Raw genomic sequence first — 115,343 nt, forward strand, 5'->3', positions numbered from 1 at the left:
TGCTCAGCTTGTTCTGAATACGTTTAACCAAATTGATCGTATCCAGATCGAAATATTTACTGTCGGCGTAGATCCGCCGGAAGCTCGCAATATCAGGATCATGGATGAGCAGATTCGGCCACGAGGATAACAACTCGATGTGTGTGTTCACTTGATTTTGAAAAAATTCCAGTTGGTTACTGTTGGAGCGATTGAGTTCATCCCGCAGAACTGCTGTCGTTTTATGGTTGGAATACCAGTACAGCAGCACGACTGGAACCAGCATAATTAGAATTAAAATGACCATTTTGGAAAATAGATTCGTCCGGTATGACATCTGCTTACCTCACCTTGCCTTCATTTGTCAGTGAATCTAATTTTAACGATGAAAGCGTTAAACATAAACTATTTTTTCTGGGCGAATCCGCTCCACAGCTCATCTGTTATTCCTGACTTAATCTCTTTAAAGAGAGTCTCTATATATCGTAAGCGTTACCATATACATACATAAAGGTGACAAAACCAACTTTTCTGCACTAATTGCAACTTCCACGCAAAAAAGAGCTGGCAATCGCCAGCTCCTTTCTAAACACTATATATTGATTAATTTCTTCTAATTCGCAATGCTCTTCTTATGTATTCATTCTATCTTGCTAACGCAAAATCATTATGGAATATCGTAGTCAAACACAGTGTTCTCTCCATCTACGGCGACATCCATTACAATATCGGTTAGCTTTCCTTTGACTTGCAGCGGGGAGGCAGCCAAACCGGAAAACGCCAGTTGACCTTTAAATGTTCCATGCGGCTCAATCTCTATATGCACAGGCTTCAGCTGGACAGATTGCAGGGATTCATAGAGCGGATCATCCTGGTGTTTGTAACTGCGGGCCAAGTCAGGCAAAAGCACAGCTGCTACAGGCTCTCTGGTGTAATTTTTGAGTGTCAGGTCACAGTTTACTCGTGTAATGCCATTTTCCAGTACATCATAGGTACAGGAACTATCGTTTTGGACATAGGAAACACCATTGATACCGGACGCCCCCCATTTGGCTACATACATCAATTTATCCGTCATGTAGGAATAACTGAGAACAATAGCGAGAACGATCAGCCAGAGCCGTTTGGCCAGAACCGGATATAATGGCATGATTTCTTTGCGTGTAAGATAGTAGCTGCACGCTAATATACCCATTCCAAAAAATAACGTGATATGCACACCACTTACATAGGATGTGGTATAAGGCGACATGCCTATAGCAGACAACATCGTGTCCCCCACAGAGAAACCGAGGTGATGCTTAAACGTAAAAATGATGCCAAACAGCAATAACATCGCAGAGAACACAAGTCTGGTTCTCGACACACGAACACCCCCTAATCAACCACCTGATTATATCATATATTTCCTTATTATGGTTTACGATCCAAATAAAAAAAGACGCTCCGGTTTTTAACCGAAAACGTCTTTGGTTTTGCAACTCAATTCTACTTTTTCGACAGGAATGCGTCGAGCTGTTCTTGTTTAGCTGCAATGATTTTATCAATACCTGCGGCTTTCAGCTTCTCCAGATATTTCGGGATCATCTCGTTCGGATCTACTGCACCCGAGGTCATACCCGGTTTGAACTGTTTGTTCACGTTGTTGACCGCAGCAATTTCGTTTTTGACGGATTGGCTATTGAACGTAAAGCCCAGTGCAGGTGACTTAACGCCTTTGGCATTAAACTCCTTGAACTTTTCCCATTTCTGCGGATCTTCATTATCCCAGAGATAGTTCAGGAACTGGTTACCTAGCTGCCATTGTGCACCAGGATTATATGTGCGACTGTTCGCATCTACACCTTCCGGCAAGGTAATAATGTTGTCCTGGCCGTCTTTCTTCACATAATGTGTGCCTTCAATTCCGAAGTTGAGCAGGTTGTTGATTTCTTTGTCGGAATGCAGCAGGTTAATGACTTGCATCGCCTTCTCCGGCTGCTCAGAGGAACGGGAGATCGCCAGCATCGCACCGGAAGCATCCCCGGTTGTAATCGTAGGCTGTGTCATCTCGATCTGGGTCAGTGGATATCCGACATACCCTTCTTCTTCCTTATCCTTGCCCGGCTTCATGCCATCGGTCCACAGGAAGGCCTTGCCTGCCTTCGCCTGATCTTTCGGGAATACATTGGAAGTTGCTGCATCACTGTTAATGTATCCAGCCTGATACCACTTGCGTGCAAGCTCAGCCGCTTCCTTGAATTCAGGGGTCTCCACTTCATTCAGTACCGTCGTTGTACCCGCTGTTTTGGAGATGACGCCTGGAACGGATGCATCACCAAGATAATCCCAGTCCAGATTTTCTAACAGCCCGTTACCATTGGTATTGGACATATAGAATGGAGTGATGCCTGGTTCGTTTTCCTTGATTGTTTTGAGCAGCGGCTCCAGGTCAGCCCATGTTTTTACTGCGGTCAGATCGAGCTTGTATTTGTCAGCCAGATCTTTGCGTACGAGTACACCACGCGTCGCAGCTAACTCCTTGTTGGTAGGAACGCCATAGTTTACGCCATCCACCTGAGAACCTTCCAGAAAGGCTGGATCGAGATTTTTCTTGATATCCTGCCCATACTTGTCAAGCAGATCATTGAGCGGCAAGAAAGCTCCTTTTGCCACATTGACCGTATAATTTTGCCAAGCCGCTGTGAAAATAATGTCTGATTTTTCGCCGGAAGAGATCATAAGATTCAGCTTGTTATCCCACTGACCCCAGTCGATCGCATTAATCTTGAGTGTTGCCCCAATCTTGGGCTCCATCTTTTTGTTGATCTCGGCTTCCACCAGAGCTACATCTTTCTGTGGTGTCCCTGGATAATACAACGTCACTTCATAGGGCTTGCCCCCAGTCTCCGCTCCACCGCCACCCTGTGCTTCCGGTGTTGTTCCGCCTTTGTCTGATGAGCAACCTGCCAGCACCAGGCTCAGCGCCATAACTGCTGCCGCGAAACGCGGCCATACCTTAAACGTTCTAACCAAGTGAACCCCTCCCGTCATATGTTGGACCCTGCAACCGATTGCCCCAATTCGCAATGTTCCCCAATCTGCAAAAGTCCGTTCGCTTACCGGCCCTCCGGCGTGTCTGTACTCGCTGCTTTTTGTATATGCCCTCTCAGGTCCATCTTCAATTATCCGTTGCCCTCTCCGCTAACCGGCCGGAGTTACCCCTTCACTGCGCCTACGGTCAGGCCTTTGATGAAATACCGCTGGAAGAATGGATATGCCAGTACGATTGGACCAATACCGACTACAGCCATCGCCATCTGCAGTGTTTTATTCGGCAGATTCAGCAATCCGCCCTGTGACGAAATCTGTGAAGAGACATTGGAGTTGGATGTTAAATATTGAATATCGAGCAGCGTCCGGTACATAAGGTACTGAAGACTGATCGTCCGGTTATCAGATATAAAAATCATGCTGAGATACCAATCGTTCCAGTAATTCAATGTGCTGAACAGTGCAACAGTCGCCATCACCGGAAGGGAGAGCGGAAGCACGATACGTGTAAACGTTCTCAATTCACCCGCTCCATCAATCCGTGCCGATTCAAGAATCGATACCGGAATGGAATTGGCGAAGAACGTACGCATGACCAGCACGAAGAACGGTGACAACAGCAACGGCATGATCAGTGCCAGAATCGAGTTTTTCAAATCCAGTACGTTCACATAGACGAGATACCATGGGACCAGACCGCCATTGAACAGCATGGTGAAAAAGATGAAAAAGGCGAACCACCCGCGATACGGCAAATCTCTTCGGGAAAGCGGATATGCGTACAATGCAGTCAGTGCAACACTCGTTATTGTACCTATCACGGTTACGATAATTGAAATGCCATAGGAATGGATGATCTGATCCATGTCCTTGAACAGAAACTCATAGGCAGTCAGGCTAAACTTCTCCGGAATCAGCTTATACCCGTTCGCAATGACCGTCGTCTCGTCCGAGAATGAGATCGCGAAGACAAGCAGGATCGGCACGATGCAGGCAATGGCATAGAATATAAACATAGCGTGTATGATAGACGCGGAACGCCGCGACACGGCTAATGGATCACGTGATTTCACAGCTGGCTTGCCTCCTCTCAAAATAATGCATTATCTTTGTCCATTCTCCTAACGATGGTATTGGATACGAGAACAAGTACAAATCCGACAACAGCCTGATACAGCCCGGCTGCCGAGGACATCCCGATATCGCCTCCAATAAGGAAGGTTCGGTACACATAAGTATCCAGAACGTTCGTAACCGGGAACAATGCGCCCGATTCCAGCGGAACCTGGTAGAACAGACTGAAATCCGCGTAGAAAATACGACCGATCTGCAGCAATGTCATAATCACGATCAGCGGTACGAGAAACGGAACGGTAATGAAGCGAATCTGATGCCACTTGCTCGCGCCATCCAGCACGGCTGCTTCATAATATTCCTCATCGATGCCTACCACTGCTGCCAGATAAATGACGGCATAATAACCGATATTCTTCCATGTGTTCACCAGTGGCAAAATGTACGGCCAATACTTGGGCTCCGAATACCAGTCAATGGGTTGTCCGCCAAAGAGCTGAAGAATCGTTGAGTTCATGAAACCCGAATCCTTGCCGAGAAACGCGAGCACCAGATAGCTGACTACAATCATCGACAGAAAATACGGAAGCAGCATGAGTGACTGATACAATTTGGACATCGCCTTGTTTTTCACTTCATTCAACAAAATCGCAAGCCCTACACCTACAAATAAATTCAGAGCAATAAATACGGTGTTATAGGCGAGCGTATTACGTGTGATCTCCCAAGCATCGCTGGTGGAGAATAAATACTTGAAATTATCCCAGCCGCTCCACGGACTGCCCCAAATACCGTCGGCATAGTTTACATTTTTGAATGCAATCAGAACGCCGAACATCGGCATATAGTTGTTCACCAGCAGAAACAGAATGCCTGGCACAAACATGAGATACAAAACCTTGAATTTACCTAGATTGTACAGGACAGACTTTCGTTTTCGAACCGATATGTCCCTTCCATCCGATAGACGTGCTGCCTTACCCGCCTGGGGTTGTGTCTTCATAACTTGTTCTCCCTCACTCCTCTTGAATTTCATCCTCAGGATGAAACACCGCTGTGTCTCCTGTGGTTCAAGTATACGGCGGGGCGTTCAGGACCAATATCTGCTGTGGTGACCTGTTCACTGATCAAATTATGACTTTAGGGCACAAAAAAACAAAAGACGCAGCATGCTGCGTCAAATCTGTACCGTTCGAGACTGTTTGCGAAACTCCTGTGGGGTAATGCCCGTGCACTTTTTGAACATTTTCGTAAAATGAGAGTAATTGTAGTAACCGACCTTGCCTGCGATATCCGTCACTTTCACAGTAGACTGGGACAATAATGTCTTCGCTTTGGCTACTCTGCGCTGGAGAATAAATTCGGAAAGCGACATGCCTTTTTCTTTACGAAAAAGGCGGGATAGATAGGCCGGATTAAATCCGGCAAAGGATGCAAGTTCTTCTCGCATCAGCTCTTCACCAATATGATTTTCAATGTAAATGCATAACTGGTCCACAATCGTCATTGGACTGTGATCGTCCGGATACAATACCGGGATGGCACGACTAATTAGATCTGATGTCCACTGTTTCAGTTGGGGCAGCGAACGTGTCACAACGTTTTCTTCCGGCTCCCGTTCTCCGGGATACAGGCTGCGTACAGATACATTTTTCTGATGCAGCAACGGGTAGATTACATGCAGCATCGCATGATAATACAAGCGCAGAATTTCCGGTGACAAACGCTCCTGTGAAGCCAGTAATTCAAAGATTTCGTCCACACGCTCGCGCAGGTCGTCAAACTTTCCCGTTTCGAACAGGATGGACAGCTCGGAGAACCACGGTATTGGCAGAAAACGATCCTCCGTATCTCGGCCCACCTCGTCATAGATAAAGACCCCTTCAAGCTCGTTGATATTGCGACGCTCCATGTCCATCAGCTCATTCAGCATCCCCTGTAAATCTGTAACTGCTACCGGGACTCCGACGTAACAGGACAATCGGCAATAAAAGTAGGTACCGCACTCCTGAATATAACTCTGACATCCTTGTGCCATTTCACTCGCCGTAGGTATGATACCGTCCTGTTCGTATGCAAGCACAATATTTAGTCCACTGTGATCCTGAAACACTTCCCCAGGTTTGTCACCAAGCAGCATTTCCTTGGCAGCATTGCGGAGCGCATATTCCAGCACCTCCTCGTCACGCAGATCGAAGTCTCGCACCCATTCTTCGACGGAAATGACAATCGGCAACACGCACACGTGCGGATCAATCTCGGCTCCATAGACCTCGGCCAGCTCCTGCAGCTTTTGCTGGGTTAAGGTTACGCGCTGTGAGATGGCGTCTTTCCAGAAACGCTCGATCAACAGTGGTTTATGCGTTTGCCAGCGTTTGTACACCGTCTCATATACTTCATTGGTGCGGGAACGCTTCTCGTCATCCTTGATTTTGTCCATTGCCTGGCTCACAACCTTGAGCAGCTGGTCTGCGGGAGCAGGCTTCAGCACATAATCGAAGCTGTTCAGCTTGATTGCCGTCTGGGCATAATCGAACAGGGCATGACCTGTAAGAAAAATCGTCTGCATGCCGGGATCATGCTTTAACACCCAGCTCTGCAGATCCAGTCCCGTTTCACCCGGCATCTCAATATCACAGATCATAATATCAATGGGATGGGCTCTCATCAGCATTCTCGCTTCTTCCGCATCACCAGCACTGAATACCTGGTCAATTCCGGCCAGGCTCCAGTCCACCCCTTCCACCATCGCTTGCAGGGCGTATACTTCATCATCCACGATCAACAGGTTCCGCATAGGCTCTCCCTTCTTCTTCTTCCGTCTGGGCCGGCATATGAATATGAACTGCTGCCCCTCCTTCAGTCTGATTACTGAACTGCAATCCGGCATGTTCGCCGTACTTTACAAGCAGCCGATGAATAACGTTCCAGATGCCAATGTGCTGTCCACCCGGATCTTCGGCGTATTGCCCCTGTTGCAGGCGCTCCAGTATGTCTTGCTCAAATCCAACACCGTTATCTGTAATTGAAAGTTGAAGAACCGAAGACGGTTCAGGATCAGATAACGTTTTCGACTTCCATGCTCTTATGCAAATAACAAAAGGCTCTTTGCGCCGCTGGAAGCCATGAATAATGGCGTTCTCCACAAAAGGCTGAATCGTTAAAGGCGGCAGCACATAATGCCCCAGATCCGGTCCGACATCCAGAACGAAATCCAGCTTGTTTGGAAACCGCAGCTTCTGGATCTCCAAATAATGACTGATATGTTCCAATTCTTCATCCAATCGAATAACACGTTTGCCTGCACGCAGGCTGAACCTGAAATAATCTGCCAGATGCCCCGCCATCTGCTGCACCAGCTCATGCTTTTGCAACGAAGCCAGGCTATGAATGATATTCAATGAATTCAGGTAAAAGTGAGGATTAATCTGCATCTGCAATTGTTTAAACTCTGCTTCTCTTGTGCGCAATTGTTCCTCATACACATCTATCTTCAGATGCTGGATCTCACTTGTCATCTGATTGAAGCTGTGTGTGACAAACTCCAGTTCAGATGAAGCCGGCGTCTCAAGCCTCACATCAAGTTCTCCTCGGCTGACCCTCCTCATCCCACGTATGAGCACATTCATCGGACGGAACAGGAGCTGCCTGAGAAAAATCATAGCTGTTATTAGGATGACTGCTGCACCAATCGGAAGCAGGCGAATGATCTGCTGAAAAAATGGCAGGTTTCGCATCATATCCTCCTCGGGAAGCAGGACAATATAATTCATCTCAGACATGGCTGAGGCAATGCCAAGCATCAGATACTGACGTGCACTGCCTGTGGACGTTACTTCAGAGATCACCTGGTAGGGATTATTTAATCCCGTGATATGGGCTGCGGCCAATTTGATTTGTGCGGAGTTCAGGGCTGAATCGGACAGTGCCCCGCCATCTGCTCCCAAGATGACTGCACCTCCCCGGTCACCGGACTCCGTAAATTGCTCGGGGTGATTCAGTGCATTCATGTCCACCAGCGCTCCCGCATAGAACTGGGCGTTGATCCGCACCGTTTTGACCAAGGCATTCCAAGTGCCTCCCCGAACGATGCTCCACTCTGGCTTCTGGATTTCCCCCTCCAGCTGCTGCATCTGGACCGGCATGCTCTCCTGCACAATCGACATTTTGACATCATAATTGCCTGAGGTAGCGAGTAACAGATCATCATTCACGGCATCGTACAGAAAAAATGAATCGATCAGATTATAAAATCCGATATCGGTCATGAATTTGTTCATAATACGCTGTTTCGCAATAATATAATCGCCGCTGCCGTATTTGAGAAAAAACAGGGAAATAATGTCCGGGTCTCGCTCGCCCAGACTGTATAAATACCGATTGGTCTCCTGCAGCACACGCTCGTTCTGCTCCACACTCTTTGCAAGATGATTCATATTGGTGAGAGACACTTGATCACGTACAACTTTCATGGCATATACGTTGTTGTAATATAGCAGCATGAATAGTGGCAGCATGATCAATGTCAGACCCACAATAAACTTAAAGCGCAGTGAACGGATGAAATTCATGAATTCCCGCCCTTTTGTTTAATCTAGATTTCAGTTCTTTTGCACATTGTTGTAACCGCTATCAAGATCAAGCGATTTCTCCTGTTTTTTTGATGCTCTACCACTGTATTTCTTCCATCTTCTTCCTTATAATGGCATGTTTATTGTAGTCATACTTGCTTGCATCTGTCTATGTGGTTCCGTGACCTGTCAGTGTCAATTCTGGTGACTTGCTCTTGGCTTACAGTACGTGTTCGAGGGTCCATGCTCTAATTAGTTCTCCATCTGTAAAAAAAATCCTGCTCCACACTCCACGAACGCCCGGTGATGACATGCATACGATATATCACTCCTTGGATTGACATCAAGGATGTAAGGAGGCATGTCCGATGAATATACAACTCGTCCCATTGCATTATGTATATCTGGCTTTTATCGTCTTGATTATCGCCGTCATGGTTCGGCGTAGAGACACAACCATCATTTGTGTCGCAGGTATCATGACCATTGGACTCCTGGCGACTGAAACATTAAGCGGATCAGTTTCCGGAATCTTCAGCAGTTTTATCTACGCAGCCAAGGAGCTGCTCAGCACCATTTTTATCATCTCGATCATTGTCGCCATGAGCCGGGTATTAATCCGGACGGGGATCAATGAAGTCATGGTGACACCACTCACCCGGTTCATCCGTTCTCCACAGGTCGCCTATTGGGGAATTGGATTCATTATGATGATCGTATCATTGTTTTTCTGGCCCTCTCCTGCCGTTGCCCTGGTTGGAGCTGTACTTCTTCCGGTAGCAGTACGAGTCGGACTTCCTCCCATCGGCGCTGCCATTGCCATGAATCTGTTCGGTCACGGCATTGCCTTATCAGGGGATTACATTATCCAAGGGGCACCCAAACTGACAGCTGATGCAGCTGGCCTTCCCGTTACCGCTGTTATGACTGCAAGTATCCCACTTGTCATAGTGATGGGGACGGTGTCTACCGTAACGGCATTCTGGATGCTGCGCAAGGAGATGAAGTCAGGTTCCCCCGTTAAACTCAGTGATCCGATCTCTGGTGAAGCAGTAACCGTTCATCCACCTTCGTCAGACTCTGCGCCGATCTCCGAGGAGCCAGCCGTTCAACGTCAAGCAATGCCCCCACGTTTGCAAAAGGTATTCGCTCTGATCATCCCATTGTTATTCTTAGTCGATGTCATTCTGATGTTTTTACTTAAATTACAAGGCGGTGATGCCACAGCACTAATTGGTGGAACGGCCGTGCTCATTCTGATTGCCGTATCACTTGCCGCGCATCGTCATACAGGTCCGGAAGAAACAACAAACTATTTAATTGAAGGATTTCAGTTCGGATTCAAGGTGTTTGGTCCTGTTATCCCGATTGCCGCTTTCTTTTATCTTGGGGATGCCGCGATCACAGAACTGTTCAACAACCCGCTGCCTGCTGGATCACACGGGATTGTGAATGATTTAGGGGTTGCTCTTGCAGGGCTAGTGCCATTGAATAATACGGTAGGTGCTATAACGATGACTGTGACCGGAGCGGTCACGGGAATGGATGGTTCGGGGTTCTCTGGAATATCCCTGGTCGGCTCCATTGCGTCCATGTTTGCAGGCTCGGCAGATTCCGCACCTGTATTGACGGCACTGGGTCAGGTCGCCGCCATATGGGTAGGCGGTGGGACCTTAATTCCATGGGCCTTAATTCCAGCTGCTGCCATCTGTGGAGTCAGTCCATTTGAACTGGCACGACGCAATCTGAAACCGGTACTGCTGGGATTAACAGTTACTACTATCGTTGCTATCTTTCTAATCTGATTACTTAACCGTGCTATTCGAACTGAAAAGACGTGCGCAAGCGGGCCCATTGCCAAAGCTCATCCTTACTCATTGCGGCCAGATGAAGCATTTCCTCATACGGGTCTCCCTGAAGTCCTAATACAGTAGCGAATGCAGGCTCCGTCTTCAAGCCTTCCAGCTTCAGTTTGCGAATTTCCCGATGTCCTGCTGCACCCCAGAGTTGCAACAATCCCCACTCTACCAGCATGTGAATATAAGCATTCTGCCTGCGTACAGATAGGGACTGAGCGAAAATCTCTACAGGCCAGTTTCCAATTTCCACACTACAGGTCACATAAGGACGCTGGCCAGCACGGCCATCCCCCCTGTCGCATCGAAAACCCTGCATTCCGCCCAGTTGTTGGTGCACCAATGTTTGGAACGCCTCGAGATCCGCTGCCTCACATAATAGATCAAGATCACTTCCAGGAATATCAATATCAATCGGCACTGTTCCAGCCGGATAAGGCTGATAAGCTGCCAATATGCTTAACAATCCACTGGATTGCAACACCTTATATGCATCCTGCTGACGCTCGTTCCCCGAGGCCAAATGTGCCATTACATCCGTAGTTGTAATCATGTCACACCCTCGGGTAGCGGTTCATTCTGACGCTCCTGTAACGACTTGTTTCACTCGACCCACCTGTCCACTGGTCAAACGTACTTTGATCCCATGCGGGTGTGTGGGCGATTTGGTCAACAAATCCTTCACGATACCGCGTGTCAGTTTGCCTGTCGGCTGATCTTGCTTGAGCACGATATCCACTTCAAGACCCGGTTTGATATTTACTCGTTGTTGTCCATTCATGGGTTTCCCTCTCCTCATCAACGTATTCCATGTCATGTAGCCATAATTTACAAAGCTTCATCTATTGTAGACGTTTTGGATTGAAAACGAAAGCCATGACCAATGTTCAAAAACATAACTGAACTGTTATTTCCGCTTTGAAGAGGGATCAGAAGATTTGCTTTTCATCACTTTCAGAGCCGATCGATAGACTTCATCTGCACTCTTTTCAGGTTCTTTTGTCTCCGTCAGCACCGTTTCGTCTTCCACTTCGGCAGGTTTACGGAAATGAAGCAATGCTTGGCGATAAGCTTGATCACCATCTGTAGTCTGCGTCTCTCTTTTCTGAGGTGAAGGGGTCACTTCCGATGTAGAATCCATCTGATGAATTTCTGTTTGCCTACGATCCTCATGTTCCAAAACTTCTTTATGCTCTGCCTGTTCGTAAATTCTGTCTTCCTTCCGGGCTCGATCTTCTTCATGCAGCAGGACAGGCCCTTCATCCATCTCTGTTATTTTGGAAGCTCGTGCTTCTGCAGCCTTGCGAGACGATCTGGAGTTATAAATCATCAGAAACACAACCCCAATAACAACAATTACCACCAAAATGATCAACATATGAGCATCCTCCTTATCATCCGCCTGTAGGCAGCCTTAATCAATATATTGGTGCCCTATTCTGCGAATAATATTTCACCTTGTTTCGTATAGAGCGACAAAGTAGCGGGAATGCTCCAAACAGGATTGTCAGCAGAAGACTTTCAGCACCAATCAAAGAGAAGGTTTACAGAAAACCGAATCGAGGAGGAATGATCAGCATGAATTCACGTGCCATTTTGATCAATATCATTGTTATACTGGTGATTTTGGGGGCCGGGGCTGCCGGGATCTACTATTACAACCAATCCACCAGCTACGTTAAAACCGATAATGCGCTTGTTACCGGGCAGCCTATCTCCGTGGCTTCCGCAGTAGGCGGTGAACTTCGATCCTGGAAAGGCAAGGTAGGTACAACATTTAATGCAGGCGATACTGTTGCCACCGTCACCGCTGCGGGAAAATCAACATCCGTGACGATGCCTGTTGATGGGACCATTGTACAACAGACCGCCGTCGAAAATTCACTAGTATCTGCAGGTACGCCCCTCGCACGGGCCTATGATTTCAATAACCTGTACGTGACGGCCAATGTAGACGAGACCGCGATTGATAAAATTAAAGCAGGTCAGATCGTCGATGTATATGTCGATGCATTTCCAGACACCACATTGACTGGCAAAGTAGACCAGATCGGACTTGCCACTGCGTCCTCCTTTTCACTACTGCCGTCGTCCAATACCAATGCGAATTACACCAAAGTAACACAAGTCATCCCGATCATCATTACAATCGAAGGATATAAAGGACTGGGTGTGGTTCCCGGCATGAGCGCTACCGTGCGCGTTCATATCTAAGGCTGCTGATGGATAATCAAAAAAACCAACTGCCACTTGGAAAAACCATCGCTGTCTTGCTACTTGGCGCATTTATCGCCATTCTGAACCAAACTTTGCTCAATGTAGCCATCCCCCATCTGATGAATGACTTTAACGTCTCAGCAACGACCGTGCAGTGGCTGTCCACAGCTTATTTGCTGGTGAACGGGGTACTCATTCCGATTACCGCCTACTTGATCGAGTCGTTCGGAACCCGCAAATTGTTCGTGACTGCGATGCTGTTGTTTACGTTAGGTTCATTGATCTGTGCCATCAGTCCTGGATTTACGGTCATGCTCATCGGTCGTATCGTACAAGCCAGTGGGGCCGGTATTATTATGCCTTTGGTTATGAACGTATTTCTGACTGTGTTTCCTCCAGAGAAACGGGGAACCGCCATGGGTACGATGGGTATTGCCATGATGTTTGCTCCGGCCATTGGCCCGACATTATCTGGATGGATCGTGGAACATTATACATGGCGCATTCTGTTCTATATGGTCATTCCGCTTGCCTTGCTTGATATTTTGTTTGCCTTCATTTGGCTGAGAAATGTGTCCAAGCTTACTTCGCCGAAATTTGATGGTTTTGGCGCATTATTCTCCACCATCGGTTTCGGCTTTCTGTTATATGGATTTAGCTCTGCCGGAGATAAAGGCTGGACCAGCGCGACAGTGCTGTTGACACTCATTATCGGAGTGCTCTTCATCGTCTTCTTTGTTCTCCGAGAAACGGCTATGAAGAACCCCCTGCTGGAATTTCGTGTATTCAAATACGACATCTTCACCATCTCGACGCTAGTCAGTGCAACGATTAATATGGCACTCTTTGGCGGGATGCTGCTGTTACCGATCTATCTGCAAAATATAAGGGGATTCTCTCCTCTGCAATCCGGGTTGTTGCTGCTGCCTGGTGCATTGCTAATGGGCGTCATGTCTCCCATCTCAGGAGCGCTGTTTGACCGGATTGGCTCTCGCCCCCTAGCCATTGTCGGTTTGATCATTACCGCCATCACCACCTTTGAGTTTAGTAAGTTGACGGGGGAGACGCCTTATGGTCACATCATGATGCTATACACGTTTCGTAGCTTCGGCATGTCCATGCTGATGATGTCTGTACAGACAGAGGGGTTAAATCAATTGCCGCCTCATCTCACCAGTCATGGTACGGCCATGTCCAATACGGTCAGACAGGTCGCTGGTTCGATCGGGACCGCCCTGCTCATCACCGTGATGGCGACACGTGCAGGTATTCATTTGGCGGATTACAGCAACACCGTGACCACAACCAATGTCGCACTGACAGAACAAGTGGGTATACTCGGCACGCAGATGGCTACTGCGGCTGGAATGCCGCCTGAGCAAGGTTCAAGCCTTGCATTACAGCAGCTCTATGGTATCGCTGTTCAGACGTCAACGATTGAAGGCATTAATGATGCTTTCATTGTAGCGACCTGGATTTCAATCATTGGTCTGTTTCTCTCATTATTCCTGCGGCGGGCTCGCTCCCGTCCTCGTAAAGTCAAGCCTGAACGCTAAAATGGCCTTGGGCAACCTATACCTACCCTTTTTAAATAAAAGGAAACAATAAAAAACCGCACGTCTCTTCAATCCAGAGACGTGCGGTTTTTGGCTTGTACTATGGATGCTGTGGTAAGGATGGATTGTCATCCTTTGCAGCCTCTCTCGCCTTAACGGCAAGCAGTTCCGATACAGTTACAAAACGATAACCTTGTTCCTGCAACTTGGGCAGAATCGTTTTTAACGCAGCAACCGTCTGGGACTTGCCCTCCACCTTGTCATGAAACAGAACAATGTCCCCGTTACGTGCGTTCTTCAGCACTTTGTTCACAATGGCTGATACGCCTGGTGAAGCCCAATCACGTGTGTCCTGATGCCAGGACCATAGCACAATCGTATAGCCTTGCTGCTTGGCGACCTGAATGACCATGTCATTGTAATAGCCTCCCGGGGGTCTAAACAACGTCGGACGCTGCGCCCCTGCTCCAACAATGGATTTCTCCGCTATGTTCATTTCATGGCTGTATTTATCCGCCCTTGTTGACCTGACCGCGTACGTATGTGCATACGTATGATTGGCGATTTCATGTCCTTCCCGCTGCTCCTGTTTAATCAGGTCAGGAAACTTTTCCGCCCATTTGCCAAGCACAAAAAAAGTGCCTTTGGCCTGGTACTGCTCGAGTAAAGCCAGAATTTGCGGAGTCTGGACCGGATCTGGCCCATCATCAAAGGTCAGTGCGATGAGTTTGTCATGTGTGGGAACCTCCCACACAATCTCTCCCCGTTCCTCATAATACTGTCGGTTCTTCTGCACAGGTTTGGCGTAGGCAGAACTGCTGCCAAGCAAAAAAACCAGCGTACACAATCCGATGCATCGGGCTGCCTTCAGGTTCATGTTTATGTCCTCTCTTTATCTTCAAACGTAAACTCCCTGTTAGCATTTCCCGATTCACCAGAACTATTTAACGAAATATTTGATCAATGACTGCAATTTCCTCAGCTGTGAGCTCAACATCCAGTGTTTTCAGATTGTTGATGACCTGCTCTGGTTTCTTGGCACCAGGAATGAGCGCATCAATGGACGGCTGAGTCAGGTACCAGGCCAGAACGAGATGGGCGACTTCAGTGTCCTTGGACTGTGCAATGCTACGTAGTTGTTCCACCTTATCCAGATTCTGAATAAAGGCTTCTCCAGTGAATAACGGGTTCTTCGCCCGTCCATCCTGGAAGGTTGTATCACGATTATATTTGCCACCCAGCAGACCTGCTGCCAGAGGGAAGTATGGTACAAAAGAAATATCATGCTCTGCCGTATAAGGCAGCAATTCCTTCTCCGCTTCTCTTTTGAACAAATTATATTCAGACTGCAGCACATCCACATCTCCATTCCGATTTGCCTCACGCAGCTGATCAATGGAGAAATTGGAAACTCCGATGGCACGGATTTTACCTTCGTCCTTCAAACGTTTCAGCGCACCTACAGCCTCATCCTTCGGTGTAAGTTCATCCGGGAAATGAATATAGAACAAGTCAATATAATCTGTCTGCAAGCGTTTCAATGCCTCATCTACAGAGGTTTTGAGGAAAGCAGGCGAGTTATCAAAGACTACGTTACCATCCACGAATTTATGTGCAGCTTTCGTTGCTATGATAGTATCTTGACGCTGACCCGTTTCTTTCAGCACTTCACCAATTAAGCGTTCTGAATGCTCAGGTCCATAGATGAAAGCAGTATCCAAAAAGTTAATGCCCTGTTTCAAAGCTGTACGAACGACATCCTTACCTGTCTCATCATTCAGCATATTCGGATAGATGTTATGTCCTCCTACTGCATTAGCCCCCAATCCAATCGGGTTAACAATCAGATCGGTTTTGCCCAAGCGAGTACGTTGTTCTGCCATGTCTCATCCATCTCCTTTTCTGAGCGTTGGTAACTCACATATATTATATCAGAGGGTTAAGCATATTTAAAATATCGGGTTTATCGGATTAGGTGTTTTTCAGCGCTGTAGCTTCCACATCATTGATGAAACGGCGGAGTTTTGCAGCCACATCGCGGTTAATTTCGCCATTTTCGTATAGCTGCTGTATGGTATTGCGCTGCTCCTGCATCGCCACCATTTGCAATTCCAGCTTTTCCTGATCAAATGGATCTTCCGTTTTGCCCTGATTCCAGGTGCGTAATTTGGCAATTACCCGCTCATATCTAGAGATGACCGACAGAGCCACAATCCGGTTACTATCGTTCATATGAGCACGAATCGCCTTGATCGCTGCTTCAGAGGTACGCATCTTCACTTGACGGAACAGATCTGCATTTTCAATCATAAATGGCTGATCCGGCTTCCGTGAACGATTCGTAAACACATGTCCAAACAATCGTCCAATTTCACTGAGTGAGAACATCATCTGTGTATTCGTGCGGTTTGCAAGCATCATTTCCTTTCGATCCAACCAACTGTTACATCTAAAGGCGGCTTCCGAAGCAATTACATTTTCATCCATCATATTCTCAATTTCTTTGCGTTCAGCCCGTGTACCGATGAGATTAATGGCTGTTTCCTGTTTTAAAATGTCCTTGCGCTTACCGGCAGTAAGCTCGCCAGCCGCCTGCCTGATATACTTCGACAGATCGGAAACAACCGCAAGCGCAGCAGCTTTATTCTGGTCGTTCATTTCCGACTTCACTGCACGAATGGCAGCATTCAGCATAATATCCTGTGCTTTTCGTTCCGTCGTTTGCGGTGTACCTTCTTCCGCTTTATCTTCGTTCTTCGCAAGAATAGGAAGGAACACACTTGCAGCAATCAGAGTGAACAGTATCACACCTGCGGCCAGGAAAATGATCAGATCCCTTTCAGGAAAAGGAGACCCGTCTTGGAGAACATAAGGAATGGAGAATGCCCCCGCCAGCGTTACAGCCCCTCTCACACCCGAAAGAGTAATGATCGTAACTTCTTTCAGCCGAGGCTTCCCGCTCGACAACGCCTCACCGGAATTTTCATTTCCTTTCCAGAACAGATAGATCCAGACAAAACGAAGTACCAACAATAGCACTGAAATGAGGCCCACATATCCGAGTACTTGAAGGTTATCAAACGAGACATTCTCGAAGATGGTACTCAGCACATCCGGGATCTGTACCCCCAGAATGACAAAGACCAATCCGTTCAAAATAAATAAAATGACAGACCAGGTACTGGCAGATACCACCTGCATCTTCAGTTGTACAGACTCGGTCCGATCACGCTCAATTGCATGAATGATCCCGCCAGCGACGACCGCAAGAATGCCCGAAACACCGACCTCTTCACTGACCAGATAAATGACGAAGGGCGTTAGAATTTGCAATAACATATGAATCGTTACATCTTCCATCCCCAGACGCCGAATCCAGACACCCAATCGGATCAACAGGAACGATAATAAGGCACCAATCAGCAACCCGCCAATCGCGATAAGTATAAAACTAAATGACGCCTGAGCCAGGGAAAATACCCCTGTAACCGTGGCGGCAATCGCAAATTTGAATGCAACCAGACCGGATGCATCATTCATCAATGCTTCTCCCTCAAGAAGCCTATGTATGCTCTTGGGTAAATGCACACGACCTGCCATAGCGCCTACAGCCACAGCGTCTGTCGGGGACAGAATTGCCGCAAGTGCAAAAGCCGCAGGAAGCGGAATGGTTGGAATAAGCCAGTGAATGGCATATCCTGCCACGACAACCGTTACAAATACAAGGCCCAGGGCCAGCAGAAGGATGGGCGCTCTTAGATTCCACAGCTCGTGCCTCGGTGTTCGCTTCCCGTCGTTGTACAGCAACGGAGCGATAAAGAGTACGAAAAACAATTCCGGATTCAGTGGCAGATGCACACCCGCAGGTAATAGTGCAATGGCTACACCGAGAACAATCTGAATCAACGGAATGGGGATAAAGGGTACAAATCGGTTCAAAATATTCGATAAACCGATCAGTACCAGCAAAACAAGCACGGCGATAAATAGTTCCATGATGACAATCCCTTTCCGAATAATGAAGTGGTGAAAACCATTTTGTGTACCTTATTTTAACATAAACCAAAGTTTATTATAAAAATGTTGTCATATTAATACCCGTCCAAAGCGAATGGACAACAGTCCGATTGCAGATTTCTGATTGGTTCTGTTTATAAGATGTTACAATATGCTCAGGACAATACCCGTTTGGAAAGGAACTTGGTGTCTATGGCATTTGGAATTAAACGACAGGAGCTGGCCGAGTGGAAAGAACGTGTATCTCGTGGCGACCTTGCCTATCTCACTCATTTCTGGATCGACAACCGTTTTCCGGGCATTACCAGTGTGACCAAAGTGGGCTGTTCGGATCTGAAACGGCTTGAGGACTGGTGTAGAGAGCATGGACTCGACCCACGTTACATCCATCGGCGTCAGCCTTTCCCCCATTTTGACCTGCTCGGTAAAAAACAGAAGGAAATTCTGATCCAGGAAGGTCTGACTGATCACATTCAACGTTTCCATCTTTAATTGAAAAAATTAAAACGCCAGCCTTCAAGATTCAAGTCCCAAAGCGGGCTCAAATTCTTGAAGGCTGGCGTTTTACACACCATATATTTAGCGATGCGTTTGTTCCAACGTTTTCATTTTTTCCAGCAGTTTCAGCTCAATTTTCTTCAGCATGCCAAACATCTGCAGTTGTTCCTCTTCCGTAAGCGCCTGCAAAAGTTCCCACGTCATCCGACCGCGATTATTAATCAACGTTCTTGCAAGCTGCTTCCCATCTTCAGTTAAAGACAACCATACAATTCTTCGGTCCTCTTCACTGCGCACCCGCTGGATCAGACCTTCGCTCTCCAGTTGATTCAGCACAATTGTGGTTGCTCCAGAAGATAGACTAAGTTGTCTGGCCACATCCACAGCCATACAGCGTTCTTCACGCAAAATCATGCCCAATATATGACTTTTCGTCGGATTCAATTTGCAGTTTGTTTCATTTCTTTGCTGCTGATCCAATACTTTATTTTTATATCTGAAGAAGGCCTCCAACAATTGATCGACATTTGCCAATTGAGAGTTTCGCTCCGTATCCGGGCTCATAAACGTTCCTCCTACCTTTGATCATAACCTACCTTATATTGTAACATATTTGTACTATTTTGTTTGTGAAAAATGCGCTTGTTTCCCAAAACCCTTTACTTGTCTGTAAAGTTCATGCTTATTTTGCCGTTTCATGTGACAAGCTACCTTATAGCATGAACAGATAACCACACAAGGAGGAATCAAGCAATGAACATTTATATTGTTTTCGATAGTGAAGGCGGTCATACACGAGCGCTTGCCGAGTCGATTGCTGCTGGCGCAGCCAGCGTGCATGGTGCAACCGTTCATTTGCATTCCACAGAAGAAGCCGACATTTACAAGCTGGTGGAAATGGACGCCATTATCTGGGGCTGCCCCGGACATTTTGGCTCCATCAGCTCCGGGTTGAAAAATTGGATCGACAAGCTGGGCTACCTCTGGGCAGAGGGCAAGCTTGTAGACAAAGTAGGTGCGGTGTTCTGTACCATCGCAACCGAGCATGGTGGACTGGAGTCAACGTTGATTCATCTGCTGACACCCATGCTCCATCAGGGCATGATCATTACCGGACTACCTGGAAACTTTGCAGATAATGCATTATATGGCTCCTATTATGGTGTTGGGGTGACTTGTCCGGTGGACAGTGATGATCTGCTCAGCGAACAGGGCATAGCACTGGGTAAAGCTCTGGGAGAACGCGTGGCTCGCATAACCAACCGACTGATCACATAGATATCAGAGTATTTCCCTTAAAAGAATTTGCTGTTCTTATCAAGCCTGCGCTCATAAGCTGAAAAGCAGTACCGCAGGCTTGAATCCTCCTTCCTGTAGAGAAATAGAAGGATTCTATTGCATTATTGGATTGAATTTGTTTATAATAACGTATATCTTTAAAGTTACTTTTAGTTACTTAATGATTTTTATAAATCTGTTATTATAAAGTAATAGGTTATTCATCCATTATATTGCAAGGGAATTTTACACATGAATCAAAATACGTATTTAAAAACTGACGTTTGTATTGTGGGAGCTGGCCCTGGAGGGGCGCTACTCTCATTCCTGCTGAAACGGCAGGGAATATCCACCATTCTGATCGAGCGCCAGCCGCACCTTCTTAAGTCGTTTCGTGGCGAAGTGCTTAATGCAGATGGTGAACATGTATTAAATAAACATGGGTTATACCCTTCTGTCACCCAGCGTGGCGTGCTGCCTCTGGAGCAAATTCAATATTGGGAGAACGGTCAGATCATCCACACCATTTTCCCTGGAGAGCAAGAATCCCATGTGGGCATTCATGTGCCTCAGGATCATCTGCTGGAAGTCATCGTGTCACAATCACAGAACCAGGAAAACGAACAAGTCCTTTATAATACGGTTATGACTGGATTATTACGGAATAAGGCTGACCACACGGTTGGCATCAACATTCGGCAAGAAGGACGGCCTGCTTCCATTGAAGCAGCGGTAATTGTTGGTGCAGATGGCAGATATTCAGCTGTACGCAAACACGCTGGTCTAACCCCGGATATCCGCAAACATGGGTACGACCTGTTATGGGCTCGCATCCCTGCTCCAGCAGGCTGGGAACCTGCTGTTCGGATGGCCAGTATGGATGGTCAGCAGTTGGCGCTATTCTCACAATTCGGAGGTTACGTGCAGATTGGATGGAACATTCCGCAAGGGTCCTTCTCCAAGTTGCGTGAACAGCCTTTTGCTCCCTTTGTACAGAAACTCGTGGCGGCCTTCCCCTGTCTCGCTGATTCGGTAGCTCAACATATCCAAACCTGGAGTGATTTTGTTTTGTTATCCGTAGAGAGCAGTTTCGCCGAATTATGGGCGCAGGACAACGTGGTCTTGCTTGGTGATGCCGCTCACACGATGACTCCAACGGGCGCTTTTGGATTGAATGCAGCATTGGAAGATGCAGACGTGCTCGCTGAGCTACTCATTGATATGGCCGCTGATCAATTCACTTCTACAGAGCGGCTGCAAGAGCTGCAGGCCAGACGTGGAGAAAAAGTGAAGCAGCAGTTGGCTAGGCAACTGGAGATGGAGTCTTCGTTCCAGCAGCGGTACGAATCTTTCCAATAATGGGGCGTGTTATTCACATACCACGTTAATCAACAAACAGCCGATGACTCCCTATTGGGGAAGCATCGGCTGTTTTCTTATGTTATGACTATACAGAATGTCACCAACGGTGAACCGGATTCCCAAAAGCTTTTGAAGCACAATTAGGAATCAGGCTTCACTGCCATTCATTGCGCTTACGCGTAGCTCAATCATCGGCAGAGACAACTTATCGGGATGACGCAATCTCACCGTACGGCTCTCACCAGGGAGAAGATCGAAATAGTTATCACTAAAACGAACGCGTCCGAGGGGCAGCTCGAGCTTCACCAACCGTGCAATTGCACCACTGGCTGTAACCGACACGGATTGCTCCTCTTCGTTCACATGCACACTGAGCTGAGATTGAGGCAGGTTAACATCCTTCGGATCACGTAAGAAATATCGATTGAGTGGTGCAGTGAAACCTTCGGCTACCAATTCAACCATCACTTCATCTGCCAATTTGCCTCCCAATACTTCCGCTTCGCTCAGCTCTGCAATGCGATTAGCGGATTGCGAACCTGTCTCCACATGATGCGAGCTGGAATATACTTTTTCCCCATTCAATCCATAGACATTAAGTCGAAGCTGTCCCTTCAGAGTGTCACGTGTATCATTCACAACCCATAACGTAAGCGGCTCACCCGGTTCATGTTCCAGAGACAGCAGTATCGGGTTAAAGAATACTTTTCCGTAATAAAAGGAGGCCTTCGGCAGTAGTTCGTAGTCAATCATGGACCAGCTTGTGCCTGGCCAGCTGTCATTCAGCTGCCACACAAGGGCTCCACTATTGCGATGATTGATCCGCCGGAAATGTTCAATGCCATACCGTAATCCTTCCGCCTGTGTCAGCATCGAGTAGTTCATGTACTCTTCAATATTTTGCGGAATGCCCGTATATCCTTCCATTAGAAGAATGCCTTTCTGATGATTGGTATCCTTATTCCGATAGGCCATTTCGGGGCTGCCCCAGTAAAATCGCCCTGCAGGCATGTTTTTCTCCAGTGTGTAGCGGTTGGCCGAGGCGTGCATGCCGAATTCACTGCTGAACAGGGCATTATCTTTTTTATAGTTTTTGAAAGTCACGCCCTCAATACTGTAATTCAGCAGTGGCGGCTCGCCGTGTTTTCGGGGATAAACGGAACCATGCCATACTTGCCAGTTATGACGATCCCCCAGAGCCGGATCGTTGGCATCATTGCCGTGACTGTCCCCATACGGTGAGGAAGGCCAGTATGGACGAGACGAATCCAGCCGCTCCAGCACTTCCGGTATCAGCTCATGGTAGATCAGCTCTCCATAGAAGGGGCTGGTAATATCTCCACTGGCGGACTTCATGTCATATAGCCAGTCAATTTCGTTATTGCCACACCAGAGTGCAAGCGAGGCACGATTGCGCAGGCGCAAGACATTATTTTCAACCTCATCCCGTACATTGTTCATGAAGTCCCGATTGAAATCAGGGAATAGGGCATTGGCAAAAGCAAAATCCTGCCACACCAGTACGCCTTGCCGATCACACTCATCATAGAAGACGTCCTTTTCATATATACCGCCCGCCCAGACACGCAGCATATTCATATGCCCTTCCACGGTCAACTCGATCAGCTCACGATACCGGGAGGCCGGGATGGCACCAATCAGATGGTCGGCCGGAATCCAGTTGGCTCCCTTCGCGTACACACGCACTCCGTTCAGGATAAACGTAAACGCATCCTCACCCTGCTCATTATGAAGCGCCAGTTCAATGGTTCGTACACCATAAGGCTCGTTGTAACGATCTACTTCCACCCCATCGGCAAATAGCGTAACTTCCATCCTGTACAAGTAAGGTTCACCCAAATCATGCGTCCACCATAATTGTGGTGAATCTAATTTTAGTATTGTATCGGCGAGACCATTTTCCACAACTGCTTCGGCTGACCGTGCCACTTCATGTCCACTCGCGTCCAGTAAACGGATATCACAAGACAGGGCCACCGCTTTTTCACGTTTCTGTCTGCTACGGAAAGACAATACGGACTTCACATCCGCAGTGACATGGACAACTGCTTGCTGCTTGCTGGCTGATTCGGTACGTGCAAATACGTTCTCCAGCTTTGCGATCGTTCGTCTTTCAAGACGTACCCCTCCCCAAATTCCTACGGTGACCATCCGTGGACCCCAGTCCCAACCGAAATTCATCGCAGCTTTGCGCAACCATGGCCGTTCCTTCGTATACGAAGACCAGTCAAACGTTTCCTTGTCTCTGTGATGCAGATAAAGGGGATCGAACTTGACCGCTAGGGCGTTCCAGCCATTACGAACTAGTGTAGTCACATCGAAATTATGGGACATGAGCATATTAGCCGTTTGCCCCACTTCATGTCCGTTCACATATACGGTGGCGAACGTATCCAACCCGTCGAATACTAACTCAAAGTACTCCTCTGCTTCCCCATCCTTCGACAGGTTGAAGCTAGTACGATACCACCATTCCTTCTGCTCGATCCATCGACTCTTGGCATCGTTATGCCCATAGTAGGGCGGATCAATGATGCTGCGTTCCACCAGAGCGGTGTGCACATCCCCTGGCACCTCCGCTCCGATCCAAAATCGATCATCCAGCGCTGCCGCTGCAACATCCATGGGCCGCTTCTCCCCAACCTCGAAATGCTGTATTTTCCATTGTCCTGACAAATCCTGACTTGAATTAATCATCTTCATCCTTGCCTCGCTCCCCAGTTTCCTTGGTAATAAAATATCGAAAACGTTTGCAATATAAAAATGACTTCGTTCGTTCTTTAGCCTGCTAACCTTTAATGTCCGGAAGTCTTGTACGACACAGCCTCCTCGCGATACTCACTCGGAGTCTTGCCTGTATGTTTTTTGAATAGCCTGCTAAAATACTTAACGTCTTCATATCCGCTGATAGCCGCCACTTCACTTACTTTTGCGGGAGAAACCACCAGCATGTCCATCGCGCGTCGAATTCGCATACCTGTTACAAAATCACCAAAAGTGACGCCCGTTTCCTTCTTAAACAGTTCACTGAGATGACCCGGATGCAGATGAACTTGACCTGCGACATGTTGCAAGCTAATATCCTGTACCAATCCGGATTCCATATAAGCAATAGCCTTCTGTACATGCGTAATCCGCCCTTGCCCCATCTGGCTGTGATAGGTATGCATCAGTCCATATAAATGATGAAACAGCAGATCCCGCAGTTCACCAGCATCGGCATCCGGGTTTGACCTCCATGGTTCGAACCGTTCCGGTTCGTCTCTTCCAATAGCTCGTATGGCACGAATCAACCAACGCTGTCCGGCGTTCACCGCAGCATGCAGACAGGCATCAAAAGACTCTGGCGTTACTTCGGGGTCCATCAGGAGTTCATCCACCAGTTCTCGCGTCCATGTGGTCAGCATAATCGAGTCGTTATCCATTAACAATGTCCCCAGGGTAGTTTCTTCCTCATGTTGAAGGACGGTTTTACCTCCTATGCGTTGGAAGACATCTTCATATTGCCAAATCCTGTCCTCAAGTAACCCGTGATAACGGTACGCAATCGACGCCGTTCGGTAGCTCTCATGCAGAAGTTGAACCTCCATGCAAGGTTGACCTGCTGCTGCACGCAATGTACATTTTAACAATTGCTCCATCCGGGTTAACGCAATCCCCAAAGTAAATTGGAAATCCTGCTCATTCGGTGGCAGCTGTACAACACAGATAATCCGGTCTTTTTGAATGTGTGCAATTGCGCCTGACAGAACATCCTCCAGCATATTTTGCACGGCAAAGTTCAGTAAAGTAACCGAAGAATGATTCCACCCCTCAGCTTTTAAAATAAGAATCTGTCTCTGCACTTGCTCCTTGTCTGAGGAATATTCCGATTGCACATTCATTCCCGACTGGAGAAATACAGGACAAGGGCTTGATTCAACGTCTCCATCAATGATCCATCCAGCGAACAGGCGCTGTTTGTTCTCTCGCAGTAGCTGCCCTTCTCTTGATTTCTCAGCCCATCGTTCGGTAATCCGTTGTTTGGCCTGAAGCACCGTCTTGATAATATCTTCCGGTTTACTCGTCTTAAGCAGATAATCCGTGACACCTTGACGAATCGCTTGCTGAGCGTAAGAGAAGTCATCGTATCCCGATAAAATAATGACCTCGAGTTCCGGCAGCATATGCCGCCCTTCCTCAGCCAGTTCAAGCCCCGACCTTCCCGTCATCCGAATATCAGTCATCAGAATATGCGGCCTCTCCTCGGCCATGCGTGTTAACGCCTCTTCTGCCGAGGCTGCTGGCGAAAGCAGCTCAATCCCCAGTTCATGCCAAGCGATTACACTGGCGAGCCCTGTGCGGATAATTACTTCATCATCAACAATCAGTAATCTCATCGTGATTCCTCCAGGATTGGAATGGAAAATGAAATCCGGGTTCCACCTCCAACCCGGCTGTCCACTTCGAGCTGCGCCTCCGCTCCATAATGAAGCAGTAGTCTCTCGTTCACATTGCGGAGTCCGTAACCCCCTTGGGATGTTTGCTTCATTGGCTCTTTCTCCGTCCAGTAGTGGTTTGAATCATGGTGCTCTTCCTCATCCGATGACACAAGGCTGCTTCTGACATGCTCAAGTCTGTCCCGCTCCATGCCAGCCCCGTCATCCAGAACCAGCACATTCATTCGTTCCTGTTCTTGACGAATCATGATCGTAATTGTGCCCTTACCCGCTTTTGGCTGAATTCCGTGAATCATGGCATTTTCGACAAGTGGTTGGAGCAGCAATTTCAGCATCATTCGCTGTTCAAGTGCCGGATCCACAATATAATGCACGGCGAACTTGTCGGGAAATCGGATGGATTGTACACGAACATAATGGCGAATGTGGGCAATCTCCTGCCCAACTGGACAATAATCCCTACCCTGATTCAAGCTGATGCGTAAAAAATCGCTCAATCCCTCAACCATCTCTGCGATCCGTTTTTCCTCAGACATCAAGGCAATCCAGTGAATGGATGAAAGTGTGTTATACAGAAAATGAGGATTGATCTGCGCCTGAAGTGCCCTGAGATCAGCTTCCTTCTTGCGGGTTTCACCACGGATAACCTCTTCCTTCAGTCTCTCAATATGTGCACCGAGCAAATTATAACTCTCTCCCAGCTTGCCGATTTCATCATCACTTTCCGATCGAAATAGGGGCATCGGTCGATCCGGGTCCATTCGGGACAAATGTCTCGTAAGAACTCGCAGCGGCTTTGTGACTCGTCGCACCGTAAACCAGACCAGTCCTGCACTGATCGCAGCAGACAGGCTCACTGCAACAGCAGTTAGGATCAGAATATAACCGTTTTCGGACTTATACTGATCGTAGGGAACCGTTCCGGTCAGCGTCCAATCTGTCAACAGTTCCGGATAATAGAGCAAAGTACGTTTCTCATTGCCGCTGCCATACGTGGCTGTTCCACTGACTTCCTGTTGGATCAGCGTATGTACTTCAGGCTCGATCTTCTCCAGTGACTGTCCAAGACGGGATTTGTCCATGGAAGACAAAATCTCTCCAGTGGGACCGATCAGTTCCAGTCGACCTTCGCCCATACCCAATCCCAGCGCTGCCCATCCTTTCGAGATTGCCTTCTCATCTAGACTGATCGCCAGCCATCCCATGGGCGCATAATCATGAATGCTGCGAATGGGTCGAACCAATGTTATTACATTTTGGATACCCGCATAATTCTGAACCGGATATACGCCAGTCCATGCTTTAACCGCATCACCACGCGGAGCAGGAGGATAAGTTACATTGGATGATTCATACCATGTAGCCGTGGACAGAGCCGCATCGAAACGTTCCGGATAGATGGCAATGTTGGCAATATATTTTTTGGAAGCGGCCAGATTAGTCATCCTGCCCAGAATATCCACACGCTCCTGCACATCGTCCTCATCGTTACTTAAATACTGCTGAATGTCCCTTTCTCCAATCAAAAAAATCGATAATGTCTCGGCATCCTGCAGCATATAGCGCAAATTCGCTTCCACCTGCTTCAGTGTGTCCATGCCGGAAAGCTTTGTTTTTTGCTCTGTGATGCGGGAAGAGATCAGAAAGGCGAACAGCCCCAGTGCCAGCAGCGGCACAATCATGGAAGCCGTAACCACGACGGACAGCTTCCGCTGCAGTGAAGATGTTAGCCAGCGTCCCACACCTTTTCCTCCTCTGGATGCGCTCTCATTTAACCTTTGACTGCTCCGGCCGTCATGCCTTTCATGACTTGTTCCTGAAATACCAGGTATAGAATGATGGTCGGGATTACGGACAAGGTCATGGCAGCAAGAGTCAGGCCGTAATCGGTCTGATATCCGTCGGCAAAGTTGGCGATCGCGAGCGGTAACGTTTTCAAACCTGTTTTGTTAATAAACACGAGTGCGAATGAAAAGTCATTCCATGCGTGTAGAAAACTCAGAATAGTGACCGTTGACAAGGCAGGCACAGACATGGGAAGCATGATCCGGGTGAACAGCCCCCATAGACCTGTTCCATCAATAAAAGCGGCCTCTTCAATGTCACGTGGAATGCTAGTCAAATAAGCTGTTAGCACAAATATGGCGGTCGGCAAAGCAAATGCGGTATACGGCAATATCAGTGCCCAATACGTATTCAGCAGGGACATCTGTTTCATCAAAATAAATAACGGAACCAATGTGCTATGAATGGGAATCAGCATACCTACAACGAAGAAGGTCATGATCAGCCCTTTCCAACGAAACAGGAAACGAGCGAGTATAAATGAGGCCAGCGCTGCTATAAAAAGCGTTATGATAAGCGAACCTACGGACACAATCAGGGAATTGCCAAAAGCGGTTCCCAGCTTTGAGCTCTCCCAAGCATTACTGAAATTCTCCACGTTCCATTTCTCCGGAAGCCCGAAGGGCCTGCTATAGAAATCTTCATTCGTTTTGAATGCACTGATCACAAGCCAATAGAACGGATACAATGTTAAAATACCATAGACCGTCAACAGCGTCCAAACAATTCCACTACGGAATTGGCGAACCGGATGGCCTGAAGTATTCCCTGGTGTTGGCATCGATAAAGGTGTAACACTCATTACATTCCCTCCTCTCTCCTAATTCTCTTTTCTCTTACGGCTTGTCGCCCACTGGCTTGTTCCGATCAGCAGCAGGGAGATTAGCACAATGGTGGTCGAGATGGAACTCCCGAAGCCATAGCGATACGTGGTGAAGGTTGAATTATACATATACGTTGCCAGCAGCTCTGTCGCATGCGCCGGGCCGCCTTTGGTCATGATGTACACCAGATCGAATGATTTTAGGCTGCCCGAGATACATAGAATGATCGCTACCTGAACCGTTCCCCAGATCATGGGCAAAGAAATGGAAACCAGCTTGCGGATTCCGGAAGCACCGTCAATCTTGGCAGCGTCATGAATTTCGCCGGGAATATTCTGCAGCGCCGAGATGAAGATAATCAAGTACAAACCGACAAAACTCCAGAGCAGCGGTGGCACCAAGGAGAAAATGGCGATTTTCTCATCTGAAAGCCACTGCAGCTTCCAGCTTTCCAGCCCTAATGCATCCAGTAGAAAGTTCAGTATCCCGATCTGCGGGTGATAGATATATTGCCAGATCATACCGATAACTACTGTGGATAATACCATCGGCAGAAATACGGCTGAACGCAGAAAACGCTGTAACGGATTGCTTTTGTGCAAAATGACCGCCAGCATCAACGCTAACGGAATTTGCCCAAACACTGAAGCTAGAACAAAAATGACGTTGTTTTTCAGTGCCCGCCAAAATACGGAATCATGCCATATTTCCACATAGTTATCCAGTCCGATATATTTTGACTCTCCGATTCCCGACCAGTTGAAGAATCCATAGTACGCTGACCATACAACCGGCACAAATACAAACAAAGCGTAAATTAGAACTGCCGGAGCGAGCCCCAGCATAATAAAACGTCGACTGCGCAATGCGTTCATCTTGCTCACTTCCTTTCATCAAACCTTTGGTAATTATGATATCAATGCAAAACCCCTCCCCTACCGGGAAGGGGTCTGAATCTTACCGCAAAGCATCTTTCAGCTCATCCAGATCTGGATCGGAATGACCTATGACCTTAATTTCCCACTGCACTGGCTTGCGATGCCTGGATTTTATTCGCGATATCTGCGGCTTTACCACCCATCAATAGCTCCTGCAATCCATTGTTGATAACCTCGACGGTTGCAGATCCTAGTTTGGAATCATACACCGGAGTAATCTTTACTTCCTGCATTAAGTCATAGAGCTCCACAAACAATGGATGGGCTTTTGATTTGTCCAGATCAATCTTGTAGCTGACGAGTGTGCTGCTATCCAGAGTTGCTTTCTGACCGTCAGGGCCTGCCAAAGCGTAGAATAGCTCCATGGCCGCATCCTTCTGGGCACCGCTTAACTTTTTGCTTACACCCAAGCCTGTCCCCACAACTCCCGATGTCGTCCTGGCCTCACCCTGGCCTCCATCTACTGCTGGTAAAATCGTTATGTGTGTATTGTTCAAAATGTCTTCCGGTGCGTTGTTGACGAGGTTGGCCAATGCCCATCCGCCGTTCATCACCATCGCTGCTTTTCCCTGGAAGTACAGCTGCATCATCTGTGTTTCGTCAATACTGTTGAAACCATCCTGAAATGCTTTGCTGTTACCGAGTTCCTGCATTTTGTCCAGCGCCTGGATGAATTGTGGGTCTGTAAAGCTGGCCCCATCCTGCGCTGTTGCTTTTAAGAACCAGTCTGTGCCGGTTACCCGGTCAGCCAGTGTACTGAAGATCGTGGATTGAGCCACCCAATTGGCCTTGTTCCCCAGTGCGATCGGTATTACTTTGTTCTCATTAAATGTAGCGATGGCCTGCTCCAGCTCAGCCCACGTTTCAGGTACTTTCACGTTGTACTGCTTAAATAGTGCTTCATTGTAATAAATAAAGGAAGTGGGTGCGAGATTCATCGGTACCGAGTAGATATCCCCGTCCACCGTATATCCATCCAGAGCGTTCGGAATAAAGTTGTCTTTCCATTCCGGCTTCGCGTCCAGCTCGGCATTGATCGGCTGCAACAGATCCCCTTTCACAAACTCCTTGGTCATCGCATCCGGCCACATGACGAACAGATCCGGCATTTCATTGGCCGCTGCCACCGTCCGGAGCCTTGTTTTGAGGCCATCTGTCGGCAGACCTTCATCCACGACTTCAATATCCGGATGCGACCCACGGAAGTCTTCAATGATTTTGCGCATCGCCACCGCTTTGGCGTCCTGTCCAGTCCAGTTGTGCCATATAGTGACGGTTACTTTATCCTTGCTGTCGCTGCCTTCTGAGCTGTCCCCGCCGCCGCAACCAGCCAGAACGATGGAAAATAGCGTCATTGCCAATATTCCCGAAAGCCATTTTTTCAACATCTCTATAGTCCCCCTTGGCGATTTGAATACACTTATTGTAAATGGTAACGCTATCATTCTGTAAGGTGACGATGCACGGATGCAGGGGGGAAAAATATCGGATTCCCCGTTGATCCTGCAATCTTTGCTACATACAGAAAGAGCCCTCATCATGAGAGCTCTTTCTGTATGTGGATTCGGGAACCATTCTTGAATTTATAAATAAATGAATAGATAAGTTCTGATTTATTTCATACTGTCTTTCACAAGTGCTGCAAAAGCTTCCGAACCTTCCTTCGTCAGATGTACACCATCTTTTTCGAAATATTCGTCATGTCCTTCACTTGCAGTGTGCCAGTCAATGAGAGATACATTGCTATAATCTGACGCCGCTTCGTTCAGTGCTTTATTCACGGTTCGTTCCCATGGGCGAGGGACTCGCACAGTAACCAGATAAACATGTTCTTCATCTTTCAAATAATCCAACACGGAATTCAGACTTTTGGAATTGAAGGAACCGTTTGTTCCAAGCTCCAGTACGACCTGACTGCCCATTTGGTTATTTCTCTTCAGGCCATCCAGTACATCGGCAGCCTCCCACATCTGACGGCCGATATGACCGTCCACGTGCACGCCCGAAATGGTTTGTTCAAGATAAGGCTTGGCGTCCAAAATAACTGAATCTCCAATGACCGTATAATGAATCTTGCCATCTTTGGCTGGAGGGGCTGTTTCCTCTTGCTCTTTGGACGAATCTGATGTATTGACAGGATCCTCGGGTTGTTCATTACCGTTGTCTTCTGGATTTCCAGGATTGTCGGTGCTTCCTTTGGGTTTACCAACAGCATGGTTCGAGTCGCCAGGAGTTGATCCTTTCTGCTCACCTGAAGTTGGTTCCTCAGATTTCGGAGCATTACCTGGCTTCGTCGTTTGCTGTTCTCCTTTGCCTGGTGGATCTCCAGCGTTCGCCGCTGGTTTATCGTTTTTCTGTGGCGCAGGTTGGTTGTTGGCCCCGGAGGTGCTCACTGTTGCTGGAAGAACGTCCTGCCCCTTTTCCTCCGTTACGGAATGATCTCCATTCAGCGTGGCCGACATCGATACCGAATGGGAATCAGAATTCGCTGCTGACGTAATCATCATCTGTGACACCGTAAAGCACATCAACAGAATACTCATCAGCAATCCAGCGCGCTTCCACCATACGTTGCGAATACCTGTTGCATTGCGCCCTCTTCCCCATAACCGGGACCAGGAATCACGAAATCCGTTATGACGAATTGGATTTTCAATATATTTAAGTGACAAGGAGGCCAGTGCAACCGTCGCTGCAACCTGCAAAACCATTCGCACAGGATGTGCTCCACCCGTGTCTACCGTTGGACTCGTCAGAATAATGACAGGATAGTGCCACAAATATAAACCATAGGATCGTTCCCCGATCCAGCGCAATGGCTTCGCGCCAATAAGCCTTGCCAGGAAGGATGATGGATGAGCCAGTACAGCTACGAGCAAAGTCGTCGCTATAGCCTGAAGTACCATTCCTCCTCGATACAATGAAGGGTCGTACTCGCTGCTATTCAGCATCATGTAGATTAACCAAGCCAGCGCAGCTAGACCTAACACGTCCAGGACAAGGCGATTGATGCGGGCAAGGGATGACGATAGTTTGCGACTCGGCCATACCACGGCCAGTGCAGCACCAGCCAATAAGGCGAATGCTCTTGTATCTGTTCCATAATAAACACGGCTCGGGTCCAGATCCGGATTATACATGATGGCCATCGCACCAGCAGACAATTCAGCTGCTACGACAATAAAGACGACCAGCCATCCCTTTCTTTTGAACAAGACGATTGCTGCGACCAGTAGAAGGGGCCAAACAATGTAAAACTGTTCTTCCACAGCCAGCGACCAGAAATGTCCAAAGGGTGATGGAGGGCCGAAACTTTCGAAATAGGAAACGTTATGAAAGATATACCACCAATTGCTTATGTATAATACTCCCGAGACAATGTCACCACGCAACGCAGCCAGTCGAGATGGATCTGTGCAAAGCAGCCAAATCATCACCACTGCAGTCATCGTGATCATGCCAGGTAACAAGCGCCTTACTCTTCGCACCCAGAAATCACCAAGCGAAATCCGGCCATGCTCCTGCCATTGTGTCAAAAGAATATCTGTAATCAAATACCCTGATAGAACAAAGAAAATGCCTACACCAAGCAAACCGCCCGGAATAAAACCTAAATTCAGATGATACCCTATTACTGCAAGCACAGCGATGGCTCGCAAACCATCCAGTCCGTTCATATGCCGCTTGCTTTTCAACGATTGTGACATGCGAGCCCCTCCTTGACAATGTGAGTCGACATCATCCATGTCTGGGGCGTTCGTGAACTCCTTGTGGTTCTGGTTGTCATTAACATACGTATTGCACCTTCCATCATTCATTTACAACATAAAGAAGACGTGTTACTTAACCATGATGTTTTATGATTACGATTTCTTTATATCTTTGTCGTTATGTCTCGTTTAGCATTATACGCCCGAAAGATTATTCACAAATTACAGTAATAGTTACAATCCAGTGAAACGATGTAACCTTTCCTGCCAAGCATATATAGCTGTAAAATCATACTCTAATTTTATTGTTAAATACAGCATTTTTCATAGAATGGCTAATATTACCTTACCTTTTATTTCATATATGAGCAGATCCCTCTGAGGGTCTGGAGTGTACACTTATGCCAATAGGAAAAGGCTGCCGACTTGCTCAGCAGCCAATAACCATTATAAACCTATCTCTTGCCGGATTGAAAGTTTTGCTCATAATTGCATCTTGGTGCCTAGGACCCTAGAGGTAAAACGGATGAACCTTCTCCTCCGCACTCCCATCAAGAATCCGATAAGAGGATCGTCCTACGTACATTGGAATCTGCAATTTGTCCAGATTAACCATTCCATTTTCCAAGAAGTATTCCGGGTCTTGATACCGCTGTAATACTTCACCTGCAATCCATTCATGATCCCCATATGTTGTGATATCGATTACCTTGCACTCGTAAGCAAAATAAGATTCAGTCAGAATGGGTACATTCACTTTAATTCCTTCTTCGTATGTAATCCCGAATTTCGAGAATTTGTCTGTGTCTCTTCCACTGAAGGTTCCCGCAGCCTGAATCCACTCCGAATGATGACCCGGAAGGAAGTGTACCCCGAATACTCCACTCTGCTCAATCAATTCATAAGAGTACGTTTCCTTCCTCAGCGATATCCCGTAAATTCCGGGAGACGACCCAATATAGGTATGCCAGCCTGAGGCCATCACATTCTGCATGTCCTTATGACGAGACGTCACTACCGCCACCATGCCTGGATATGAATAAAACATAGGTTCATCTATCGTTTTCCGCATCTGATCACCTCTTCGTTTTTAATTGGCCCCAAAGCAGCACTAGGCCGTTTTTCTCATCCATTATTATACAATATAAGTAAAGGATGAGAAAGAATTACTTCCTTATCACAAATCACTTTTTGAAAAGAAGAGGCTGGGTGAACTATCAAATGGATTGCGTTATAATTAGCATTCATAGTAATCTTGATTAAACACAACTGAGAAATGGGGAATAGCAGTGATTGAAAAAGCAACGTTTGCCGGGGGATGTTTCTGGTGTATGGTAAGTCCCTTTGAAGAGCAGCCCGGCATTCACGGGATTATATCCGGATACATGGGTGGAACCGTAGAAAACCCTACATATGAGCAAGTATTGACCGGGGAAACGGGGCATTTGGAAGTTGTGCAAATCTCGTTTGATCCAGCCATTTTCCCATATGAGAAATTGCTTGAGCTGTACTGGCCGCAGATCGATCCCACAGATGCCACGGGTCAGGGTAATGATCGCAAAAGCCAATATCGGGCTGCCATCCTGTATCACAATGAAGAGCAACGCCAATTGGCCCTGAAATCACGAGAGGAACTGGCCAACACAGGCCGATTCGATAAACCTGTCGTTACCGCTATTGAGGAAGCATCCGTATTTTATCCAGCAGAAGAATATCATCAAAATTTCCATCGCAAAGATCCGAAATATTATAAAGAATCCCGGATTTATTCCGGACGTGATGAAATTATCAAGAAATATTGGAGTTAATCTCTTTAAATAATTAATTAATAAAGCGGCCACATGGGCCGCTTTTTTGTCGCATCCATTTTACAGTACACCGATTAAAGTCTTCAACTCCTCGAAGCTATCAATAACCCGATCCGCCTGAGCTAATTCATCGGCATGAGCAAAGTCAAAATTACATCCTATGGAAATTAAATCATTATCCTTCGCTGCCTTAATGTCAGACAATCGATCCCCGATAACCATCCCATGAGTGATCTTATATTTCTCCACGATGGAGCGTACGAGATCAGATTTATTTTGTGATGAAATCTGCTGTATGCTGAAGGTTTGCGTTACCCACTCATCCAAATGATAATAGGTTACGATGGCATTCAAGTATTCGATTTGTCCATTACTCGCTATGTATATCGGTATACTCTTCTCTTTGCAGTATAGAAAGAACTCTTCTACGTATGGGTACAGGGCACCATGGCCTGCCTCGATATTCGCAATCAACTTCTCATGAAACCATTCATTCGCTTGTTGTCTAATCTGGTCCGAGTATCCGGGCAATAAATTCTCCCAGACGACGGGCAGAGGAACTCCCATAATCTCACGATACTTTTCTATTGGCGTATTCTGCTCCCACAATCCCTTTGATCTCAGATGATTAAAAGTGTCATGCAGAGAAGTTTCCAATATTCGATCTGTCTGAAATAACGTACCATCCATATCAAAAATCAATGAAAGCATAAACAGATTCTCCTCCTTCATATTCAGGATATAGTTTGAGATATAATAGTCACTCTACTTAAGTAAAGTGACTATTCATCAACATACGTGAATACCTATCATTTTACAACCCTTCCAAACTTTCTGATTGAAATCACCCCTTATTCCAAGGTTGGTTATGAACTGCCTCTCATTCGTCCATACTATTACCTACGAATAAACCGTCATCACGAATGGCAGGGGAGGAAGCACCATGAACCGGAAAAACCCGCATCAAATTAATCAACCTGCAGCAGAACTACCCGTTCCGCTTGAATTCGATCGCAGCTGGATCACCCAACTGGAGTCCAGACTCGATAAAGGCGGCCCTTGGGGCGATTACAGACTCTTTCAACTTGGCATTCAAGCCGAAGAGACGAATCTGATTCCCAACTTTGATGAAATCCAATGTCTGAAGCATTTACAGGGACTCACCCCTCTTCCACACCAGATGGATACTGCACGCAGAGTACTGTTTGAAATGTCAGGCCGTGCCATTCTCGCCGATGAGGTTGGACTTGGCAAAACGATTGAAGCTGGCCTGATTTTGAAAGAATATATGGTCCGTGGACTTGTATCCAAAGTGCTCATTCTCGTGCCTGCGTCCCTTGTACTACAATGGGTCCGGGAGCTGAATTCCAAATTTGGCATCCCAGCGATTGCACAGAAAAAAGCCTATTCCTGGCAAAATGAAATCGTGGTTGCCTCTATGGATACAGCAAAGCGTGACCCGCATAAAGATATGCTGCTGAATACAGATTACGACATGATTATTATCGACGAGGCTCATAAGCTCAAAAATAAAAAAACAACGAACTATCAATTCATGCTGAAATTGCGGAAAAAGTACTGCCTGCTGCTTACGGCTACACCGGTACAGAATGACATGAGCGAGCTGTTCAACCTCATTAATCTGCTCAAGCCGGGACAGCTTGGCCGTCAGGGTGATTTTGCAGCCAACTTTGTCGTCGACAAACGCATTCCGAAAAATCAGGAGCAGCTCAAGGATGAGTTGTCCAAAGTCATGATCCGTAACCGTCGCGGTGAAGGACCTGTTCAATTTACCAAACGGAACGTGTCCAATGTGAATTTGCAGCTTTCGCCTGAAGAACAAGCCCTTTACGATGGGGTCACTTCCTTTGTGAAGGATCAGTACCAGGAAGCCGGCGGCAATCTGAGCAGCATGCTTTCCCTGGTGACTTTGCAGCGAGAAGTATGCAGCAGCCGGGATGCCGTATTTGTGACGTTGGTCAATCTGTCGAAGAAGCTTCCACTGGACTCCCCACTGCGGGATAAAATTTGGGAGCTCGTTGCCCATATTAAAGCGATCAAGGAAAATACGAAAGCCGAAAAAACGATGGAACTCGTTCGTGACATGAATGAGAAGGTTATTATTTTCACCGAATACCGTGCCACGCAGGAGTACTTGCTCAATTATTTTCGCAACAACGGCCTAACCGCTGTTCCCTACCGGGGCGGCATGAACCGTGGTAAAAAAGACTGGATGATGGACCTCTTCCGTGGTCGCGTACAAGCGATGATTGCAACCGAGGCGGGCGGTGAGGGTATCAACCTGCAATTTTGCCATCACATGATCAACTTCGACCTGCCCTGGAATCCCATGCGTGTCGAGCAGCGGATCGGTCGCGTACACCGATTAGGACAGCAGCATGATGTGAACATCTACAACCTTTCGACGACAGGCACAATCGAGGAGCATATTCTGAATCTGCTTCATGAGAAGATCAATATGTTCGAGATGGTCATTGGTGGATTGGATGTCATTCTGGAGCGGCTGGAGAAGAAGGAATCGATAGAAAAAAGCTTGTACAAAATCATGCTTGAATCACAAAACGAAGAGGATATCCGCCGTAAAATGGACTCCCTTGGACAATCGTTGAACTCCATTCAACGCGAAGTCGCAGATGAGGCACCAGCCGTATCCGGGCTTGATATTCGTAAAGGAGGCCTCTGATCATGACCATGTCACCCCATGAAGTGCAGGCGTATGTGCTCACTTACCTGGAAACACTTGATTGTCAGATTATGGAGCGTTCTCCTGCCCATGTTACGGTAAAACTTTCACCTGAAGCCGACAAGGCATTAACCAACCGTCCGTATTATTGGGGATTTGTGGAGCGAACCGGTGCACCTGCGGAGACGATGTCCTTTACATTCGTCTTTGATCCGGATGCCCATCAGCAAGCGTTGGAAGCTGAAGAAGCAAAAGCTGCACAGTTAGCTCCTCCAACCTCACCAGGTACCGGTACCCCCGAGGCTCCCAAAGATACCATTCTAGGTCGGTACTTCGGTATTGTCCCTTCTCTGCCTCAGCTGGGACCCGGACGGATTTTGAAAGAAGATGTTGTATATGGCAGTCGCAGGTTGCAGCAGATCTTCAATGCAGCGCGTGAAGGCGGCGCATTCGTGAACCTGTTCGAACAGGCTGCAAAAAGGCAATTGCGAGCTACCGCGCCAGCAGTATATGAGCCATGGCTTGGTGTGTGTTTTAAAGTGGAATTCGCCTGTGATCTGAAAAAAGAGGAACTTCATTTTATCGGCATTTCCCTCAGAACAGGGGAAATTGTCGAGAAGTTCGGCTCGAAACTGAACAGGCGTGACCTTAGCCCAAGGCTGGCTGAAAATATGCACGTACAGACCGCCAAAGTGTCGCTAGCCGATGCCGGGGCAGCTCTGGAATCGCATTTGACAAATCGCTTGCTGGAACTCGACTATAGCTGGGCAGAGAAAGCCAAAGAACGGCTTGATCTGGAGCTTGCTGTTGTGGATACGTACTATGAAGCAGTTCTTAGAGAGGACACCCCTGAGGTCGACGTTGATACAACCTCTGCCTCCAGCACAGACGGTAGTTCAACGGATCAGGAACATGCAGGGACCGGGCCATTTACCCAAATTCAGACTTCTCGCTCCGGCCCTACTCGTATCCAGAAAGCACATCTACAGCCCGTCGAACCAACTGGCGTGATGATTGGAGCAGATGTCGAACTCGCTGCTGATGCTGCTGTTCAGGCAGAACCAGAAACGGACCCGGAACAGGAGAAAGCCCGCCAAGCGGTCATGGACCGGGAAGCTATGAAGCTGCAATATGAAACACGGCGTACCGAAATGATCTGGCAATATGAGCCCAAAGTGAAGGTGACCGCAATTAGCAGCGGCATGTTTCATTTGAGATAGACGACGAAGACACTACTTTTCCCGCAAATGACGGCAAAAGTAGTGTTTATTCATGAGTGGCAGCCCGACAGGTTGCAGCAACCTTTGCATAACCTGTCCTCTAAAATGGAATTAGAAACGATCACGTAGCGAAAATGGAGTCCGTTTTGTCAGGATATGTACCCCAGAAAAGTAGGTGTTAGCATGAAACGACCCTTCCACAAGGGATGGAACGTGATTCGCCGTATAACCGGCATTGTAATGTGTTTTCTATGTATAATCACCCTGCTCCCCATACTCCAAGCTGAAGGTGCTGGAATCCAAAATGCAACTAGGTCCGTACTACCCACTACATTGGCCACAAGTACGGCGGAACTTCATTCCGACACACTGGCTCCTGATGCAGTACAACAATTTGCTCGCGAGCAAGCTATCATTCTAAGTACTGAACATGAAGGGAACCATTGGGATCATGCTCAATTGGACTTTTATCCCCTCGGTCCAGGCACACGCAGCTGGTTGGTATACGCTAATGTTGGAGAGTCACCCGTTGGTTATATGATCATTTCAGCTAACGAGCAAGGACAATTACAGCTCAGCGAGTATGGTCAGGGAGAACAACGACCGTACAACATTTCCTTGTTGGATCAAGCTCTGGATCGACAGCAACTGGACTTGAAGAAAATGATTAATGACGGAGGAGGGCTTCAATTACGTTATGCGCCTCCCCTGCTCGCTTATTGGAAAGTGGAGAGACCTAACGATGATGCAATCTATATTGACGCAACCAACGGCGACACCTTACCAACGGGTATTTTGGATGCACTGGATACGGACTCACGGCAGGCTACGAGTCGAATGAAGTTCATAAGGTCAATATCTGTACAAGCTGTCGTGATGACCCCCGAGGATTCGCCACAAGTCTCCTCGTTGTCGTTGTCCGTTGACTCCATGGATCTGCAACCTCTCTTTGATCCCGCGGACAATCTGTTATGGATCACTTCAAAAGCACTTTCGATCAATGGCGTAAAAACATTGAATCAGCAATGGAAAGAGCATAAAAAGATCGTTTTCTCTGCAGATGAGAAAAATGTCTTGTATGGCGGGGCTTTGCCTGTCAGTGGTTATCAAATCTGGCGTGACGACCGTGGAACCGTTCAAAAACAATATGTAGCTATTGGCGGGAATACTTCGGTAAGACGATTTGTACCTCTTCAGACTTTGCTGCGGGACGGGCATTTCTATGCTGTGAAACCTTGACCGATCTATACAACAAATAAGACGCCTTCCTCTGGTTCTTCATAGGAATGCGTCTTTTTCTTTGGAAGAAGCTACTACCTATGTTGGTTCTTGATTCACCCTTTACCTGAAGAGCTTCGTTTCTGCATTTTCCCCTGCGAATTCATTGCTTTTTCCTTTTTTCCAACCCATAGAGATACAGCAAAAGGAATCATTCCAAACCACTTCATTGTCCACGGCTCTTTGGCTTTGGTGCGTCCTTTACGCTCATCCTTCGGAGTGTCGATATAATGAACGACTCGCTCTGTAATGTATTTCACCAGCTCATCACTTTTGGCCATAACCTCTGCCTCCTTAGCTCCGGCAAAGCCGGGGCTTGTGTTATCTCTATTGTGTGCAGAAGCGATCATCAATAAACATTTTTTTTGCTGCAAGAGTATGAAAAACAGAAGAATGCACAGTCTAATGCCAAAGGTATCCATCCACTCACTTATGGCATAAGATACCTATTTCAAGAAGGAGCGTGTATTCTCATGTATAAGCTGCTGGCCGCATCGATGGCATTGCTAATCAGCATCAGTTCCATCCCTCTGACCTCCCATGCCAGCGCGGCAACATTCGCCCTGACCGACCTGCCTACATTGCATTCACAACAATCACCCATAAGCCCATCCATGTTGCCGGTAACCGATGGGGATGCCTATCACTCCACTCATCATGCGTTTGCAGCACCTGTCATCCTTCTGGACGTTGGTCACGGCGGCATTGACGGTGGAACAACAGACCATGGCGTACTGGAAAAAGACATCAACCTAGCCATTAGCCAAAAGGTGTATCTTCTGCTTCGCAGCAAAGGTTATGCAGTCATCATCAACCGACTCGGCGATTATGCGCTTAGTGACGAGAATCGCTGGTTAAACAGTCGCTCACGCCATCGCAGGGATTTGGCTCAACGCAAAAGCCTTAGCGAAGAGGTCAGCACCGACCTCGTCGTCAGTATCCATGCCAACTGGAGTCCAAGATCAGCTGCTCGTGGCCCAGTTGTTTTACATCAGAACGAAGGAAGAAGCTACATGCTCGCAAGTTCCATTCAGAATCAGCTAAATCAATTGTACAAGACGGAGCGCGATGTGGTATGGGGCAAGCCCTTTTACCTGTTAAATCATGTGAAGCAACCCGCTGTAATTGTTGAAACCGGATTTCTGAGCAATGCACACGATCGCGCAATGATCAGCGACCCGGGCGAACAGAAACGGATTGCACAGTCCATTGCTAATGGCATTATTTATTATCTGTCGGCAGTTTAGGCTCAGCTTGCCAATGCCACACATCTCGGACCAGATCGCTAATACCGACGAACTCAATCTGACCTTTGAGCCGAGATACGGATTCATGGACAACAGCAGAGGTATTTAATCCGGTATGACCAACGTGACCGATCACTACACACACATCTTTGTCGAGAGCACGTTGGGCCGCCAAATCCATTTGCTTGCGTATTTGTTGTTTTGAATTGTGGTCATCTAGAAAAATATCGTTGCCGACGGGTGGCATATTTTTGGTGATGGCCAATTCCCCCACCACAGAGCGAAAATTGGTACGACTATCCACAAAAAATAGCCCGCGCTCTTGACATACATCCAATACAATGGACATGATGCGTTTATCAGACGTAATTTTGGAACCCATATGGTTGTTCATGCCGACGGCATAAGGAACTTCATCTATGGCTTTCTCGACTCGATCACGCACTTCCTCATCCGTCAGATTGGATGTGATCGCACCTGGGCCGAGCCATTCTGGTCTTCCCTTTTTGGGCTCCATTGGCATGTGAACAATCACATCCATTCCTTTTTCATGTGCGGCAATCGCATCTTTCTTCGTCGTTGGCAAGAATGGCATCACGGCCAACGTTAACTTAACCGGGGTCGCCAAAATTTCAGAAGTACCTTTCATGTCATTCCCCGCATCATCAATGATGATCGCCATTCGTTTACGCTGCGATTTGTCTGCCGGAGTTGGTGATATCTGACCTGAAGTTGAATCAGGTACTTGTATTAAGGTTTGCTCCGTTAACATTTGCTCTGGCTGCCCTGAACGAATTTGTGATTCCGCACTGCTGGCAGAAAAGCCAAAACCATAAACCATGAATATCGTACCTGTGAGTACCACTGACATTTTAAATTTCCAGGTGCAGGACCACCCTTTTCGTCCGGCCTTATTCATCCATCGTTCCCTCCTTTGTTCTGTCCCATCATTATTTGAACAATGAAGGGGGAATATGTAGACAAAAAAAGCCTGTTCATTCCAATGGAGCGCTGAAGGCCGCTGTGTTGGAATGACGTAAGCGATATTGGCGAGGAGCCTGACCTGTCAGTTGATGAAAAAGGCGGGAGAAGTAATGAACCGAGCTAAAATGATATTTTTCAGCAATTTGAGTGATATTTAATGTCGTATGAAGCAAATCGTACTTCGCCCGTCCAATACGAAAGTGATTCATATACTGGATGGGTGAGTATCCGGTAGATTTCCTGAACAGCTCGAAAAAATGACCACGGCTCATATTGAAGCTTTTGTAATAGATATCCAGCGGCTTGGGTGTTCCGTAAAGTAAGTCCTGCTCCAAAATATTAAGCATATGGGCTATCCGGCGATCGGGGATTACATGGCCCTTCTCCATGCAGCAGTTCAGAAAGTAGTCGATAAACGTTTGAAAATGACGCTGAATCGTCAAGCTCCGCATAAAAGTCTGCTCATTGGTGTATGAACCACTTTTATAAAAGTCTTGGAACAGATCCTGCCAGATTCGCAACGACTCCACCTTTGAAATCTCCCTAAGTTCATATGGAAAGGCTGGGCCAACAAAAGCTTGTTGCAACACCTGCGGCGGATAACAGATCGGACAGGCCGTATCAAATACGGCTTTTCGCTCCACATAATGCCAATCAAAGTAACAACACAGGTGAATCATAGGGTTATCCGAATCAGCCACCCATTCATGTAATTGCCCTGCTGGAATATAGACCAGCGAACCAGGACCGAGCCTGCTGCTCAGACCATTTGTACTTAATACCCCATACCCTTCGCTGATCAAGTAAATGGAACTGGTATAACAAATTCGCGGAGAACTCGACTGTCCCTTCGCAAAAGGGTATCGGGTCGCCAAATATACATAGGGATGCAAGGAAGCAAAATTCATTGGAAGTTTCCTTTCCGACTCCGTTTTTCTCGATGTTAACCTTTCATCTCCATCATCGAAAGGTACAATTGGGGACTAGAGGTACATATCAGCAGAGCACCAATTGATCTGACGATCGTGCAAATCATGGACGTCTTGCTAAATACAGCAAACTGCTGTTCAGATACAGTAATAACTGTACATCGCATGACTTCATGAGGAGGACGACTTGTGCAGAAGAATAATAAGCAACCGAAAAGAAGATACGAATTAAACAAGAACAAAGGCTATGAACGGGCAAAGCAGCATCCCATTTCCTTCAATGGTCCTGCGCCGGATTTTTTTGAAGGCGCACTACTGGGCAATGGAGGACTGGGTATTGTCGTAACAACCCGTCCTGACGCTGTGATGCTCCATTTTGGACACAACAATGTATGGGATATTCGTCTCGCCGAAGAACACCGTGAAGAGCTCATGACTTTCCAAGAGGTATATGACAGATTTGCTACTCTGCCAGCAGATTTGCCGCAATTAACGGATCATCCGTGGTACAAACAGTATTGTGAGATGGCCGGGCAAAATTACAGTAAGGCATATCCCAAGCCCATGCCCTGCGGGTCACTTCTGCTGCGGTATGATCGGCGAAAGGCCGAAGTCATCGGCCATGCCATGGATATTGCCAATGGCCTTTGCACGATTGATTTCCTGATCGATGGCGAACCTGCTGTATTCGAACTCTTTGTAGAAGGAGAACACGACCGGATCTGGATGAAAGTAAGTGATACTGCGACGGGTGCTCCGATCCCCTTATTCGAGGAGATCAAGCTGATTCCTGATCCCGAAACACCGCCTGAATTTCCTCAAACAGCAATCGTAACCAGTGAAATTACGGGTATAAAGTCATTTACGCAAATTTTGCCTCATGTGGAGCATCCCGCTACGCCCTATATCACACATGAAAAAGATAGAGCTTTCCGGCTCGCTGTTCGCTCGTCTGGATTAACAGCAATGAAGGAACATGCTTTGCATCATCAGACGCCCGCAGTCAACGGCTCTACTCTGGGAGAATCTGTACAAGGCTTTTTGGCCTGCGCAGAGCTGTGGGAAGGCCTTTATAGCGAACTCAATAATGAGGCCCACCCGCCAGAACTATCTTTTTTTAGTCAAGCTAAACAAGAATCCAATGCAATGTGGCGTGATTATTGGAGCCGCTCCTCCGTCTCTCTGGAAGATGAATTTCTGGAGCGTATCTGGTACCACAATCTTTACTTTTTTAATTGTGCCGTGAGAGAGGGCGTTACCTGTCCAGGTCTATTCGCCAACTGGAGCTACCGTACCATCGGTGCAGACTGGCATGGGGATTACCACATGAATTACAACACACAGCAGCCATCTTGGCTCGCATTCTCCAGCAATCATCTCGACAAACATCTGCCCTACGTGGATATGGTTGATCATGTACTTCCCATCAGCCGAGCATGGGCACGTGATTATTACGGACTAAGCGGAGCTTATTTCCCCCACTCAGCCTATCCTGTTGAGATGTCCATGATGCCCTACCCTGTCCCGCACTGGGGATGGGAAATCTGTGAGACGCCTTGGACCGTACAAAGTCTATGGTGGCACTATCTATATTCCATGGACGAGACGTTTCTGCGTGATCGTGCATTTCAACCCATGAAGGAAGCCGTGCTGTTCATGGTCGATTACATGAATCGTCCGGAAGCACAGGGTGAAGCCTGGGTAGATGGTAAATATCACATTTTTCCGACGGTGGTGCCGGAGCTATATGAGATTTCACCCGGCTTTGCCAAAAACAAAGACTGCCTGATCGACCTGACACTGACGCGATTTCTGTTCAATGCGTTCACCCAGGCCTGCGGTGTTCTTGAAAGGATAAAATCGGAGCAGGAACTGCTAGAGAATGTAGAGGAGATTTTAAACCAGTTCCCTTCTTATCCCACAGCCGAATCCCGCAACGGTCCAGTCTTTGTGTCGGTGGAGGGGGAAGATCCTGACGTGGTGTATAACGTCCCGATTCCTATTACGACCGTATTTCCAGGTGAAGATCACGGGCTTCATTCGTCAGAGGAGGAATACCAGACCGCAGTAAACTCCTACCTTAACCACCGCAACGAAGGCGGGAATGAACTGGTATTCTTTCATCTTGCAGGAGCCCGGCTTGGCGTGTTGGATCTGGAACGCTTCAAGCGTCAAATCCAGTATTGTCTGCTATCAAACGGTACTTGTACAGATCGGGTCCTGATGAGCGGTGGTCGCTATGCTGATACGGAGAACTTCGATTTCATGTCACGCATGGGCATCTGGTTCGAAAATTTCTCCCTGCCTGCCGTTATCAATGAATGCCTTCTTCAAAGTTATAATGGCACCCTGCGCTTCTTTCCCAACTGGCCGAATGGACAAAAAGCAGAGTTCCATACTCTCCGTGCTGTGGGAGGCTTCCTTGTCAGCGCGGCTTTTGTGGATGGGGAGACGGATTGGATCGAGATTGAGAGCGAAGCTGGTACTTCCCTAACCTTCTATATCCCATGGGCAGAAGGGGCATTGTGCACAGTTTCTTCTGGTGAACAATATATGTTTTCTGGTCAGGTTGGCAAGATCTCAACCGTAGCAGGAGATATCATCTCCATTGTTAAAGCGACGTTTTAGCGTATCTTGTAGAATGTGACCATAAATAAGAAGCGTCCCTGACCATCCCGGGACGCTTCTTAGTACCAAATTTACTCTTCAATTACTTGGAAGACCACAGTTCCATACGCTGAGCATATTTCTCGTTAATGATATCTTCCACTTTCTCATCGCCAGCCTTCTTCATATCCTCCAGCATCTTGTCAAATACGGAGTTGGCTTCAGCTTCACTTGGAGCAATAATGGCTCTCGTAATGCTCTGATCCATAATATCCTTCACCTTCTGGGCCGTCAGTGCTTGAGGTGTTCCCCCATCCGGATTCAGGTTATCATACTGTGCTGTATCCCATACGGAATCACCAAGACTCTTGAGGGCCAGTTCATCCACTTCACTGCGTTGGAATTTAACGGCCATGTCGTACGGCTGTCCATTTGGATCCAGGCCATTTTTGACAAACCATAACCATTTACGAACGCCACTTTTCTTCACCGTATCATCCCAGTTATCCTTGAAGCTTTTCAGGAATGCAGGGTCCGGTTGTCGCTTGCCATCCACCATAGTGTATTGCTCGCCTTCCTTGCCCCACAGCAGCAAATGCTGTCCTTCATCACTCGCCAGATAATTAAACAGCTTTATGGTTTCTTCCGGGTGTTTGTTGTTTTTGGTAATCGCAATGGCATCCCATCCAAGCGAGCTTCTTGGGCCAAATGTTGTTTGAGCCGGGTCTACACCTGGAGCAACAACCTTGTATGCGAACAACTGATTCTTTTCCCCGCCATCTTTCTTCAAGGCTCCATTGCCGTTACCTGGGTCCCAATAGGCACCTGGTGTAGAGAATACTGCGCCAGTCGTCAGCTTTTGAATCCAAGTCTGTGTTTTGCTGATCGCAAATTCCTTCTCAATCAGACCTTCTCTATATAAGCGATTGATATATAACAGCATCTCGCGATATTTGGGGTCTTTAACATCATATTGCAGACGTCCATTGTTGTCATAGTAGGCTTTTAAGCCCCACATGCCTTTGAATGTTCCCAAATTCGCGCCCATGTTCTCACCGTTCATCGTCATGGGAATGGACTCTTTGCCATCAATCGTGTTGTATTTTTCTTTAAAATTTTTCAGGAGTGCTTCAAACTCATCCGTTGTAAGTGGCTTTGAACCATCTGCTTTGTCTGGAAGAAACTCTTCCAGTAGGTTTTGTCTCATCAGCATACCGAAGACCGGATCACTGTCGAGTCCATACCAGTTTGCCAGATAGTAGTTCTTGCCGTCTGTATAACGTGTTTTGGTCAAGGTTTCGCCATACATCTCTTTCAAGTCAGAACCATACTTTTCAATTAACTCATCCAGTGGAATGAATGCACCGCTTGAAATGTACTTATCAAGTGAAGCGTCTCCCCGACTCATGACCACCACATCCGGATAGTCACCACTAGCGAGCATCAAGCTTAGTTTTTCCGTTGGATTACCTGTTGGTTGTTGGATGGAGATCTCTATGCCCGTCTTTTTGGTAATTTCCTGGGCAATTGCATCGGTAAATGGTTCTCCTTTGGTATTGCCATCAAACCACGTCAGCGTAATCGGCCCTTGTTCCCCATCTTTACCCGCTGTATTATTCTCCCCATCATTGGAGGAGCAGCCCGCAAGCAAACCAACGACTAATGCAGCCGTAATTCCCATGGTCATCCATTTTTTTGTCTTTATCATTGACACCCTAATTCCTCCCAATGAATAAATTCCTGTAGTGCTAGATTGAGCATTTCCAAAACGATCTTTGCCCACCCCCTTTCAGGGAGAAGCCACCGGACAAGCCTTCCCTGCAACCGGATCACGGAATAGATTAACTCTTAACAGCTCCCAAAGTCATGCCTTTAACAAAGTATTTTTGCAGGAACGGGTACACCATAACGATTGGTAAGGTGGCCACCATGGTAGCAGCCATTCGAATGGTATCACTCGAAACAGCATTTCGTTTAGCAGAGTTGGCCAGCATCTGCGATTGTGAAATCATGCCGCCAGTCTGAAATTGATTCAAGATTTTAACGAGCACGGCCTGCAGGGTCTTCAGGTCCGAGCTGTAGGTGAACGCATAGGAATCAAACCAGGCATTCCAATGCCCAATCGCTTGAAAAAGTCCTATTGTGGCAAGTACAGGTGTTGTCAGCGGCATCACAATCCGGAAGAAAATCGTCAGATCGTTAGCCCCATCTACCCTGGCCGATTCTTCAATCTCATGGGGCAGCTGCTCCATAAAGGTACGGACAATAATCATATAGAAGACATTCATCAAACTTGGCAAAATGAACACCGAAAATGTATCGATCATGTTCAGTGCCTTAAGCACCATGTAGAACGGAATGAGTCCACCACTGAAATACATGGTAAAGATAAAGTACAGGTTCCAGCCTTTGCGACCAACCAGATTCCGCCGACTTAGCGGATACGCAAGCATCGTAATGACGAGAACCGATAGCGGTGCGCCAATCAGCGTCCGTTTGACGGTTACCCACAGCCCGTTTAAAATCTCACTATCTTTCAAAATCTGCTGATAGCTGTCCAAGGTCAAGTCCCTGGGCCACAAGTAAACGCCGCCCCGTACCGTATCCTCCGCGCTGTTCAATGAAAGAACGAGTATATTCCAAAACGGAAGAAATGTAACCAGTAATACGAGAATAAGAATGAAATACACAATAATTTTGAAAATACGATCCCCGAATCTGTTCAGAATCATCACAAGCGCTCCCCTCTGTCTTTTGTAGTTAGAACAACGCCTGGTCGTTCACTTTTCTGGAAATCCGGTTCACGATGAGGACAAGAATAAAGGCAACAACGGATTTGAACATCCCCACGGCAGCACCGTAAGAGAACATGCTGTTTTGTAGTCCGTATTTGTAGGCATAAATATCAATAACTTCGGAGTATTCAAGCACGGTATTATTTTGCAGCAGGTATTGCTGTTCAAACCCTGCATTCAAAATGCCTCCAACCGCGAGAATAGCCAATATGACAATTGTAGGGCGCATGGATGGCAGCGTTATATGCCACATTTGCTTAAATCGGCTGGCTCCGTCCACCCTGGCCGCTTCGTAGAGCTCCGGATTAATGGAAGCGATTGCGGCGAGATACATAATGGCGCTGAACCCCATCTCTTTCCACATGTTCGACAATGCGATAATCCACCAGAATAGAGGCCCGTTCTGCAAAAATGCGACTGGTTCTTTGACAATGCCCAGCAGAACCAGAATATTGTTAAGCATTCCATCCGAAGCAAGCAGCGTAATTACAATGTTGGCTGCAATAACCCATGAGATAAAATGCGGCAGATAAGAAACCGTCTGTACAAAACGTTTGAAAAATCCCTGTCTCGCTTCATTAAGTACAAGCGCGAGAATGATTGGCGCAGGAAATCCGAAGAACAGCGTCAGCAAGCTTGTCGCAAGCGTATTACGCATAACCCGATAGAAATCCCCTGTTGTAAAGAAATACTCAAACCACTGGAAACCTACAAATTCGGCATGGAAGAACTGGTATAAAAAAGATCCCCCACCCGGCTGATAATTCGTAAACGCCATATACAGTCCGAACATCGGACCATAGGAAAATAGCAATGTCGCAATGAAGGCAGGAAGCATAAGCACGAATAACCATTTTTGCTCTTTTAGTCTGCTTATCAGATTATTGCTCCTGACTGTTTTGATAGCGCTTACCTTATGCATTAAGTACCCTCCCTTTTTCTATACAGCAGCATGGCCGGCCATATCTTGATTCAACTTCTCTCCTATTTATCATAAATTTGACGCAGATCGCTTGCCATAGTCGAATTCTCCGAAAGATACCGCTTTTTAAAGATGTTTTTGTAAAAAGAGAGGATTGGTTTTCCATATTCACTCTGCTATGATGAATTGTGCAACGAATAATCAGTCAAGAGAGGGCTTCCAAATGCGCCAATTCTATCGAAAATACATATACATGCCTTTTGTTAACCTGAGCTTTCGTTCCAAACTATTTATGGTATTTGTACTCGTCACCATCATTCCAATGATGTTATTGGTTTATTTTTCCTATGAACTTACCAAAACGAAACTTACCGAGCAGATCTACATCAACATGACGAACTCCACAGCTCAGATCACTAAAAATCTGGAGAATAAACTGGATAGCTACGAACATATTTCCGCCTCCATTTATTTGGATAACCGCCTTGCCAATTACCTTACGAACGAGTATCAGGATGATCCGTCTTATTTGGATGTCTATAATTATATTGGCAATCGAATCGACACCGTGATGGCTGCCTACCCCGATTTTGATAGCGCATTCATTTATTCGGACAATCCATCTCTGCCCAAAGACAATTATTATATCCGGCCGATTACACCCGAAGTTCAGAACACGGAACTGTTCCACAAATTGAAACAATCCTATGGGAACATTATTCATCTCTCATCGCCGCAGACAGAGAATAGTCCCGCCATGTTTACGCTTGCCCGGCTGCTGAACAACAACAGTAATCAGTATCCCTACGGAATGCTGGTCTTTCAAATTTCCGAGTCTGTCATCTACTCTCTCATGGAAAAAGAAGCAGGCGGCAAAGATATCTTTATTATAAATGACAAGGGCATTATTCTTTCTTCAGCGGACAAACAGTTAATCAATACAAGCTTGCCCGAATTGCTTCATCAAAATTTTGACGAGACGCCTTCAGGCAGATTTGATACAACTTATCAAGACGTGAAGGCTCTAGCGGTCTATAACACGCTTAAAAATGGCTGGAAAACGGTGTCCATCTTCCCTTACGACAGTATTATCAAAGATGCCAAATCTCTCTCTCAGCTGATTATCAAAATTTCACTGGGCTTCATCGGCGTGGCGCTGTTGCTCATTTATATTACTGCATCGCTGTTCAGCAAACGTATCAGGACGTTAATTCGCATGATTCGGCGCATTGAACGGGGGGATTTCAATCCTACCCATGAGGAACAAATGGGCAATGATGAGATAGGACAGCTTCACTTTGCATTCGAACAGATGACAACCCGGCTGAAAAGTCTGGTTACGGAGGTCTACCAGAAGGAGCTACAGAGTAAGGAAGCCGAGCTTGACCTGCTTCAAGCTCAGATCAATCCTCACTTTCTGTATAACACACTCGGCTCGATCTCCTCTCTGGCCGTAAAGCATCAGGATCCGCAGATCCAGGATATGGTCCTTCATCTAGCCAAGTTTTATCGGATATCCCTGAATAAAGGAAAGAGCATCCTGACCATCAATGAGGAATTGAAATTGACGCAGAGCTATAATGCCATTCAGCTTATTCGATTTAAAGGCAAGCTGAATATCACCTACACGATAGATCAATCGATCTTGCCCTACTCGACCGTAAAGCTTGCGTTACAGCCTTTTGTGGAGAATGCAGTGATTCATGCACTTTGGAACCAGGATCGGCCCCTAAATATCCATATCAAGGGCGTCATCGAGAACAATAGTATCATCTTATCTGTTATAGACGATGGAATGGGCATGCGGCGTGAGACGCTTCAGTCTTTGTTTGAAGAGAAAGAAGGACGCGGCTACGGAATTTCAAATGTGGATCGGAGAATTAAGCTAAAATTCGGTGAATATTACGGTGTTAAAGTGTATAGCAAACTAGGTATGGGAACCACGGTCCAAATTCGTCTGCCACAAAAAGAGATCCAATAAAAAAGGAGTGCGATGCAGCCACTATTGGCTTGCAAAGCACTCCTTTTAAACTATTCTACAGCATCCTTTTATACCTGCTCACGGATACGATACACCAGGCTGTCGAAATCGCCACGTAGAGGCAATTCCACCCCAATGTTCATCAGCGCACGGCCACTGACCGATAATCCCAGCTCTTCAATGAGATAGGTCTTGTTAGCATGAAGACCTGCCAAACGGAGTCTAGGCAACGGTTCACCCAGCTTCTGCGAGTGAAGAAAAGCGAACAGCACATGATCACTTCCTGCAGCATCGCTGTACTGGACAGCCGTAACCCCCTTATGTCGAAGCGAAGTCAGGCGGAATTGTCTGCCGAATTGCACGAGATGGCGAATGCCTTTGTACTGACCGATGAATTCCCCGGACTGCCCAATCCATTCATCACTCCACTCGTTCAGATTGGAGCCAATACCAAGCGTGCCCATCATTGCACTGTGGAAACGATACTTCAGGGAGACGTTTCGACCGTTCATTCCTGTAGGTGACTCAGTTACCCAACAGGTCATCATACGTGGTGCGTACGTATAGGAGAAGCCTTCCTGAATGCTCAGACGGTCGAACGCATCCGTATTGTCACTCGGCCAGGACTGGTCGGCATAACGGAAGATGCCCAAATCAATCCGCGAGCCACCTCCTGCGCAAGTCTCAAACTCCACATCCGGGAACTTGGTTCTCAGCTGTGCCCAGATATCATAGAGACTCTGGACATGCCTTACCCATACTTCTTTCTGGCGGTTAATAGGGTGCCCCTTCATGCCAGGCTCCGTGATGGTCCGGTTCATGTCCCATTTAATGAACTTAATCTCATGGTTGCCAAGCAGTTCGGTCATAAAATCGATAATGTATTGCTTAACCTCCGGCTTGGAAATATTCAGCAGCAGCTGATTGCGAAGCTCCGTACGTCCCCGGATCTCAAAATGATATACCCAGTCTGGATGTGCTCTATAGAGATCACTATCTGGGTTGACCGACTCCGGCTCTACCCATATGCCAAACTCCATCCCAAGTCCGTGAACCCGGTCAATCAGCTCAACAAGTCCGTTCGGGAACTTCTCCATATTCACGTTCCAGTCGCCCAACCCCGCTCGGTCGGAATGCCGCTGTCCAAACCAGCCGTCATCCACGACGAACAGCTCCACGCCCATCTTGGCTGCCCGCTCGGCAAGCGCCATTTGGTCCTGTGCGTTAACATCGAAGTAGGTAGCTTCCCAGGAGTTGTACAGCACTTTCCCGATTTCACTGCGAGGCAGTATGTAATTGTATTGATATTGATGCAAGCGGTGGCTCATTCCGCCAAAGCCTTCTGGGCTGAATCCGCCGACAAAGACAGGCGTCTCAAACGTTTCGCCCGCACCCAGCAACCATTCATTGTCAAAATCATTGATGCCACCTGTTACCCGCACATGCGTGAATGGGGTCTTCTCCGCAACAATCTTCCAGTTGCCGCTCCAGGCCAGAGCACCAAACCATACCCCGCCGCCGCTTTCTGTCGAAAGACCATCATCAATCGCAAACCATGGGTTGGCATGACCGTCCGTGAAACCTCTCCGCGATTCAAGTATCTTTTTTCCCTCTGTCAAAACGGTATTGCGCATTTGGAATTCACCCGACCATTTCCCCGTAACATGCGTCAGGCGGTAATCCTGGAGATATGGCAAAGTCCAGGCTGCAGATTGCATGCTTTCCAGCACGATATCCTCCTGTCCCGTATTTACGATATTGGCGTAACGCTCCACCAGGTCGAATTCCGGAATGACCCGATATACCAGCTGCGTTTCAAGTGCATACACCTGATCCTTCAACGTGATGATCAACGTCTGTCTGCCATCCTGTTCAATGATCTCATGACGGTCATACCTTACCTGAAGATCGCGGACACCATCAGGCATACGCAGTTTCAGAGATGGCTCTGTATAAGATGCACCTCCCCAGAAGCTATATTCCTCCATCTCTCCTTCCACTTCCGCATCAAAAGAGCTATGGGATTGTAGATGGAGCAACGGAGCGCTGTCCTCGATGTCTACGGGGTCACCCCAATACAGATGCTGGAGGTGTTCTCTCTCATTGATTCCGAAAATGTAGGACGAATTTTGCGTCTGTATTGCAAATATACGTAGTTGTTCATTATATTGAATCGTCAAGTTTATCATCCTTTCGAGTTCCTGTTACCCTCGTGCTGTGTGTTGTGAACATACATATTATTGTAGGAAGCAGGAGTTAAATTAGCCATATCGCATTCTTACAATCCATAGGGGAAATCATCTCTCATTTCAAATTATGAAAATAAGGCTGCGATGCAATTCGCAGCCTTAAATCTTACTTCAAAATCAGGTTATAGATGACCTGAGCCGCCTCTGCACGGGAAGCTATCCCTTTAGGCACAAACTGCCCCTGTCTTTGGCCTTGAACTAGTCCTAGTTTGGCTGCATCCTTTACCGAAGCAGTTGCCCATGAAGAAACCTGAGCCATATCTGTAAACAAGATATCTGTAGAACCAACAGGCACTTTCCCATCATTCAGTTTGTATGCTTTCATCAGCATCACCGTGATTTCCTCTCGGGTAATCCGTGCGTCCGGCTGGAAACTGGTTGTGCTTCGGCCGTTGACAATACCAGCTTGGGTCGCGATCGCGATAGGTTCCGCGTACCAGGCATCTGTCGCTACATCTGTAAATTGTAATTCCCCTGCTACGGTCAGTCCCAGAGAATGAACGAGCATGGCGGTGAATTCAGCGCGAGTGACTGCACGTCCTGGCTCAAATTGATCTTCGTTTGTGCCTTCAACATACCCCTTTGCTGCTAACTCCTTGATTACAGAGCTAGCCCAATGATTGGCCGGAACATCGGCAAACGTCCGATTCAGTTCCAGAACGGCATACTTGCTGAAGTGGCTCACTTTAGTCGTTAATACGCCATTCACGTAATCCGATTTGAGAAATTCCAATTTCCCATTTTCGTTAATATAATATATTCCTCCCTGTGAAGGGTCGAAGCCTTCAGCCGCTTCCAGACTCAGCGTAACCGGATGATTGAACGCAGAGAGTGTTTCGGTTGTACCAGATTTAGTTGTTACCGAAAGGCTGAATTCATAGATTTCTCCCTTAAGGGAAACCGTTGCCCGGGAAGATGATTCCACTGCAGCAATGACCTCCTTGGCCTTGCTGCCAAGCGGAACCATTTTCAAGGAAATGGTACTATCTTCCTGTTGCCCCGCTGGTAGCTTGCTCAACAGCTGCTGGAACAAACTCGCAGGTACTTGCAGGGTTAATATGCCTGATTTCACTTCCAGTGCACGGTCGCCGAGCTGGCGTAAAACAGCAGATGACAATTGTAGCTCTTGAGTACCAGCCTTTATGTCCACAACGGCTTTCCCTGCCCCACTGTCCACTTTCAGCATATCGGCTGTGATGACCAGTTTTGCTGTATCGTTCTCCTGAACAGTGCTATTGCCGGAGTTTCCACTAGTATTGTTGTTATTTCCATTGTTGCCAGGATTCCCTGGGTTGCTTGGATTACCTGGGTTGCCTGGATTTTCCGGGTTGACTGGTTTTTCGGTCAATTTAACCAACTTCGATTCAGCCGGTCCAAGCGAGATGGACCATGAACCCATGGCTGACGAAGATTCACCTGTCCACAAATCTTGTAACGTGTAGGATTTGGATTCATTCAATCCGGCACGACCCAAATTAATCGTTTTGTTCGCTGAACTATTGGCGCTGTAATTAAATACGGCAAGGTAATAATTATTGCCGTCTTTCAGAACAAACGTATCCGCAGCATTTGCATTCGTATTCCCTTCAAGCGGCTTGAATGCTTTTCCTTTCAGCGCCACCTGAAGAACATCCGTGTTATTGTACAATGCTGTCATGTATTCCTGTGCCTTGGGATCGTTCACATCATCGGAATCCATCATCACCGTGCCGGCAATCACACCGGAATTTACCCGACTACGGGCTTCCTCCAGGCTTGAAGCACTGCTTAATGCCAAATGATCTGGGTCTGTATAAGAATAGATCGTTCCATTTTGCCAGAAACCATATGTCAATGAATTGAGCATGTACTCCGTCTCATTGATTTTGCCATAGGTGTCACAAGAGATCCGTCTGCTATGCGCATATTGACTTGGAAAGATCGGTGCAATGGACGCACTAATAAACATTTTCCCATCCAATCGCTCTTCAACATAACGCATCCCTTCATTGTATGCCTGGATTCCTGTCGTCACGCTAGTGTCATAGTGTTGGCCTTCCAGTGATCCATGGGTCAGGAAATCCAGTTTGATGAATGTGAATCCAAGTGATTTAAACTTATCCAGAAAATAATTCATACGCATTTGACTCCCCGGATGTGTCACATCCAGTGCATATGCTCCATCCAGCGTAGGCAGAGGTTTCCCCTGAGCATCCTTGAGCACAATATCACCATACGTATATTGCCCGTTGGTACCATCTACTTTTTGGCTCATATCGTTGCCCCAATACACAAATGGCCCCCAATAGATGCCTGCATGCTGACCATTGTCCTTAATTACAGATACGGCTTGGGCAAGCTCAGCATCACTTAGATTGTCCCAGTAGGAATCCATATTAATGAATACATTTCCGTTATTGTTGAATTTCTTAAGGTTATTCTTGAAATAATTGGACACATCCACTACGTTCTGATACGAAAGCCCGCTATCATAAGCTCCCCAGCTATTCCAACCTACTGGAACACCTTGTGGCAGCTCCGGATTCAACGCCAGCGGAGGTGTAATAATTGCATTGGCTTTTCCGTATTCTTCAAGTCCTGTGCGGTAATCACTGAAACCACCTACCATAATCAGTGGTGAGGACAGCTCAGTACCGGTCAGGCTGCCATGTGGTTGGGTATCGCGAGTAACGTCACTCGCTGCACCACCATACACAGCAAATTCATTCAGACGATTAGCTGAGCCTTTCCAGTCAATACCGGTCTTCCAGGTGTCATGGGTTACTGAACCAATCACAAGACCGTTACGTGTTGAGTTATTGAATACCGTCGTCATCTCGTAGCTAGTATCCGCCCGGTTCATCGTTTGAGATTTATAGCGAATCCAGGCGTCATTGTCAAAAGGTACTGTAAGCACACGATTATCCGAGCTTACGCCGATATCCACACCACCCGAATTTTTTACGGTAATTGGTGACATGTAATTACTTTGGATCTCTGTATCACTGAAGGCATCCAGACGGTTGAGGAAATACGATTTATCTTCATAAAACCGATAGACCTGCTTCAGGGTTGGTTTGCCAATTGACGTATGAACAAAGTTCAACTCAATGCCTTTGCCGAATCCATCCTGAATCTCCACTGGTGTTCCACCGCTCGCATGACTCTCATAACCTTTGGTCTCCACAAGGCCGTCACCAAGTTTAATGCTGCTGAAAATCCCCCGCATCTTCTGCCCTTCTGCCCAGCTATAGCCGACGAATCCAGTCTGGGTATTATAAGACACTTCGTATTGTCCGTTCGATACCAGAAGGCCATACGTGTAATCAGTCACCGTGATATCCCCGTATTGTTGCGAGTCACCCGGTGTTCCCAGATCGTCATCTCCTTCACCTGGATTTTCGGGTTCTGTCTCTATCGCAGGCTCTACGATAATCCGGTCCAGATCGGGAGAATAGCCATTGTTATCTGAAAAGGTAATCGTATTCTCGCCCTCAGTTAATGGGAGGGTAAGATCATACGTACCTACCGTATCCCAATCCGGGGTTTTAGGCAGGTCGTGGAACTGCTCTTCCCCATCATTCGCATGGACATAGAAACTCCGCGGATCACCGGAAAAATAATCTACCTTAACGCGGTAATCACCTGTCATTGGGGCTATAATTTTATTGAACGTCAAGGAGCTCCCGCCATTCAGGTAGCCGACCTTTTTGCCTCCGGAAGCATTCGGACTCTCTGTTACACGCGCTTCACCAGTCAGTGTATTGCCCGAATCTTCGGCTTCATAGCTAAGCGTATACGGGATTACTTCAATTCGGTCAAAATCGGGGGAGTAACCATCATGATCCGAGAACGTAATGGTATTAACTCCCTTATCGAGGGAAGCTTCTGCATCATACGTGCCTACCGTATTCCAGCTTGCCGTTTTGGGCAGATCAATCATCTCATCCGTCTCATTGTTCATCTGCATATAGACAGGTCGCTGGTCACCAGAAATATAAGATATTCGGATCAAATATGTACCATCTGCCGGTACAGTAACATTCGTAAATTGCAGTGAACTGTTTTTGTTCAGATCCGTTACTTTTTTCCCGCCTGAACTGATACTGCTGTCCACCACCTTGGCATTGCCTTTCAAAATATTGTCGGCTGCTTCTGCCTCAATGATTGCACCATGCAGATTTTTCTTCCAGTCGTCTCCGCCACCTTCTCCCGGTATGTCACTGTCCAAACCGCGGATCACAATCTTGTCGATGTCGGGAGAATACCAGTTGTTGTCATCAATCAGGATTGTGTTGGTACCCACGTTCAACGGAAGAGTCACATCATACGTTCCCACCGTATCCCAGTCGACTGTCTTGGGCGGTTCTTCAAATTGCTTCTCCCCGCCATTCGCACTAATATTAAACGGCCGCGAATCACCTGAAATGTAGTAAACGGAAATCTTATAATTTCCTGTCTCACTTACAGTAACATTGTTAAATTGCAAGGAACTGCCTTGGTACATGCCTCCGACCTTTTTGCCGCCTGAAGCCGTCGGGCTATCAGAGATTTTCGCGTTGCCATGCAAAATATTCCCCTCGGCCTCGGCTTCATAGGTATTCATATCATCGGCGTGAGCTGTTCGGACGAACTGGCCCCCGCCAACTACCAAGCAAAAAATGATAAAGAACACAAATCCTTTTTTCATAATCCGTCCCAACATAACATGCCTCCATTTTCTTTTGATTGAGTTAGGTCTCCATATGCCTATCCTGCGGTGGTTCACAGCCATTATCTGTAATCGCTTTCATAAAGAGCTGTTAAATCCCCTCTCTCCTCCTTCCTTTCCTATATGCCTAATTGTAAAAAGGAGGCGGGGGATGTTCCATACCACAATGTTACTATTCATACAGGAAAGCCTCTTTCATTCGCCATATCATGGGTTAGTAAGAGGGAGCCAATTCAAATCATGTTCAAGGAAAACGGGAGGATCGTGATCGTTACCAGACAGCCTGTATCTTCATATACTTTTCCTGTATTCGTTGGGTGTTACGCCCTCTGTCTTCAGGAAAAGAGATATAAAATAAGATGAACTTTCATAGCCCACGTTCTGCGCGATATCGTGAATCTTGAGCGAGCCATCTGCCAGCAGTTCCCTGGCTTTATCCAGTCTGATGCGTGTCAGATAATCGTGAATTGTCATCCCTGTTTTGTCCTTAAAAATGGATCTCAAATAGTTTGGTGACAAATAGACCTGATCAGACAGGCTGTTGATGGTAATCGGCTGATTGTAATTCTGATCGATGAGAGTACAGACCTTGTGAATCAATTTTGCATTTTTGTCCATAAACCGCTCACCCAGCATACTCACGGCATCTTCCGCAGTACCGAGAATCAGATCTTCGATCTCATGCAGAGTCAGTGCATTATAGATGGAATGATACAGCTCAGCCCGCTTCGGAACAGGTTTATGAAGCTGCTCCAGCAGCTCATTAACGAGATCTATCGACCAGTCGCAGATCATTTTCTTCTTAACTCGCAGTGTTGCCAATCCCTCAATATACCCGTGCAGCTTCTGTGCCGCCCATTCAAAATCCAGTCGGTTAATGGCCTCAAACCATTCCTTTTGTTCAAAAGGGGGCATATGCTCCGTATAAAACTGGTTCGAAAGCGACTCCGCATGAATAATGGTGCCTGTACCTTCATAGAAACGCTCATTCAAAACGATGCGTGTCTGTTCGTACAGACAGTGAATATGGGATAACTCTGTCTCTTGTCCTCCTACAGCTGCCGTCACCGTAAAATCGAGGGCACTACGAATAGCCTCAGCCAAGTCTTCCCACGCATAATGTCCCGGCTGCTGGGCCGCTTCCATAAATACACCCGTCTCTCCTTCCTTGTAATCCACAAAGATCGCTTTCAGGTTCTTCGCCTTGAAGAAATGGTCGAGAAAAGACACGAGCCGTCCTGTACATTCCTCCAGACTTTGCTGTTCCTCCTCAGCCTCCTTGGGATCGATACTGAACAAGGCCATTGCATATCGGGTGGTCTCCGGTTGTCGGGTTAGACGGCTGTAACTAAAAGCGAGATCAAGAGCACGATCCTCATTTTTTTCGTAAGATAACTCCTTCAGGATGTTGGCTTTAGCCGCCTCCATGGAACGGTTCTTCATTGCAACTTCTTCACAACGCTGTTTAACTTTACTGATAACGCTTTCAATTTCGTTTAAATCCAAAGGTTTTAGCATATATCCCACGGCCCCTACGTTGATAGCCGATTTTACATATTGAAATTCATCGTGCCCGGTCAGAAACATCACCTGGATCGAGTCGTAGCTCTCATGTATCTTTCTCGCCAGATCAATACCGTTCATTATCGGCATCTGAACATCGGTAAGAACGATATCAGGCTGGGTGGCCTCAATCTTCTCCAAGGCCTCCCTGCCGTTACTCGCCGTTCCCATGATATAGATACCCATCTCTTCCCAACGAATGTAATCCCTCATCATCTCAAGTCCCAGTTCTTCATCGTCTACCAAAAAAATACTGTACATCAACGTCCCCTCCCTTTGTCTCTGTCTGTCTCTATTATATGTTTTTCCCCCCGTTGGACCATGGTCCATATAAATGAAAGTTATTTTCAAGTATAGATCGTTATTTTACCAACTCCAGCTCGCTATTGAAATAGTAACTTTCGCCTGCTTCGGCATGAAGGATCGTTCTATGGTTGCCCCAACAAATGGTGAACGTTCCCGGCGAGAAAGTGTGAATGTTCGTAGAGGTCAGCTTTCCATTCTCCCAGACGATGTCAACCTCGGCATTTCCTTTTGCTCTCAGCCCGGTTATCGAGCCGGTGCTCCATGCCTGTGGAAGCGCTGGGAGAAGGTGGATCTCGCCCGCATAACTTTGCAGCAGCATCTCCGCTACGACAGCTGTACCGCCGAAATTTCCATCAACGACAAAGATATTACTCTCTGCTCCAGCAATTCCGGATTTGGAATAGGTGAACAGATTATCGAAGCACAGGCCGCCGATCAAATGTGAGAGGTGTTTATATGCCGTCTCCCCATCGTGCAATCTCGCAAAACCCAGTCCAAACAAAGCAGCTGTAAATTCAACATCCTCCAGCTCTTCCTGGACCATGCGGTTCTCCAGCGTTACTCGTGCTGCAGTACTGAGTTCCGGTGTATGGTCAGGTGTAATCTGATTGTCCGGATACAGCGCATACATATGAGACAAATGCCGATGCTCCGGCTGCACCTCCTCATAATCCTCCAGCCACTCCTGTAACTGACCTTTCTTGCCGATCTGTAGAGGTGGTAGCTTGCTGATTGCTTCTTCCAGCTTGCGTCCAAGTTCCTCGTCTTTGTTCAAAAGTTCAACTGAATTAAGACAAAATTCGAAGAGCCTGCGCACCAGCATCTGGTCCATTGTTGTTCCCATGGACAGCTGCTGTGCCCCCTCTCTCGAATTATCAGAATAGAAATGATTTTCCGGCGAATTGGAAGGACCCGTCACCAGCCAACCGTTCCGAGGATGCTCACACATGTAGTCCAGATAGAAAGCCGCGGATTCCTTAAGTACAGGATAGGCCACATTCTCTAGGAAAACACGATCCTGACTGTACTCATAATGCTCAATCAGGTGTGTAGCCAGCCATAATCCGCCTGTAACGTTCAGCCCCCATGAGGTCTCCCATCCAGGCAACGTAAAGCCCCATACATTGGAGAAGACATGAGCGACCCACCCATCGCATCCATATACATTACGAGCCGTTTCCCTGCCCGCCTGTGCCAGATCCTCAACATACCTAAATAACGGAAGATGGCTCTCTCCTAGATTCGTAATCTCTGTGGGGTAATAATTCATCTGGGTATTCATATCAAGGTGATAATCACAGCTCCAGCCCATTCGGCACGCTTCACCATCATTCCAGATTCCTTGGAGATGGAGTGGCAGCGGAGAGTTCTCGCGAGACCCCGCAATGGTCAGATACCGGCCATATTGAAAAAACAATGCGTACAGCTGCGGATCTTCATCCCCATTACCCTGTTCCAACAAACGAATACGTTGATCTGTAGCCAGACCGGATTTCCCCTTGAGCCCCAACTGAATATCAATCTTGTCATATTGCTTGCCGTAATCGCGGATATGATCCTCCCTAAGCAAGGCATACCCCTTGTTTAAAGCCTTCATCAGCGTATACTCGTTCTCTGTTTTCCAATCCTGATCTGTACGGCGATAATCCGTGCTTACACTAAAATAAATCCATGCCTCATCCGCTCCGGTCACGTTCAATCGACCATCTCTACTTACGATGGTACCCCCGGATACAACCAACTTGACCAAACCCTTGGCCCATACGCCGCAAGTCCCATCACTATGTACATTTTCCGTTGCCTGCCCTTGGAATTCAAGCGTGTTGTCATCTAAGGCTACTACCTTGAATGAGTCCGTGCCTGCCTGCAAGCCAAGTGTAAAGGATACGCAACCCTGAACATTGCTCCAAATTCTTGAGGCCACTATATCATCGGCGTGAGAAGCGAAAACTTCACGAAGAATCGTGATGTCATCATCTTTCCAGAACGCCCCGGCCAGCGCATGAGTCAGATCCAGCTCGCGTTGGAAGCTTCCAGTTTCATCAGAACCCGAATTCTTCTTCCCAAAATCAATAACAACATCACATAATCCAAGATGGGTGCCGAAATTACGTTTCTTTGGCTGTAAATGCTGCTTGGCAAGACGGTCTCCTCCATCATAATCCCCAGAGAAAAAATGATCTCGCATCTCTTGAAGTGCAGCCTTGCCTCCTTCGGAAGGGTGCTCCGGATCAATTTGACCCGACCAGTAGGTGACCTCGCTCATACTCCATACTTCTCGATGCGAAGACGCCATAACAACCGCCCCTATTCTTCCATTGCCCAGCGGCAGGCCTTGAGACCAATCCGCTGCAGGGGTTGAATACCACAAAGTAAAATCGTTCATATCATGTCCTCCAGTCCAATAATGATTATCTATACAGATAGACTCATGACCCAAAACAGACAAACGCGCGATCTGTGAGATACAAAAGCGCGCGTTTGACTTTGTTTTTATATTCTAAAACCGTTCACATCTCTGGGTTGTCATTTCTCCCAGGTCAGTTTCCCTTCACGGTCAATCTGAAGATTTTGGATTCCGCCGGTTCCAGTGAGACCGTAAGCTCTCCAGACGTTTCCCCTTGTGAGCCTTCCCACAGATCTTGCAAACTGTAAACGGCATTGGTGTTTAGTCCGGCCCGCTCCAGCGAGATGGATTTCACCGCGGCCTGTGCAGCATCAAAGTTGAAGACGGCGAGATAGAAACTTTTCTCTTCCGACGATTCAAGGACAAACACGTCAGAAGACAGCTTCCCAAAATCACCTTCAACTGGTCGGAAGGTTTTGCCCATACGAGCAACGTTCAAAATCTCCTTGTTACCAAGCCACTCTCTTGCTCGTTCGGCAGCATCCTCTTTGCGGAAGTCATCCCCGAGTAGAAGCACCGTACCGGCAATGACTGAAGCAGTCAGGCGGCTACGTCCTTCATGCCAGCCGGTAGCTTCCTGGTTGAAGCTCTTGTATAACACCGAATGATCCGGATCATTGTAGCGATAGAGCGTATTGCTCATCCACCAGCCGTGTGTCAGCGAGTTCAGCAGATATTCCGTATCCGCAAGTGTACCGAAGACATCACAGGAAATACGGCGGCTGTGGGCAAAAGCATATGGAAATAATGGAGCGATGGACAAGTTAATGAAAAATGGCCGTCCAATTACTTCTGGCGAGAGCTTATGCTGCAAATAAGACATGCCATAATGATAAGCCGCGATCCCTGTTGTAATATCCGAATTGTGGTGCTGTCCCTCCAACGAGCCATGTGCCAAGAAATCCAGTTTGATATATTCGAAACCTTCCGCGATGAATTTATCCGTGAACCAGTCGATTCTTTGCAGGTTGCCAGGATGTGTCGGGTCTATTGCCAGACCACCGTCTACATCTGGCAGAATTTCGCCCTCACTGTCACGCAGCAGAATATCTGCATAGGTGTATTTGCCGTTTGTTCCTTCGACCGCTTGACTGAACTGATCAGGCCCTCCCCAGAAGGCAAATGGGGTCCAGTACGTTCCCGCTCTATGTCCGTTTTGCCGTACTCGGTCCAGTGCGCTCTTCATCTCTTCCGGCGTAAAATTGTCCCAGAAAGCATCAAAGTTGATATATAACGTATCCTCATTCTCGAATCCAAGCGGCTGCACTTCATTTTTCAGAAAATCGCTGGTCGCTGTATATAGATCATAGTCCAGATCACTCATAGCCGCAGACCAGCTGTTCCATCCGATGGGGACACCGCCCTCCCAAGGTAATTGAGCCTCAATCCAGCTATTAGCCCTACCGTAGGCTTCAAGACCTTCACGGTAGTCTTCATAGAACCCGACGAATACCAATGGAGATTCAACTCTTTTTCCCTTCACATAACCATGAGGCTGGGAATCGCGAGTCAGTTCACCCACCGCACCGCCGTACAGATCAAGTCCCTCAATTTGTCCGCTTTTTTCGCTTTGCATACGAATCCCTGTTTTCCATACCTTATGCGTAAGGGAACCCATCACAATTCCCCGGCGGCTGTCGGGCGCGAACAAGGCTGTCGCCTCATAACTCTCCATATCAAGCGGCGGCTTAACCACCGTATATCTGACCCATTTATCATTGTCAAACGGAACACGCAGAATGCTTGGTTCATTCTGGCCGGATTCTCCGCCGAGTGATATGGTTTTGGATTGGATGACAGCCATGCGATTCGCCTTAAGCTCTTCATCACCGACTATAGCGGTCTGCACCAGTACATACGGTGAGGATTCATACATATAGAAATGCTGCTCCAGTTGCGGCAGCAACGAGGCTTTATGCAGAACGACCAAGCGGATGCCTTTTCCAAATCCTTCTCGAACAATATCTTCCTGTGCCGTCAGCTCATGGTTCTGATAATGATCCGTGCTGTATTCCCGGCCCTGCCAGCGAAAAGCACTACGAATGCCCTTCACATGGGAAGAATGCTTGCCGATGAAGGACACTTCACCATTTTCAAGATTGATCTCCAGGCTCACGTGGCCATTTGTAACGCTTACAAGATTAACATTCTGTTGCTGCACTTGTACGGCTGTATCGCTAGTTAGCATCATATGCCTCCTTATTGTTGCATGCTGTGCCCTGAGCGGAGCTGATTATGTCTCTCCTGCCCAAGTCTGCCCTCATTATAAAGACCGAATAGAGCATTTTCCATGCAACGATCTTCCGATCCATAACGCGATTTAACTCAACTTTACCCTGTAGGTACGTCCTGCAGATGTAGGGAAGCTTATGATATTTGAATCGGTTTCCTCCGTTTCAAGTACGCTGCCGTCAAGCGTTACCACAACTGGGCCTTCACCTCTAAGCACGCAGTCCCGGCCCAGATGAGAAGTGATGTACGCTTCTACGAGTTGTCCGTTGTCCCACCGGATACTGACCTCAAATCCACCTCGGGCACGCAGGCCGGAAACGTTGCCCTGCTGCCAAGCATCCGGCAGTGCAGGTAGCAGTTCCATATAAGGACGGTGAGATTGCAGCAGCATCTCGGCTATCCCGGCAGAGGCCGCGAAGTTGCCGTCGATCTGAAACGGAGGATGTGCGCCCAGAAGATTCGGATATACACCGCCATGGTTGTATTGTTCCGACGCTCCATCTCTGACCAGACGCAGCATGTTGGAGAGCAGATGCAGGGAACGATTTCCTTCCCTGAAACGGCTCCAAAGTGCAACACGCCATCCCAGGCTCCAACCCGTGCTTTCGTCTCCCCGCCGCTCAAGGGAGGTTCTGGCGGCGACAAACAACTCTGGTGTCTCTTCGTCCGAAAGCTGTCGACCCGGATACACGCCTACCAGATGCGAGGTATGCCGGTGGTAAATGTCCTCATCCTCATAGTCCTTCGCCCACTCCTGCAATTGGCCATATTTCCCGACTTGCAGCGGCAGAAGGCGTTCGCGAATGCTCACCAGTTCTTTTCTGAAATCCAGGTCCGTTCCAAGTATTTCCGAGGCTTCAATACAGTTGGTGAACAACTCCCAGATTAATGAGATATCCATGGTTGAACCCGGACTGACCGCTGCTACACCTTCCGCTGTCCGGAATTTATGCTCCGGCGAAGTTGAAGGCGAAGTCACAAGGTGACCGCTACCATCGTCAATGAGCCAGTCCAGTGCGAACAGCGCAGCTTCCTTCATCACTGGATACGCGGAATTCCGCAAATACGTCTCATCTCCGCTGAAGGCATAATGCTCCCATAAATGCTGGGTCAGCCAAATACCTCCCATCGGCCAGAAAGCCCAGCTTGGATCACCGTCACCATAATTGCCCACCGGTGCCGTCTGTCCCCAAATATCCGTGTTATGATGCGTGGTCCAGCCTCGGGTACCATAGTTGACCTGTGCGGTCTCAACGCCCTTCTTCGCCAAATTGCTGATCAAGTCCAGCAATGGCTCATGGCATTCAGCCAAATTGCATATTTCAGCCGGCCAATAGTTCATTTCAGTATTAATATTCAGCGTGTAATTGCTGCTCCATGGAGGACGAGTTACTGCATTCCATATGCCCTGAAGATTCGCAGCCTGCGTTCCCGGACGGGAGCTTGCTATCAGCAAGTAGCGCCCATAATGAAAGAGAAGCTCCACAAGCCCCGGATCCTCCGCCCCATAGGTCGTAATCCGCTGTTCAGTGGACATCTGCTCCGGAGCAGGTGAATTCCCCAGCTGAAGCTTCACCCGATCGAAGAGCAGACGATAATCCGCAATATGGGAGTCAAGCAGGCTGTCATACGGCTTGGCTACCGCCTCATTCAGAAATGAACTTGCAGTGAAGGAAGCATCTTTCCCCTCGACTCCCGGAATGGCATCCATACCATTAAAACTTGTAGCCGCACTGAAATAAAAGGTTGCCGTTGTCGCACCCAATACATGAATTCCACTGCCATCTACCGTTACCTGTCCATCCTCTGTCTTCACCGCTAGCTGGCCTTCAAAGACCATGCCCTTGTTATTTCCGGGATCACCGTATCGGATCGGCTCATCGCTTGCAACATAGCTTGGATCGACATGTTCAGGGGCCGTTCCTTCCATAACAAAGCGGCCTTCCCTCACACTAGTCACATGCCGAAGCGGGCTAACCAGTGACGCATGTACATTCAACGCACCTTCCACACTCGCAGCCAGCCGTAGTACAAGTACCTGATCAGGATGCGACGCAAACATTTCACGGGTATATATAACATGGCCAATCTGATATTCAAGGCTGTGCACTGCATGTTCTACATCCAGCGTCCGCTTGTAAGAATGGTAGATGTTCCCGTGCTCAAAACGCAGGAGTAAATCCCCGAAAGGCAGATAGGACTGGGTATACGGACCCAACATCTCTTTGGTCAGCATGTCCGCTTCTGTATAACGTTCCTCCTGTAACAGCTTGCGAACCTTTGGTAGAGCGTCCTTTGCGCCAGGATTACTGCCGTTCTTCGGATAACCGGACCACAGCGTGTCCTCATTCAAGCTGATTTTCTCCTGCTCCACCCCACCAAAAATCATACCGCCCAGACGGCCATTACCTATGGGAAGCCCTTCGGTCCATACATGCGCAGGTTTGTCATATTGAAGTTTCATGTGCACTCTCCCTCATGATTTCTCAATTGTTAGTCAATTCCTTCAGGAACATTAGTGAACGTATTATCCGCAATGTCAATCTCGCTGCAGGCGATTGCATAGACTGCTTCTTCAACGCAGGATAACTTTCCTGTCTCGCTGGAGGAACATATTTTATTCGACTTGAAAACCAACCCACGAGTGGATTTGGCGCTTAGAATCGGGACATCACTGCAAGTTTCGAAACGGTTATTCAGGATAACGACCTGTCGGTGGACCGGAGCGCTCTCATCAACCACCACATTCTCCGGGGATATGAATATCACGGGATGCTCACTGCCGCCACATTCAATAAAATGGTTATCGGAGATCGTCACATCCTCTACCCTTCCGGACTCATACCAGGACTCCGCATCCACCGCAATCAAAATAGCATTCATGGACATGCGTTCAAACGTATTCCCGGTAATCAGCACTTTCCGACGAGTCGTTACGAGGATGCCTCGTGTTGGTACTCGGGCAAAATGATTATTTGTAATTTCCACTTCAGGTGTCCAGGTTACATTCTCAATGACATCATAGCTGCCAATACCGTCCGGTACCGGATGAGCAAGAGTCAGCAAAAGCTCACGAGCACTTAAACGCTCAACCGCAACCACATTGTTGGAGGCGTAGGTCGTCAACGAACCGGAACGGACAAATTCGATTTCATCACCAGGATAAAAGGCCGGAAGCCCATACGTCTGGGGATGCATGAATCGAACTTTCACGCGATCCACCGCCGGCTGATCTACAATTCGTAAATAGGTACCGTGGACATTGACAGGATCATCATGCGAACCGGAAAAATAGCTATCCCTTACGGCAACCTTGCCTCTGCAGCTGGAGATGTGCAGAAAATCCGCAAAGCCGGCAACCGTACGTTCCGTTTCGGTACGGGGAGCCAGGTTCATCCGTGAGAAGGTCAGATTTGTGCTGAACTGTCCGACGACCCCGAGTCCGTGCAGAAAATGCAGACTCACGTCTCTCCACGTTATATCCGAGCATTCGGTCATAAAAGCTCCAACTTGATCACGAATGCCATCGCGGTTTTGTAGAACATGACCAGGGACTACATCAGGTTGAAAATCAAAATGCAAACGGATGGTCATGGGCTCAAGCTCTTCCACAGATTGGGCCAATTCCAGCCAATTGTCGATTCGCCAGGTTGTATTCCGTAATGGATCATAGGTTTGCATGGGACCTTCCGCAAAATTCCAGCCTTCACCGAGCCAAGTTAGCTTGTTGTCCCGAATCTGATAACGGGAATCGGGGTGAACCCGCGCATCGAAATAATGCTTTCCGCTTGCGATAATCGTCATCTCCGTCACCGTCGGCTGGTGATAGTCTGTACGCAGGTTGCGAATCTCTACATTGGTGCAATTGTCCAGCAAAAACAGGGTCTGTTTGCCGTGGAAAATAAACAGGGAGCCGTTGCCCTCCAGTGTTACATCGTTCATCCCTTTCAGCAAAATGGCAATGGTCTTGGTTACGTCTGGATTCTCTTCTTCACTCGTCGTATTGGAGATATAATAAGGCGCCCGAATAGCCTCCTCCGGGTAGAAATGATATCTGCCTCTCGCACAGTCCAGCACCACCGGACCAGAAATTTCGGCCGCCGCCTGAATTGCACGAGCCATGGCTTGCTGGGTGTCCAACTCAGAGTCAGGCACAGCGCCATAATCCGTCAAACTTATCGTCGTGAAATTCGTGATATCTTCTTGTTCTGTCACAGAAATGATGATCCCACCCTTCTTGGTATGTAACACATCCATTGCTTCTTCTCTATCATCACATATACTCCATCATCATACTTCGCTTCTGCCTAAATACAAGGAAAATCAGGTGCCGGTACATCATAGGCACCTGATTCCGATATCCCTCTTAATTACTTGCTTGTATCATATGCTTTTTGCAAAATTTCTAGATAACGATCGAGCTTCAGGTTCTGTAAACCTTTCACATAAGCTTCCCAGTCCTTATTCAAGTCCTTGTTGCCTGTGATGAATTGCAATTCATTTTGCTCAATGTAGTTTCTGATGTTGGTTTGCAGCAAACTGGCTTCGTCAATTTCGTTTGGATCAATCCAGACGGACCAGATCGGGAACAGCTCTTTCGGCTCATGCCCTTCGTACAACAGCGATGCGTCATATAATCTGCGCTCATAACCATTGGATGCATAAATATCTGTGCCTTGAACGAAGGTATCACGATATTCTTTTGGCATATAGAAGTGAGCCATACCACTCCAGCCCGCATTACGTGGTGCCTCACCCTCAGCCATAGGGATTTGTTTCACTACAGGTTTAACGTCTTTACCCAGTGCCACATCACCTTCCACCGGGTCAGTCCAGTCAATCCCCTTCATACCGCTTGCACCGTTCGTTTGACCTTCTGGTGTGAACATGTAGTCAACCATTTTGATCAGGGCAATTTGCGCTTCTTCACTTGCCTTGTTTGTGATTACAAATTTCGCTCCTGGAGATACACCGCCCGCATCATGCGTCGCATAGGACACACCCTGTGGTCCAGAAATCGGCGCCAGCGGGTTATAGTGCGCCGAGCGAGTATTGCCTTCGTCAATGTTCACGAAAATTGCGGGATGCATAGCTGCACCAGCACCCAAAATTTCAGCGTCAGCATTTTCACCGATTTTCTTGAACGCTTCTGCATTTTGTGTGAATGCGCCAGGGTCAATCAGACCTGCATCAAAGAGGGACTTAATGTAAGTCAATCCTTCTTTCCATTCAGGTGTAATTGCCGCAGATTGAACTTTTCCATTTTCCATTTGCAGGTAGTTTCGGTCATCATCATAGACAAATGCATTCATCAGGAACGGAATAATTCTTACGCCGAACTCCTCTATGGAACCACTCAGAGGTACCTCATCTGCTTTGCCGTTTCCGTTCGGGTCCTGCGTCTTGAAAGCTTGCAGCACGTTTTTGAATTCTTCGGTCGTCTTTGGCATTTCCAGATCCAGCTTTTTCAGCCACTCGGTATTAATCCACATCTTACTCGGGTAGGAGCAGTGGAAACATTCCGTATATGCAACAAGTCCATAGATATTGCCATCAGGTGCTGTATTAAGCGTTTTCAAATTAGGGTTCTTCTCCATAGCTGCTTTGATGTTGGGAGCGTATTGATCAATGAGATCGTTCAAAGGAACGAGCACACCCTGCTTGCCATACTTCAGCAGATCTGCCTGAGAGAATTGGTCTATATAGTGGGTTAGCAGATAGGCATCAGGATAGTCGCCGCTTGCCAGCGAGATTTGCCGCTTTTCCTTGGCTCCATCCGATGGGTTGATCTCCCAATTGAATTTGATATTGAATTTGTCTTCCACAAATGCAGTGAATTTATTGGTCGGAATATCAATGCTAGAGTCCTGAACCGCGAACACGCTGATATTCACCTTGCCGCCCTCTTCCGAGCTCCCCGGTTGTGCTGTAGATGAGCTACCATTGGAACATCCGCTCATGACAACTGTGAATGCCACTACCAGCATCAATAACGTTACCATACTTTTCTTCAAATCTGATCACTCCCTTTTTGTAGTTTACCAGTTGAGACGATGGTACCTTGCGTATGAACTGTCTATATCTTCTTTCTCCATACACCGAATCTAAGGATCAACCTTTAACAGAACCGACCAGCATCCCCTGTACAAAATGACGCTGTACAAATGGATAGATGACAAGTACAGGCAAAGTGGCGACCACAATTAACGAATATTTTAACAGTTCGGTAAGCTGCTGTCTTTCCACCATTTTCGCGACGTCCATGGCACCCGAACCATTATTTTGAATGATGATACTTCGCAAGATGAGTTGCAGCGGGAACAGGTCTGCCGATTTGAGGTAGATCAGGGCATCAAAGTACGCATTCCACTGCCCCACAGCATACATGAGAACCAGCACGGCGATGATCGGCTTCGATAACGGGAGTACAACACTCCAGATAAATCGCATATCACTACAGCCGTCAATTTCACTGGCTTCCAGAAGCTCCCCCGGAATAGAAGATTGAAAGAACGAGCGAGCAATAATGACCTGCCATACCCAGATTGCATTCGGGATCAGTAACGCCCAGCGAGTATCAATCAGATGAAGCTGCTTCACAACCATATAAGTCGGAATCAGCCCACCACTGAAAATCATGGTAAAGGTAATGATCATCATCAGGGTGTTCCTGCCGAAAAAGGTTTTGCGTGACAACGGATAAGCAATCATGATGGTTAACGCTACACTGATCAGGGTACCTGCGACCGTATAGAAAATGGAGTTACCATAGCCGATGAGAATCTCAGGTGTATTAAATAATGCCTTGTAACCGTTGAAGGAAATATCTACGGGCCAGAGCCATACTCGACCGGAAGTTACTGCTGCCGGGCTGCTGATTGAGCTGCTGACGATAAATATCAGTGGGTAAATGACCACCAGCGCCACGATACTGAGCAAAATGTAAATTGTAATCAGAAACGTTTTGTCCACAGCGGACTCTTTAATCTTGGTTTGAACGTTTGCAGCCATAGGTGAACTCCTTTCCTACCAAATGCTATTCTTAGTAACTCTCTTCGCCAAACCATTCACCGTAACCAGTAAGACCAGATTGATCAGTGAGTTGAACAGCCCCACCGCAGTTGCAAAGCTATAGTTGGCATTCAACAGGCCGACTCGGTAGACATAAGTTGCAATGATTTCAGAATTAGCCAGATTGAGCGGATTCTGTAACAGGTAGACTTTCTCAAAGCCAATCGCCATGACATTTCCGACATTCAGGATCAAAATAATGACAATGGTTGGCACCAACCCTGGCAGATCCACGTGACGGATTTTTTGAAAACGCGAGGCCCCATCGACTTTAGCCGCTTCGTACAATGTGGGATCGATTCCGGCAAGTGCTGCCAAATAAATAACCGCACTGTAGCCCGCAGTCTGCCAAATGTCGGACCAGACATAGATCGAACGGAACATGCCCGGCTCACCCAGAAAATTCACGGAATCCAGCCCAAAGAAGTTCATGGCGATGTTCACAAATCCAAGCCGTGGTGCCAGGAACAGCATAATCATGGACACCATCACGACTGTTGAGATGAAATAGGGTGCAAAGGATACGAGTTGGACGAATTTCTTGAACTTTGCTCCGCGTACCTCATTAATCATGAGTGCGAGCACAATCGGAATTGGAAATCCGGCCAACACTAAATAACCGCTAAGTAAAATGGTGTTCTTTACCAGGGTCCAAAATAATGGGTTCTCAAAGAACAGACGAAAGTTTTGAAAACCAACCCAATCACTTCCCCATATCCCCTTGATGACGTTATAGTCCTTAAAGGCAAGAACCGCATTGATCATCGGATAATACTTGAAGATGAGAAAAAATAGCAAGGGCGGAATCACCAGTAGGTGTAACTGCCAGTGCTTCATCATTCTTTTGCGGGCATTGGTCAGAAAACCAGGTGCCTTCGGCTGTGTTGATGTCTTGTGATTTAATACGATTTCCTTCTCCAGAACAATCCCCCCTTACTAGCTGTCTGCGATGCGTAAATTATGATAGCGCTTTCTTGATTCTGATCATAGTCGATTTTGATGTCCTATAAACAGGTACACCTGCGCCGTTACACGTACAGTTATCCTGTTTTTGGGGGCACACATCCGCAGTACGACAGCCATTTTTCCATTACGGAGGCGCATTCGCAAAAAAAGACCGCATTGTCCGGAACACGGACAACACAGTCTATGGGTCTTCCTTTCATTTAATCGTCAACCGATTGTCTATACACACTGGGCGAAACGCCATTCAATCGTTTGAAGGCCCTCCTAAAGGAGTGAGAACTATTGTAACCTACCCGTGACGCAATCTCGTCAACAGTATAATTGCTCTCTTTCAACAAAATCACAGCCTGATCCATTCGGACTTTGATCAGGTGATCGGAGAAATTAACCCCCGTAAACTCTTTGAACAATTGAGAAATGTATTTCTCAGGCCGCTCCACATGCTCTGCCACCCGATACAGAGTCAGCTCTGTATCTGAATACATTTTCGCAGTATATTCCTTAATCTGTTTGATGATTTGAATATGAGCATCCTTCTTCTTGTTTGCAATAACGGAGCAGAGCTCTTCCATGATCTCATAAAACTCAGCTTTGATTGTTTCGAGCGGCTCCGAGGAACCAATATCAATGACCCGCCGTTTCACATTCTCGATGGAGGCATATTCCGTAAACGCCTTTTGATCCAGCAACTTGAGAAAAGTCCCCTTCATTTCTCCAACAAGTTGATGCTTCATTTCCATGGACAACTCCCGCTGCTCCGTGTTCTGCACAATAATTGCATCGACAATCCGTTTGGCCTCTTCAAGTTCCCCTGCACGGATCGTGCCAATCAGTCGCTGCTCCGAATCCAGCGGGTAATAATACGTTGTATTTTCGGTTTGGGCTTCGTTGTTCCACATCATGCCTTTTTTATTCATGTAGACTGCATACTCCAGCGCCTGATTGGCCTGATCAAAGGAAAGGCTGACCTCTGTCAACGATGTGAAGAGATTTCCGAATCCTGACTGGATGGTGATCCTGTATTCATTGAACACATACTGTGCCAGATTCTCCATGATATGCGTGATATCTTCCTTTTCACGATCCAATTCGGAGTCGGTTTCCTTGGAAAAGAACAGGATGACCACTTTATCCGAACCCATATCGGTCATCAGGACATCCACGTCCAGTTCAGCCAAAGCCTGCTTCAACAGTAATCGGGAGGCATTCAGTTCATTCAGGATCTCGACGCTGTCCATACTGGCATAACCCTTAATCTGGACAATTCCAGCATATCCCGTGCCTTGATACAAATTAATATCTGCCTGTTCGGCAGCGGAAAGAATCTCATCCCGCGATTTGAATTCGCCGGAGATCAGCCGCTTCAGGAAGGCATCCCTGACCAGTGGGAGCTGGCGATTTAATTCGGATTCAAGCAGCTTGTTCTTGGTGAGCATAGCAGCGATATTTCCACTCAAAAAGTCAAATTCATTTTTGGGAGCCGATTCATCCTTCCCAAACTGCTCTTTCATTACACTTAACAGTCGATTGATTGGAACGCTGTTGCGATAAGCCAGCACAAGTCCAACAATCAGTCCGATGAGCAGTGTGCCGCCCGTAATCAGCATCGTCATCCCCTTGATCCTGTTTGCATTCTCCATCAGGACATGACGGGGAATACCCGCCTGGTATACCCATCCGTTCTTATCAGATCTTGTAGTGATCACAAGATCATCCCCATAGAACTGGCTGACTCTGCTTGGATCAAAATGAGAGTCAGAGGCCATTTTCACCATCTCGGGCTCGGAGCTCCCTTGCAGTGCAATGGTATTGCCCTCCGCATCACTGATATGAACCCAGCCACCGTATCGGTCATTCAGGCTGGACAACAGACTAAGAATCATTTTCTCGTCAATGATTACAACGGCGACAGCCGGTGAAGAATCATTGAAGCTGTCCAGAGGCAATGACTGCATATATGTGATTACCGAAGTCTGCTTCCCCCTACTGACATAGGAACTAAGCGGTTTAATCTCACTCCGGTGGGTCTTCCCCAACACGTCCTTCATCCATTCTTCTAACGAAAGATCGTTATAACGAAAATCAGTGTAATAGTGATTTGGTCTGTAAGAAGAACCCGGGGTCAAAATTAGATTGTAATTCGCAAGATAAATATAATAATTTTGCAGAAAATCATTGGTCTGTCCAAAGGTCAACACATTCTCCATCGTTCTCCATATCCCATATACGTTGGTTTCGTTGTCCCTTTCATTCATAAGAACGTTCAATTCCTGATTGACCGCAAGCTGTCGGGTGAAGCCCTCCACTTCCGCCATGCGGCCCTCCAATATTTCCTGGCTTTTCTGGAGTTGGGTAACACTATTCTCAATGGAAATGGACTGTGTTACGGAGATGGAAGTTAGATAAGACATATAACCGCCAATGCTGGGTATAACCAAAATGATCACGTAGGAAATTAAAAATTTACGAAAAACATTGGAATATTTAATGGGTAACCCTCCTCCCCCTCCTCGAGGTATTGGTAGCGTTATCAAAGATAATAATATTTTCCGGGTTAGTCAATTGTTTTATCTTATTCTTCAATCGTGTTTCATTCGGGAATGAATAAAAGGCAACGATAAAAAGACGATTATCATTGCTTTTTTTAACATTTCCGAAGTTCTTTGGTTTGAGATGATAATTCCTTATCATTCAGAAAAAAGGGGCCGAGATAGCCCCCCAATCCTAGTTTACATCATTTCTTCTTTGGTTCTTCCACCTCTGATCGGGCTTTTACAACCTGATCGACGGATGCTGCTTCAACATCGCCAAAGGCCCAGTGTGTGGAAGGAACATCCTTCCACTGCGGCTGCGAAACGTTCGTGAGCGGTGCTCTGCCCAAAGCTCTGTTGATTGCTACAACGGCTTCCGCTCTTGTCAATAAAGCATTCGGTCGAAAAGTTCCATCTTTATAGCCTTTCAGAATGCCTGCGCTTTGCGCTTTCAAAATGGCTTCCTTGGCCCAGTGGCTGCTGATATCAGAAAATCCATCGTCTGAATTCTCGGAATCCAGACCGAGAAGGGCTACGAGAGTGGCCATCTCCGCACGAGTCAATGGCTGATTTGGCTTAAACGTCCCATCCTTATAACCATTCATCAACCCCATCTTGCTTACCTTAGCAATGGCGTCGGCTCCCCAATATTCTGACTTAACGTCACTGAATACAACAGCAGATCCTGTGCCTTCTTTCTCAGATACCATTGCGAGTATGGTTGCCATTTCTGCACGGGTGAGTTTGTTATCCGGCTTGAACAACCCGCCCGGATAACCTTGAATATACTTCTTATATGGAATATCCTGACCACCCTCCGTTTCTGTTGTCTTGTCTGTAGTTCCGGATTCAGGAGCCGGCGCAGGCACAGAAGTGTCTGAAGGCTGGACGACTGGAGTCGATGGTCCACTTGGATTGGATGGACCACCTGGATTCGACGGATTCGTTGGTTCACCGTTTCCAGTAGGGACAGTAAATTTCAGTTGATCGGCCAGCATGAGCTCACCGGATTTCTTCACAGCTTTGAGTGTATGCTGGCCTTTTGCCAGTCCTGAAATGCTGTAAATCTCCTGCTGAATCTGCCGGCTTGGACTGTAGGCGTTCACGGTCTGCACCAGCTGTCCGTCTACATAAATGTCCACTTCGCCCTGTTCTGGTCCAGTTGGTGTAATCATACTTATTCCAGTGCCCTTGAAGGTGTATTCGAAAGAATCCCCGTCCACCACCGTGGAATGCACATCATTGAGATAATCACCGCCGAAGGCAAAGCTGAGGTTCAGCGTCCCCACTGACTGCGCAGCAAGATACGATTTTTTCAGTGTAACTCGGTTCCCTGCAACTGTATAATCGGACCCCGGAACCAGATCAAGTGATCCGTTAGTAATACCACTGAAGCTTTCCACCTGTTGCAGCAGCGTCACATCAATGTCCGTCTGAGCGGAAGCTGACTTGTCGAAATCCGCGGTTACCGGATTAATTAGATTCGGAAGCTCAACTTTGAGCATATCGAGCAGCATGTACTCCCCCGATTTCTTCACTGCCTTGAGCGTGTGCTGCCCATCCGGCAGCCCCGATATGCTGTACAGGTTCTGCTGTGCCAGCCGACCGTTACGATGGGCGCTGACTGTTTCCTTGAATTGGTCGTCAACATAGATATCCATGTCTCCCTGTGACTGGTCAACCTCCGTAAATAACTGGATCCCCGTTCCCTTGAAGGTGTATTCAAAAGAATCATCGTTTTTTTCGGTATACTGCACATCGTCCTTATAGTCACCCAAACCTCTGCCAGTGCTTCGTGACCAGGAGCCGTTGTACTTGATTGCCGGATCGTCGTTATTGATCATTATAAATCGAATGCCCGTAGTATCGCTGATCCTTATTGCCAAAGACTGGGGATCACCCGCGCTAAAGATTACGTTTAGACTCGTTGTCCCTATAGGCAGCTGCGTGAGGTACTGCTTCCTGATAGTCAGCTTGTCATTGACCACCGTGTAGTCGTCATCACTGAGCAGCACCCCGTCATTTTCAACGCCGGTCAGCATATTGCCGTTCAAGAACAGCCTCACGGTGACATCCTTCTGTTGTTCCGTCTCCTTGTCAAAGTTTGCAGAGGTCGGACTAATGGTGCTGTTCTGCCCTCCAGGAGGAATTTCCATGGTTACTCTAAGCGCATCCAGCAACATATACTGGCCCGAGCCCTTGACCACCTTCAAGGTATGTGGGCCGTTGTCCAAATCAAGTTTGCTGTACAAAACCTGCTGGACTTCCCTTTCTCCACTGGTATAGGCGTTTACAGTTTCAGGTGCTCCATTATCGAGGGTGACAATCATGTCTCCTTGGTCTTTATCCTTCTCCGTCAGCAGTTCAATGCCTGTGCCCGTGAAACTATACTCAAAATAATCGCCGTCTTTTTCAGTAAAATGCACATCGCCATTGTAATCACCGTAACTTCTGCCGGTATTGGAGTTCCATGAGCCCGTGTATTTAATACTGCTGTCATCATCATTAATGTAGACCTCATTGGTAACAGTGGCATCTTCCACGGAGATTGAATTTGCAGCATTGTCAGCTTCAGCGTCCAAGGCACCCCCTTGACTGCTATTCGCTGGACCAGTGCCAGAGGAATCCGTAATCGCTATGCTCAGATCCTGTCTCCCATCTGTCTGCTCCTTGCCCCCGTTGCGCTGCCAATCCCCGCTATAGAGCATGCCTGTATCATCGTCATTGACGGCTGATGTGCCGTTCAGTGCGGTTACTTTAAGCATCCGGGAAGCATGGGGTTCTAGCACGCCGCCACTGAATTCATGATTAAAATTCCCCAGCTCGGAATGGCTCCAGAGATCACGGACAGAAGCCGGACCGTTGAGGCCAAGATCGCTCCATTTGACTTTAACCTCCGCACTCTGGTCGCCCAAATTGAACAAGGCTACACTGTAAGTACCATCTCCGTTATTGGCATACCAAACCTGCTGCTTGGTCTCCATGGAAACCGGATGGCCTGGACGTCCGGCCTGATTGACGGCAATGACTTCGTCATTCGTAAGCAATTCCAATCCATAGCTGTCCAGCCTTGTTAAATCATCACCTGTATAAAGCGGTGCTGAAGAGATAGACCAGAAGGTCGTGGCCGTTTGCCGCTCAACCTTGGTCAGACCATCCATCGAGCCATTCCCGACATTCAGTGAATCGAAGTCGTTCCAGCCTCCGGGACCTGCATCCCGCCACCAGAGGGCAGCGATGGGGAACAAGCGGGAAATACTCGACCATTCGGTCAATCCCTTACTGCTGTCGTAAGCTTCAACGTCCCAGTCGATCCTCCAGCCGTTTGCATACTTTTTCCAGAAGTCCACGTAATTGTGATCAAGCGCCCAGGAAAGCTCAAACCAGATGTTATTTCTGTCCAGGGCTTTGGACCATGCCTCCACATCACCACGTGCATCCCGGCTCAGATTATTGATTCCCGATCCTGGCGTCACACTGTCGAATTTGACAAAGTTGATACCCCACTCGCCAAGAAGATCCGCGATGGAGTCAATGTACTTCTGTGAGCAAGGGTTCGAAAAATCAATTTTGTACGTGTACGAATCCCAAGCATCCATAACAACGAGCGGTTTTACTGCAATATCTTGCATACGACATGCCCCGCCCGACCCATAAACCTCAAGATTTTTATCATAGGCGGTGATTGATAATCCCGGAATCAGATAGATTCCGATCTTCTGTCCGTTATTATGGACGTAATCAATGACCTCCTGAAATCCATTTGGATAAAGAACAGTACTCGGAATAGGACGGCCGTATTCATCTTCGTCACCGTTCCAGCCAGCATCAATATTAATGTATTCATATCCATGGGCTTGAAGCTTCTCACGCATGGCGTCCGATTGCTTCTTTATACTCTCGGCCGATGTCCAGTTACCCGGCCCGTCATATACCTGCATGCTGTAACTGCTCCAACCCATATACGGCTTTTGGGCCAGACTCTTATCTGCTGCTTGTGCCACATTACCTGTCGTTCCCATAATCCCGAACTGCACCGCCGCAATCATAAATACCATGAAACACATTGCCATCCTTTTTCCGATTCGTTTCAAATTATCCCTACCCCCTCTGAATTTGGTCATTCAAATTCCTGTTGATAGCGCTTCCACACGAGAAGAGAATAGTGGATGAGGCATTCCCAAGATAGGTACAATTCGGTATTTTACGTACAATTAACCTGAAATATAGGGGCAAACCGTCGCAGAACAAACATATTTCCATTAATGGATAAATAAACAAATGGAAACTTCATTTTTGCTCAAGCCGAGGGAATGGGTTGAAAAGAATCAGGAAAAGCAAAGATCAAAATCTGTAAACAAATAAAAAAGGTTCCTAGAGTGGCAGCAATGCCATTCTAGGAACCTTTTTCGTGTTACATATGATGCGGTCGAGAGGACTCGAACCTCCACGGGGGTTAGCCCACACGGACCTGAACCGTGCGCGTCTGCCAATTCCGCCACGACCGCGTATGTCTTATCTCCGAGAAATTATATCGCGGCGACAAGAGATAATATATCATGTGCAGGTAATTAGTGTCAACAAAAAAAATATAATTTCGCCTTCAATGATAAAGCTTTTTATAAATTATATCTTTGAAGGCCAGTTGCCATACCAGGCATACCCGCCTCTTCTTTCCTTATCGATATCGCTGAGTTTGTATTTCACAACCCCATCACGTCCTACGAAGATCGGTTTATCCGTTCCAATTTCGTAAAAACGTGCCCAAATTGGCGATGCACCTGAATCAGCTACGAGTTTGCTATCTCCGTTTTCTCTGACATACTTGTATCCTGTAATTTTCACGTTGTTGAACCAGGCTTCTGCCGCTTGAATGTAAGCCTTAATTTTCGAGTTCGACGGTCTTGTTTTCAAAAACTTTACAATCGTACTGCTCTCTCCAGCACTTAGAGAAGGCACTTCATATATCCTTGCTCCTGCAGGTTTTAGGGAGCTGGAATCATGCTGCTGTCCCCATGCAGTCAGTTTACCATTTGCTACAACCTGTGTATTGAGAATAGCATCTACACCTTTGGCAACTGATTTTTTACTGCGATCCGCAAGAGAGCTGTCGATGAATGAGAAATCACCTTTACGTGCACCTACTTCATCCAGCATGTACATGACATTAATCATGGCATCGTCGTTGAAGGTAATGTGTTTGTGATAGCCTGAGCTCTGGTATACTTGTGGCCATCCTCCATTGGAGTACTGCATACTTAACAAAAAGTTGATTCCTTTGATGGCAGCAGCCGAATATCGCGGATCATTTGTCTTTTTAAATTCCTTGGCTAATCTTCTAATTTCTGAGTATGTAGCTTTATTATCAATCGTAGATTTGGCCCACTCACCACTTGTTTCTTTGTAATCCTTCTTCCATCCCCCGTCAGGACGTTGATTCTTCAAAATATCTGAGATACTTGCTGTCGTTCCAGATGCGTCTGCAGCAGATACCTTAGCAGCAGGCTGAAATACCATTCCGACAACAGAGAAAACCATTGTACATGCCATTACCAAAGATGCAAACCTTGCTTGTGCCTTCAACATCGTTTAGAACACTCCCCAATTCATTTTCTGCAAACTGTTTTCCTTGAGCGTCTCCCCTCCTTATATTTGTTTTTAAACTCAAACTATTTCTTTTCATCCAATAAGTGGATTAGATAAAAAGAATTCTATGCAAAACAATGAATTTTGTCAATAATTGCAACAATATGTAACAAATTCTTTGTCTTAACCTTTAGGTATCGTCTAATCGAAATGTGAGAAAGCCAATAAATTATCCAATTTTTCTCCATTTGAAACAGTAGTTACTTTTTTGTCATCTATTAAAACCCAATATTCGAGTTATTTCTACATAAATAGCGATAATTCCGTTAACATTGAGATGATAAGAAGTGTTCAAAATCGGTTTGACATTTTCGCATTTATGCAATATAGTTTCAAAAGGTTACAAAAACTTAATTATTCATTTGCCGAGTTTCATGTTTGAAAACGGGGGAACCATTTTGGGTGAATTATTCTTATACATAGGAAATATAGGGAACCTTCTACCGAACCCTTAGCTAACTCCGTAGGCATCGAAGGGAGAACAAAAATTTTGAAAAAGCTTATCATCTCCATTTTTGGAGCAGCAGTTCTATTTACATCCGGTGCAGCAAGCACAGAGGCAAGCAGTATCAACACCGTCGTTAACAACATGACAGGCATACCTTACAAATGGGGCGGCACAACAATGGCCGGATTTGATTGCTCTGGATTTATGAGATATATTTTCAACAAATATAGCATTGAATTACCACGCACTTCCCAGCAACAAGCTAAGGCCGGAACTCCGGTATCCAAAGCTAATCTGCGTACTGGTGACATGGTATTCTTTAATACGATGGGCAATGGCATTTCACATACAGGTGTATATATCGGGGGCGGACAGTTCGCTCATGCTTCAAGCAGCAAGGGTGTCAGCATCACACAATTATCCAATCCTTACTTCAATGATCGTTACGTAACAGCACGCCGGGTAACAGGACAATTTATGTATAACAAAATGCTGGGCAAAATATAAGTTTGATTTGATATAGTGCAAAGAGGAGGCTCCGGGTGAATCCGGGACCTCCTCTTTGTTTGGGGCTTTTGTTTACAAATCCGGTGTGCTGTAGACTTCTATACTTAATGTAAAGCCTTCTGTACTCTCATTGCACCCTGAGACAGCGCATGGCCTCCGCCTACCGCTCCAGCCACAGCAACCGTCTCCATAATCTCCTGATCGGTCGCTCCTTTGGCACGTGCCTCTTCCACATGGTAAAACGTACATACCTCATTGTTCGCAAACAGTCCAATACCCAGCGCAATCAGCTGTTTGGTCTTGGCATCAATCGCCCCTGCCTGAAAGCATTCTCCAGTGAACTCATGATAAGACTTCACCACAGCTGGCAGCACATCGCTTAATTCACCAATCTGATCTTTATAGGCATGAACCTTATCATTCATCAGTGTCATGGTTACCGCACATCCTCTCGGCTGATATGTTACAAGCTCTCACTGTACCTATCTTCTCTCCGGAGAGGTGTAATTATGCCAAAACATCCATGGTAAATGAACCTAAATAGGCATGTCCTATTCTTCGAGCAGGCTCTCGCGTGGTTCGCTGAACAATTGATATCGGTAATTCCGATCAAGCTTGACCACACGACGATTCTGACGGCGAATGAGTACCTGCTCCCCGTCCCAAGCCACTACAATACCTGTCACATCATTGGACTGAATCTCGTCCCGTACTACCCTTACTTTTTCACCCGATAAACGCAGTGCATCCAATTGTGCATCACTGATCATATTTCCGACGCCTACTTTCCCAAAAAAATTATTTACAAAAAGAGACCTAAATGAAAAGTCATTTAGGTCTCACGTGACTGTATTGGACTGTCATGTCATTCGAAAGTATGTCCCGACTGAAAGTTACCGCTGCGCGTGCTCTTTGCTGTCGTTCTTCTCAAACCAAAAATCAAGCACTTTGGCGGACATCACACGTTCTTCAAGGTACTCCACTTGATGCGGTGTAAATTGTTCTTTCCAAGAGAAGGACAACTCTTCGCACAAGCCTACAATCGTCAGCAATTCTGACCAGGCAACGTAGCGTTTGTACCAGAAAAATTGAGGATGTTCAATCATATAGGGATAAAGGTCATCGAATTCCGTATGTTTACAATCCAGGGCACGCTCAAAATGTACTTTCGATTCCGCCAGCTTATCAATAAAAAATTGTTCTGTTGCCGGTTGGTTACCCATGGTGTTGCCTCCTCTCCCTAACATAACCCCATTATAAATGAAATCAGCGGTCATGCAAAGGCATTGTTATAAAAATAGGCACTTTTTCCTTTAAAAAGTCACAATTCGTTATCGTCAAATTGCACGGTGCCATCGTTCAGTGAACGAATGCGCACCAACGCTTCAACCGGGATGCCCTGCTCACGAATAGTGCGCGCTCCGGCCTGAAAACATTTTTCGACCACGACACCGAATCCAACCAGTTCCGCACCCGAACGTTCGATAATTTTGATGACACCACGAGCGGCATCACCATTCGCAATGATATCGTCAATAAACAAAATACGGTCATTCTCATGAATATATTCACGCGACACCATAATATCCGTTACGATCCCTTTGGTAAAAGAAGGTACTCTTTCACAGTAGGCGTCGGGGTCAGCCAAAAGTGTTTTTTTGCGACGAGCAAATACCAGCGGAACACCCAGTTCATGTGCGGCAGCAAAGGCGACCGGAATCCCGGAAGACTCCACTGTAATGACCCGAGTTACACCACTTTCACGAAAACGAGCGGCAAATTCACGTCCCATTTCCATCGTCAATGCAGGATCAATCTGGTGATTCAGCAGACCATCCAGCTTCAGCACCTGATCTGACATGACTACACCTTCTTGTAAAATTCGTTGTTTCAATACTTCCATAATTTGACCTCCCAAGCCTATCCTATGACGTAAAAGTATCATAGATCCGGCTATCAGTTCAAGCGAAATTGCCTTTGCTCTTGTCCAGAGCATAGAAATGACCCTATGTCACACTTCAATTGTCATGACTTTGATGGGTCAAGCATACCTTGTACCATGGCACCCGCATGTCCAAACTATTCAGGGGCCTGAGAGGGGAAACGCATGAAACAGGCATTTCGGGTGCTGCAGATCGCATTTACATACATTGGAACGGTAGTAGGAGCCGGCTTTGCAACAGGACAGGAGATATTGCAGTTTTTTACCCAGTATGGCAAATGGGCCACCATTACCATTGGCTTATCGACCATGCTCTTTGTCTGGTTAGGTACAAAAATGATGCTGATTGCCCATGATACCGGCTCGCGCTCATACGAAGATCTCAACAAGCATCTATTCGGTCATAAAGCAGGAAACTGGATTACCTGGGTTACCCTTCTTATTCTCATCGGAGTAAACAGTGTCATGCTGGCCGGAGCAGGGTCGGTCTTTGTAGAGCATCTGGGGCTTCATTACCAGACCGGACTGATTGTTACCCTTATCGGTACATATCTGCTGCTTGGACGGGGCATTCAGGCTATTCTGCAAATGAACAGTATCGTAGTGCCAATGATGCTCCTGCTCTCTCTGCTTATGATCACCAGCACCATACATCATCCCGGCGCAAACCGATTTATTACATTAACCACGGACAGCAATCCAATCCAGATCTGGTTATCTCCTCTGTTGTATACTTCATTCAACCTGGCACTTGCCCAAGCTGTTCTTGTTCCGGTGGGGAATCAGATTCGCAGCCGAAAGGTACTGAAATGGGGCGGCGTTCTGGGCGGGATTGGTGTAGGATTCATGCTTATGGCAGCCCACTTCGCCATGTCAGCCCAGATGCCTGGCATCACGCAATTTGAAATTCCAATGGGCAGCATTGCCTTTCAACTTGGATGGGTAGTCCAGTCTATCTATGTATCCCTGATTTTTATGGAAATCTTCAGTACATTTGTAGCCGATATTTATGGAATGACCCTCCAACTCAGACAGCATGTCCACGTACATCCCAAACTAATCATACTGGCCATCATGCTGCTATGTTATTCGCTTAGCCAGTTTGGGTTCAGCTCCCTGCTCTCTATCCTTTACCCCATTTTCGGCAGTTTGGCACTGGTCTGGGGTGCAAAATTAGTAATGGATCGATGGGGAAGCTTTCGAGGTCGTAACAAACACCTATAACAACGTATTTTTGTTGCGAAGTATCATTTCCCTAAACATAAAAAAAGCCGCTCTTCACACAGCGGCTTCCTTCTTTTCCCTTTCCAGAAGTTAAAACTGGCTCGAGAATTGCAAATACATTTTTTTCAGTTCATTGACCGATCTGCCCAAAGAGTAATGGGTTTTGGCCTTCTCGCATGCCGAACGAGCGAGCTCATAACGGTACGCCGGGTCAACCATCACCTTCTCCAGCGCTTCTGCCAGTGCAAACGGATCTTCTGAAGGCACCAGCAAGCCGTTACTGCCGTTCTCGATCTGTTCGGGTATGCCGCCAACATCTGTACCTACAAGGGCAAGACAGCTAAGCGCTGCTTCCGCGAAAACAGACCCGAACGCCTCCGCCCGCGAAGGAAGTACAAAGATATCAAAAAATGGCATGAATTCCTCAGGGTGCAGCGTGTAACCATAAAAAATAGTCTCATTATAAATGCCCAGCCGCTGGGCCAATTCTTCCAAGTCTGGACGGATCGGTCCGTCCCCAATAATATGAAGCACATAATCATGTCCCCGGGCTTTCAGTTCGGCACAGGCTTTGAACAGAATATCCAGCCCTTTCGCCGGAACCAGACGGCATACGGTGACCAGCTGTGGTATCGCGTTCTCATGGGGAATTGGCTTAAACCTTTTCTCATCAAAACCATTCGGAATCACACCGATAACATCGGGATGCTGTACATAAGGCGCCAGATAACGACGGAAAGAATCCGATACCGTTAACAACCGCTCCGCCTGGTGCTCCAGCTCACCATAGATGGCCAGCAGGAATTGATGCTCCGGTCCGTTCGGCTCAATGCGTCCATTCAGAATCAGCTCTCGCTCATAACTGGAGTGGATCGTTTGAATGAGAGGTACATCCGGGAAAACCTTCTTCATTGCAAGCCCCGCAATAGGATGATGGGCATGAATCAGATCGTAAGGCTTCTGAATACGCAGCTTGGTCCACCACAAATAATCCCGGTAGGTTTGCATATATTTTTGCACGACAGGACTATCCTGATACTGAGTCCAATCGAACGTCTCAAACTGGATATCTTCCCTGCCCTTGTTGCGAATTCGCTTAGGCAACGAGAACAGATCCATCTCCCACCTCGGGGTTGTAAACCTCTCTTGCATATACGGAATCATAGAGGATACACCTCCGGGCTGCTCCGGAGGAAAGAAAAGCGCCTGCAGCAATCTCACCGTTAGTTTCCCCCTTTCTAGCATAAATCTTTTCATTACATCTTCAATCATGATATATCAGAACATATGTTCAGTAAAGGTACAAAATGAGATTTCTTATCACTCGCTCATTTACAGCCGAATAATAGAATTCATTTCAATATCAATTGTACCATGTTGCATCTGACGCTGACGATATTACGAGTACTGTTAGGTACTGAGGGCAATTCCAATGGAATCATCGCTCTCTGTCTGCCTTTATTCTACTATACGTTATCTTATTCATCTTGTTTGAGCGTACGCCCTCACTTCGGAGTCGTATATACAACATATTCAGAAGATGCTCGGCTAAGAAGCGGATGTATGATTTTGGAAGTTAAGCCTCCTTTGCCGACATACAAATGAAAGCCAGTGAGCAATGGTTGCCCCCGGCTTTTTGAATGTACTTCTTTTGTTTGAATACAGTGTTTATACAGACAAGTGTGTGATCGCCTTCTCGTACGTACTGAAGCCGTCTGTCTCTCCCACAAAGGTATAGTCGTTACGCCCATAGAATGCGTTCAATGTTGCGTTCTCAGCTCCGCAATCTAATCGGACAATGTGTTTATCCTCAAACTGGATCCCGCTGCTCGACCATTGCAAAATCGCCCGTCCCAGTCCACTCTGGGCGTACTTTCTGCGGATGGCTAATCGGTGCAGATAAAGTGCGCCATCCCCGGCATGCGCTTTGCTTCCCCATAAGTGCACATCCCATGCACTTGGGTGGCTCATCAAAATAACCATGCCAGCTATGTCAGAACCCTTTTTAAATACAAATACGTCGCCACGCTGAATAGCCTCCGCCGTATTATGAGAATCCTCACCTTTTAACAACGCATTCCATTGAGAAGACCCCTGGCTCCGCAACCACTCGGCTGTTTCCATGAGCAGGGACATCACATCCTCCGTGTCTTCCGGCTGAGCCTGCAATGCCTTAAATTCATCATTGATGTAGTCTGTTGTGATACTGAATGAGTGCTTCATGATTCTCCTCCACTTCCAGGTCTCTCTTAAACTAATGGTACTATACCGGGAAATGGCTTGTTCGTCAAAAAGAAAACAAAAAAGGCAAGAGGCTGTGCCTCTTACCCTTCAATCTTCGCTTCATCGATAATTTGATTACGGTATAACATCGTGAGATGTAATGTATCAAACTCAAGCTCTTTGTCCAGCTCTCGCATCAGAACTTCAACCAGACTCTTTCGCTGAACACTTGTGCCGGGTACCTGATAATCAATATAGCCTGACAAATCCGCTTCTGAGGTATCAATCGTTGCTGTACCTACAGGTAACCCTCCGCGTTCTTGTAGAAACAGTTCATATACCCGAAACTCCCGATCTTTGCGCACCAACATGACATAACAGGCTTCTTCAGCAGCTTCAATCTCTTCGAGATCTTCTTCGGACTCTATCTCATCCTCATCCGCAAAATCCCGGTGCACCCATTCCGCCGATTCCATCTCCTGCCCTTGATGCCACATGCGGATCGTAATCGTATCGATGATTTCTTCATCCAGCTCTCGTACCAGCAGCTCGGCAGCCGCATCCTGATAATTCTCTGCCGGTTCATCATACCAATGGATCTCACCCTGCACATCAGCGCCATATTGTTTCAGAGAGGCTTCAGCCAGTTCCTGTCCATTGGCGTCATTAAATACATAGGTAGATATGCTGCGTCCGGCGCTTACCAGCTCCATTTCAAGCAAATGTTCCGGGTCTTCATATGTAAATGATTCGGCTTGTGAGCCAGGAATGACGTGTACTTCATTTACACCAGCCCGATCATTCTGTCCATCGTGATTATACGTATCTTCAGACCGTGACGACTGATTGAACATATCCGTTTGAGACTCTGGCTTCTGTAACACAGAATACAGTGTACCGCAGCTTACAAGCACTTCATATTCAGCAGCACTTACCGCATCCGCGAGAGAACGAATATATTCGTGCACCTGCTCCACAATATATTGTTCTGTCTCGTCAGGTAGCGAATTCTGCTCAATCTGAAGGCTGCCGGATACCCGATCCCCTTCCCTGAACACAAGCAGCAGCGAACCCATATATTGACCGCCCACCATAATATCCTGTACTTCGCCACCTGATGTTCGAAGATCAGGAATCAGCTCTACTTTCAGTTCCATGCACCTGTCCTCCTCGGTTCCTAACGTTATTCTATTAGGTTACCCTTGAGAGCGACAGTTTATAAGATACAACGCTATTCAGATTTTAAGAGCGAACTATTAGACGGACAACACATATTTTTGGATAGCGTGGGCCACACCCTGATCGTTGTTCGAAAGTGTAACCTCATCCGCAGCTGCCTTGACTTCTTCCGGGGAATTGTCCATCGCAACCCCTTTGCCTGCAAAGGTCAACATGGTGATGTCATTGTAGTAGTTACCTACCGCCATGATCTCGGAAGGCAGGATTCCTTTTGCTTCGGCCAGTCTTTTTAGAGCTGCACCTTTGGAGGCTTCTGGATGCATCAGATCAATGAAAAAATCACCGCTACGCGTCATATAATATGGAAGATTCCAGGTCGACCACTCCTGCTGCACCGCATTCATCTGCTCGATGGGTCCAAACGCAGTGAATTTCGCAAGCGGCTCTGTCATATCCGCCCATTGCGGCAGCTTTAATGGCTCTGCCATGAAGTTTTGATACATTTCGCGTACCTGCAACTCCAAACCTTCGGGCTGATCCACATAGAGTCCAAACGCCGTGTTGATGTCAAAATGTACACCTTGCGCACGGCAGTAAGATATAAAAGGCTCCAGCCCCTGTCCATCCATGGCAAAATGGTGCACCACTTCGCGAGTCTGAACCTGTGCGGTCACCGCCCCATTATGTGTAATGACATATCCGTCAAGTCCCATCTGCTCCATAAACGGGATCGTATTCGCAGGACCTCTGCCTGAACACAGAACAATCTCAGCTCTCTGACGGGAAGCACGAATTAAGGTCTCTTGCGTCAATTCGGTAAGTTCATGATGATCATTAAGCAGCGTTCCATCGACATCTAGTGCGATTAATTTAATTGTCATTGTCTTCATTCCTTATCTGTAAAAGAGTCGCACCCACCCAAACCCTCCCTTCCGAGGGAGGGCCCCAGAGGGCTCTGCCCTCTGGACTCCCGTCTCGTTTACCGGCGGCGGTTTCGATCTTGCTATGTGACGGTCGGTGTGGGAGCGCTTGGTTGCCGGGTCTGCCGCTTGACAGCGGCGGCCCCGCCCAAGCTCAAGCGGGACCATTACGGGCAGGGCTTCGCCTTCTGCCCGGGCTCCCTGCTCCGCTTCGCGAAGGACGGGAGCTGTTGCGCCTTTAGCGCGGTGGGCAGCGCTTCGCCCCTGCCCGGATCCCTGCTCCGCTTCGCGAAGGACGGGAGCTGTTGCGCCTTTGGCGCGGTGGGCAGCGCTTCGCCCCCTGCCCAGACTCCTTGCTTCGCTTCGCGAAGCAGGGAACTATTACTTCCGCAAACGTTCTAACTCGTCAGCGGTTAATTCGCGATAACTGCCAATTTCAAGATTGGCATCCAGCTCCAGGTCACCCATGGCAACACGTTTCAGATAAACCACACGTTTGCCAACAGCCTGGAACATTCTCTTCACCTGGTGGAACTTACCCTCATGAATGATCAATGAAATGGAAGAAAACACGCCCTCTTCTGTTTCCTCATGTTCCAGCACAGTCAGTTCCGCAGGCAACGTCTCGTATCCATCATCCAGCTGAATGCCGGCTTTGAATTTTTCAATATCTTCTTCATCAACATTTCCCAGCACACGGGCTTCATACGTCTTGGGCACATGTTTACGCGGGGATAACAGATCATGGGCAAGCGGCCCATCATTGGTTAGGATGAGCAAGCCTTCGGTATCTTTGTCGAGCCGTCCCACAGGGAACGGATCGAAGACACGCTCCTCTTTACGCAGCAGATCAATCACCGTTTTATCCCGATTATCTTCGGTTGCCGACACCACGCCAGGTGGTTTGTGAAGCATCAGGTAGATCATTTCACGATACACAATCCGCTCTCCGTCAGCTTCAATTACGTTTACGTCTGGATTAACCTGCACACCGCTGTCTTTCACCGGTTTACCGTCCACACGGATTCTGCCCTGTTTTACCATCTTTTTGAGCTCACTTCGAGACCCCACACCCATATGGCTCAATATTTTATCCAGACGCAGCGTTTGTTTGCCTTTTCCACTCATACTGATGTCCACCTCCAGCCTGCCGGATATTCATTTTTCAGTACACCATCCAGCCATTTCCCCCAGCCAGCCGCAAATCCGTCCACACACACCAACACATAACCTTTGGCCGCCGTATCTGCTTGACGTTCAACTCGTGCTTCTTCGATGTTCAACGTCTCTCCTTTGAGATACCTTACTGCTTCACCGTCTGCCGAAGATAAATTAACGGATCTCTGAGCTTCAGCTGCATTCAAAGCACATGCAAGCGGATGAGAGGGCACAAATCGCCCATTCTTTACGGTACCCATAAACCAACCTGGTCGAATAACCTTGAGCCCTTCCAGACGGGCAGCACCCACAGAAGATTGATACACTCGATCGCCGTAATACACCGTTTCTCCAGCAAGCTCGATTTCCAGATTTTCTTGTACAAATTGAGCATACACCGTTCCTGGATCGACATTTGCCTGGTCGGTTCCTCGTCCCTGAGCCCGTTCGTTTTTACGACCACCACGTTCGTTTCTTTTGCCCTGTTTTCCCTGAGCCTTGCCACCACGGGTATGCTTATCATCGCGTTCTCTAGATTCGGTTCTCATTAGACGTTCCCGTTTCCGCTCTTCTTTACTGATTGGTGCAGATACACAGATAAATGGTTCTACCAATTCACTTAGTTCGGTGAAATCTGCGCCCACTGCCTGTCCAATTTGTAAAACGCTGCCCTCTTCTTGATTTCCGTCTTCTTCGATAAGAGATTCCGCACGATGCTGCAATACAGCAACATAATGTCCTTCCCCCTCCAAGAGATGAGGCCACAACCTCGCAGTGCCGCGCGTTTGGTCCAGCACAGATTCCGTCTCTTCTGCTTTTTCGGGCAACATCTGACGCACCCATTCCGGTCGTCCTAGCGCAAATCCTGCACTTTCCGGGATGTCATTCACCACAAAATCAGGATTGATGTTCAGAAATTCCGCAATCATCGCTTCATTTTCCTCTGGTGCAAATGTACATGTGGAATATACGATGGTACCCCCTGGAGCAAGCAGCTTGGCCGCAGTCTCCAGAATATCGCGCTGCATCAGCACACATTTTTCCACCGAATGATTCTCCCAAGATTTCACCATGTCCTCATCTTTGCGGAACATGCCCTCACCAGAGCAAGGCGCGTCTATTAAAACTTTATCAAAATAATGACGAAATGCACTCGCAATCCGTTCCGGTGATTCATTCAATACAACAGCATTGCGTACCCCATACAATTCCACGTTTTTGGCGAGGGCTTTCGTACGTTCCGCATGAATATCATTTGTAACAAGTACACCTTTCCCCTGAAGCTTGGCTGCGATCTGGGTTGTTTTCCCGCCAGGTGCAGCACATAGATCTAGTACACGTTCCCCGGGTTTCACATTCAATAATTCAACTGGGGCCATGGCGCTTGGTTCCTGGATATAATACAAACCTGCATGATAATAAGGATGTAACCCCGGCTTAACCCCGTGAGGCACATAAAAACCCGTTCCGCACCACGGAATGGGTCGCATATCAAATGGAGCAATTTTCTTGAATTGTTCCAGCGATATTTTTAACGTATTCACTCTCAGCCCCGCATGTGGCGACTGCTCATAAGATTTCATAAATTGTTCAAATTCATCGCCTAACAAGCTTTTCATTCGCTCGGCAAATATCGAAGGCAGCTGTACAGCCATAATCCCACTCATCCTGTCTTGTTAAAATTGCATATAGTTCTATGTTATCATATCCGGGCAATGCTTTCCTATTGCTTCATACATATTCCACTACAGCGTGTAATGTAGTATAATGGCAAGTAGATTGATTGATGTGCAAAAATTCGGGTGTTTATGCATATTATCCCATTCTGTATTTTTGCCAAAACTATATTTCGATATGATCGATGGGGGATGTCTTAATGAAATCCAAGAAGAAAAAGAAAAGCGCTGCGATCCTTATTTTCCTGGGTATTTTCGTCGTTTTGATTGCAGCACTCGTCCTGGTGAACCAGCAATCCAAGAAACAAATGGACGCCGTGGGGAATGCTTATGGCATCGCCGCCTCCAAGCTTAATCCCGCAACACGCGAATTGCTGGACGATCCGAACTACCAACAAATCATTTTGCCTGATGATCTGAAAGCCAGAATTGATAACAAAGACAGCTTCTTTGTATATTTCTTCGCCTCCGACTGCTCACACTGCCGTGCGACAACACCTCAGTTGATGCCACTGGTCGATGAGGAAGGGATTCAACTGCCTCAGTTCAATCTGCGTGAATTCGATTCCGGTTGGACCGATTATAACATTGAGTACACACCAACTCTGGTATATTATCAGGATGGTGTTGAGAAAGACCGCATGGTTGGCGGGCTGCAGGAAAATGGCAGTGCCAACGGTTATACACTGGATGACTACAAGCAATTTTTCGAGAAATATAAAGGCAGTGCCACTCCATCGGCAAGCTAATCGTATATTCCCTTCGCGGATTTGATGGACCCGCATGAATTATATTGTCCTTTTCATGGACAAGCTCTGGAATCATTCCAACCTTTAATGATGTCCTTTAATATCGAACACCCCGGCCAATTCCTCTAGAGGAACGGTCGGGGTGTTTTTTAAAGATCATATGTCTGAGAACATGTTAATGATAAAGTGAATGATGTCTTTCTATTACAAGCTTACTCGCTCTGCAAGTTCTGCTCCTGCTGCAATGCTTTCATCTTCTCTTCATAGAATCGTCCACGTGTAGGACTCCGGCGTTGGGGAATATTAGGCTTCAGTTCAAGAGCTCGTTCTCGAACCTCCTGCACCAGTACCTCATCCTGAATCTGAATATGCAAGTCTCTGTAAGGAAACTTCTGCGGCTCAGGACCCGAAAGTCCATGAACCAGCTCCTGTACTTCCTGCACCAACGGTCCAAGGGCAATACCTCGCGAAGTTTCCGGATATGACTTTAACAGATCTACCGAACTCTGTAACATCATGCGTCCTCCGCGAAGGTTATCATTCCTGAAATGATACAGCCCCACTGCAATCTGCAACAATCCTTTGTACAGAGAATCTCGATCCCGTTCAAGCCACAGTTCTTCCAATACCTCATGGCATTCAAAGTAGTCCCGATCGCGATTGAAGTAGATCAGATAGTCAACATACAACGGCTCATAGCTGCTCATCCGGGTTTTCGCCCTTTCTAGCCGCATTCAGAAGTGCTTTCACATCATCCAGAAGGTCTTTTAACCCTTCCATATCATGACGCTCCCAGCAGTCATTGAAGCGCTTTTGTGCCTCTATCGCTTCGTTCACGAGGTGGTAGAAGTACAATTGATGTATGATGTTCAGCGTTCTTGATACAATATTGGAGTCATCTTCAAAGGCCTTTTGCGCCTCCAGAATTTGCAGACGGATCGCCGACATCTCATTATCGAGTACAAAAGCGGCTTCCGCCGTCTTTTTCAATCGTGCGCGCATATCATCCGGCAGACTCTCCCGAAACTTGTAACTCAGGGAGTGCTCGATCGTGGCCCAGAAGTTCATCGCCAGCGTCCGAATCTGAATCTCGGCCAGTACATTCTTCTGCCCAAGAGCCGTCTGAACAGGATACTCAATAATCATATGGAAACTGCGGTAGCCGCTTTCTTTGAAATTGGTGATATAATCTTTCTCGATTAATACCGTCAAATCCTTACGTCCACGTATATACTCGGCTACCCGCCGAATATCATCCACAAACTGGCACATAATGCGGATACCTGCAATATCCTCAATGCCTGTTTCCACCTGATCAAGCGGCACATTCAGGCGTCTGGATTTCTCCAGAATGCTGGATATTTTTTTGACACGACCGGTAACGAATTCGATCGGGGCGTATTCTTCCCTTTTCTTAAGCTCCGCCCGCATCGTTTTAAACTTAACTTTCAATTCCTCTACCGCTTGTTCATAAGGAAGTAAAAATGTACCCCAGTCTCTACCGTCCATGCTTATGCCTCCTGTCTCTATAGCTTCCCCTGTTCTTATCCATTATACATGATGTTAAGCGGGGGGAAGAGTCCCGTACGACATTACCCTCTTCCACGCTTCTAATTTCCAATCTGGGGAACTCCGAAACATTGCTTAACGATGCTCTGCACCGACAGCTTCCGAAATATGACTGTAACCGTCTTTGCGCAGCAATTCACGCAGTCCGGCATGAATGCGCCGGTTCACTTCAGGTCCTTCATAGATCAATGCCGTATATATTTCCACCAGGCTGGCCCCTGCTTTAATCTTTTCGTAAGCATCTTCGCTTGTGAAAATGCCCCCCGATCCGATGATTGGCAGTTTGCCTTCCGTCTGGCGATAGATTTGGCGAATGATTTCCGTGGAACGATCACGCAGCGGCTTGCCACTTAGTCCACCTGTCTCTTTAGCATGCTGATGAGACAGACCCTCGCGGCTGATCGTTGTATTCGTTGCGATGATACCGGCAACTCCACTATCTGCAATGGTACTTACCATATATTGAAGCTCCTGGTCATTCACATCAGGTGCAATTTTGACCAGTACCGATTTAACGGAACCGCCCGCTCTCTTGCGCTGCGTCTCCATCTCATTCATCACAGCGGCAAGCAATTCCTTCAGTTCATTCCCATGTTGCAGATTACGCAAATCCGGTGTATTTGGTGAACTGATATTCACCACAAACAGGTCCGCATAATCGTATAGCGCTCGAATGCATTTTGCATAATCCAAATGCGCTTCTTCATTCGATGTCGCCTTATTTTTACCTATATTTACGGCCACTGGAATACGGCGCTCCGTGAGGCGTGCCAATTCACCCGCCATCGCTTCGGCTCCAAGGTTATTGAATCCCATCCGGTTCACCAATGCCTCATCGGGAGGCAGGCGGAATAACCGTGGCTGGTCGTTACCTGGCTGTGCAAGCGGTGTGACTGTGCCCACTTCCATGAAGCCAAACCCGATGGAAGAAAAGCCCGTTACAGCCTGTCCGTTTTTGTCCAAACCAGCCGCAAGTCCTACAGGTGTAGGAAAATGACATCCAAACATATCCACAGCCAGATCCGATGTTTCACGCACGCCATACATGACACGCAAACCGGAAGGAACCGGGCGAATACTCCCCATTCCACTGAGGCCGCCGATAATTAGATGATGGGCCTGCTCAGGGTCCATTTTGAACAACAAGGGTTTAGCAAGACTTCTGTATAACAAATCACTCACTCCGTTCTGGTCCGGTACGCTGAAAAAACTGCTTTCCGTCTTTTTCATATGTAAAAAACACTCTATACACAAGTCTATCCGTTTCTTCTTCAAAAGGAAAGTAGTTTGAGCATAGACAGAAGGAATCGTATTATGCAAAATGCTCACAAGAAATCCACCCGCCTACTGGAAATGGCGAGTTGAATTCTTTACAATGGGAGCATGGCTATATCTATATAGCCTTATTCCATGAAGGAGGAACAGCCCATGGCTCCCAAACGCAAACCACCTACTTTGCAGCAAAAGAAAGATGAGGTCAACCGGAAAGCCATTATCTGGACCGCAGCCAGCGTCGGTGGACTGATCATTATCATTGGTGCGCTTATTATTATCGCCAACCTGTAAATGCTTCAACCGACTGTTTCTGCATCTACATACCAATCCAGCATGGATTTTACGTTTTCTTCGGTCTGAATCACTTGGTTTATCGTTTAATTCAACCAATGATACGTCTTATTCGGATTATTTTGCTTGGGAACAAGTGTGTACCGGTAACGATCCTTCGCTTCTGGAACCATAGCTGTCTCTGGCAGCAGATCTTTCCCGATGCGTACCGGAGTTCCCTGAGGAGCAAGAGCAAATAGCTCTTCCACATCTTCAGTACTCATTCTCACACATCCAAGGGATTCATCCAGCCCGATACTGTTTGGCTCGTTGGTCCCATGGATGGCATAATTCGTGTCCGATAGCTGCATGCCCCTACTTCCAAATTCGCCGTTGGAGCGACCATTTGGATTTACAACCTTGTCTGAAATGACAAACAAACCCTCTGGAGTGCGATCTCCTCCGAGCCCCACCTCGTAATTACGAATAATGGTGTTGCCACTAATCAGTGCAAGCTTATGTCTGCTCTTGTCCACGATGATCTCAAGCCGATCCTGCAAAAAAGGCTTTCCGCCTAACGTATCCACAAATGCAGCGTTTTTGCCTTGCGGCAAATCTGAACCTTCACGTGTTCCCTCACCTGTGTTTTTCCCTTTTCCCATTTGCCCTTGTTGATGCATGGCTAGTAGTGCCGGAAACATCCGGGTCATGCCAGGTGCAGTTTCGCCCAAAATATTATTTGGAAACGGCTGGGCAAGTTGCGCCACACTTTTCGGCCAGCTACCGTTTTGTTTTTTATATGTAATCATTGCACTCGACAGAGCTGCCGCGGATTCCTGTTTGGCTGTCCAGGCTTGTGCCAGACGCTTGATCTCCGGTGATACTTCCGGCGGTTCACAGTTACACTGTTTGGCATCATAACTCTGTGCCGTTAATTTGCCACTGCTGTTTGTCTGAACGATGTATTTCACCGCCATATTTCGCTTCCATAATGTCCAGTTACCTGCGACCTGCATTCCAAGCACAGCCGATGTCTGTACTTTCGCACCAGAGCCTGACCATGCAGCTGCAAGTGCAGCCTCACCCTGGTCCCCTCCACCGAATGCTCCAGCTATAAACACATTGGATTTTGCAACAAGAGCCAAGTCTTCCATCGGGTTATTCCCTGATTCGCTATCCATGGAATCGTCCGTCGATTCCAACGCTGAAGCCAAAGCCTCGGCTGCATCCCGATTGAAACCAGGAGCGTCTGCAGGTGGTAATCCTGCCAGTGCAAGCAGCATAAGCAGGGTAAGCCACATCTTGCGAACACGATGTTTTTTCTCCTTTTGCTCAGCCATCTCAACCAGCTTCTCCTGATAATCTACCCATATATCTGCCGGTGCCTTGCTTCGTTCGAAAGCCTCGTAGACTTCACCCGCCTGTTGAAAACAATAGTTCGCCTTGGCTTCCTGCCCTTCACCCAAATATTCCTTACCGAGTAAATACCAGGCCATTTTATTATCTGGATGTTTCTTTACATATGTTCGTAGATGAGTATTTTGCATCCGATCCTCCATCATTTCGCCTTTTTCCGTTTCTATATATATCGGCAAATGATGACAAGAAATCCATAGGACTTGAGTACCCGGATCTATGCCTCAACATTCGACAAAAAAAAGCACATTCGACTGTCCCAATGACAGAAGAATGTACTCTTGTATGTTCATATGAAAGGAATTAACCTTCTTTATTGAAAGGTTCATCCGCAACTTTAATGGAGTCCGTAGGGCAGCCGTCGCAAGCATCCTGCATGTCGTCGAACAAGTCATCCGGAATTGCTTTGATCCCTTTGTTGGCATCTCCATCGAAGATCACTTCTGCCAAACCTTCATCATCATAGTCATAAATGTCTGGCGCCGTTGCTCCGCACGCTCCGCACGCAATACATGTATCTTTTTCTACCCAAGTAAATTTACTCATTACCAATCTCTCCTCCTATTATTCAAAAACGTACAGTATTTTTATCTAGAAACATATTAATACAAAGTAAGAGTTATTACAAATAATTTTAACAGCCTCAAGACTCCATTATGCCCTATTTAATCAAGACTTTGCAAATTATCTTTTTGCAGCGATGTTCCCCGGACTTTATGATTGCGCAGTAATACGGAAGGATCATCCCCCAGCATGCCAGCTGTAACGACAGCATTCTCACCAAATTTGTCACGTAACTGATCCATAATGCGAATCAGGTTTTCCTTCTTCGGTTTCTGCTCATATTCAAACAGATCAAGCTGTATCGCAGACTCCTCACGTGGAATCAGTGTTTGGAGGGTCACACCCAACATACGAACAGGCTTCCCGCCGCGCCAATGTTTCGCAAATAAAGCACAGGCCTCCCGGTATATGATGGATGCATCTTCAGTAGGCACTTCCATCATCCGTGATCTCGTAATCGTCTTCATATCCGGTGTACGAATCGTAATCTGAATGCCCTGACTGAGCATTTCGTGCTTGCGCAACCGTCTGGCAACCTGGTCACTTATATTCAACAACACCCGATGTACATCATCCATTTCAGATATATCCGCAGGCAGCGTTGTTGTGTGTCCGATCGATTTGTTCGCTTCACGTTCAGCCTGAACTGCAGAATGATTAATGCCGTTTGCTGAATTTTTTAACCAAGAACCATTAATACCAAACACATCGGTTAACATCCGCTCGTCTGATTTGGCCAGCTGGCCTATTGTTTCAATGCCCAGCTTCTTCAGCTTTTCCGCTGTCTTTTTGCCAATCCCAAACATCTCGTTACAAGGTCTATGCCATAAAATCTGAGGTACATCCCTCATCCGCAAAATCGAAATGCCATTAGGCTTTTTCAAATCAGAGGCCATCTTGGCAAGCAGCTTGTTGGGTGCAATTCCGATCGAACAGGGCATCCCCAGCTCATCCCGGATTCTGGTCTGAATACTTTCCGCAATTTCCAGCGGTGTACCGAACTGTCTGGACCCCGTAATATCGAGGTAACACTCATCGATTGAGGTCGCTTCAAGCAGCGGTGTATAACTGTAAGCTATTTTCATGAATTCTTTCGAATATCTACGATATAAATGAAAATCCGGACGAATCACAATTAAGTCAGGACATTTCTTCAATGCTTGATGAACGACCATACCTGTGGAAATACCCCTGCTTCGTGCCGTGTACGAACAAGTTACAATGACACCTTTGCGCACTTCACTACTGCCAGCAACGGCCGTCGCTTTTCCTCTATATAATTCCGGTTCCTCGGCTTCATGTACAGAGCAATAAAAAGCATTCATATCGACATGCAAAATCACTCGTCCGGCGGTAGGATAATATCGATCTACATTTATGTTGTTATGCGTCTGGTCTGAAGACATGATCCACCACCGCCCTTTCGTATACACAATTCCGTTACATGCAATCTCTACTCTATTATATCAAATTCCCTTATGTAAAAATCATTTATATCCCCTTATTTTCGGCGAGATTTAACGATCGATCGAATGATACCCCACACGGCAACGACGATAATAGCAATTATAATGAATGAAATAATTGTATTCTCCCACACAAAATGCATCCTCTTCCCTCCATTTATAAAGACAGGATTTGAATCCCTATGCAATCCTGGAATACTTGTATTTAGATGAAGCATAACATATTACAAGACTACGTTTACAGCTCACTTAACCCTACAATCCATCATTTGTTACACCAAATGGTGAATTCGATGTAGCATTTGGCGATAATGGTGCTATAATAATTAATTATACAAATTCACGATTTTAGGACAAATCTACACTTTGAATTTAATACAGTGTAGCGGTACAGAATCGAAGGATTCGTCACCAACATGCCCATATGTTTTTTAAACACACCATTAAACTTTCTAAAAAAAGCGCTTCATCTTAAAGGAGGATCTTCATGTCAAAGGCCATCTCCATCTTCGATACGACTTTACGTGACGGCACACAAGGGGAGGGAGTCAGCTTATCGGCAGATGACAAGCTCAAAATTGCCAAGAAGCTCGATGACCTGGGTGCTCATTATATTGAAGGCGGAATTCCAGGCAGCAACACCAAGGACATTGAGTTTTTCAAAAGAGTCAAGGAACTGAACCTGAACGCGAAGGTTGTCGCTTTTGGCAGTACGCGTCGTAAAGGTAGCATCGCCAGTGAAGACGCCAACTTGAAGCGCATGATTGAATCCGGTGCTCAGGCAGCGACTCTGGTAGGAAAATCGTGGGATTTCCACGTACACACTGCTTTGCAGACTACTTTGGAAGAAAATCTGTCGATGATCTACGACTCCATTGCCTATCTGAAACAAAACGATATGGAAGTCATTTTTGATGCAGAGCATTTCTTCGATGGATTTAAGAACAATCCAGAATATGCACAGGCTGTATTGACCAAAGCCCATGAAGCTGGAGCGGACTGGCTTGTAATGTGTGACACCAACGGTGGAACGATGCCGCATGAAGTGTACGAGATCGTGTCCACTCTCGCTGGACGACTTCCGCAAGCCCATCTGGGCATTCATACACATAATGACTGTGAACTTGCTGTAGCCAACACCTTAAGCGCTGTACAAGCTGGTGCCAGACAGGTGCAAGGTACGATGAACGGTTATGGAGAGAGATGTGGTAATGCTAATCTGGCTTCCATTATCCCTAACCTGCAACTGAAGCTTGGATATGAGTGCGTTTCTGAGGATTCAATGAGACAGCTCACGAATGTTGCCCGTTATGTCAGTGAGATTGCCAACGTAAATATGCCAATCAACCAGCCTTATGTCGGAAATGCTGCTTTCGCTCACAAGGGCGGTATTCACGTCTCTGCCATCTTGCGTGATTCCCGAACTTACGAACACATCGTTCCTGAGTTGGTTGGTAATAAACAGCGTGTGCTCGTCTCCGAACTGGCAGGACAAAGTAACATTGTGTCCAAAGCACAGGAACTGGGTCTTGAATTCGATCCAAGCAGTGCCAACTCACGTCAGATCATTGAGAAAATCAAAGATCTGGAACATCAGGGCTATCAGTTCGAAGGCGCCGATGCCTCTCTTGAATTGTTGATTCGTGAAGCCAACGGTGACATGAAAGAATTGTTTACCTTTGAATCGTTCAAGATGCTTGTTGAAAAAGTGGCTGGCAAGTCTGTTGTTTCGGAAGCCTTTGTTAAACTTAACGTAGGCGGAACAAGTGCGTATACCGCAGCTGAAGGCAACGGTCCGGTTAATGCACTGGATAACGCACTTCGGAAAGCGCTTGTGCAGTATTTCCCTTCCCTTGCCAACATGCATCTGTCCGACTATAAAGTACGTGTTCTGGATGAGAAAGATGCTACTGCCGCGAAGGTTCGTGTATTAATTGAATCCAAAAACACAGAAAACACATGGAATACGGTCGGTGTATCCGAGAACGTGATTGAAGCGAGCTGGGAAGCCCTCGTACACAGTTTCCGTTATGCCCTTCTTCAGGAAAAATTGCAGGACAAGCCTGGCGTAGTCAACATCCCTGCTCACGGACTAAGCAACCATTAATGCATATTTCCCGGAAAATAAAAGAAGCGCCTGTCTCCAAAAAACATTGGAAGACAGGCGCTTTTGCTTCTCGCTTGGCTAGCTTCTTGCTTGGCTAATCCTCAATTAACTCCTTGATTTTGCGCTCCAGCTCTTTCTCAGGCAAAATCCCCAAAATAATTTCCTGAACGACACCTCGGGAATCAATCAGTACATTCGTTGGAAAAGCTAAACCGTTATATTTGGCATATGCTGTTCCGTCTTCATCAAGCAGAATAGGGAACGTCAGTTTGTATTCATCTACAAAAGCTTTGGCATCCCTGATTTTATCGTACGTAGTTACATTCACACCGTAGAGATCCAGTTTATCCTTGTATTTCGCTGCTAATGTATTGAGCGCAGGAGCTTCCTGCTTGCACGGTTCACACCAGGATGCCCAGAAACTGACGAAGATGGCTTTTTCCTTGGCTCCACCTACAGCGTAGGTTTTCCCATCCATGGCTTGCAAAGAGAACGCTGGTGCCAGTAAACCCGCTTTCGGCCCCGTCTCCGTCGGCATTGGCTCCTCTTGCTTAAACACGGCTGCGATTCCGTTGTCTGCATTTTGAGCCAAAGCAATGCCCACAAGCAATACAACACCCAGCAGTATGTATATATTTCGTTTCATGACCAGCCACCCTTTTGTATAATCAAACATATTGAGATTCACGCTCTTCTAACATGTGAGATATTTCAAGATCTCTATCATATTGTACCCTTTTCCTTTAAAATTTTACAATCCGAGTCACACAAAATAAAATAAAAAAGGACTCCTGCCGAAGCAGGAGCCAAAGAGAGAGGGGTGAATACAAATGGCAGCACTTCACGGGCAACAAAACACCTTATACATCCCTTCCTCCGTAGAACAGGAGATGTCTAAGTACATGTTCGCTTCACTGCCACAGGAAACCTGCGGGGTTGTGCTGGGTGAAGCCGCAGCGGGCGGCATACGAATCAGTCGGTTTCAGCCCATTCGTAACGTAGCGCCTGACCCGCTGCACCATTTTGCATTGGATGATGCAGAATGGATCCGGTGTGTGTTCAATGAGCCACAACTTATCGGACTCTTTCACTCCCACCCCCGAACCACTCCCGTACCTTCCAATGAGGATCTGCGTAACCTACCGATTTTCGCTGGATTACTCAAGGTCTATTTTATAGGCTCGCCTGATCAGACAACTGGTACACAATCAAATATGCTTCTAAATGGTTATCAAATTCATTCAAATGTTGATTCAAGCATTGGAATGAGCCATGACCAATCATACAACTTACAGCCCGCCCAGCTATGCGTGACTTAACTGGGTGTACAGATCACCCAATGTTTCTACATTTTTGCGAGACATATCCTCCAGATAACAGGACCATAACTGTGCTGTCATTTTGGCGTCCTCCAAAGCGTGGTGGCGTCCATAGATCGGAATGCTTTTGGATTCCAGCAACTCATCCAGACCATAACCCGGTCTGTTCGGTTCTAGCCAACGTGCCAGCATCATCGTATCGATGAGCCGGTGAGTTAGCCTTACTTTGGATGTCCGCCACAAGGCCGCATTCAGAAAAGCCCGATCATGCGCGCTTGCATGGGCAACCAGTACACTTCCGCCAACAAAAGACATGAAGTCATGCAAGCCTTCCAGGAGCGACGGAGCATGCATCGTCATTTCCTGAGTAATTCCCGTCAGTTCAGTAATATGTTCCGGAACGGAGACTTTGGACTGAACCAATGTATAGAACTGCTCATTCTCCAGCATCACACCGCCATTAATACGCACCGCACCAAAGGAAAGGATCTCATCCCCATGCTGGGGCGAGAAGCCCGTCGTTTCTAGATCGAATACGACAGCATTCAATTCGTTCAAGGGTGTGTGCAGTACCTCGGGTCTGCGCTGTTCTCTCATCATCGAACGGATGAACGCCATATGTTGCGCCGTAGGGGCTCCCATTATGGAAGCGATGGCGGAAGGAACCCCTCCCTGGCGCAGCGAATTCCAGAATCCAGTATTGCCCCTTGCCGGCTCTCTCATGGACGTCTCCTTTCTGCAAAACGAAGTTGTCTTTGCAGCGCACGATGTACTCGCCGCACCAACCCTAACGTATCCCGGAGTTCATAAAGCATTTGTTTTTCCTTCAACTGTCTCTCATTTAGGAAACCACCGCTATGCTGTAACCCCTGTTTCATCACAACGGGTGTACTACGTCGCAGTTTCAAAGCCGTCATAAAGGCTCGCTGAGCTGAATCCAGCAAAGTAAGCGGAACTGCTTCAAGTGATACCAACCTCTGAATTCTCTTCAGCGTGGACGTTTCTTTGATACCATGCTGTAAAGCCAGAAAACGCGCACTGTTCACCAGCGGAATATACAAGCCGTATTTCACATCGAATCCACCTGCATGTTCACCGAATCGTTCCGTCACTACCCTTCCGAGGATGTTCAGTGTTGCCTTGTGTTTAACGGTATTGCGCAGCACAGCATCAGAAAGCTCAGGAACCGATCTGAATCCTTCGTAAAATGCAGAAATCCATTCCTCCGCAAGCTGTGGCTCACCTGCAACAAAACGCATGTCTGAAGCGATAATTAGATTGCGAACCGGCTCCCATGACAGGTCCGATCCCCATGCTTTCAGTTGTTCCTTCCATGACTCCAGCGTTTTCCTCCATAAAGGCTCCGAGCACATCACTTTGCCTTCACATTTGGCGTAGCCAAGTGCCTCCAACATATCGGTCATTCGAAGTCCAAGTTCGGCAAAATATACCTCTTTCCCTTCATCCGGGGTATCGCTGATAATCATGCCATTATCCTGATCACTCCATAACGTCGCTTCTTGCCTGCCGGAACTGCCAAATACGATAAAGGCATAGGGGACGGGAGGTCGGCCTAAGCCTTCCTCTACCATCCCCTGGATGCATAACTCTACTGCCCGCCGAGCAACCCTGTCATGCAGTTCATTTACCGTCTGGTACCATTCAATCGGCGACAAGGAAGCGGACAACAGTTCCTGGAGCTCATTCTGCAATATCACACGTGCCTGGCGCAGTTCTTGCGAAGATGCCGCACCATCTATTCCCTGATAGGACCAGGATTGATTTATATACGGGATGGGTTCCATCATGTCCAGCCTCCTTGAAGCATGATTCAGCAATCATTCCTCTTAGGAGCTGAACGTACCGCCATTGGATTTAGTTTCTACATTTTTCATTTGTTCAGGGTACCCGTAAGTACCATGCTCACTTAAATCCAGACCCATCGTTTCTTCTTCTTCCGTTACACGGATTCCCATGATAGCTTTCATACCACCGAGAATAATGAAGGACATGATCAGTACGAAGGCAAATGCGCCAGCCAGACCCAGAAGTTGAACGCCCAGTTGGTGGAAACCGCCACCGTAGAACAGACCCGCTTGACCTACGCCTGCATTCTCAGCAAGTTCTGGTGTTGCGAACAAACCTGTCGAGATCGCTCCCCACATACCAGCAATACCGTGTACAGAGAAAGCGTAGATTGGATCGTCGATTCCTTTACGCTCAAAGAATTGAGCAGTGAAGAATGTGATAATACCTGCCAGAGCACCAATAACCAGCGCTGCCCATGGTTCAACGAAAGCACAAGCACCTGTGATGGCAACGAGTGCCGCAAGCACCCCGTTCAGCATGCTAGGAATATCGGATTTACCCAATACAGCCCATGAGATCAACAGTGCTGCAACACCACCAGCAGCCGCAGCTACGTTTGTAGTCAATGCTACATAACCGAAGAATCCATCACCCATGGCAGATAATGTACTACCTGGGTTGAAACCGAACCAACCAATCCAAAGGATAATTACACCGAGTACAGAGTAAACTTGGTTATGACCTGGAATGATGTTAGGTTTACCATCTTTGTTATATTTGCCGATACGCGGCTTCAACAAGATGGTAGCTACCAGTGCAGCAGTTGCACCCGTCAAGTGGACAACCGTCGAACCTGCAAAGTCTTGCATACCAAGCTCAGCCAACCAGCCGCCGCCCCATACCCAGTGAGCAACAACCGGATACATGATAATGGTGTACAGCGTACCGAAAACGATATATACACTCATCTTTGCACGTTCAGCCATACCACCGCAGGCAATGGCCAGGGATACTGCTGCAAAGGCAAGGTGGAATACAAACTTGATTGTTAGCGGAACATCAGAGAAGGCCAGTGATTCGAACGAAGCAGCCATTCCGTCCCCACTCAGGAAAAATCCGGTTGTACCGAAGAAACTGTTACCATTACCGAAACCAAGACCGAAGCCTAGAGCCCAGAAGGCAATAACTGAAATTCCCAATGTCAGGATTGTTTTACCCGCAATGTGTCCTGCGTTTTTCATTCGAGTTGAACCCGCTTCAAGTAAAGCAAATCCCCCTTGCATCAGGAAAACCAGCACAACAGCCAGAAACGTAAAGGCTGAGTTCAGACCGCTTTGAAGTTCGATGTTAGTCGGCCCCTCCGCAGCTGCAAATGCGCTGACCGGGAAAGCCAATAAAGTAAGCATTATTAACACCGAAACCAACCATTTCTTTCTCATATACCCCACTCCCTCTTATGTTAAGTTTCTTCACATATCGTGAAACTCTTAATGCCATTATAAGCAGAAGACAGGAAAGTTGACAAGAGTATTTTCAGCAAAATTGAAAAATATTTCTGGGAATAAAGTCATACGTCTTTTTCTTGCACTTAAGTACATAATCATGTCCCATGAGTACATAGATATAGAAACGCAGCTTGACAGCCGTCAAAGCGTAACGTTTGACTGTATGGTTAAAGATCATGTATCATAACTAATAGTAAGAAAAAAATTGGGCGGGTTATGCAAAGCCGCAACTGGAATCTACAATTCCCTACATTTGAACTTGCAAGCGAGGTGAATATCATTGGGGATATGAAATTGTTTCGGATTGGCGAACTTGCCAAAACTGCAGGTGTGAGCGAACGGACGATTGATTATTACACAAAGCTCGGTCTCATCGCTCCTGAAGAGCGCACAGAAAAAAACTATCGTCTTTATAGTAATGAAACTTTAACCAGGCTCGAACGTATTGTACACATGAAACAAGAGAAATATAGTCTCGACGAGATTAAGCAATCTCTTGAGAAGTGGAGTCTGGTGAGCACGGAAGAACAGGTTGCCAGCAAACTGACAACATTGGAGCTCCACGTGCAACAGCTGGAGCGAGAGGTGAATGAGCTTAAACCGCTGCTAGGCGAGATGAAACCTGTACAAGCACGCAAGATGATGGCCGGACTGCTCACCAAAAGTGCTGGTACGATGGAAGCTTTGAAAATCTTGCTGGAGAACACCATGATGTAGCTTATTATTTAGAAAGCGGAGGAATGAATATGAGTTTTAATAACGGTATGTTCGTTTTGATCATTATCGCCTTTTTGCTCTCCTTATGGGCGCAATTTCGCGTTAAGAGTACATTCAATCGTTGGTCTAATGTTAAAAACCTGAATGGAATGACCGGTTACGATGCTGCCCGTCACATGCTTGATTCCAATGGCCTACACGACGTTCCTATTGAACCCGTGCGTGGAGCACTCTCCGATCACTACGATCCAATCAATCGTGTCGTGAGGTTGTCTGAGCCTGTATATTATGAAAATTCAATCTCGGCTGTCTCCGTTGCGTGTCACGAAGTTGGCCATGCGATCCAGCACAAGGAAAGTTATCCGATGTTGGCACTACGTCACCGGATTTTCCCGATCGTCAACTTTGCATCCGGACTTGCGCCCTTCTTGCTCATTGCCGGATTCATCTTTAATGCAATGAACCTTGTCGGTATTGGTATTATTTTCTTCTCCGTAACCGTTGCGTTCCAACTCATTACGTTGCCGGTCGAGTTTAATGCTAGTAATCGCGCAAGAGAGATTATGGTATCGGAAGGTTATATCCGGAACGAAGAAGAAAGAGGCGTCGCCAAAGTATTGAATGCCGCAGCATTAACTTACGTCGCTGCAGCGTTAATCTCATTGCTGGAACTGGTTCGTTACATCGGAATTTTCAATAGCCGCGACTAATTCAATACAAAAACAAAAAAACAATACCCCACCGTTAATCGGATGGGGTATTGTTTTGCTGTAAACCGAAATAATTAAGCAAGAATGAACGAAATGACTGCGCAACAAGCGGAAGCTTGTCATCCGCTCGATGGATCAACCCAATCGTACGCGTGACTTTGGGATGAGAAATGGCTACATGTGCCGGTTGCAGCGGATTCGTCTGGAAAAGCGCCATTTCTGGCAGTAAACTAACTCCCATACCAGCGGCAACCAGCCCACGAATGGTATCCGTCTCTTCACCCTCAAAAGCAATCTTGGGCGTAAACCCTGCTTCAAGACATGCGTGCCAAACAATCGGACGCAGAGAATACCCTTTACTAAATAATACAAACTTATCATCTTTAAGTTGCTCTAACGCAATGCTCTCTTCACCAGCCAATGGATGATTGGGCGGAAGGATTGCATGCAGTTCTTCCGTAAGCACAATGTCACCATCTACCTGGTCGTGCTTTTCCGGAAATGGAGATATAAATGCCAAGTCCACTTCAGCCGATAACACATCACGAATGAGCGTTGGGAACATGCCTTGCTTGAATCTGAATTTGACGTTAGGATAACGCTGACGGAACGCTGCTACAACCGAAGGAATCAAGTGAATACCGAGACTATGAGGAAAACCGATACGAATTTCACCATGCTCCGGGTCGAGAAACTCATGAACCTCCCCGACCGCTTTGTCCAGATCTTTCAATATACCTTCAACCCGTTTGCAAAAGAGCTGCCCAACGGCGGTCAACTGCAGATTTCGCCCTTTTTGCATAAAGAGGTCTACTCCCAGTTCTTCCTCTAGCTGATGAATCTGACGACTCACCGCAGACTGCGCTACGTGCAATTCCTCCGCCGCCTGCGTAACATGCTCCTTCTGTGCCACTTTCAAAAAGTAATGCAACTGTCTTAATTCCACTGCCACTGATCTCTCCAATCTGCTATACCCTACTTATCCTTGATTGCATTCCGTCTTCAGATCAATCCGACTACTGCTTAAAGCTGCGGGGTTTCCACAAGCGGATGAGAAGTCCATAAATGAAGAATCCACCTAACAACCCACCCAAATGCGCCATCCAGTTAATGCCTGTCATGGCAAAGGAAAAAATAATTCCGAATACAAGCAGTGTATACAACGTTTTACGTGAGGTCTCGTCCATCATTGTCCGCTGGAACAAAGCTACATACAGAAACGCACCATAGATTGCATAGATTGCTCCTGAAGCACCCACCGAGATTGTCGTCGCTCCAACCGAGTTATACCACGCAACAGCCAGAATGTTGCCCAGAATGCCTCCACCCAAGTACAACACACCATATCTTACCGACCCAAGCAGCCGTTCCATTGGTGGTGCAAATACGATGAGAGCAAAGCTGTTAAACAACAAATGACTGAAACCAGCATGCAAGAACATGGACGTAATGTAACGCCACCAATCTGCTGCAAATAACTCGTGGTTAACAAGCGCTCCAAACTTAAGCAGCGTCATACTGTTTGTGGAACCACCGTTCAAACTCAATACAATAAACATAACAACATTGGCAATTAAAAGAATCGACGTCAAAGGAAAAAATTTCAAATAACTTTTCCAGTTCTCATACCTTATAAATATCATAAGTTTCTGCTTTCACTCCACCCTGTTCAGATCGGCCTGTAAGTCTGACCCATTCTAATGATCCTTCGTCCGAATTGGACAATGCCTTTCATAAAAGATTATAATGGATTTTGGCACGGATCACCAACTTATAAGGAGGAACATTATTATGGCACAAGAACGTACAGGCGCAGCCACCTTTAAAGGCAACCCTATTACATTGATCGGACCCGAATTGAAAGTGGGCGATCAAGCACCCGATTTTACACTGAGTAAAAACCTGGTTGAAGATGCATCCTTGAAAGACTTCGCAGGTAAAATCAAATTAATCAGCGTTGTTCCTTCACTGGATACTGGCGTATGCGATGCCCAAACCCGTCGCTTCAACGTTGAAGCAGGAGATCTTGGAGACAATGTTGTCGTATTGACAGTAAGCGTTGACCTCCCATTTGCACAAGCACGCTGGTGTGGAGCAGCCGGAGTTGATCGCGTCGTAACACTGTCTGATTACAAAACACGTTCATTCGGTGAAGACTACGGTGTTCTGATCAAAGAATTCCAATTGGACATGCGCTCCATCTTCGTGCTGGATGCTGAAGACCGAATTACATATGTGGAATATCTGCCTGAAATGACAGACTCCCCTAACTTCGAGCAAGCGATTTCCGCTGTAAAAGCCTTGCTGTAAAAGGTAGTTCACGTTCAGAACAAAAGCGAGGAAGGTTAACCTTCTCTCGCTTTTTGTTATTCACCCATCTATTTCAATCATTTGACTTATACTTACTTAGCTTCTTATCCAATACGGAGAACAAGTTCATGATCGTGCGATAATTAGAACCCAGATCTCCAAGTGAACCACGTGAAGCCGAATACATATCGACCGCACTGCGTACAGGACTTACCGATATAATGGAAACCGTAATATCCATCGTCCGTCCAAAGGTAGTCCGCTTCTCCAGTATGACCTCTCCTACAGAAGGCACTTCATGCAGCACTTTATAACCCGGAATTTTTTTGAGTGTCGAAGAAACCTCTTCCCAGGCTCTGTCTTTGGATAAGTTATAATACCGTGTTTTTAATTTGGGATCCTTGGCTCGATCGCTGGTTCCCTCCATGCTGCGGATGATACCGACGAGCGTTCTCTTTAAGGTCAAGACCCTTCCTCCTTTGAATGTAACCGTTCCATTTATGTATACTAGTGTAACATTGTTCATGTAGTAACAAAAGGGCAAGCGACACTTTTAACAAAATACAGCCCATTCAACAAAATAAACTCAAATAAAAAGCACCCTGAAATTCCTGGATTAGAGGAAAGAGTCAGGGTGCTGTACATGATAAAATAGAAACCCGCCTATGCCGTCCGGCTACATTGTCTTATGAACCTGCTTGGCAGGTGGGTGGCCGCAAAAATGTTTTTTGAAGTCCCCATGTCATATAGACAGGGCGTTTCAGCAACATTCTGTATTGATCTCCCGAAGACATCATCATTGGTTCAAAACAACGAATAACCGAAACGTACATCGCAGGATGTACAATTATTATATCCCTAACTGTGTAAAAAGTAAATGGTGACAGCTCATGTTTTATTTTTGGAGATTATCGTGTTTTTCGTCAGATGATTTAAGCTCAGATGGTTCAGCCGTCTCTATCGTCCCAACTGACTCCCCTGCCTGTTCAGCGGCTTGTGCAGCTTCCTCTTCTTCTTTCTTCAGCTGCATCTTCTCCATCTGCTCCTGCATCTTATTAAACGTTGCGTAGAAGTTGAAGAAAGCAAACCAGGCAACAATACTAATAATGAAGAAGATGAACAAGACCGGATAACGAAAACCGATATAGAACAACAATCCACTTCCCAACAACGTGGAAAATACACGGAATGGTCTAATCAGCGTCAATAGAACCGCATTTTTGATAATCAATCCGATGGACATGTGGTAATGCACAACCATCGAGAAGAAGTTAAAGAGAGAAACAAACAGCAGCAGCAACAGTACGAGCATAATAATTCCGACCAGCTGCATATTCTTGAATTGTGTCATGTATACTGTGTAATCCAGATACATGATGGCAAACAGCAACGTATAGAAGATGCCTCCGATTAAACTCTGCTTGTAGTTCTCTTTGTAACCTACAAAGAAAGTACGGAAGATCGGCACGTCCGTATCACCCATATTCCATTTACGAACAACCGTAAACAGCGCCGACGTTGCCGGGAATAGTGTAAGCGGTGCCACAATGGCTATAGCCCAGTTCATTTGTAGTGATTCGTTAGCCAGGTTCTGCTGCATCACGAGCAGTTTCATAAACAAGAAAAACAAGAACGGAGACGAACAAATAGCCCACAACAGATTGGTTGCGGCCAGTCTCGTAATCCACTCTGTAAGTCGGTAGATCCCACCCATAGCTCCTTTAAATTCCAAACAATTCTCCTCCTCCGCAGCCTTGCGTCTAGCCTTAATTCTAATAATATTAATATACCTTATTATAGATAGGAAAAGCCAGCCCTTCCCGAAAAGAGATCGACGGCTCACTGGTTTGGCATAATCTGCACATAAAAAAATGGAGCAGTCGCCCTGCCCCATTTTCCAGTTCACACTTGTATATTATTCGAAAGAAGAATCTTTGGCAGGACGACGTCCTTCGTTGTTGCTTGGACGCGGTTTGCGGTCACGGTTGTAACCACCTTCTCTGCTTCCACTTCCACTTCCAGTTCCACTGCTGTTACGATCGCGGTTGTATCCACCACGTCCGCCGCCACTGCTGTTGCGATCACGGTTGTAACTACCGCCACCACCACTGCTGCTGCGGTTGCCGCTGTAACCAGATGGTTTGCGTCCGCCAGAGCGAACATCCGGTTTACGACGTTTTGCACGGATCGGATCTTCAGGAGTCAGATCAACTTGAGCATCTTTTTTGTCACCTGTCAGGAGCTTCAGAGCAGCTGACAACAGTTGAACAGAATCATATTGCTCAAGCATTTGAATCGCGATACCTTTGTATTCGTTCAGTTCGCCAGATTGTACGATTTCGAGCAAACGCTCAGCTGTCAAACGTTGTTTTCCTTCTACAGCCTCAGCCATTGTTGGCAGTGGTTTGCGCGGAATACGGTGACGTGTTACACGCTCGATAAAGTGCAGGTGGTCGATCTCACGCGGAGTAACGAAAGACCATGCAGCACCCTCTTTACCCGCACGACCTGTACGGCCGATACGGTGAACATAGCTCTCCGGATCTTGCGGAAGGTCAAAGTTCACAACGTGAGTTACGCCGGATACATCGAGACCACGTGCAGCCACGTCTGTTGCAACGAGAACGTCAATGCTGCCGTCACGGAACTTACGCATTACCGCATCACGTTGATTCTGGGACAAGTCACCATGAAGACCGTCTGCAGAATATCCACGTTTTTGCAAAGCTTCAGCCAATTCGTCAACACGACGTTTTGTACGTCCGAATACGATCGCCAGCTCAGGAGATTCCATATCCAACAAACGGCTAAGTGCTTCGAATTTTTGACGCTCAGGTACTTCGATATAGGATTGGTCAATCAATGGTGCACTAACATGTTTCGGGATCACAGAAATGTGCTCAGGATTGTTCAAGAATTGTTGTGCCAATTTTTGAATGTTAGGAGGCATTGTTGCTGAGAACAGCATTGTTTGGCGCTCGTCTGGAACTTGTTTCAGGATGGATTGAATATCTTCCATGAAACCCATGTCGAGCATTTCATCTGCTTCATCCAATACAACAGTTTGTACATCATCAAGTTTGATTGTTTTGCGGTTGATGTGGTCAAGGAGACGTCCAGGTGTACCAATAATAATCTGTGGTTTTCTTTTCAATGCACGAATCTGACGAACGATATCTTGTCCGCCGTAGATTGGCAGGGAGCGCAGACCTTTGAAGCGAGTGAGTTTTTCGATTTCTTCAGCAACTTGGATTGCAAGTTCACGTGTAGGTGCCATAATGAGGGCGCGGATTTTCTCGTCACTTTTAGTGATTTTGCTGATCAACGGAATACCGAATGCAGCTGTTTTACCCGTACCTGTTTGTGCTTGACCAATCAAATCTCTGCCTTCGAGTGCCAAAGGAATCGCTTTGGATTGGATCGGTGTTGCTTCTTCAAACCCGAGCTCAGTGATGGCTTGCAGCACCAGTGGTTCAAGATTGAAATCTGTGAAATTTAAATTTGTCAAAATTATTCATGCTCCTTTTATATGGTGGACATGGTGGACAATCCACTTTGTTGTCTGTATTCTTAAGTAGCGTTAATATTTATAGGGTATCCCATCAAGCCAAATTATTTTCACGAACGAATATAATTCCATGAATGGGTCCCAAACATAAGACTAAAACTACATACATGTGTTTGAAACATTTCAAAATTTTATTGCTCCATTTAGGAAAAGTTTCCTACTCAAGAATATCCACAAATTATTATATCACAAAACAATTCAAGATTACCAGCAATCTGGCTTTAAATATAAATGAGGTGATTAAATTGCCCAAAATGATTTGGCACTTTTTAGTGATCGTATTGGGTGCTGCAGCTATTGCCTGCGGCTTCAACTGGTTTTTGGTTCCCCATAAGCTTCTTAGCGGCGGGGTATCCGGTATTTCCATGCTTCTCGGCTATTTTACGAATTTGAATCTTAGTATAATGTATTTTGTTCTGAACATCCCTCTGCTCATTGCAGGTTGGTTTATTCTTGGACGACGCTTCATTACATTAAGTATTGTTTCGGTAGCAGCCACTTCATGGTTCATCGCGCTTCTGCCTGTTTTTGCTGTGGCAACAGACCCCCTTCTGAGCTGTGTATTTGGCGGCGTGTTAGTGGGACTGGGTACCGGAGTTTCTTTCCGAGTCGGCGGCTCGACGGGCGGGCTGGACATTGTTGGTTCCATTTTCACCCGTAATCGTGATTTCCCGATTGGTACGGTAATGGCTGGCATGAACGGAGCCATTATTATGCTGGCAGGATATCTGAATGATGACTGGAACATCGCGCTTGCCTCCATGGTATCGATCTATATCACCGGTAAAGTGCTGGATCTGATTCATATCAGCCATGTCAAAGTCACATTGTACATTATTACCAATGAAACCGAAGCGATGTTGAAAAAATTGCTTGTTCGCCCTCGTGGGGTCACCAAAATCAAAACCCAGGGAGCATATACAGACATCGAAAAGGACATGTTAATGACAGTGACTACTCGCTACGAACTCGTTGAAATCAAACGAATTATCAAGGAAACGGATCCGAACGCCTTTGTTAATATTGTGGAAACGGTTGGAGTTATGGGCTCTTTCCGCCGAAGTTGAGACAGATGTACGGTTAACAATTCTAAACATTGTGGTATAATAACGGTGTACGGCTCCTAAATATGTTGTATAGCAGAATGTGCCCTTCAATTTCACAGAACCATGTGCTTTTCCGAATCGCGCCGAATGACTTACCATTTTGGAATTCGAGTAGGGAAGGGTGATTATTGTGGATATGGAAACGGTAAAACTGTTTGAAATCGTCAACAAATGGTGCCCGGAAATGCTCCCTTTCTTAAAACCGAATGAGCTCGACTCACTGATTGTTCTCCGGGATGGGCTGGGCATCCT

Annotated in this window: 91 protein-coding genes, 1 tRNA gene, 1 other RNA gene and 1 riboswitch (2 of these 94 cut by a window edge); of the genes, 24 read left to right on the forward strand and 69 right to left on the reverse strand. The window is 46.9% G+C overall.

From position 1 onward, the window contains the following. The 7 genes from CRO25_RS09810 to CRO25_RS09840 all read right to left on the reverse strand — a co-directional run. Positions 1-316 carry the 5' end (the start) of a sensor histidine kinase gene (locus CRO25_RS09810; protein ID WP_072732339.1) on the reverse strand. It extends 1,430 nt beyond the left edge of the window, so only the first 316 of its 1,746 coding nucleotides appear in the window; its start codon is at positions 314-316; the stop codon falls past the left edge of the window. A 330-nt stretch (positions 317-646) separates the two neighbouring features. Next, positions 647-1,345: a hypothetical protein gene (locus CRO25_RS09815; RefSeq protein ID WP_063564730.1), complete on the reverse strand. Its 699-nt coding sequence runs from the start codon at positions 1,343-1,345 to the stop codon at positions 647-649. Positions 1,346-1,467: 122 nt separating this feature from the next. Continuing rightward, positions 1,468-2,994: an ABC transporter substrate-binding protein gene (locus tag CRO25_RS09820; protein ID WP_063564731.1), complete on the reverse strand. Its 1,527-nt coding sequence runs from the start codon at positions 2,992-2,994 to the stop codon at positions 1,468-1,470. A 182-nt stretch (positions 2,995-3,176) separates the two neighbouring features. After that, positions 3,177-4,085: a carbohydrate ABC transporter permease gene (locus tag CRO25_RS09825; RefSeq protein ID WP_053783705.1), complete on the reverse strand. Its 909-nt coding sequence runs from the start codon at positions 4,083-4,085 to the stop codon at positions 3,177-3,179. Positions 4,086-4,102: 17 nt separating this feature from the next. Continuing rightward, entirely contained in the window at positions 4,103-5,089 is a 987-nt protein-coding gene (locus tag CRO25_RS09830) for a sugar ABC transporter permease (protein WP_064639152.1), read from the reverse strand. A gap of 174 nt (positions 5,090-5,263) precedes the next feature. Beyond that, complete coding sequence (locus tag CRO25_RS09835; RefSeq protein WP_179132123.1) at positions 5,264-6,883, reverse strand: helix-turn-helix domain-containing protein; 1,620 nt, start codon at positions 6,881-6,883, stop codon at positions 5,264-5,266. Then, positions 6,858-8,657: a sensor histidine kinase gene (locus tag CRO25_RS09840; RefSeq protein WP_079694807.1), complete on the reverse strand. Its 1,800-nt coding sequence runs from the start codon at positions 8,655-8,657 to the stop codon at positions 6,858-6,860. The genes CRO25_RS09835 and CRO25_RS09840 overlap by 26 nt, the downstream gene beginning before the upstream one ends. 368 nt (positions 8,658-9,025) lie before the next feature. Here CRO25_RS09840 and CRO25_RS09845 point away from each other — a divergent pair, with 368 nt between their 5' ends. Then, positions 9,026-10,462 carry a hypothetical protein gene (locus tag CRO25_RS09845; RefSeq protein ID WP_079694808.1) on the forward strand — a complete coding sequence of 479 codons (1,437 nt, stop codon included), beginning with the start codon at positions 9,026-9,028 and terminating at the stop codon, positions 10,460-10,462. Between the two features lie 13 nt (positions 10,463-10,475). Here the strand turns inward: CRO25_RS09845 and CRO25_RS09850 are convergent, their stop codons facing one another. From CRO25_RS09850 to CRO25_RS09860, 3 genes are all read right to left on the reverse strand, one after another. Continuing rightward, entirely contained in the window at positions 10,476-11,066 is a 591-nt protein-coding gene (locus tag CRO25_RS09850) for a DUF4269 domain-containing protein (RefSeq protein ID WP_063564737.1), read from the reverse strand. 21 nt (positions 11,067-11,087) lie between these two features. After that, complete coding sequence (locus CRO25_RS09855) at positions 11,088-11,294, reverse strand: YwbE family protein (RefSeq protein ID WP_063564738.1); 207 nt, start codon at positions 11,292-11,294, stop codon at positions 11,088-11,090. A 126-nt stretch (positions 11,295-11,420) separates the two neighbouring features. Then, a complete protein-coding gene (locus tag CRO25_RS09860; RefSeq protein WP_063564739.1) occupies positions 11,421-11,891 on the reverse strand; it encodes a hypothetical protein in 471 nt (156 codons plus the stop codon). Between the two features lie 200 nt (positions 11,892-12,091). On the opposite strand from CRO25_RS09860, the gene CRO25_RS09865 reads away from it, so the two are divergent. Next, on the forward strand, positions 12,092-12,727 hold the full coding sequence (locus CRO25_RS09865) for an HlyD family efflux transporter periplasmic adaptor subunit (RefSeq protein WP_053783698.1): 636 nt from the start codon (positions 12,092-12,094) through the stop codon (positions 12,725-12,727). Between the two features lie 8 nt (positions 12,728-12,735). Beyond that, complete coding sequence (locus CRO25_RS09870) at positions 12,736-14,286, forward strand: DHA2 family efflux MFS transporter permease subunit (RefSeq protein ID WP_079694809.1); 1,551 nt, start codon at positions 12,736-12,738, stop codon at positions 14,284-14,286. A gap of 100 nt (positions 14,287-14,386) precedes the next feature. On the opposite strand, the gene CRO25_RS09875 is transcribed toward CRO25_RS09870, so the two are convergent. From CRO25_RS09875 to CRO25_RS09885, 3 genes are all read right to left on the reverse strand, one after another. Beyond that, positions 14,387-15,163 (reverse strand): polysaccharide deacetylase family protein, encoded by a 777-nt coding sequence (locus CRO25_RS09875; RefSeq protein ID WP_079694810.1) that lies wholly within the window; start codon positions 15,161-15,163, stop codon positions 14,387-14,389. Between the two features lie 67 nt (positions 15,164-15,230). Further along, complete coding sequence (locus CRO25_RS09880) at positions 15,231-16,169, reverse strand: aldo/keto reductase (protein ID WP_079694811.1); 939 nt, start codon at positions 16,167-16,169, stop codon at positions 15,231-15,233. Between the two features lie 88 nt (positions 16,170-16,257). Continuing rightward, positions 16,258-18,282 (reverse strand): Na+/H+ antiporter, encoded by a 2,025-nt coding sequence (locus CRO25_RS09885; protein ID WP_063564743.1) that lies wholly within the window; start codon positions 18,280-18,282, stop codon positions 16,258-16,260. A 213-nt stretch (positions 18,283-18,495) separates the two neighbouring features. Here CRO25_RS09885 and CRO25_RS09890 point away from each other — a divergent pair, with 213 nt between their 5' ends. After that, the gene (locus tag CRO25_RS09890; RefSeq protein ID WP_072732330.1) at positions 18,496-18,795 is read left to right on the forward strand and encodes a hypothetical protein; all 300 of its coding nucleotides are present in this window, start codon (positions 18,496-18,498) and stop codon (positions 18,793-18,795) included. An 87-nt stretch (positions 18,796-18,882) separates the two neighbouring features. On the opposite strand, the gene CRO25_RS09895 is transcribed toward CRO25_RS09890, so the two are convergent. Next, the gene (locus CRO25_RS09895; RefSeq protein WP_063564745.1) at positions 18,883-19,365 is read right to left on the reverse strand and encodes a MarR family winged helix-turn-helix transcriptional regulator; all 483 of its coding nucleotides are present in this window, start codon (positions 19,363-19,365) and stop codon (positions 18,883-18,885) included. 189 nt (positions 19,366-19,554) lie between these two features. On the opposite strand from CRO25_RS09895, the gene CRO25_RS09900 reads away from it, so the two are divergent. Together CRO25_RS09900 and CRO25_RS09905 are read left to right on the forward strand one after the other, a co-directional pair. After that, positions 19,555-20,079, forward strand: a complete 525-nt coding sequence (locus CRO25_RS09900; protein ID WP_063564746.1) for an NAD(P)H-dependent oxidoreductase — start codon at positions 19,555-19,557, stop codon at positions 20,077-20,079. Between the two features lie 252 nt (positions 20,080-20,331). Next, positions 20,332-21,438 carry an FAD-dependent monooxygenase gene (locus tag CRO25_RS09905; protein ID WP_079694812.1) on the forward strand — a complete coding sequence of 369 codons (1,107 nt, stop codon included), beginning with the start codon at positions 20,332-20,334 and terminating at the stop codon, positions 21,436-21,438. Positions 21,439-21,588: 150 nt separating this feature from the next. Here CRO25_RS09905 and CRO25_RS09910 read toward each other — a convergent pair whose 3' ends face one another. The 8 genes from CRO25_RS09910 to CRO25_RS09945 all read right to left on the reverse strand — a co-directional run bounded on the left by CRO25_RS09910 (position 21,589) and on the right by CRO25_RS09945 (position 34,290). Then, the gene (locus CRO25_RS09910; RefSeq protein ID WP_079694813.1) at positions 21,589-24,165 is read right to left on the reverse strand and encodes a glycoside hydrolase family 2 protein; all 2,577 of its coding nucleotides are present in this window, start codon (positions 24,163-24,165) and stop codon (positions 21,589-21,591) included. Between the two features lie 92 nt (positions 24,166-24,257). Further along, positions 24,258-25,841 carry a helix-turn-helix domain-containing protein gene (locus tag CRO25_RS09915; RefSeq protein WP_079694814.1) on the reverse strand — a complete coding sequence of 528 codons (1,584 nt, stop codon included), beginning with the start codon at positions 25,839-25,841 and terminating at the stop codon, positions 24,258-24,260. Further along, the gene (locus CRO25_RS09920; protein ID WP_079694815.1) at positions 25,838-27,643 is read right to left on the reverse strand and encodes a sensor histidine kinase; all 1,806 of its coding nucleotides are present in this window, start codon (positions 27,641-27,643) and stop codon (positions 25,838-25,840) included. Before CRO25_RS09920 ends, CRO25_RS09915 begins: the two co-directional genes overlap by 4 nt. A gap of 29 nt (positions 27,644-27,672) precedes the next feature. Further along, positions 27,673-28,527: a carbohydrate ABC transporter permease gene (locus tag CRO25_RS09925; protein WP_372828765.1), complete on the reverse strand. Its 855-nt coding sequence runs from the start codon at positions 28,525-28,527 to the stop codon at positions 27,673-27,675. Between the two features lie 39 nt (positions 28,528-28,566). Then, a complete protein-coding gene (locus CRO25_RS09930) occupies positions 28,567-29,445 on the reverse strand; it encodes a carbohydrate ABC transporter permease (RefSeq protein WP_079694817.1) in 879 nt (292 codons plus the stop codon). Positions 29,446-29,582: 137 nt separating this feature from the next. Further along, entirely contained in the window at positions 29,583-30,896 is a 1,314-nt protein-coding gene (locus tag CRO25_RS09935) for an extracellular solute-binding protein (protein WP_097115754.1), read from the reverse strand. A 225-nt stretch (positions 30,897-31,121) separates the two neighbouring features. Next, a complete protein-coding gene (locus CRO25_RS09940) occupies positions 31,122-33,215 on the reverse strand; it encodes an acyltransferase family protein (protein WP_063564752.1) in 2,094 nt (697 codons plus the stop codon). A 514-nt stretch (positions 33,216-33,729) separates the two neighbouring features. Next, positions 33,730-34,290: a flavin reductase family protein gene (locus CRO25_RS09945; RefSeq protein WP_079694818.1), complete on the reverse strand. Its 561-nt coding sequence runs from the start codon at positions 34,288-34,290 to the stop codon at positions 33,730-33,732. Between the two features lie 220 nt (positions 34,291-34,510). Here CRO25_RS09945 and msrA point away from each other — a divergent pair, with 220 nt between their 5' ends. Beyond that, positions 34,511-35,026 (forward strand): peptide-methionine (S)-S-oxide reductase MsrA, encoded by a 516-nt coding sequence (gene msrA, locus CRO25_RS09950; RefSeq protein WP_072733433.1) that lies wholly within the window; start codon positions 34,511-34,513, stop codon positions 35,024-35,026. 60 nt (positions 35,027-35,086) lie between these two features. Here msrA and CRO25_RS09955 read toward each other — a convergent pair whose 3' ends face one another. Continuing rightward, positions 35,087-35,737, reverse strand: coding sequence for an HAD family hydrolase (locus tag CRO25_RS09955; protein WP_256863612.1), 651 nt, complete (start codon positions 35,735-35,737; stop codon positions 35,087-35,089). Positions 35,738-35,969: 232 nt separating this feature from the next. On the opposite strand from CRO25_RS09955, the gene CRO25_RS09960 reads away from it, so the two are divergent. The 3 genes from CRO25_RS09960 (at position 35,970) to CRO25_RS09970 (ending at position 40,189) form a co-directional block, all read left to right on the forward strand. Further along, positions 35,970-37,730 (forward strand): DEAD/DEAH box helicase, encoded by a 1,761-nt coding sequence (locus CRO25_RS09960; protein WP_063564756.1) that lies wholly within the window; start codon positions 35,970-35,972, stop codon positions 37,728-37,730. A 2-nt stretch (positions 37,731-37,732) separates the two neighbouring features. Continuing rightward, positions 37,733-38,950: a YqhG family protein gene (locus tag CRO25_RS09965; RefSeq protein WP_079694821.1), complete on the forward strand. Its 1,218-nt coding sequence runs from the start codon at positions 37,733-37,735 to the stop codon at positions 38,948-38,950. Between the two features lie 333 nt (positions 38,951-39,283). Further along, positions 39,284-40,189, forward strand: coding sequence for a hypothetical protein (locus tag CRO25_RS09970; protein ID WP_079694822.1), 906 nt, complete (start codon positions 39,284-39,286; stop codon positions 40,187-40,189). A 95-nt stretch (positions 40,190-40,284) separates the two neighbouring features. Here the strand turns inward: CRO25_RS09970 and CRO25_RS09975 are convergent, their stop codons facing one another. After that, positions 40,285-40,509 (reverse strand): YqzE family protein, encoded by a 225-nt coding sequence (locus CRO25_RS09975; RefSeq protein WP_064639170.1) that lies wholly within the window; start codon positions 40,507-40,509, stop codon positions 40,285-40,287. 192 nt (positions 40,510-40,701) lie between these two features. Between CRO25_RS09975 and CRO25_RS09980 the strand changes: the two genes are divergently transcribed. Then, positions 40,702-41,475 carry an N-acetylmuramoyl-L-alanine amidase gene (locus tag CRO25_RS09980; RefSeq protein ID WP_079694823.1) on the forward strand — a complete coding sequence of 258 codons (774 nt, stop codon included), beginning with the start codon at positions 40,702-40,704 and terminating at the stop codon, positions 41,473-41,475. Here the strand turns inward: CRO25_RS09980 and CRO25_RS09985 are convergent. After that, the gene (locus tag CRO25_RS09985) at positions 41,450-42,394 is read right to left on the reverse strand and encodes a divergent polysaccharide deacetylase family protein (RefSeq protein ID WP_256863613.1); all 945 of its coding nucleotides are present in this window, start codon (positions 42,392-42,394) and stop codon (positions 41,450-41,452) included. The two genes, CRO25_RS09980 and CRO25_RS09985, sit on opposite strands and share 26 nt — an antisense overlap. A 76-nt stretch (positions 42,395-42,470) precedes the next feature. Continuing rightward, a complete protein-coding gene (locus CRO25_RS09990) occupies positions 42,471-43,367 on the reverse strand; it encodes an AraC family transcriptional regulator (RefSeq protein ID WP_079694824.1) in 897 nt (298 codons plus the stop codon). A gap of 210 nt (positions 43,368-43,577) precedes the next feature. On the opposite strand from CRO25_RS09990, the gene CRO25_RS09995 reads away from it, so the two are divergent. Then, positions 43,578-46,016 (forward strand): glycoside hydrolase N-terminal domain-containing protein, encoded by a 2,439-nt coding sequence (locus CRO25_RS09995; RefSeq protein ID WP_079694825.1) that lies wholly within the window; start codon positions 43,578-43,580, stop codon positions 46,014-46,016. Positions 46,017-46,098: 82 nt separating this feature from the next. On the opposite strand, the gene CRO25_RS10000 is transcribed toward CRO25_RS09995, so the two are convergent. The 3 genes from CRO25_RS10000 to CRO25_RS10010 form a co-directional block, all read right to left on the reverse strand. Then, positions 46,099-47,703 (reverse strand): extracellular solute-binding protein, encoded by a 1,605-nt coding sequence (locus CRO25_RS10000; protein ID WP_079694826.1) that lies wholly within the window; start codon positions 47,701-47,703, stop codon positions 46,099-46,101. A gap of 133 nt (positions 47,704-47,836) precedes the next feature. Continuing rightward, positions 47,837-48,727: a carbohydrate ABC transporter permease gene (locus CRO25_RS10005; protein WP_063564764.1), complete on the reverse strand. Its 891-nt coding sequence runs from the start codon at positions 48,725-48,727 to the stop codon at positions 47,837-47,839. 28 nt (positions 48,728-48,755) lie between these two features. Continuing rightward, positions 48,756-49,712 (reverse strand): sugar ABC transporter permease, encoded by a 957-nt coding sequence (locus CRO25_RS10010; protein WP_063564765.1) that lies wholly within the window; start codon positions 49,710-49,712, stop codon positions 48,756-48,758. Positions 49,713-49,965: 253 nt separating this feature from the next. Between CRO25_RS10010 and CRO25_RS10015 the strand changes: the two genes are divergently transcribed. After that, positions 49,966-51,693, forward strand: coding sequence for a sensor histidine kinase (locus tag CRO25_RS10015; RefSeq protein ID WP_170867765.1), 1,728 nt, complete (start codon positions 49,966-49,968; stop codon positions 51,691-51,693). Between the two features lie 68 nt (positions 51,694-51,761). Here CRO25_RS10015 and CRO25_RS10020 read toward each other — a convergent pair whose 3' ends face one another. The 14 genes from CRO25_RS10020 to pelA form a co-directional block, all read right to left on the reverse strand. After that, complete coding sequence (locus CRO25_RS10020; RefSeq protein ID WP_079694828.1) at positions 51,762-53,882, reverse strand: alpha-galactosidase; 2,121 nt, start codon at positions 53,880-53,882, stop codon at positions 51,762-51,764. A 166-nt stretch (positions 53,883-54,048) separates the two neighbouring features. After that, positions 54,049-58,626, reverse strand: a complete 4,578-nt coding sequence (locus CRO25_RS10025) for an S-layer homology domain-containing protein (protein WP_179132124.1) — start codon at positions 58,624-58,626, stop codon at positions 54,049-54,051. Between the two features lie 297 nt (positions 58,627-58,923). Next, positions 58,924-60,456 (reverse strand): response regulator, encoded by a 1,533-nt coding sequence (locus CRO25_RS10030; RefSeq protein ID WP_079694830.1) that lies wholly within the window; start codon positions 60,454-60,456, stop codon positions 58,924-58,926. A gap of 100 nt (positions 60,457-60,556) precedes the next feature. Further along, complete coding sequence (locus CRO25_RS10035; RefSeq protein ID WP_079694831.1) at positions 60,557-62,887, reverse strand: glycoside hydrolase N-terminal domain-containing protein; 2,331 nt, start codon at positions 62,885-62,887, stop codon at positions 60,557-60,559. 154 nt (positions 62,888-63,041) lie between these two features. Continuing rightward, positions 63,042-65,096 carry an alpha-galactosidase gene (locus CRO25_RS10040; RefSeq protein ID WP_306291803.1) on the reverse strand — a complete coding sequence of 685 codons (2,055 nt, stop codon included), beginning with the start codon at positions 65,094-65,096 and terminating at the stop codon, positions 63,042-63,044. 132 nt (positions 65,097-65,228) lie between these two features. Continuing rightward, the gene (locus CRO25_RS10045) at positions 65,229-67,604 is read right to left on the reverse strand and encodes a glycoside hydrolase N-terminal domain-containing protein (RefSeq protein ID WP_079694833.1); all 2,376 of its coding nucleotides are present in this window, start codon (positions 67,602-67,604) and stop codon (positions 65,229-65,231) included. A 29-nt stretch (positions 67,605-67,633) separates the two neighbouring features. Beyond that, on the reverse strand, positions 67,634-69,397 hold the full coding sequence (locus tag CRO25_RS10050) for a right-handed parallel beta-helix repeat-containing protein (RefSeq protein ID WP_079694834.1): 1,764 nt from the start codon (positions 69,395-69,397) through the stop codon (positions 67,634-67,636). A 113-nt stretch (positions 69,398-69,510) separates the two neighbouring features. After that, the gene (locus CRO25_RS10055) at positions 69,511-71,154 is read right to left on the reverse strand and encodes an extracellular solute-binding protein (RefSeq protein ID WP_079694835.1); all 1,644 of its coding nucleotides are present in this window, start codon (positions 71,152-71,154) and stop codon (positions 69,511-69,513) included. A gap of 97 nt (positions 71,155-71,251) precedes the next feature. After that, complete coding sequence (locus CRO25_RS10060) at positions 71,252-72,151, reverse strand: carbohydrate ABC transporter permease (RefSeq protein ID WP_063564773.1); 900 nt, start codon at positions 72,149-72,151, stop codon at positions 71,252-71,254. Positions 72,152-72,166: 15 nt separating this feature from the next. Then, complete coding sequence (locus CRO25_RS10065) at positions 72,167-73,051, reverse strand: sugar ABC transporter permease (RefSeq protein WP_143805411.1); 885 nt, start codon at positions 73,049-73,051, stop codon at positions 72,167-72,169. Between the two features lie 326 nt (positions 73,052-73,377). After that, positions 73,378-75,492 (reverse strand): helix-turn-helix domain-containing protein, encoded by a 2,115-nt coding sequence (locus CRO25_RS10070; RefSeq protein ID WP_257018555.1) that lies wholly within the window; start codon positions 75,490-75,492, stop codon positions 73,378-73,380. A gap of 419 nt (positions 75,493-75,911) precedes the next feature. Continuing rightward, positions 75,912-79,802 (reverse strand): X2-like carbohydrate binding domain-containing protein, encoded by a 3,891-nt coding sequence (locus tag CRO25_RS10075; protein ID WP_256863614.1) that lies wholly within the window; start codon positions 79,800-79,802, stop codon positions 75,912-75,914. A gap of 330 nt (positions 79,803-80,132) precedes the next feature. Then, positions 80,133-80,216, reverse strand: a tRNA-Leu gene (locus CRO25_RS10080). Between the two features lie 118 nt (positions 80,217-80,334). Beyond that, complete coding sequence (gene pelA / locus CRO25_RS10085; RefSeq protein ID WP_079694838.1) at positions 80,335-81,294, reverse strand: pectate lyase; 960 nt, start codon at positions 81,292-81,294, stop codon at positions 80,335-80,337. A 413-nt stretch (positions 81,295-81,707) separates the two neighbouring features. Further along, positions 81,708-81,839, forward strand: a riboswitch (cyclic di-AMP (ydaO/yuaA leader). Between the two features lie 5 nt (positions 81,840-81,844). On the opposite strand from pelA, the gene CRO25_RS10090 reads away from it, so the two are divergent. After that, a complete protein-coding gene (locus CRO25_RS10090) occupies positions 81,845-82,309 on the forward strand; it encodes a C40 family peptidase (protein WP_064639184.1) in 465 nt (154 codons plus the stop codon). Between the two features lie 104 nt (positions 82,310-82,413). Here the strand turns inward: CRO25_RS10090 and CRO25_RS10095 are convergent, their stop codons facing one another. The 4 genes from CRO25_RS10095 to CRO25_RS10110 all read right to left on the reverse strand — a co-directional run bounded on the left by CRO25_RS10095 (position 82,414) and on the right by CRO25_RS10110 (position 84,212). Then, the gene (locus CRO25_RS10095) at positions 82,414-82,743 is read right to left on the reverse strand and encodes a carboxymuconolactone decarboxylase family protein (protein WP_062322073.1); all 330 of its coding nucleotides are present in this window, start codon (positions 82,741-82,743) and stop codon (positions 82,414-82,416) included. 117 nt (positions 82,744-82,860) lie between these two features. Then, positions 82,861-83,079: a hypothetical protein gene (locus CRO25_RS10100; protein WP_063564777.1), complete on the reverse strand. Its 219-nt coding sequence runs from the start codon at positions 83,077-83,079 to the stop codon at positions 82,861-82,863. Positions 83,080-83,202: 123 nt separating this feature from the next. Continuing rightward, positions 83,203-83,532, reverse strand: a complete 330-nt coding sequence (locus tag CRO25_RS10105; RefSeq protein ID WP_024629266.1) for a hypothetical protein — start codon at positions 83,530-83,532, stop codon at positions 83,203-83,205. Between the two features lie 98 nt (positions 83,533-83,630). After that, positions 83,631-84,212, reverse strand: coding sequence for a xanthine phosphoribosyltransferase (locus CRO25_RS10110; protein ID WP_063564778.1), 582 nt, complete (start codon positions 84,210-84,212; stop codon positions 83,631-83,633). A 204-nt stretch (positions 84,213-84,416) separates the two neighbouring features. On the opposite strand from CRO25_RS10110, the gene CRO25_RS10115 reads away from it, so the two are divergent. Next, entirely contained in the window at positions 84,417-85,475 is a 1,059-nt protein-coding gene (locus CRO25_RS10115; protein ID WP_079694839.1) for a hypothetical protein, read from the forward strand. A gap of 90 nt (positions 85,476-85,565) precedes the next feature. Here CRO25_RS10115 and CRO25_RS10120 read toward each other — a convergent pair whose 3' ends face one another. The 6 genes from CRO25_RS10120 to CRO25_RS10145 all read right to left on the reverse strand — a co-directional run bounded on the left by CRO25_RS10120 (position 85,566) and on the right by CRO25_RS10145 (position 92,610). Further along, positions 85,566-86,696, reverse strand: a complete 1,131-nt coding sequence (locus tag CRO25_RS10120) for a glycosyltransferase family 4 protein (RefSeq protein WP_079694840.1) — start codon at positions 86,694-86,696, stop codon at positions 85,566-85,568. Positions 86,697-87,143: 447 nt separating this feature from the next. Further along, positions 87,144-87,698, reverse strand: coding sequence for a GNAT family N-acetyltransferase (locus tag CRO25_RS10125; protein ID WP_079694841.1), 555 nt, complete (start codon positions 87,696-87,698; stop codon positions 87,144-87,146). 101 nt (positions 87,699-87,799) lie between these two features. Continuing rightward, complete coding sequence (locus tag CRO25_RS10130; RefSeq protein WP_079694842.1) at positions 87,800-88,855, reverse strand: hypothetical protein; 1,056 nt, start codon at positions 88,853-88,855, stop codon at positions 87,800-87,802. Between the two features lie 99 nt (positions 88,856-88,954). Next, positions 88,955-89,758, reverse strand: a complete 804-nt coding sequence (locus CRO25_RS10135) for a Cof-type HAD-IIB family hydrolase (protein ID WP_079694843.1) — start codon at positions 89,756-89,758, stop codon at positions 88,955-88,957. A gap of 420 nt (positions 89,759-90,178) precedes the next feature. Next, positions 90,179-90,925 (reverse strand): pseudouridine synthase, encoded by a 747-nt coding sequence (locus CRO25_RS10140; protein ID WP_079694844.1) that lies wholly within the window; start codon positions 90,923-90,925, stop codon positions 90,179-90,181. Next, positions 90,922-92,610 carry an RsmB/NOP family class I SAM-dependent RNA methyltransferase gene (locus CRO25_RS10145; protein WP_079694845.1) on the reverse strand — a complete coding sequence of 563 codons (1,689 nt, stop codon included), beginning with the start codon at positions 92,608-92,610 and terminating at the stop codon, positions 90,922-90,924. The genes CRO25_RS10140 and CRO25_RS10145 overlap by 4 nt, the downstream gene beginning before the upstream one ends. A 221-nt stretch (positions 92,611-92,831) precedes the next feature. On the opposite strand from CRO25_RS10145, the gene CRO25_RS10150 reads away from it, so the two are divergent. Then, positions 92,832-93,380, forward strand: a complete 549-nt coding sequence (locus CRO25_RS10150) for a thioredoxin family protein (protein WP_064639191.1) — start codon at positions 92,832-92,834, stop codon at positions 93,378-93,380. A gap of 212 nt (positions 93,381-93,592) precedes the next feature. Here CRO25_RS10150 and CRO25_RS10155 read toward each other — a convergent pair whose 3' ends face one another. The 3 genes from CRO25_RS10155 to CRO25_RS10165 all read right to left on the reverse strand — a co-directional run bounded on the left by CRO25_RS10155 (position 93,593) and on the right by CRO25_RS10165 (position 96,122). Continuing rightward, positions 93,593-94,087, reverse strand: coding sequence for a DUF309 domain-containing protein (locus CRO25_RS10155; RefSeq protein ID WP_079694846.1), 495 nt, complete (start codon positions 94,085-94,087; stop codon positions 93,593-93,595). Continuing rightward, entirely contained in the window at positions 94,074-94,889 is an 816-nt protein-coding gene (locus CRO25_RS10160) for a GTP pyrophosphokinase family protein (RefSeq protein WP_053783647.1), read from the reverse strand. Before CRO25_RS10160 ends, CRO25_RS10155 begins: the two co-directional genes overlap by 14 nt. Before the next feature lie 135 nt (positions 94,890-95,024). After that, the gene (locus CRO25_RS10165) at positions 95,025-96,122 is read right to left on the reverse strand and encodes a quinone-dependent dihydroorotate dehydrogenase (RefSeq protein ID WP_079694941.1); all 1,098 of its coding nucleotides are present in this window, start codon (positions 96,120-96,122) and stop codon (positions 95,025-95,027) included. A 255-nt stretch (positions 96,123-96,377) separates the two neighbouring features. Between CRO25_RS10165 and CRO25_RS33305 the strand changes: the two genes are divergently transcribed. Further along, on the forward strand, positions 96,378-96,515 hold the full coding sequence (locus tag CRO25_RS33305) for a hypothetical protein (protein ID WP_162842436.1): 138 nt from the start codon (positions 96,378-96,380) through the stop codon (positions 96,513-96,515). 86 nt (positions 96,516-96,601) lie between these two features. Here CRO25_RS33305 and CRO25_RS10170 read toward each other — a convergent pair whose 3' ends face one another. The 3 genes from CRO25_RS10170 to CRO25_RS10180 all read right to left on the reverse strand — a co-directional run bounded on the left by CRO25_RS10170 (position 96,602) and on the right by CRO25_RS10180 (position 99,880). Beyond that, the gene (locus CRO25_RS10170; RefSeq protein WP_079694847.1) at positions 96,602-98,041 is read right to left on the reverse strand and encodes a L,D-transpeptidase; all 1,440 of its coding nucleotides are present in this window, start codon (positions 98,039-98,041) and stop codon (positions 96,602-96,604) included. Between the two features lie 172 nt (positions 98,042-98,213). Beyond that, positions 98,214-98,456, reverse strand: coding sequence for a ferredoxin (locus tag CRO25_RS10175; protein ID WP_024629252.1), 243 nt, complete (start codon positions 98,454-98,456; stop codon positions 98,214-98,216). Positions 98,457-98,575: 119 nt separating this feature from the next. Continuing rightward, on the reverse strand, positions 98,576-99,880 hold the full coding sequence (locus CRO25_RS10180; RefSeq protein WP_072732307.1) for a DNA polymerase IV: 1,305 nt from the start codon (positions 99,878-99,880) through the stop codon (positions 98,576-98,578). 547 nt (positions 99,881-100,427) lie between these two features. Here CRO25_RS10180 and cimA point away from each other — a divergent pair. Continuing rightward, positions 100,428-102,047 carry a citramalate synthase gene (gene cimA, locus CRO25_RS10185; protein ID WP_079694848.1) on the forward strand — a complete coding sequence of 540 codons (1,620 nt, stop codon included), beginning with the start codon at positions 100,428-100,430 and terminating at the stop codon, positions 102,045-102,047. A 94-nt stretch (positions 102,048-102,141) separates the two neighbouring features. Here the strand turns inward: cimA and CRO25_RS10190 are convergent, their stop codons facing one another. Next, positions 102,142-102,693, reverse strand: a complete 552-nt coding sequence (locus CRO25_RS10190; RefSeq protein WP_079694942.1) for a TlpA disulfide reductase family protein — start codon at positions 102,691-102,693, stop codon at positions 102,142-102,144. Positions 102,694-102,877: 184 nt separating this feature from the next. Between CRO25_RS10190 and CRO25_RS10195 the strand changes: the two genes are divergently transcribed. Beyond that, entirely contained in the window at positions 102,878-103,366 is a 489-nt protein-coding gene (locus CRO25_RS10195) for a Mov34/MPN/PAD-1 family protein (protein WP_079694849.1), read from the forward strand. Here CRO25_RS10195 and CRO25_RS10200 read toward each other — a convergent pair. The 3 genes from CRO25_RS10200 to CRO25_RS10210 are packed head-to-tail and all read right to left on the reverse strand — an operon-like array spanning position 103,352 to position 106,614. Beyond that, a complete protein-coding gene (locus tag CRO25_RS10200; RefSeq protein WP_063564793.1) occupies positions 103,352-104,089 on the reverse strand; it encodes an exonuclease domain-containing protein in 738 nt (245 codons plus the stop codon). The genes CRO25_RS10195 and CRO25_RS10200 overlap by 15 nt on opposite strands. Beyond that, complete coding sequence (locus tag CRO25_RS10205) at positions 104,086-105,180, reverse strand: DUF294 nucleotidyltransferase-like domain-containing protein (protein ID WP_371121402.1); 1,095 nt, start codon at positions 105,178-105,180, stop codon at positions 104,086-104,088. The genes CRO25_RS10200 and CRO25_RS10205 overlap by 4 nt, the downstream gene beginning before the upstream one ends. Positions 105,181-105,213: 33 nt before the next feature. Next, positions 105,214-106,614, reverse strand: coding sequence for an ammonium transporter (locus CRO25_RS10210; RefSeq protein WP_063564794.1), 1,401 nt, complete (start codon positions 106,612-106,614; stop codon positions 105,214-105,216). 354 nt (positions 106,615-106,968) lie between these two features. Between CRO25_RS10210 and CRO25_RS10215 the strand changes: the two genes are divergently transcribed. Together CRO25_RS10215 and CRO25_RS10220 are read left to right on the forward strand one after the other, a co-directional pair. After that, entirely contained in the window at positions 106,969-107,397 is a 429-nt protein-coding gene (locus CRO25_RS10215) for a MerR family transcriptional regulator (protein ID WP_063564944.1), read from the forward strand. Between the two features lie 29 nt (positions 107,398-107,426). Further along, positions 107,427-108,107, forward strand: a complete 681-nt coding sequence (locus CRO25_RS10220; RefSeq protein WP_063564795.1) for a zinc metallopeptidase — start codon at positions 107,427-107,429, stop codon at positions 108,105-108,107. A 34-nt stretch (positions 108,108-108,141) separates the two neighbouring features. On the opposite strand, the gene CRO25_RS10225 is transcribed toward CRO25_RS10220, so the two are convergent. Both CRO25_RS10225 and CRO25_RS10230 read right to left on the reverse strand, forming a co-directional pair. Continuing rightward, positions 108,142-109,053, reverse strand: a complete 912-nt coding sequence (locus CRO25_RS10225; protein ID WP_024629242.1) for a LysR family transcriptional regulator — start codon at positions 109,051-109,053, stop codon at positions 108,142-108,144. Between the two features lie 70 nt (positions 109,054-109,123). Beyond that, positions 109,124-109,750 (reverse strand): rhomboid family intramembrane serine protease, encoded by a 627-nt coding sequence (locus CRO25_RS10230; RefSeq protein WP_063564796.1) that lies wholly within the window; start codon positions 109,748-109,750, stop codon positions 109,124-109,126. 148 nt (positions 109,751-109,898) lie between these two features. On the opposite strand from CRO25_RS10230, the gene tpx reads away from it, so the two are divergent. Then, positions 109,899-110,417, forward strand: a complete 519-nt coding sequence (gene tpx / locus CRO25_RS10235) for a thiol peroxidase (RefSeq protein WP_063564797.1) — start codon at positions 109,899-109,901, stop codon at positions 110,415-110,417. Between the two features lie 73 nt (positions 110,418-110,490). Here the strand turns inward: tpx and CRO25_RS10240 are convergent, their stop codons facing one another. From CRO25_RS10240 to CRO25_RS10255, 4 genes are all read right to left on the reverse strand, one after another. Beyond that, positions 110,491-110,883 (reverse strand): DUF1499 domain-containing protein, encoded by a 393-nt coding sequence (locus CRO25_RS10240; RefSeq protein WP_024629239.1) that lies wholly within the window; start codon positions 110,881-110,883, stop codon positions 110,491-110,493. Between the two features lie 186 nt (positions 110,884-111,069). Next, positions 111,070-111,261: non-coding RNA, 6S RNA (ssrS, locus tag CRO25_RS10245), on the reverse strand. A 51-nt stretch (positions 111,262-111,312) separates the two neighbouring features. Then, complete coding sequence (locus tag CRO25_RS10250) at positions 111,313-112,149, reverse strand: YesL family protein (protein WP_079694850.1); 837 nt, start codon at positions 112,147-112,149, stop codon at positions 111,313-111,315. A gap of 183 nt (positions 112,150-112,332) precedes the next feature. After that, a complete protein-coding gene (locus CRO25_RS10255; protein ID WP_063564799.1) occupies positions 112,333-113,925 on the reverse strand; it encodes a DEAD/DEAH box helicase in 1,593 nt (530 codons plus the stop codon). A 314-nt stretch (positions 113,926-114,239) separates the two neighbouring features. On the opposite strand from CRO25_RS10255, the gene CRO25_RS10260 reads away from it, so the two are divergent. Beyond that, positions 114,240-115,052 carry a YitT family protein gene (locus CRO25_RS10260; protein ID WP_372828766.1) on the forward strand — a complete coding sequence of 271 codons (813 nt, stop codon included), beginning with the start codon at positions 114,240-114,242 and terminating at the stop codon, positions 115,050-115,052. A gap of 175 nt (positions 115,053-115,227) precedes the next feature. After that, on the forward strand, positions 115,228-115,343 hold the 5' portion of the coding sequence (locus CRO25_RS10265) for a hypothetical protein (protein ID WP_170867818.1). The gene runs 73 nt beyond the window's last position; only the first 116 of its 189 coding nucleotides appear in the window; the start codon lies at positions 115,228-115,230; the stop codon falls past the right edge of the window.

Source organism: Paenibacillus sp. RU5M, assembly GCF_900221055.1.
In the GTDB taxonomy this organism is placed as follows: Bacteria; Bacillota; Bacilli; order Paenibacillales; family Paenibacillaceae; genus Paenibacillus; species Paenibacillus marchantiae.

Bases quoted from the DNA above. Each gene is read 5' to 3' on its own strand.
- CRO25_RS10005 (WP_063564764.1), bottom strand. From the start codon at position 48,727: ATGATTCTGAACAGATTCGGGGATCGTATTTTCAAAATTATTGTGTAT.
- CRO25_RS10045 (WP_079694833.1), bottom strand. From the start codon at position 67,604: ATGAAACTTCAATATGACAAACCTGCGCATGTATGGACCGAAGGGCTT.
- CRO25_RS09975 (WP_064639170.1), bottom strand. From the start codon at position 40,509: ATGGCCAAAAGTGATGAGCTGGTGAAATACATTACAGAGCGAGTCGTT.
- CRO25_RS10170 (WP_079694847.1), bottom strand. From the start codon at position 98,041: ATGCAAAATACTCATCTACGAACATATGTAAAGAAACATCCAGATAAT.
- CRO25_RS09980 (WP_079694823.1), top strand. From the start codon at position 40,702: ATGTATAAGCTGCTGGCCGCATCGATGGCATTGCTAATCAGCATCAGT.
- CRO25_RS10230 (WP_063564796.1), bottom strand. From the start codon at position 109,750: ATGATATTTATAAGGTATGAGAACTGGAAAAGTTATTTGAAATTTTTT.
- CRO25_RS10180 (WP_072732307.1), bottom strand. From the start codon at position 99,880: ATGTCTTCAGACCAGACGCATAACAACATAAATGTAGATCGATATTAT.
- CRO25_RS09870 (WP_079694809.1), top strand. From the start codon at position 12,736: ATGGATAATCAAAAAAACCAACTGCCACTTGGAAAAACCATCGCTGTC.
- CRO25_RS10030 (WP_079694830.1), bottom strand. From the start codon at position 60,456: ATGTACAGTATTTTTTTGGTAGACGATGAAGAACTGGGACTTGAGATG.
- CRO25_RS09965 (WP_079694821.1), top strand. From the start codon at position 37,733: ATGACCATGTCACCCCATGAAGTGCAGGCGTATGTGCTCACTTACCTG.
- CRO25_RS09840 (WP_079694807.1), bottom strand. From the start codon at position 8,657: ATGAATTTCATCCGTTCACTGCGCTTTAAGTTTATTGTGGGTCTGACA.
- CRO25_RS09830 (WP_064639152.1), bottom strand. From the start codon at position 5,089: ATGAAGACACAACCCCAGGCGGGTAAGGCAGCACGTCTATCGGATGGA.
- CRO25_RS09930 (WP_079694817.1), bottom strand. From the start codon at position 29,445: ATGAACGCATTGCGCAGTCGACGTTTTATTATGCTGGGGCTCGCTCCG.
- CRO25_RS09900 (WP_063564746.1), top strand. From the start codon at position 19,555: ATGAACATTTATATTGTTTTCGATAGTGAAGGCGGTCATACACGAGCG.
- CRO25_RS10195 (WP_079694849.1), top strand. From the start codon at position 102,878: ATGGCAGCACTTCACGGGCAACAAAACACCTTATACATCCCTTCCTCC.
- CRO25_RS09925 (WP_372828765.1), bottom strand. From the start codon at position 28,527: ATGCCAACACCAGGGAATACTTCAGGCCATCCGGTTCGCCAATTCCGT.
- CRO25_RS10000 (WP_079694826.1), bottom strand. From the start codon at position 47,703: ATGATAAAGACAAAAAAATGGATGACCATGGGAATTACGGCTGCATTA.
- CRO25_RS10160 (WP_053783647.1), bottom strand. From the start codon at position 94,889: ATGGACGGTAGAGACTGGGGTACATTTTTACTTCCTTATGAACAAGCG.
- CRO25_RS10095 (WP_062322073.1), bottom strand. From the start codon at position 82,743: ATGACACTGATGAATGATAAGGTTCATGCCTATAAAGATCAGATTGGT.
- CRO25_RS10145 (WP_079694845.1), bottom strand. From the start codon at position 92,610: ATGGCTGTACAGCTGCCTTCGATATTTGCCGAGCGAATGAAAAGCTTG.
- CRO25_RS10200 (WP_063564793.1), bottom strand. From the start codon at position 104,089: ATGAGAGAGCCGGCAAGGGGCAATACTGGATTCTGGAATTCGCTGCGC.
- CRO25_RS10100 (WP_063564777.1), bottom strand. From the start codon at position 83,079: ATGATCAGTGATGCACAATTGGATGCACTGCGTTTATCGGGTGAAAAA.
- CRO25_RS10260 (WP_372828766.1), top strand. From the start codon at position 114,240: ATGATTTGGCACTTTTTAGTGATCGTATTGGGTGCTGCAGCTATTGCC.
- CRO25_RS09935 (WP_097115754.1), bottom strand. From the start codon at position 30,896: ATGTTGAAAAAATGGCTTTCGGGAATATTGGCAATGACGCTATTTTCC.
- CRO25_RS09985 (WP_256863613.1), bottom strand. From the start codon at position 42,394: ATGAATAAGGCCGGACGAAAAGGGTGGTCCTGCACCTGGAAATTTAAA.
- CRO25_RS10140 (WP_079694844.1), bottom strand. From the start codon at position 90,925: ATGAGTGGAAAAGGCAAACAAACGCTGCGTCTGGATAAAATATTGAGC.
- CRO25_RS33305 (WP_162842436.1), top strand. From the start codon at position 96,378: ATGGCTCCCAAACGCAAACCACCTACTTTGCAGCAAAAGAAAGATGAG.
- CRO25_RS10110 (WP_063564778.1), bottom strand. From the start codon at position 84,212: ATGGAAGTATTGAAACAACGAATTTTACAAGAAGGTGTAGTCATGTCA.
- CRO25_RS10040 (WP_306291803.1), bottom strand. From the start codon at position 65,096: ATGCTAACTAGCGATACAGCCGTACAAGTGCAGCAACAGAATGTTAAT.
- CRO25_RS09850 (WP_063564737.1), bottom strand. From the start codon at position 11,066: ATGATTACAACTACGGATGTAATGGCACATTTGGCCTCGGGGAACGAG.
- CRO25_RS09905 (WP_079694812.1), top strand. From the start codon at position 20,332: ATGAATCAAAATACGTATTTAAAAACTGACGTTTGTATTGTGGGAGCT.
- CRO25_RS09890 (WP_072732330.1), top strand. From the start codon at position 18,496: ATGGCATTTGGAATTAAACGACAGGAGCTGGCCGAGTGGAAAGAACGT.
- CRO25_RS10020 (WP_079694828.1), bottom strand. From the start codon at position 53,882: ATGATAAACTTGACGATTCAATATAATGAACAACTACGTATATTTGCA.
- CRO25_RS10155 (WP_079694846.1), bottom strand. From the start codon at position 94,087: ATGAGCAGCTATGAGCCGTTGTATGTTGACTATCTGATCTACTTCAAT.
- CRO25_RS10010 (WP_063564765.1), bottom strand. From the start codon at position 49,712: ATGCATAAGGTAAGCGCTATCAAAACAGTCAGGAGCAATAATCTGATA.
- CRO25_RS10190 (WP_079694942.1), bottom strand. From the start codon at position 102,693: ATGAAACGAAATATATACATACTGCTGGGTGTTGTATTGCTTGTGGGC.
- CRO25_RS10115 (WP_079694839.1), top strand. From the start codon at position 84,417: ATGAAACAGGCATTTCGGGTGCTGCAGATCGCATTTACATACATTGGA.
- CRO25_RS10210 (WP_063564794.1), bottom strand. From the start codon at position 106,614: ATGAGAAAGAAATGGTTGGTTTCGGTGTTAATAATGCTTACTTTATTG.
- CRO25_RS10050 (WP_079694834.1), bottom strand. From the start codon at position 69,397: ATGGATGTGTTACATACCAAGAAGGGTGGGATCATCATTTCTGTGACA.
- CRO25_RS10015 (WP_170867765.1), top strand. From the start codon at position 49,966: ATGCCTTTTGTTAACCTGAGCTTTCGTTCCAAACTATTTATGGTATTT.
- CRO25_RS09855 (WP_063564738.1), bottom strand. From the start codon at position 11,294: ATGAATGGACAACAACGAGTAAATATCAAACCGGGTCTTGAAGTGGAT.
- CRO25_RS09895 (WP_063564745.1), bottom strand. From the start codon at position 19,365: ATGAGCCCGGATACGGAGCGAAACTCTCAATTGGCAAATGTCGATCAA.
- CRO25_RS09865 (WP_053783698.1), top strand. From the start codon at position 12,092: ATGAATTCACGTGCCATTTTGATCAATATCATTGTTATACTGGTGATT.
- CRO25_RS10150 (WP_064639191.1), top strand. From the start codon at position 92,832: ATGAAATCCAAGAAGAAAAAGAAAAGCGCTGCGATCCTTATTTTCCTG.
- CRO25_RS09960 (WP_063564756.1), top strand. From the start codon at position 35,970: ATGAACCGGAAAAACCCGCATCAAATTAATCAACCTGCAGCAGAACTA.
- CRO25_RS10215 (WP_063564944.1), top strand. From the start codon at position 106,969: ATGAAATTGTTTCGGATTGGCGAACTTGCCAAAACTGCAGGTGTGAGC.
- CRO25_RS10025 (WP_179132124.1), bottom strand. From the start codon at position 58,626: ATGTTGGGACGGATTATGAAAAAAGGATTTGTGTTCTTTATCATTTTT.
- CRO25_RS10130 (WP_079694842.1), bottom strand. From the start codon at position 88,855: ATGGAACTGAAAGTAGAGCTGATTCCTGATCTTCGAACATCAGGTGGC.
- CRO25_RS09835 (WP_179132123.1), bottom strand. From the start codon at position 6,883: ATGCGGAACCTGTTGATCGTGGATGATGAAGTATACGCCCTGCAAGCG.
- CRO25_RS10035 (WP_079694831.1), bottom strand. From the start codon at position 62,887: ATGAACGATTTTACTTTGTGGTATTCAACCCCTGCAGCGGATTGGTCT.
- CRO25_RS10175 (WP_024629252.1), bottom strand. From the start codon at position 98,456: ATGAGTAAATTTACTTGGGTAGAAAAAGATACATGTATTGCGTGCGGA.
- CRO25_RS10070 (WP_257018555.1), bottom strand. From the start codon at position 75,492: ATGGCGGAAGTGGAGGGCTTCACCCGACAGCTTGCGGTCAATCAGGAA.
- CRO25_RS09915 (WP_079694814.1), bottom strand. From the start codon at position 25,841: ATGAGATTACTGATTGTTGATGATGAAGTAATTATCCGCACAGGGCTC.
- CRO25_RS10220 (WP_063564795.1), top strand. From the start codon at position 107,427: ATGAGTTTTAATAACGGTATGTTCGTTTTGATCATTATCGCCTTTTTG.
- tpx (WP_063564797.1), top strand. From the start codon at position 109,899: ATGGCACAAGAACGTACAGGCGCAGCCACCTTTAAAGGCAACCCTATT.
- CRO25_RS10065 (WP_143805411.1), bottom strand. From the start codon at position 73,051: ATGATGAAGCACTGGCAGTTACACCTACTGGTGATTCCGCCCTTGCTA.
- CRO25_RS09875 (WP_079694810.1), bottom strand. From the start codon at position 15,163: ATGAACCTGAAGGCAGCCCGATGCATCGGATTGTGTACGCTGGTTTTT.
- CRO25_RS10135 (WP_079694843.1), bottom strand. From the start codon at position 89,758: ATGACAATTAAATTAATCGCACTAGATGTCGATGGAACGCTGCTTAAT.
- CRO25_RS10125 (WP_079694841.1), bottom strand. From the start codon at position 87,698: ATGAAGCACTCATTCAGTATCACAACAGACTACATCAATGATGAATTT.
- CRO25_RS09945 (WP_079694818.1), bottom strand. From the start codon at position 34,290: ATGCGGAAAACGATAGATGAACCTATGTTTTATTCATATCCAGGCATG.
- CRO25_RS09990 (WP_079694824.1), bottom strand. From the start codon at position 43,367: ATGAATTTTGCTTCCTTGCATCCCTATGTATATTTGGCGACCCGATAC.
- CRO25_RS09910 (WP_079694813.1), bottom strand. From the start codon at position 24,165: ATGAAGATGATTAATTCAAGTCAGGATTTGTCAGGACAATGGAAAATA.
- CRO25_RS09880 (WP_079694811.1), bottom strand. From the start codon at position 16,169: ATGGCAGAACAACGTACTCGCTTGGGCAAAACCGATCTGATTGTTAAC.
- pelA (WP_079694838.1), bottom strand. From the start codon at position 81,294: ATGTTGAAGGCACAAGCAAGGTTTGCATCTTTGGTAATGGCATGTACA.
- CRO25_RS09940 (WP_063564752.1), bottom strand. From the start codon at position 33,215: ATGTCACAATCGTTGAAAAGCAAGCGGCATATGAACGGACTGGATGGT.
- cimA (WP_079694848.1), top strand. From the start codon at position 100,428: ATGTCAAAGGCCATCTCCATCTTCGATACGACTTTACGTGACGGCACA.
- CRO25_RS09885 (WP_063564743.1), bottom strand. From the start codon at position 18,282: ATGGAACTATTTATCGCCGTGCTTGTTTTGCTGGTACTGATCGGTTTA.
- CRO25_RS09845 (WP_079694808.1), top strand. From the start codon at position 9,026: ATGAATATACAACTCGTCCCATTGCATTATGTATATCTGGCTTTTATC.
- CRO25_RS09860 (WP_063564739.1), bottom strand. From the start codon at position 11,891: ATGTTGATCATTTTGGTGGTAATTGTTGTTATTGGGGTTGTGTTTCTG.
- CRO25_RS10105 (WP_024629266.1), bottom strand. From the start codon at position 83,532: ATGGGTAACCAACCGGCAACAGAACAATTTTTTATTGATAAGCTGGCG.
- CRO25_RS09955 (WP_256863612.1), bottom strand. From the start codon at position 35,737: ATGCTTTCATTGATTTTTGATATGGATGGTACGTTATTTCAGACAGAT.
- CRO25_RS10060 (WP_063564773.1), bottom strand. From the start codon at position 72,151: ATGGCTGCAAACGTTCAAACCAAGATTAAAGAGTCCGCTGTGGACAAA.